General features: G+C 40.7%; 116 protein-coding genes, 6 pseudogenes, 2 riboswitches and 1 other annotated feature (2 of these 125 only partly in view). Of the genes and pseudogenes, 33 read left to right on the top strand and 89 right to left on the bottom strand.

Annotation, left to right across the window (positions count from 1 at the left end):
- A protein-coding gene (locus MUN89_RS09070) for a hypothetical protein (RefSeq protein WP_244713035.1) crosses the window boundary here: on the top strand, positions 1 to 1,548 show its 3' portion. 18 nt of this gene lie to the left of the window's left edge; 1,548 of the gene's 1,566 nt are visible here — the last part of the coding sequence; its start codon lies beyond the left edge, outside the window; its stop codon occupies positions 1,546 to 1,548.
- A gap of 33 nt (positions 1,549 to 1,581) precedes the next feature.
- Here MUN89_RS09070 and MUN89_RS09065 read toward each other — a convergent pair whose 3' ends face one another.
- Positions 1,582 to 2,346 carry a TIGR01457 family HAD-type hydrolase gene (locus tag MUN89_RS09065; protein WP_244713034.1) on the bottom strand — a complete coding sequence of 255 codons (765 nt, stop codon included), beginning with the start codon at positions 2,344 to 2,346 and terminating at the stop codon, positions 1,582 to 1,584.
- A gap of 81 nt (positions 2,347 to 2,427) precedes the next feature.
- A complete protein-coding gene (locus MUN89_RS09060) occupies positions 2,428 to 2,868 on the bottom strand; it encodes a DUF86 domain-containing protein (protein ID WP_244713033.1) in 441 nt (146 codons plus the stop codon).
- Between the two features lie 123 nt (positions 2,869 to 2,991).
- Here MUN89_RS09060 and MUN89_RS09055 point away from each other — a divergent pair, with 123 nt between their 5' ends.
- Both MUN89_RS09055 and MUN89_RS09050 read left to right on the top strand, forming a co-directional pair.
- Entirely contained in the window at positions 2,992 to 3,258 is a 267-nt protein-coding gene (locus MUN89_RS09055; protein WP_244713032.1) for an SAV0927 family protein, read from the top strand.
- A 51-nt stretch (positions 3,259 to 3,309) separates the two neighbouring features.
- Entirely contained in the window at positions 3,310 to 3,600 is a 291-nt protein-coding gene (locus MUN89_RS09050) for a cytosolic protein (protein WP_244713031.1), read from the top strand.
- Between the two features lie 31 nt (positions 3,601 to 3,631).
- On the opposite strand, the gene MUN89_RS09045 is transcribed toward MUN89_RS09050, so the two are convergent.
- Positions 3,632 to 3,907 carry a YutD family protein gene (locus MUN89_RS09045; protein WP_244713030.1) on the bottom strand — a complete coding sequence of 92 codons (276 nt, stop codon included), beginning with the start codon at positions 3,905 to 3,907 and terminating at the stop codon, positions 3,632 to 3,634.
- 133 nt (positions 3,908 to 4,040) lie between these two features.
- Here MUN89_RS09045 and MUN89_RS09040 point away from each other — a divergent pair, with 133 nt between their 5' ends.
- Positions 4,041 to 4,640: a YhcN/YlaJ family sporulation lipoprotein gene (locus tag MUN89_RS09040; RefSeq protein ID WP_244713029.1), complete on the top strand. Its 600-nt coding sequence runs from the start codon at positions 4,041 to 4,043 to the stop codon at positions 4,638 to 4,640.
- Positions 4,641 to 4,720: 80 nt separating this feature from the next.
- A pseudogene (locus tag MUN89_RS09035) lies at positions 4,721 to 5,658 on the top strand (M23 family metallopeptidase).
- Positions 5,659 to 5,697: 39 nt separating this feature from the next.
- Here the strand turns inward: MUN89_RS09035 and MUN89_RS09030 are convergent.
- The 17 genes and pseudogenes from MUN89_RS09030 to MUN89_RS08950 form a co-directional block, all read right to left on the bottom strand.
- Positions 5,698 to 5,793 (bottom strand): MetS family NSS transporter small subunit, encoded by a 96-nt coding sequence (locus MUN89_RS09030; protein WP_244713028.1) that lies wholly within the window; start codon positions 5,791 to 5,793, stop codon positions 5,698 to 5,700.
- Positions 5,793 to 7,328: a sodium-dependent transporter gene (locus tag MUN89_RS09025; RefSeq protein ID WP_244713027.1), complete on the bottom strand. Its 1,536-nt coding sequence runs from the start codon at positions 7,326 to 7,328 to the stop codon at positions 5,793 to 5,795. The genes MUN89_RS09030 and MUN89_RS09025 overlap by 1 nt, the downstream gene beginning before the upstream one ends.
- Positions 7,329 to 7,521: 193 nt before the next feature.
- Positions 7,522 to 9,102: a Na+/H+ antiporter NhaC family protein gene (locus MUN89_RS09020; RefSeq protein ID WP_244713025.1), complete on the bottom strand. Its 1,581-nt coding sequence runs from the start codon at positions 9,100 to 9,102 to the stop codon at positions 7,522 to 7,524.
- Positions 9,103 to 9,229: 127 nt separating this feature from the next.
- Positions 9,230 to 9,410, bottom strand: a riboswitch (Lysine riboswitch).
- A 53-nt stretch (positions 9,411 to 9,463) separates the two neighbouring features.
- Positions 9,464 to 10,240, bottom strand: a complete 777-nt coding sequence (gene yunB / locus MUN89_RS09015) for a sporulation protein YunB (RefSeq protein ID WP_244713023.1) — start codon at positions 10,238 to 10,240, stop codon at positions 9,464 to 9,466.
- 51 nt (positions 10,241 to 10,291) lie between these two features.
- Positions 10,292 to 11,386, bottom strand: a complete 1,095-nt coding sequence (locus MUN89_RS09010) for an HD-GYP domain-containing protein (RefSeq protein WP_244713021.1) — start codon at positions 11,384 to 11,386, stop codon at positions 10,292 to 10,294.
- Between the two features lie 102 nt (positions 11,387 to 11,488).
- Entirely contained in the window at positions 11,489 to 12,883 is a 1,395-nt protein-coding gene (locus MUN89_RS09005) for a bifunctional metallophosphatase/5'-nucleotidase (RefSeq protein ID WP_244713019.1), read from the bottom strand.
- Between the two features lie 14 nt (positions 12,884 to 12,897).
- Complete coding sequence (locus tag MUN89_RS09000; protein WP_244713018.1) at positions 12,898 to 13,713, bottom strand: sulfite exporter TauE/SafE family protein; 816 nt, start codon at positions 13,711 to 13,713, stop codon at positions 12,898 to 12,900.
- A gap of 142 nt (positions 13,714 to 13,855) precedes the next feature.
- Positions 13,856 to 15,253 carry a Fe-S cluster assembly protein SufB gene (gene sufB / locus MUN89_RS08995; protein WP_244713016.1) on the bottom strand — a complete coding sequence of 466 codons (1,398 nt, stop codon included), beginning with the start codon at positions 15,251 to 15,253 and terminating at the stop codon, positions 13,856 to 13,858.
- Between the two features lie 32 nt (positions 15,254 to 15,285).
- Positions 15,286 to 15,729 (bottom strand): Fe-S cluster assembly sulfur transfer protein SufU, encoded by a 444-nt coding sequence (gene sufU, locus MUN89_RS08990; protein ID WP_244713014.1) that lies wholly within the window; start codon positions 15,727 to 15,729, stop codon positions 15,286 to 15,288.
- Positions 15,719 to 16,939, bottom strand: a complete 1,221-nt coding sequence (locus MUN89_RS08985; RefSeq protein ID WP_244713013.1) for a cysteine desulfurase — start codon at positions 16,937 to 16,939, stop codon at positions 15,719 to 15,721. Before MUN89_RS08985 ends, sufU begins: the two co-directional genes overlap by 11 nt.
- Positions 16,939 to 18,246: a Fe-S cluster assembly protein SufD gene (gene sufD, locus MUN89_RS08980; protein WP_244713012.1), complete on the bottom strand. Its 1,308-nt coding sequence runs from the start codon at positions 18,244 to 18,246 to the stop codon at positions 16,939 to 16,941. Before sufD ends, MUN89_RS08985 begins: the two co-directional genes overlap by 1 nt.
- Before the next feature lie 19 nt (positions 18,247 to 18,265).
- Positions 18,266 to 19,051: a Fe-S cluster assembly ATPase SufC gene (gene sufC, locus MUN89_RS08975; RefSeq protein WP_244713011.1), complete on the bottom strand. Its 786-nt coding sequence runs from the start codon at positions 19,049 to 19,051 to the stop codon at positions 18,266 to 18,268.
- A 239-nt stretch (positions 19,052 to 19,290) separates the two neighbouring features.
- On the bottom strand, positions 19,291 to 19,461 hold the full coding sequence (locus MUN89_RS08970) for a YuzK family famiily protein (RefSeq protein WP_244713010.1): 171 nt from the start codon (positions 19,459 to 19,461) through the stop codon (positions 19,291 to 19,293).
- 184 nt (positions 19,462 to 19,645) lie between these two features.
- Positions 19,646 to 19,981 (bottom strand): annotated as a pseudogene (locus tag MUN89_RS08965) (carboxymuconolactone decarboxylase family protein).
- 96 nt (positions 19,982 to 20,077) lie between these two features.
- Positions 20,078 to 20,920, bottom strand: a complete 843-nt coding sequence (locus tag MUN89_RS08960) for a MetQ/NlpA family ABC transporter substrate-binding protein (protein ID WP_244713009.1) — start codon at positions 20,918 to 20,920, stop codon at positions 20,078 to 20,080.
- A 16-nt stretch (positions 20,921 to 20,936) separates the two neighbouring features.
- Entirely contained in the window at positions 20,937 to 21,605 is a 669-nt protein-coding gene (locus tag MUN89_RS08955; protein ID WP_244713008.1) for a methionine ABC transporter permease, read from the bottom strand.
- Positions 21,598 to 22,623, bottom strand: a complete 1,026-nt coding sequence (locus MUN89_RS08950) for a methionine ABC transporter ATP-binding protein (protein ID WP_244713664.1) — start codon at positions 22,621 to 22,623, stop codon at positions 21,598 to 21,600. The genes MUN89_RS08955 and MUN89_RS08950 overlap by 8 nt, the downstream gene beginning before the upstream one ends.
- Before the next feature lie 70 nt (positions 22,624 to 22,693).
- Positions 22,694 to 22,803: riboswitch (SAM riboswitch) on the bottom strand.
- Between the two features lie 300 nt (positions 22,804 to 23,103).
- On the opposite strand from MUN89_RS08950, the gene MUN89_RS08945 reads away from it, so the two are divergent.
- Positions 23,104 to 23,529, top strand: coding sequence for a TlpA family protein disulfide reductase (locus tag MUN89_RS08945; RefSeq protein WP_244713007.1), 426 nt, complete (start codon positions 23,104 to 23,106; stop codon positions 23,527 to 23,529).
- 3 nt (positions 23,530 to 23,532) lie between these two features.
- Here the strand turns inward: MUN89_RS08945 and MUN89_RS08940 are convergent, their stop codons facing one another.
- The 9 genes and pseudogenes from MUN89_RS08940 to MUN89_RS08900 all read right to left on the bottom strand — a co-directional run bounded on the left by MUN89_RS08940 (position 23,533) and on the right by MUN89_RS08900 (position 32,277).
- Positions 23,533 to 23,856, bottom strand: a complete 324-nt coding sequence (locus tag MUN89_RS08940; RefSeq protein WP_244713006.1) for a hypothetical protein — start codon at positions 23,854 to 23,856, stop codon at positions 23,533 to 23,535.
- 99 nt (positions 23,857 to 23,955) lie between these two features.
- The gene (locus tag MUN89_RS08935) at positions 23,956 to 24,270 is read right to left on the bottom strand and encodes a thioredoxin family protein (RefSeq protein WP_244713005.1); all 315 of its coding nucleotides are present in this window, start codon (positions 24,268 to 24,270) and stop codon (positions 23,956 to 23,958) included.
- Positions 24,271 to 24,285: 15 nt separating this feature from the next.
- Positions 24,286 to 24,633 (bottom strand): toprim domain-containing protein, encoded by a 348-nt coding sequence (locus tag MUN89_RS08930; RefSeq protein WP_244713004.1) that lies wholly within the window; start codon positions 24,631 to 24,633, stop codon positions 24,286 to 24,288.
- A gap of 144 nt (positions 24,634 to 24,777) precedes the next feature.
- Positions 24,778 to 25,161 carry a glycine cleavage system protein GcvH gene (gene gcvH, locus MUN89_RS08925; protein WP_244713003.1) on the bottom strand — a complete coding sequence of 128 codons (384 nt, stop codon included), beginning with the start codon at positions 25,159 to 25,161 and terminating at the stop codon, positions 24,778 to 24,780.
- Positions 25,162 to 25,245: 84 nt separating this feature from the next.
- Complete coding sequence (locus tag MUN89_RS08920) at positions 25,246 to 25,602, bottom strand: arsenate reductase family protein (protein ID WP_244713002.1); 357 nt, start codon at positions 25,600 to 25,602, stop codon at positions 25,246 to 25,248.
- 181 nt (positions 25,603 to 25,783) lie between these two features.
- A complete protein-coding gene (locus MUN89_RS08915) occupies positions 25,784 to 27,565 on the bottom strand; it encodes an acyl-CoA dehydrogenase family protein (protein WP_244713000.1) in 1,782 nt (593 codons plus the stop codon).
- A 14-nt stretch (positions 27,566 to 27,579) separates the two neighbouring features.
- Positions 27,580 to 28,755, bottom strand: a complete 1,176-nt coding sequence (locus tag MUN89_RS08910; RefSeq protein WP_244712998.1) for an acetyl-CoA C-acetyltransferase — start codon at positions 28,753 to 28,755, stop codon at positions 27,580 to 27,582.
- A gap of 23 nt (positions 28,756 to 28,778) precedes the next feature.
- Positions 28,779 to 31,177, bottom strand: a pseudogene (locus tag MUN89_RS08905) (3-hydroxyacyl-CoA dehydrogenase NAD-binding domain-containing protein).
- A gap of 182 nt (positions 31,178 to 31,359) precedes the next feature.
- On the bottom strand, positions 31,360 to 32,277 hold the full coding sequence (locus MUN89_RS08900) for a proline dehydrogenase family protein (protein ID WP_244712996.1): 918 nt from the start codon (positions 32,275 to 32,277) through the stop codon (positions 31,360 to 31,362).
- Positions 32,278 to 32,534: 257 nt separating this feature from the next.
- On the opposite strand from MUN89_RS08900, the gene MUN89_RS08895 reads away from it, so the two are divergent.
- Together MUN89_RS08895 and MUN89_RS08890 are read left to right on the top strand one after the other, a co-directional pair.
- On the top strand, positions 32,535 to 32,792 hold the full coding sequence (locus tag MUN89_RS08895) for a hypothetical protein (protein ID WP_244712995.1): 258 nt from the start codon (positions 32,535 to 32,537) through the stop codon (positions 32,790 to 32,792).
- A 15-nt stretch (positions 32,793 to 32,807) separates the two neighbouring features.
- Positions 32,808 to 33,140, top strand: a complete 333-nt coding sequence (locus tag MUN89_RS08890) for a spore coat protein (protein ID WP_244712994.1) — start codon at positions 32,808 to 32,810, stop codon at positions 33,138 to 33,140.
- 37 nt (positions 33,141 to 33,177) lie between these two features.
- Here MUN89_RS08890 and MUN89_RS08885 read toward each other — a convergent pair whose 3' ends face one another.
- Entirely contained in the window at positions 33,178 to 33,384 is a 207-nt protein-coding gene (locus tag MUN89_RS08885; protein WP_244712993.1) for a cation transporter, read from the bottom strand.
- Between the two features lie 214 nt (positions 33,385 to 33,598).
- On the opposite strand from MUN89_RS08885, the gene crcB (MUN89_RS08880) reads away from it, so the two are divergent.
- Positions 33,599 to 33,973, top strand: coding sequence for a fluoride efflux transporter CrcB (gene crcB, locus MUN89_RS08880; RefSeq protein ID WP_244712991.1), 375 nt, complete (start codon positions 33,599 to 33,601; stop codon positions 33,971 to 33,973).
- Entirely contained in the window at positions 33,970 to 34,326 is a 357-nt protein-coding gene (gene crcB, locus MUN89_RS08875) for a fluoride efflux transporter CrcB (protein ID WP_244712990.1), read from the top strand. The genes crcB (MUN89_RS08880) and crcB (MUN89_RS08875) overlap by 4 nt, the downstream gene beginning before the upstream one ends.
- Positions 34,327 to 34,365: 39 nt before the next feature.
- Here crcB (MUN89_RS08875) and MUN89_RS08870 read toward each other — a convergent pair whose 3' ends face one another.
- From MUN89_RS08870 to MUN89_RS08805, 15 genes are all read right to left on the bottom strand, one after another.
- Positions 34,366 to 35,130 carry an STAS domain-containing protein gene (locus MUN89_RS08870; RefSeq protein WP_244712989.1) on the bottom strand — a complete coding sequence of 255 codons (765 nt, stop codon included), beginning with the start codon at positions 35,128 to 35,130 and terminating at the stop codon, positions 34,366 to 34,368.
- Positions 35,117 to 35,602 carry a cobalamin B12-binding domain-containing protein gene (locus MUN89_RS08865; protein WP_244712988.1) on the bottom strand — a complete coding sequence of 162 codons (486 nt, stop codon included), beginning with the start codon at positions 35,600 to 35,602 and terminating at the stop codon, positions 35,117 to 35,119. The genes MUN89_RS08870 and MUN89_RS08865 overlap by 14 nt, the downstream gene beginning before the upstream one ends.
- 188 nt (positions 35,603 to 35,790) lie before the next feature.
- Positions 35,791 to 36,156, bottom strand: a complete 366-nt coding sequence (locus MUN89_RS08860; protein ID WP_244712987.1) for a hypothetical protein — start codon at positions 36,154 to 36,156, stop codon at positions 35,791 to 35,793.
- Complete coding sequence (locus MUN89_RS08855; protein ID WP_244712986.1) at positions 36,153 to 36,458, bottom strand: antibiotic biosynthesis monooxygenase family protein; 306 nt, start codon at positions 36,456 to 36,458, stop codon at positions 36,153 to 36,155. Before MUN89_RS08855 ends, MUN89_RS08860 begins: the two co-directional genes overlap by 4 nt.
- A 154-nt stretch (positions 36,459 to 36,612) precedes the next feature.
- Positions 36,613 to 37,104 carry a VLRF1 family aeRF1-type release factor gene (locus tag MUN89_RS21990; RefSeq protein WP_318036127.1) on the bottom strand — a complete coding sequence of 164 codons (492 nt, stop codon included), beginning with the start codon at positions 37,102 to 37,104 and terminating at the stop codon, positions 36,613 to 36,615.
- Between the two features lie 185 nt (positions 37,105 to 37,289).
- Positions 37,290 to 37,421: a hypothetical protein gene (locus tag MUN89_RS21985; protein WP_318036126.1), complete on the bottom strand. Its 132-nt coding sequence runs from the start codon at positions 37,419 to 37,421 to the stop codon at positions 37,290 to 37,292.
- 180 nt (positions 37,422 to 37,601) lie between these two features.
- Complete coding sequence (locus MUN89_RS08845; protein ID WP_244712985.1) at positions 37,602 to 38,720, bottom strand: hypothetical protein; 1,119 nt, start codon at positions 38,718 to 38,720, stop codon at positions 37,602 to 37,604.
- Positions 38,720 to 39,937 carry a DUF58 domain-containing protein gene (locus tag MUN89_RS08840; RefSeq protein WP_244712984.1) on the bottom strand — a complete coding sequence of 406 codons (1,218 nt, stop codon included), beginning with the start codon at positions 39,935 to 39,937 and terminating at the stop codon, positions 38,720 to 38,722. Before MUN89_RS08840 ends, MUN89_RS08845 begins: the two co-directional genes overlap by 1 nt.
- A complete protein-coding gene (locus MUN89_RS08835) occupies positions 39,934 to 40,866 on the bottom strand; it encodes an AAA family ATPase (RefSeq protein WP_244713661.1) in 933 nt (310 codons plus the stop codon). Before MUN89_RS08835 ends, MUN89_RS08840 begins: the two co-directional genes overlap by 4 nt.
- Before the next feature lie 131 nt (positions 40,867 to 40,997).
- Positions 40,998 to 41,894 (bottom strand): glycine betaine ABC transporter substrate-binding protein, encoded by an 897-nt coding sequence (locus MUN89_RS08830; protein ID WP_244712982.1) that lies wholly within the window; start codon positions 41,892 to 41,894, stop codon positions 40,998 to 41,000.
- 180 nt (positions 41,895 to 42,074) lie between these two features.
- Positions 42,075 to 42,272, bottom strand: coding sequence for a YfhD family protein (locus MUN89_RS08825; protein WP_244712981.1), 198 nt, complete (start codon positions 42,270 to 42,272; stop codon positions 42,075 to 42,077).
- A gap of 106 nt (positions 42,273 to 42,378) precedes the next feature.
- On the bottom strand, positions 42,379 to 42,993 hold the full coding sequence (locus MUN89_RS08820; protein ID WP_244712979.1) for a PH domain-containing protein: 615 nt from the start codon (positions 42,991 to 42,993) through the stop codon (positions 42,379 to 42,381).
- A 100-nt stretch (positions 42,994 to 43,093) separates the two neighbouring features.
- The gene (locus MUN89_RS08815) at positions 43,094 to 43,333 is read right to left on the bottom strand and encodes a hypothetical protein (protein WP_244712977.1); all 240 of its coding nucleotides are present in this window, start codon (positions 43,331 to 43,333) and stop codon (positions 43,094 to 43,096) included.
- A 108-nt stretch (positions 43,334 to 43,441) separates the two neighbouring features.
- Positions 43,442 to 43,696, bottom strand: coding sequence for an alpha/beta-type small acid-soluble spore protein (locus MUN89_RS08810; RefSeq protein WP_244712975.1), 255 nt, complete (start codon positions 43,694 to 43,696; stop codon positions 43,442 to 43,444).
- Positions 43,680 to 43,916 carry a YozQ family protein gene (locus MUN89_RS08805; RefSeq protein ID WP_244712973.1) on the bottom strand — a complete coding sequence of 79 codons (237 nt, stop codon included), beginning with the start codon at positions 43,914 to 43,916 and terminating at the stop codon, positions 43,680 to 43,682. The genes MUN89_RS08810 and MUN89_RS08805 overlap by 17 nt, the downstream gene beginning before the upstream one ends.
- Positions 43,917 to 44,037: 121 nt before the next feature.
- Between MUN89_RS08805 and MUN89_RS08800 the strand changes: the two genes are divergently transcribed.
- Positions 44,038 to 44,283 (top strand): DUF3949 domain-containing protein, encoded by a 246-nt coding sequence (locus tag MUN89_RS08800; RefSeq protein ID WP_244712971.1) that lies wholly within the window; start codon positions 44,038 to 44,040, stop codon positions 44,281 to 44,283.
- A gap of 54 nt (positions 44,284 to 44,337) precedes the next feature.
- Positions 44,338 to 44,472 (top strand): hypothetical protein, encoded by a 135-nt coding sequence (locus MUN89_RS21820; RefSeq protein WP_256464022.1) that lies wholly within the window; start codon positions 44,338 to 44,340, stop codon positions 44,470 to 44,472.
- A gap of 13 nt (positions 44,473 to 44,485) precedes the next feature.
- Here the strand turns inward: MUN89_RS21820 and hpaB are convergent, their stop codons facing one another.
- The 6 genes from hpaB to MUN89_RS08770 all read right to left on the bottom strand — a co-directional run bounded on the left by hpaB (position 44,486) and on the right by MUN89_RS08770 (position 51,442).
- Positions 44,486 to 45,916 (bottom strand): 4-hydroxyphenylacetate 3-monooxygenase, oxygenase component, encoded by a 1,431-nt coding sequence (gene hpaB / locus MUN89_RS08795; protein WP_244712969.1) that lies wholly within the window; start codon positions 45,914 to 45,916, stop codon positions 44,486 to 44,488.
- Between the two features lie 191 nt (positions 45,917 to 46,107).
- Complete coding sequence (aceA, locus tag MUN89_RS08790) at positions 46,108 to 47,403, bottom strand: isocitrate lyase (protein ID WP_244712967.1); 1,296 nt, start codon at positions 47,401 to 47,403, stop codon at positions 46,108 to 46,110.
- 12 nt (positions 47,404 to 47,415) lie between these two features.
- Positions 47,416 to 49,011 (bottom strand): malate synthase A, encoded by a 1,596-nt coding sequence (gene aceB / locus MUN89_RS08785; protein ID WP_244712965.1) that lies wholly within the window; start codon positions 49,009 to 49,011, stop codon positions 47,416 to 47,418.
- 69 nt (positions 49,012 to 49,080) lie between these two features.
- Positions 49,081 to 49,206, bottom strand: coding sequence for a YhfH family protein (locus tag MUN89_RS08780; RefSeq protein ID WP_244712963.1), 126 nt, complete (start codon positions 49,204 to 49,206; stop codon positions 49,081 to 49,083).
- 285 nt (positions 49,207 to 49,491) lie between these two features.
- The gene (locus MUN89_RS08775; protein ID WP_244712961.1) at positions 49,492 to 50,424 is read right to left on the bottom strand and encodes an aldo/keto reductase; all 933 of its coding nucleotides are present in this window, start codon (positions 50,422 to 50,424) and stop codon (positions 49,492 to 49,494) included.
- A 121-nt stretch (positions 50,425 to 50,545) separates the two neighbouring features.
- Positions 50,546 to 51,442 carry a LysR family transcriptional regulator gene (locus MUN89_RS08770; RefSeq protein WP_244712959.1) on the bottom strand — a complete coding sequence of 299 codons (897 nt, stop codon included), beginning with the start codon at positions 51,440 to 51,442 and terminating at the stop codon, positions 50,546 to 50,548.
- 118 nt (positions 51,443 to 51,560) lie between these two features.
- On the opposite strand from MUN89_RS08770, the gene MUN89_RS08765 reads away from it, so the two are divergent.
- The 4 genes and pseudogenes from MUN89_RS08765 to MUN89_RS08750 all read left to right on the top strand — a co-directional run bounded on the left by MUN89_RS08765 (position 51,561) and on the right by MUN89_RS08750 (position 53,123).
- Entirely contained in the window at positions 51,561 to 52,109 is a 549-nt protein-coding gene (locus MUN89_RS08765) for a flavodoxin family protein (protein WP_244713658.1), read from the top strand.
- A 124-nt stretch (positions 52,110 to 52,233) separates the two neighbouring features.
- On the top strand, positions 52,234 to 52,377 hold the full coding sequence (locus MUN89_RS08760; protein WP_244712957.1) for a hypothetical protein: 144 nt from the start codon (positions 52,234 to 52,236) through the stop codon (positions 52,375 to 52,377).
- Positions 52,356 to 52,538, top strand: a pseudogene (locus MUN89_RS08755) (transposase); the annotation flags it as partial. The gene MUN89_RS08760 and the pseudogene MUN89_RS08755, both read left to right, overlap by 22 nt.
- A 168-nt stretch (positions 52,539 to 52,706) precedes the next feature.
- Entirely contained in the window at positions 52,707 to 53,123 is a 417-nt protein-coding gene (locus MUN89_RS08750; RefSeq protein WP_244712955.1) for a VOC family protein, read from the top strand.
- A gap of 37 nt (positions 53,124 to 53,160) precedes the next feature.
- Here the strand turns inward: MUN89_RS08750 and MUN89_RS08745 are convergent, their stop codons facing one another.
- From MUN89_RS08745 to MUN89_RS08735, 3 genes are all read right to left on the bottom strand, one after another.
- A complete protein-coding gene (locus MUN89_RS08745; RefSeq protein ID WP_244712954.1) occupies positions 53,161 to 53,739 on the bottom strand; it encodes a histidine phosphatase family protein in 579 nt (192 codons plus the stop codon).
- Positions 53,740 to 53,860: 121 nt separating this feature from the next.
- Entirely contained in the window at positions 53,861 to 55,555 is a 1,695-nt protein-coding gene (gene ilvD / locus MUN89_RS08740; RefSeq protein WP_244712953.1) for a dihydroxy-acid dehydratase, read from the bottom strand.
- A gap of 178 nt (positions 55,556 to 55,733) precedes the next feature.
- Positions 55,734 to 56,672: an alpha/beta hydrolase gene (locus MUN89_RS08735; protein ID WP_244712952.1), complete on the bottom strand. Its 939-nt coding sequence runs from the start codon at positions 56,670 to 56,672 to the stop codon at positions 55,734 to 55,736.
- 347 nt (positions 56,673 to 57,019) lie between these two features.
- Between MUN89_RS08735 and MUN89_RS08730 the strand changes: the two genes are divergently transcribed.
- Entirely contained in the window at positions 57,020 to 57,355 is a 336-nt protein-coding gene (locus tag MUN89_RS08730; protein WP_244712951.1) for a spore morphogenesis/germination protein YwcE, read from the top strand.
- A gap of 148 nt (positions 57,356 to 57,503) precedes the next feature.
- On the opposite strand, the gene qoxD is transcribed toward MUN89_RS08730, so the two are convergent.
- The 4 genes and pseudogenes from qoxD to qoxA form a co-directional block, all read right to left on the bottom strand.
- Positions 57,504 to 57,815, bottom strand: coding sequence for a cytochrome aa3 quinol oxidase subunit IV (qoxD, locus tag MUN89_RS08725; protein ID WP_244712950.1), 312 nt, complete (start codon positions 57,813 to 57,815; stop codon positions 57,504 to 57,506).
- Positions 57,816 to 58,430: a cytochrome aa3 quinol oxidase subunit III gene (gene qoxC, locus MUN89_RS08720; RefSeq protein ID WP_244712949.1), complete on the bottom strand. Its 615-nt coding sequence runs from the start codon at positions 58,428 to 58,430 to the stop codon at positions 57,816 to 57,818. It lies immediately after the preceding gene.
- Positions 58,431 to 58,433: 3 nt separating this feature from the next.
- A pseudogene (gene qoxB / locus MUN89_RS08715) lies at positions 58,434 to 60,385 on the bottom strand (cytochrome aa3 quinol oxidase subunit I).
- Between the two features lie 17 nt (positions 60,386 to 60,402).
- Complete coding sequence (gene qoxA, locus MUN89_RS08710) at positions 60,403 to 61,293, bottom strand: cytochrome aa3 quinol oxidase subunit II (protein ID WP_396266085.1); 891 nt, start codon at positions 61,291 to 61,293, stop codon at positions 60,403 to 60,405.
- Between the two features lie 431 nt (positions 61,294 to 61,724).
- Between qoxA and murB the strand changes: the two genes are divergently transcribed.
- Complete coding sequence (murB, locus tag MUN89_RS08705) at positions 61,725 to 62,645, top strand: UDP-N-acetylmuramate dehydrogenase (protein WP_244712948.1); 921 nt, start codon at positions 61,725 to 61,727, stop codon at positions 62,643 to 62,645.
- A gap of 49 nt (positions 62,646 to 62,694) precedes the next feature.
- On the opposite strand, the gene MUN89_RS08700 is transcribed toward murB, so the two are convergent.
- The 7 genes and pseudogenes from MUN89_RS08700 to MUN89_RS08670 all read right to left on the bottom strand — a co-directional run bounded on the left by MUN89_RS08700 (position 62,695) and on the right by MUN89_RS08670 (position 69,227).
- Entirely contained in the window at positions 62,695 to 63,333 is a 639-nt protein-coding gene (locus MUN89_RS08700) for a DsbA family protein (RefSeq protein WP_244712946.1), read from the bottom strand.
- Between the two features lie 118 nt (positions 63,334 to 63,451).
- Complete coding sequence (locus MUN89_RS08695; protein ID WP_244712944.1) at positions 63,452 to 63,607, bottom strand: DUF1540 domain-containing protein; 156 nt, start codon at positions 63,605 to 63,607, stop codon at positions 63,452 to 63,454.
- A gap of 78 nt (positions 63,608 to 63,685) precedes the next feature.
- Positions 63,686 to 64,800 (bottom strand): annotated as a pseudogene (locus tag MUN89_RS08690) (NAD(P)/FAD-dependent oxidoreductase).
- Positions 64,801 to 64,870: 70 nt separating this feature from the next.
- A complete protein-coding gene (locus MUN89_RS08685) occupies positions 64,871 to 66,085 on the bottom strand; it encodes a M24 family metallopeptidase (protein ID WP_244712942.1) in 1,215 nt (404 codons plus the stop codon).
- A gap of 76 nt (positions 66,086 to 66,161) precedes the next feature.
- Positions 66,162 to 66,869, bottom strand: coding sequence for a GntR family transcriptional regulator (locus MUN89_RS08680; RefSeq protein WP_244712940.1), 708 nt, complete (start codon positions 66,867 to 66,869; stop codon positions 66,162 to 66,164).
- Positions 66,870 to 67,035: 166 nt separating this feature from the next.
- Positions 67,036 to 67,668, bottom strand: a complete 633-nt coding sequence (locus MUN89_RS08675; protein ID WP_244712939.1) for a FusB/FusC family EF-G-binding protein — start codon at positions 67,666 to 67,668, stop codon at positions 67,036 to 67,038.
- Between the two features lie 257 nt (positions 67,669 to 67,925).
- Positions 67,926 to 69,227, bottom strand: a complete 1,302-nt coding sequence (locus tag MUN89_RS08670; protein ID WP_244712938.1) for a globin-coupled sensor protein — start codon at positions 69,225 to 69,227, stop codon at positions 67,926 to 67,928.
- A 183-nt stretch (positions 69,228 to 69,410) separates the two neighbouring features.
- Here MUN89_RS08670 and MUN89_RS08665 point away from each other — a divergent pair, with 183 nt between their 5' ends.
- A complete protein-coding gene (locus tag MUN89_RS08665; protein WP_244712937.1) occupies positions 69,411 to 69,599 on the top strand; it encodes a YjzC family protein in 189 nt (62 codons plus the stop codon).
- A gap of 48 nt (positions 69,600 to 69,647) precedes the next feature.
- Here MUN89_RS08665 and MUN89_RS08660 read toward each other — a convergent pair whose 3' ends face one another.
- From MUN89_RS08660 to MUN89_RS08630, 7 genes are all read right to left on the bottom strand, one after another.
- Positions 69,648 to 70,415, bottom strand: a complete 768-nt coding sequence (locus MUN89_RS08660) for a MerR family transcriptional regulator (protein WP_244712936.1) — start codon at positions 70,413 to 70,415, stop codon at positions 69,648 to 69,650.
- A gap of 128 nt (positions 70,416 to 70,543) precedes the next feature.
- Positions 70,544 to 72,499: a S9 family peptidase gene (locus MUN89_RS08655; protein ID WP_244712935.1), complete on the bottom strand. Its 1,956-nt coding sequence runs from the start codon at positions 72,497 to 72,499 to the stop codon at positions 70,544 to 70,546.
- Between the two features lie 153 nt (positions 72,500 to 72,652).
- Complete coding sequence (locus MUN89_RS08650) at positions 72,653 to 74,269, bottom strand: FAD-dependent monooxygenase (RefSeq protein WP_244713652.1); 1,617 nt, start codon at positions 74,267 to 74,269, stop codon at positions 72,653 to 72,655.
- 109 nt (positions 74,270 to 74,378) lie between these two features.
- A complete protein-coding gene (locus MUN89_RS08645) occupies positions 74,379 to 74,927 on the bottom strand; it encodes a DUF1697 domain-containing protein (protein ID WP_244712934.1) in 549 nt (182 codons plus the stop codon).
- A gap of 141 nt (positions 74,928 to 75,068) precedes the next feature.
- Entirely contained in the window at positions 75,069 to 75,254 is a 186-nt protein-coding gene (locus tag MUN89_RS08640; protein ID WP_244712933.1) for a YjzC family protein, read from the bottom strand.
- A gap of 148 nt (positions 75,255 to 75,402) precedes the next feature.
- On the bottom strand, positions 75,403 to 76,128 hold the full coding sequence (locus MUN89_RS08635; protein ID WP_244712932.1) for a 5'-methylthioadenosine/adenosylhomocysteine nucleosidase: 726 nt from the start codon (positions 76,126 to 76,128) through the stop codon (positions 75,403 to 75,405).
- Between the two features lie 80 nt (positions 76,129 to 76,208).
- The gene (locus MUN89_RS08630; protein WP_318036125.1) at positions 76,209 to 77,048 is read right to left on the bottom strand and encodes a deoxyribonuclease IV; all 840 of its coding nucleotides are present in this window, start codon (positions 77,046 to 77,048) and stop codon (positions 76,209 to 76,211) included.
- Positions 77,049 to 77,138: 90 nt separating this feature from the next.
- On the opposite strand from MUN89_RS08630, the gene MUN89_RS08625 reads away from it, so the two are divergent.
- A complete protein-coding gene (locus tag MUN89_RS08625; protein ID WP_244713650.1) occupies positions 77,139 to 77,600 on the top strand; it encodes a CBO0543 family protein in 462 nt (153 codons plus the stop codon).
- Positions 77,601 to 77,696: 96 nt separating this feature from the next.
- On the opposite strand, the gene MUN89_RS08620 is transcribed toward MUN89_RS08625, so the two are convergent.
- A complete protein-coding gene (locus MUN89_RS08620; RefSeq protein ID WP_244712930.1) occupies positions 77,697 to 77,897 on the bottom strand; it encodes an anti-sigma-F factor Fin in 201 nt (66 codons plus the stop codon).
- A 353-nt stretch (positions 77,898 to 78,250) separates the two neighbouring features.
- Here MUN89_RS08620 and MUN89_RS08615 point away from each other — a divergent pair, with 353 nt between their 5' ends.
- Complete coding sequence (locus MUN89_RS08615; RefSeq protein ID WP_244712928.1) at positions 78,251 to 79,069, top strand: carbonic anhydrase; 819 nt, start codon at positions 78,251 to 78,253, stop codon at positions 79,067 to 79,069.
- A 184-nt stretch (positions 79,070 to 79,253) separates the two neighbouring features.
- Here the strand turns inward: MUN89_RS08615 and MUN89_RS08610 are convergent, their stop codons facing one another.
- Positions 79,254 to 80,045, bottom strand: coding sequence for a cytochrome c oxidase assembly protein (locus MUN89_RS08610; RefSeq protein WP_244712927.1), 792 nt, complete (start codon positions 80,043 to 80,045; stop codon positions 79,254 to 79,256).
- Between the two features lie 409 nt (positions 80,046 to 80,454).
- On the opposite strand from MUN89_RS08610, the gene MUN89_RS08605 reads away from it, so the two are divergent.
- On the top strand, positions 80,455 to 81,813 hold the full coding sequence (locus MUN89_RS08605; RefSeq protein WP_244712926.1) for a gluconate:H+ symporter: 1,359 nt from the start codon (positions 80,455 to 80,457) through the stop codon (positions 81,811 to 81,813).
- Positions 81,814 to 81,844: 31 nt separating this feature from the next.
- On the opposite strand, the gene MUN89_RS08600 is transcribed toward MUN89_RS08605, so the two are convergent.
- The gene (locus MUN89_RS08600; protein WP_244712925.1) at positions 81,845 to 84,883 is read right to left on the bottom strand and encodes an efflux RND transporter permease subunit; all 3,039 of its coding nucleotides are present in this window, start codon (positions 84,881 to 84,883) and stop codon (positions 81,845 to 81,847) included.
- 675 nt (positions 84,884 to 85,558) lie between these two features.
- Positions 85,559 to 86,911: a GntP family permease gene (locus tag MUN89_RS08595; protein WP_244712924.1), complete on the bottom strand. Its 1,353-nt coding sequence runs from the start codon at positions 86,909 to 86,911 to the stop codon at positions 85,559 to 85,561.
- A gap of 403 nt (positions 86,912 to 87,314) precedes the next feature.
- Between MUN89_RS08595 and MUN89_RS08590 the strand changes: the two genes are divergently transcribed.
- From MUN89_RS08590 to MUN89_RS08570, 5 genes are all read left to right on the top strand, one after another.
- Positions 87,315 to 87,941: a cupin domain-containing protein gene (locus MUN89_RS08590; RefSeq protein WP_244712923.1), complete on the top strand. Its 627-nt coding sequence runs from the start codon at positions 87,315 to 87,317 to the stop codon at positions 87,939 to 87,941.
- Between the two features lie 78 nt (positions 87,942 to 88,019).
- On the top strand, positions 88,020 to 89,627 hold the full coding sequence (gene dcuS / locus MUN89_RS08585; RefSeq protein ID WP_244712922.1) for a DcuS/MalK family sensor histidine kinase: 1,608 nt from the start codon (positions 88,020 to 88,022) through the stop codon (positions 89,625 to 89,627).
- Complete coding sequence (locus tag MUN89_RS08580) at positions 89,620 to 90,336, top strand: response regulator (protein WP_244712921.1); 717 nt, start codon at positions 89,620 to 89,622, stop codon at positions 90,334 to 90,336. Before dcuS ends, MUN89_RS08580 begins: the two co-directional genes overlap by 8 nt.
- A gap of 301 nt (positions 90,337 to 90,637) precedes the next feature.
- Positions 90,638 to 91,966: a 2-hydroxycarboxylate transporter family protein gene (locus tag MUN89_RS08575; RefSeq protein WP_244712920.1), complete on the top strand. Its 1,329-nt coding sequence runs from the start codon at positions 90,638 to 90,640 to the stop codon at positions 91,964 to 91,966.
- Positions 91,967 to 91,999: 33 nt separating this feature from the next.
- A complete protein-coding gene (locus MUN89_RS08570) occupies positions 92,000 to 92,914 on the top strand; it encodes an AEC family transporter (protein ID WP_244712918.1) in 915 nt (304 codons plus the stop codon).
- Positions 92,915 to 92,941: 27 nt separating this feature from the next.
- Here MUN89_RS08570 and MUN89_RS08565 read toward each other — a convergent pair whose 3' ends face one another.
- Positions 92,942 to 93,994, bottom strand: coding sequence for an ATP-binding protein (locus MUN89_RS08565; RefSeq protein ID WP_244712916.1), 1,053 nt, complete (start codon positions 93,992 to 93,994; stop codon positions 92,942 to 92,944).
- Between the two features lie 276 nt (positions 93,995 to 94,270).
- Here MUN89_RS08565 and MUN89_RS08560 point away from each other — a divergent pair, with 276 nt between their 5' ends.
- Both MUN89_RS08560 and MUN89_RS08555 read left to right on the top strand, forming a co-directional pair.
- Entirely contained in the window at positions 94,271 to 94,678 is a 408-nt protein-coding gene (locus MUN89_RS08560) for a hypothetical protein (protein WP_244712914.1), read from the top strand.
- 2 nt (positions 94,679 to 94,680) lie between these two features.
- A complete protein-coding gene (locus MUN89_RS08555) occupies positions 94,681 to 95,964 on the top strand; it encodes an ammonium transporter (protein ID WP_244712912.1) in 1,284 nt (427 codons plus the stop codon).
- A 261-nt stretch (positions 95,965 to 96,225) separates the two neighbouring features.
- On the opposite strand, the gene MUN89_RS08550 is transcribed toward MUN89_RS08555, so the two are convergent.
- The 12 genes from MUN89_RS08550 to tyrS form a co-directional block, all read right to left on the bottom strand.
- Positions 96,226 to 96,747: a DinB family protein gene (locus MUN89_RS08550; protein ID WP_244712910.1), complete on the bottom strand. Its 522-nt coding sequence runs from the start codon at positions 96,745 to 96,747 to the stop codon at positions 96,226 to 96,228.
- Positions 96,748 to 96,833: 86 nt separating this feature from the next.
- Positions 96,834 to 97,649 (bottom strand): undecaprenyl-diphosphate phosphatase, encoded by an 816-nt coding sequence (locus MUN89_RS08545; RefSeq protein WP_244712909.1) that lies wholly within the window; start codon positions 97,647 to 97,649, stop codon positions 96,834 to 96,836.
- A gap of 36 nt (positions 97,650 to 97,685) precedes the next feature.
- The gene (locus MUN89_RS08540; RefSeq protein WP_244712907.1) at positions 97,686 to 98,273 is read right to left on the bottom strand and encodes a YitT family protein; all 588 of its coding nucleotides are present in this window, start codon (positions 98,271 to 98,273) and stop codon (positions 97,686 to 97,688) included.
- A 446-nt stretch (positions 98,274 to 98,719) separates the two neighbouring features.
- On the bottom strand, positions 98,720 to 101,917 hold the full coding sequence (locus MUN89_RS08535; protein ID WP_244712905.1) for a glycoside hydrolase family 3 N-terminal domain-containing protein: 3,198 nt from the start codon (positions 101,915 to 101,917) through the stop codon (positions 98,720 to 98,722).
- Positions 101,918 to 102,331: 414 nt separating this feature from the next.
- Positions 102,332 to 102,997, bottom strand: coding sequence for an O-methyltransferase (locus MUN89_RS08530; protein WP_244712904.1), 666 nt, complete (start codon positions 102,995 to 102,997; stop codon positions 102,332 to 102,334).
- Between the two features lie 208 nt (positions 102,998 to 103,205).
- Positions 103,206 to 103,814 carry a metallophosphoesterase family protein gene (locus MUN89_RS08525; protein WP_244712903.1) on the bottom strand — a complete coding sequence of 203 codons (609 nt, stop codon included), beginning with the start codon at positions 103,812 to 103,814 and terminating at the stop codon, positions 103,206 to 103,208.
- Positions 103,815 to 103,936: 122 nt separating this feature from the next.
- Complete coding sequence (thrS, locus tag MUN89_RS08520) at positions 103,937 to 105,859, bottom strand: threonine--tRNA ligase (protein ID WP_244712902.1); 1,923 nt, start codon at positions 105,857 to 105,859, stop codon at positions 103,937 to 103,939.
- A gap of 630 nt (positions 105,860 to 106,489) precedes the next feature.
- On the bottom strand, positions 106,490 to 107,095 hold the full coding sequence (locus tag MUN89_RS08515) for a TetR/AcrR family transcriptional regulator (protein WP_244712901.1): 606 nt from the start codon (positions 107,093 to 107,095) through the stop codon (positions 106,490 to 106,492).
- A gap of 656 nt (positions 107,096 to 107,751) precedes the next feature.
- Positions 107,752 to 108,096 carry a hypothetical protein gene (locus MUN89_RS08510; RefSeq protein WP_244712900.1) on the bottom strand — a complete coding sequence of 115 codons (345 nt, stop codon included), beginning with the start codon at positions 108,094 to 108,096 and terminating at the stop codon, positions 107,752 to 107,754.
- Positions 108,097 to 108,287: 191 nt separating this feature from the next.
- A complete protein-coding gene (locus MUN89_RS08505; protein WP_244712899.1) occupies positions 108,288 to 110,102 on the bottom strand; it encodes an alkaline phosphatase D family protein in 1,815 nt (604 codons plus the stop codon).
- Positions 110,103 to 110,239: 137 nt separating this feature from the next.
- Positions 110,240 to 110,950 carry an AAA family ATPase gene (locus MUN89_RS08500; RefSeq protein ID WP_244712898.1) on the bottom strand — a complete coding sequence of 237 codons (711 nt, stop codon included), beginning with the start codon at positions 110,948 to 110,950 and terminating at the stop codon, positions 110,240 to 110,242.
- Positions 110,951 to 110,976: 26 nt separating this feature from the next.
- Positions 110,977 to 112,221 carry a tyrosine--tRNA ligase gene (tyrS, locus tag MUN89_RS08495; protein ID WP_244712896.1) on the bottom strand — a complete coding sequence of 415 codons (1,245 nt, stop codon included), beginning with the start codon at positions 112,219 to 112,221 and terminating at the stop codon, positions 110,977 to 110,979.
- A gap of 68 nt (positions 112,222 to 112,289) precedes the next feature.
- Positions 112,290 to 112,518, bottom strand: a binding site (T-box leader).
- A gap of 162 nt (positions 112,519 to 112,680) precedes the next feature.
- Between tyrS and MUN89_RS08490 the strand changes: the two genes are divergently transcribed.
- From MUN89_RS08490 to MUN89_RS08475, 4 genes are all read left to right on the top strand, one after another.
- The gene (locus MUN89_RS08490; RefSeq protein ID WP_244712894.1) at positions 112,681 to 113,370 is read left to right on the top strand and encodes a response regulator transcription factor; all 690 of its coding nucleotides are present in this window, start codon (positions 112,681 to 112,683) and stop codon (positions 113,368 to 113,370) included.
- Positions 113,367 to 114,371, top strand: a complete 1,005-nt coding sequence (locus MUN89_RS08485) for a sensor histidine kinase (RefSeq protein ID WP_244712892.1) — start codon at positions 113,367 to 113,369, stop codon at positions 114,369 to 114,371. Before MUN89_RS08490 ends, MUN89_RS08485 begins: the two co-directional genes overlap by 4 nt.
- A gap of 100 nt (positions 114,372 to 114,471) precedes the next feature.
- A complete protein-coding gene (locus tag MUN89_RS08480; protein ID WP_244712890.1) occupies positions 114,472 to 115,233 on the top strand; it encodes an ABC transporter ATP-binding protein in 762 nt (253 codons plus the stop codon).
- A protein-coding gene (locus MUN89_RS08475; protein WP_244712888.1) for an ABC transporter permease crosses the window boundary here: on the top strand, positions 115,223 to 115,343 show its 5' portion. The gene runs 1,823 nt beyond the window's last position; only the first 121 of its 1,944 coding nucleotides appear in the window; its start codon is at positions 115,223 to 115,225; the stop codon falls past the right edge of the window. The genes MUN89_RS08480 and MUN89_RS08475 overlap by 11 nt, the downstream gene beginning before the upstream one ends.

Genomic DNA, 115,343 nt, shown 5'->3' with positions numbered 1-115,343 from the left:
AAGTGGGTGTGGCTGGCTCCACTTCTAATCGTATTAATTGGGATCTCCTTATTGTTCATAAGAAACTATAAGGAAGTCACTGAACCCCCAGAAAAGGACTGGAGCAGGGAAATTGGTCTTGGAACTACTCCCTATAGTTCCCTTCCTTCCGTTAATTCAATGGAAGACGGAAAAACCTCCATTTCACTTCTCACGCATGAAGGCGCCGTGGAAAAAATATATAATGATGAGTTTAATAAGGTTGATGAACATACATACGATATTCCAGTAGACAAATTCACCAGCATATATTTACATGACAATAATCTTATCTACTCCAATTATTACTCGATATTTGATGGGAGAACGAATAAGAAAATAACAGAAACCGACGGGTTTCATCCACTAAGAAATCAAATTATTTACCAAAAGGAAAACGAGTTGTTCACTTTAAACCCTAAAACCTCTGCCTCAGAGAAGCTCCTGGATTTAGAACATGAAAACACGGATATATATTCTTTTCAAGGAGAAGAAAACACTTACCTGTTATTAAATAATCTTGTTGATAACAGCCATGTTTTAACCTTTTACAAGCTGAGTAATAAAGGTCCTGAAAAGATGGGAACTTCCCATTTTCAACTGGAGGATTCTCTAGTTGCCAAAGATATACAATTTGCAGTACATGACGATACGTATGATTTATTAGTAAAAGCTCTGCAAAAGCAAAGCATGTCCGGTTCTCCAACTGAAACGTATTTCTTTGCAGAAAGCTCCTTTTCCAGCAGCCCGCCCGAGTTAAAGCCATTAACTTTTCAAGATCCCCATGGGGATGGAGCTTTAAAGGAGCTCGGCGACATACAAATGAGAATAGAAAATAATCATCCAGAGTTACTTTTCAAAGCATTTGGTGCTACTGCAACCCGATACAATGAACCAAGACAGTTTAATATTTATCAGGCGAGCATAGAAGCACAAAACATAGCAAAAGTCACCAGGCTTAGTAACACTCCAAACCTTTCCGAAAAACCACAATGGGTAAATGAAGAAGATGTCATCTGGCTTGATAAGAAAGGAGATCAAAAATCCCTTTTTCTCTCTTCCGGACACCAGGACATGATTGATAAAGCCGCTGCCGTCCATACCAGGAATTTAGTCTCGGCTTTAGGTAAGACTGCAGGTATGCTTTCCTACAGCCTTTTCACACTAATTATCGCGGGTCTATGGTTTATATGGCCGCTGCTTTTCATTATCATCATGATGTTTTCAAACAATCGTGGCTTCGATAATGACCGTCCGTGGATTTTTTATACTGGAGCCTTTATCTATCTGGCAGCCTCTCTCGTTTTCAAAAACCGTTTATTTACAAATGGCGTGTTGGATCGTGCCCCGGATTACTTAAGTTTTACTGGCAGCTCGTTCATCTATCTGCTGGGATTTGGACTTCTGACTTACGGAATTTTAATGTTCGGCGTCAAGATGAGAGACTGGTCCATGTCGATTCGGATTGCTTATTTTGTAGGGATCCATTTAATGTTTGTTATGGTATTTTTCGGACCCTATCTCTTGTAATATTAAAGAACCCGCTCGTAAAGAGCGGGTTCTTTAACTTAACCATTCCTGTAAGGTCTTTACTTTATACGTGGGCTGCTTCGGGTAGGCACTTATTTCCTCAAAGCGATGGACACCTGTTTCCACCATCAATGTATCCATTTCTGCGTTAATACCCGCCAAAATATCTGTATCATAATTGTCCCCGATCATTAACACTTCGTCCTTTGAAAGGTTCATTTTAGCTAAAGCTTGCTCCATGATTTCCGCATGAGGCTTACCAATAAATACAGCTTCCACTCCTGTACTTACAGACACGACAGAAGTAAATGCCCCATTTCCAGGCAGCATGCCTCTTTCGGTGGGAATCGCCACATCTCCATTGGTACTTAAAAGCGCTGCACCCTCCCTGACGTTTAAGCATGCTTTTGACAGCTTTTCATAAGAGATTTCTCTGTCAATACCAATGACAACGTAGTCAGCCCCTGCATCGACTAATTCTAAGCCTTGATCCTGTAAGGCCTGAACCAGTCCTTCTTCTCCAACAGCAAAGACTTTGGCGTTGGCATGATGGCGGGCTATGTAGGAAGCAGTCGCCATGCTTGTCGTAAACACGTCTTCTGGATAAGCTTCAATCCCCATATCCATTAATTTAGCAGCTACTTGTTCTTGTTTACGCGATGAATTATTGGTCAAAAAAAGAAGTGGGAGCTGATGTTTCCTAAGGTATTGAACAAATTCTGCTGCACCTTCCACTCTCTCTGTACCTCTATACATGGTTCCATCAAGGTCAATAAAATAAGCCTGATAATTCTTCATCTTTCCATAACTCCTTTATCCCATAAAAAAAGCCCGTGTTCTACACGGCTTTATTCATGAATGACATCACTTATTATTTCCCTATTCCTTATTCGAAAAAGCCGACACAGGACCAAGTTCGTCGTTTAAATATGTCTTGATTTTTTCTGGGAACTGCCAGACAGTGGTCCGGTGCTTTTTCCATACATCAATTAACGACTGATGATTGACAGCCAAGTAGCCTTGCACTACTTCTTTCCTTAATTGAATAAATTGCTTATAGCTGTCCTCTTGGTCATAAGGAAGAACTTTTTCATCAAGAAGAATATCAATGATATCATGATAACTGCCAGGATCGCGCATAATAAATCCATCGATCATCATATTTCCAACGTCGATAATCGTTTCAGCCGTGATGTGACTAATCCGCTCCAGCACTAAATAATCAGCATAATTTTGAAAGGAAAGCTCTTCAAATTGTTCCATTATTTTTTCCATATGGTTGAGAATTTCTTCAATTTTCTGCCGGTCTACAAAATACATGATAACTCCTCCAGTAATGCTCATTTCCCCATTTATCATAACATACATCTTGCCTTTGAAAGAAGAAGGCGATCTGTAGTTGTTAATGGTATGATAAACTATATATAGAAGAGGTGATCATAAATGCGGGACCGCGAGCTTCTCGAAGACTTAACCCAGGATACAAGTACTCGTTTTGTCGTATTTACAGCAGGAAATCATCGATTTGAACTGGCTTTACTGCAAGCAGAATTCTTTCAAGACCAAATCATGGTCATTGACCTTCAAGGGTATCACCATGGTTTACTTGATCAGCACAACATTAATGAAACCGGCTACTTAGAACATGTCTTCCAATTAAGTCAAATGGAAGCTGAGGAACTAAGGCGGTATCTTCAGGATTTGCTTTAAAGAATAAGCATCCCCTCTTTGGAAAAACTAATTCCAAGGAGGGGTTTTTATATGGGTGATAAAGACAAGGAGTTTTATTCAGATTTTGCGAATGTAGAAGCTCAAAGGAACTATCTTGTACCCGAACAACTTCCTGAAGGGGCGTACGGTTCGCCCAGAAATAAATATAAAGCGGTTTCCAATAAAAAAAGTGCTCCCTGGAATGAAAAGCAGCGTTATTACAGTGCCTTTAACTACGAATACAAAGCTTTGCACCAGGACCTTCCTCGTCAAGAAGACGGGGCACACCCACCGCATGATGAACCGAACCGTGATTTAAAACCTTCCGAGGAAAAACATTAATAATAAAACCGGCGTGTCCATCACGCCGGTTTTAATGATCTATTCGCTTTAACACAAAATAAGCGCAGCCAAAATTACAATATTCATAAAGATAATCCTCAAGCGTGCTGATTTTCGTATCGAAGGTAGCTTTAGAATTTTGATCGTCATAAAATCCTTTAAGACGAAGCTGTCCATATCCCCAGTCGCCTACGATAAAATCATATTTGCTGAGAATATCACTAAACCTTCCTTCTAATTCCTCAAATTGGTAACCATCACGATGGTCCTCGATTATTTCGTACGTCTTCCCGTGTAATTCCATCATTATCACCTCTTACCTATTTCTAAGTGTACCATATTTCTTTATACACACGTAATTCCCTATGGGTGTTTTTTGTATTAATCCAAAAAATCCGTCCAACCTAACTATATGAACAAATTTCTCTAGGAGGATGTCTATGAAATTCAAACCATTACCTTTTCTTCTTGCTGCAGCCCTGCTTATTCCTGCAGGATGTGCAGATGAAGTCAAAAATGCTGATAATAAACACGACAAGGATGATGCACTTAATGGCAACCCTATGGATAGCTACAATGACAAATTAGTGGATGGCCAAGTAGGGTATGTCCGATTTAAAAGCACACAGCTGGATCAAAAAAAGGAACAGCAGCGCAAAATTAAAGTGAACAAAGAACAAGTTGCAGACATGGTGACACGTATGATCTTAACGTATGATGGCTTTGAAGACGTGGCAACCTTAGTAACAGATAATAAAGTACTGGTTGCGTACAGACCGCCGGAAGGTGAAGACAGAAACCGGGCAGCTGATATGGTGCAAAAAACAGCATACTCTCTCGTACCGAGTTTTTATCACGTATATGTTTCCGATCAGCCGTCAGCATTTGGAGATATCCAAAGCCTGAGTACCTCTACTGTTTATGATAAAAATTACAACAGTGTCATTGACAGTGTTGTAAACAAAATGAAGAAAGCTCCACAGGGAAAAACGACGCCAAATAACGCGGCTGAAAATATGAAAGAAGAGATGGGACGCTGACAAGCTCCCTGTCTTTTCCAATCATAACTACAGTTATTTTCCACATGCTAACAGTATTAAACGACCTGTAGGTGAATAGGATGAAATGTTTAGGATTGTTTTTAACTCTTAGTTGTTTATTATTTTTATTTCCTAACTCCCCTGTCTACGCAGATGAAGAGAGTGCAGCAAGGCTCGCACTCTACAAAAAAACGTCTGCTTTAACAGAAATCCCTTGGGAGTATTTAGCTGCCGTTGATCAATACGAACGCCAAATCCACTCCTCGATGGGAAAAAACCGCATTACCGCTATCGAACCGGATCCCTTATTTTGGACAGGAAGTGCAGGAGAAATGCCTGCCGATGTATTTCCTGAAGGCTGGGGATCTGATGGCAACGGGGATGGGAAAATCCAATTGAATAATGATGAAGATGTACTTTGGTCAATGGCCTCTTATATAAAGTCATACGGGACTACGAGAGACGATATTAAAATCGCCTTATGGAATTACTACAAGCGGGACTTAACGGTGCAAACGGTCATGAATACTGCAAAAGTATTTGAAAAATTTCAAACCGTTTCCCTTACTAAGCGGGACTTTCCAGTACCTATCCAAGCTAACTACAGCTATCGCAGTACTTGGGGGATGCACGTGGATTCGGAGGCAGGAGAATTCATGAAGGTACGGATATTTTTGCCAATTACGGTGTGCCGGTAAAATCAACAACTTATGGAGTTATTGAGATGAAGGGATGGAACAAATATGGCGGATGGAGAATCGGGATCCGTGATATTTACAATATCTATCACTATTATGCCCACCTTAATGGATTTAAAGAAGGCGTAGAAATTGGTGATGTTGTCCAGCCTGGGGACGTGATTGGATCAGTTGGTGCGTCTGGCTACGGGCCACCAGGCACCTCTGGTAAATTTCCACCTCATCTTCATTACGGTATGTACCAGGATAATGGGAAAAATGAGTGGTCTTTTGATCCTTATCCATATTTAAGAAAATGGGAACGAATGGCAAGAAAATAAAAAAACAGCGGCAGAGATGATTTCCCTGCCGCTGTTTTATTAATTGGCTTTAGCTTTCCGGACAGCATGAATAATACTTGCAGCCAGGCCGCCCCAAATGATGCCGATCGTAATAATGAACATGAAAACAGCCATTATCGAGCAACCTCCTTCGTGTCATCATCCATTTCCTGCTGGTATTTTAATTCGTCGTTCGGCCATTTTTTAATGGAAAGTAATGCCCCGACAAAAATAGCTCCGATGGCTACGATCCAGCCAAAGTTAAACAAAAAGTCGATTGGATATCCTGCATAAGCTTCGGTCACTTCTGCACGGAGGTTTTGAAGCATCATATATCCTAAAACGATAGGAGTGATCACACCAAGACAAATCCTCCACCATCCGCCAAGGCGGATATCGGATACTTCATTAGCATGCGATTGATAACTTTTCAATCCGCGGGCAAACCAGGCTAGAGCAACCACTTCAAACAATCCGGATAAAGCAATACCGTAGTTATTAATAAAGTGGTCTACCGTATCAAGTAAGCTAAGACCGCCTTTTGTAGCATAAGCTAATGAAATAATCGCGGAAAATCCACCACCGAAGATGACGGATTTTGTTCTGGAAATATTAAACTTCTCTGAAACAGCTGCCACATAAGTCTCCGTAATCGAAATTAATGAAGAAAGACCGGCTAGTACTAGAGAGACAAAGAAGAGGACGCCAAACAACCCTGGGATCCCAGGAATCTGGCTGATAATCTCAGGGAAGACCATAAATGCGAGTCCAATTCCCCCGACCCCTTTTTCAGCCGCCAGATCACTCACACTTGTTCCATAAGAATTTGCCATAAATCCGATGGCTGCAAATACACCGATTCCTGCTAAAATTTCAAAAGATGAGTTAGCAAAACCTGTGATAAATGCATTATTGGTAATATCAGACTTCTTAGGCAGATAGGAAGAGTAGGTGATCATAATCGCAAAAGCAATGGATAAACTGAAGAAAATCTGTCCATAAGCTGCTACCCAGACTTGCGGATCTGCGATCTTGCTCCACTGAGGAGTAAAGAAGGCAGACAATCCTTCACCCGCTCCTTCAAGAGTCACCGCACGGATGACAATAATAAGGAAAAGAACTAATAATGCCGGGATGAAAATTTTATTAGCAACCTCAATCCCTTTTTTAATTCCTCGTCCAAGGAATCCAAGTGTAATGACCCAGACCGCCAGTAAAGGCAGCAGTACTTTTGGTACCATTCCGCCAAATTGTCCTGGATCTACAAGATTCAGGAAGTCACCGACGAAAAAGCTGGTTGGATCATCGCCCCAAGATAAATTAAGAGAGTAAAATGCATACATAATTGCCCAGGCAATAATCACTGCGTAATAGGTGGATATGACAAATGCTATGGCCACCTGCCACCACCCCATCCATTCAAAACCCTTTCGAAGCCTGCCGAAGGATTTAGGAGCAGAACCTCTGTATTTATGGCCAATGGTATATTCCAAAATTAAGATTGGAATACCAGCCGTAAGCAGAGCAAATAAATAAGGTATGATGAATGCTCCTCCACCGCTTTCATAGGCTGTAGCCGGAAAGCGCCAAATGTTACCTAAACCGATCGCTGACCCCATTGCAGCCAGCAGGAAACCAACCCGTGTTCCCCATTGTGCACGATTTTCCATGTGAAAGACCTCCCTTTATTAATGAAACTCCTTTACAATTTAATGAAATCGTAAAGGAAATGTTTCAAATTTTTATTTTTTTCTGATTATTCATGCTTAATTATACCCATCCCCTACGGGCTTGTCAAAAAAATATTGAAATATTAAGAATTTTACACAAGTAGTAAAAAAAGGATAAAAGCCTCGTGTGCTTTTATCCTTTAGGCTGAATATACGGTTTTTTGTTTTCTTTTACAGGAGATAAGGAATGGATCAATATACCTGCAACTATTACGATGATCAAAGTCAGCAATAAGGGCAGCCACACCCCTCCCGTCAATCCTAAAAGGAGATACCCAATAGCGGCAGCCCCTGCAGCAAGGCCTGCATATGGAAGCTGGGTCATTACATGATCAATATGATTTGCCCCTGCTCCTGTCGACGAGAGAATGGTGGTATCAGAGATTGGAGAACAATGGTCTCCAAATACCGAACCTGCTAATACAGCGGATAGGGCAGGAAGTACTAAATTCGCATCGGTAACAGCTGCAATCTCTCCTGCGATCGGCAGCATAATGCCGAAAGTACCCCAGGAGGTTCCTGTGGCAAGAGCCATGAATCCAGAAACTATAAATATAAGGAAAGGCAGATAGGACGGGTTTATTGAAGCTTGATTAAACTGATCTGCTAAATACTCGCCTGTTCCTAAACCACCGATGATATCACCGATCATCCAGGCAAATATAAGAATGTAGAGTGCCGGGAGCATCGCTTTAATTCCTTCCCAGCTGACCTGACTTATAGATGATTTAGGCTTAGGTTGAGCAATATACATGAAAGCTGCGCTTAAAACAGAAATCGCACCCCCGATAAATAAGGAAATGTTAACGTTTGTGTTTGCAAATACAGCGAGTATATCAACCCCGCCGGTTGTGTTTCTAATTCCAGTAATTATCATTGCTGCAATGGTTCCTGTCACAAGAAATACAATAGGAAGAATAAGGTGGATCATCCGGCCGTTATCATGCTCTGTAAATTCATCGTTCAGATCTCCAGGTACTTTTCCTTTTCTTTTGTCAATCAAGTCGCCTGTTTCCAAAGCTCTCGTTTCATGGGTTTTCATCGGTCCGAAATCCAATCGTAAAAACACAGTTAAAAATACTAATAGCAAAGCAGCAAACACATAAAAGTTTGCAGGAATCATCCTGATAAATGCTTCCAGTGCATGATATTCAGTGATTTCATTTGCAGCTAGTATGCTGCCAATTGTACCGATGATATAAGCACCCCAGCTTGATATTGGAGAAATAACGGTTACAGGAGCTGAGGTAGAGTCGATATAGTACGCAAGCTTTGCTCGAGACACTTTGTGACGGTCTGTAAGCGGCCTTGCCACTTGACCGACAGCTAAAGCATTAAAATAATCATCGATAAAAATAATAATTCCGAGGATGACAGGAACCAGTTTGGCTCCCTTTCTTGTCTTAATGTGCTGAACGGCCCACCTCCCAAATGCGCGGCTGCCGCCAGAAGCTGACATGAAAGCAGTTGTGATCCCGAGTAACAGCAGAAAACTCAGTAAATAAATATTCCCTGTGTTTAAAGCTCCTTCACTATAAAAAATGGTATAGAATTTAGTCCAGATATTTTGCAAGGTAGCCGGAATGTTAAAGCTGGCAAGCATTAGAGCTCCAACTACAATTCCTGCTCCAAGAGACAAGATTACTCTCCTTGTCAGGACAACAAGAAGCAGCATTAATACAGCAGGTATAAGTGAATAAATCGTTCCTTCCATAGTGGTTCTCCTCCATTTTGCAATGATGTGATGGATCGGAAGGCTACTGTGGAATAAATGAGGGAATAAAAAAGCAATGATAGAAAATAACCTATCATTGCCTGCAGCAATTTTGATTATCATCCATTCGATCTGTAGCTCCCCATGCACCCTTAATAGCATGCATGACAGTGCACGCCTTATTCAGGTGTACACCAGCACAGTTGAGGACATCAAGCTGTGCTTCGGCAAGCCTCCCTTTTTCCAACCATCCATGCCGTGTCAGGCTCCGGTTGGATACTTATGAGACTCGCTCCTCTACCTCATCGTCTGATAAGGTCACGCATATTTAGTTCTTTGACATTTTATCAGTTCACAGTAGTTATTGCAAGGGGTCCATTGGATACGAAAACGGGGTAGATTCACCATTTGCTCCCATGCCATTATAAAAGTTTGGCACTTTTCCCATAATTGTGCTCGTATCAATCGGTATATCTGAAGCAACTGTAGTTGTTTCTGATGAGAAAGGAATGACGATTCGAACATTTACTTCGATGTGAATAGCAAGTTTAAAGAGAGCAGCGTTGATTCCATATTCGGTCATTTCACTTTTAAAGTTCGACTGAACATCCCCGATGACTCGCAATTGTACAGGAACTTTTGGACCGAGGTTGGCTAACAGGGAATTATTAGAAGCCTGACCAATTGGAATTTCAATCAGGGTTGCCGGCTGCTCGCCTAAATCCTCTTGAGTCTGATCAGGATCAATGTCAGGCTCCAAGCTCGTGTCCTCTAAAGGCAATTCATTTAATTCCATACGTTTCAGGAAATTTTGAACACGGTATGTTGTATTTCTCAATACTCTGTTGACAACGACGGAATTCCACCCCATGTAGACGATATTTCCATTATCATCTTTCTCCATCTTCACTAAATCATTAAATTGCAGATCTTCTGCAATCTGTTTATTAACAGCCTCATTGATTGCATCCCTCGCCAGCTGCTGAGTTTTTGTTTCGGCAATCCCGATTAATGTTGGGGTGATTCCCCTATTAATAAACCACAGGCTGAAAGATGTAAATAATACAAAAAATACAAAAGTAAGAACTATTTTTTTCCCAAGCGAGTCAGGGCGTGTTGCGTTTTTATTTTTTTTCATTAAACAACCCCTCCTGAACTATCTATATGTCCAATCAGAGAGGTTTAAGCACTAACTTAAGAAAGTTGTATCACAATTTTTAACGACAAGATTTAATTGCTCACTTAAATCTATTTCATACTTGGCCGTAACAGGATTCCTCTTCTCCTCAAAAATTCTCACGACGGGGCGGTCACAAAGGTAAGGATTCTGCCGTACAACTACACCGGTTCTGCCATCATTTAATTCAACAGTCAAACCATTGGGGTAAACCGCAATACAACGACGGAAAGCTTCCACCATCCTTTGGTCAAACAAACTTCCCGAACCGGCGTACAAAATTTCTAATCCTTCATGGGGCAGCATCGCTGGCCGATAGGAGCGGTTGCTTGTGACCGCATCAAATACGTCAGCCACAGCTAGCAGCTTGCCATATAAATGAATGTCTTCTTCCACTAATCCCCTTGGATATCCTGAACCGTCCAAACGTTCATGATGCTGGTATGCACAGTGAGCCGCCGTTAATGGAATGGTCGCAGCATTACGAAGAATTTGAAAGCCTGCATCTGTATGATTTTTTACGACCGTAAATTCTTCTTTGGTCAGTTTGGCAGGTTTATGAAGGATATCCCTTGGAACTTCGATTTTACCAACATCGTGTAAAATCGCACCTAGCCCTATTTCTTCCAGTTTATTTCTGTGAAGATTCAGTTCCATACCTAAAGCCAGCGAATACATGGTTACATTTAAAGAATGGGAAAAAATATATTCATCATATACAAATACATCCGAAAGCAGGGAAATCACTTCTTTATGTAAACTCAGTTCATGAATAATAGAACGCACCACATCCATCATTTGGCTTCCAATTTTATCAAAAACGAATCCACGATTCATTTGGTCACTTTTGAAGACCTCTTGAAATGCCGTTTTGATAGAGGCGACTGCTTCATTGCGCAGTGCATCTGTAATGGGATACTGGCTTATGATATCCTCTGTAGCTGCATCTTCAATATAAACGTATGTAATTGAATAATCCATCAGCTTTTGAATAAGGAGCGGGGTCATGGTTACCCCTGGTTTTAATAACGCTTGGCCACCATCATTATAAATTGGTTTTGCTAACTCTTGGCCGGGCTGTAAAGCTTTCGTCTCGATTAATCTCATAGGAAACTCCTTGAACCTTATTGTCGAATCATGTCTTCATTATATAACAAACATGATCTGATAAACATGAAAAAAGCTGCCCGAATCGGGCAGCTTGCAAGTTTAAGTGCTTAAAGTCTGAAGCGCTCTAGTCAATAAATCTCTTAAGAGCTCAGGCATATAATACTTTTTCTTTTTCGAATAAGCGATCTCAGGAAATAAACTTCCAAAAGTAAAGGTATCCGCGGTAGCTAGTGTATAGAGACGATCCGTTTGAATCAGCTCTCCATTAATCAAGACCTTATCGACGTGTTCTTCTCCGTTAGACTCTTGTGAAGTTTTGATCTCAACCCCTGTGAAAATCATCCGTCCAATAACTTCACCGCGAAAGCCAAAGCCCTTCAAGCGCATCTCCGTTAATTTCTTCGTGTGGGCAACTCTTATCACCTCAAGGACCTCATCCCCATAAAGTTCAACTTTACAAGGATTCATCGGGTGCGGACAAATCCTATGGACATCTTGAAAAGTAATGGCGCCACTGCTCAAATGATCGAGCAGTACCCCGGCATTCAGCATTGCTATATCGGCCCCTGTCCATTTCTGCATTTCAAATGTAAGCTGTTTCATTAAAGGAGTTTCCTGGAACCAGGCAATGTAAAGCGGCTCTTTCAAGGCTGCCACGGGTTCCTGAAGATAAGCGATTGCCTCATTCCTCATTTCAATCACCTGGCTGGTCGTTTCTTCGTCCTTAGCCATGTGTTCGGTGGGAACAGCATAAGCTTCTTTCTTTACAATGGAATGTTTCTCTAAATCCCACTCGATCATGACTTCTCCAAGGTGCGTTCCATGTTTACCCGCTGCCGTTAACAGCGATTTATTTGTATATTCTCCGTTTTGAAATAAATGATGGGTATGGCCGCCAATAATCAAGTCTATACCTGAATATTTTCTGGCGATTTCCTCATCATCATTAATCCCTAAGTGTGAGAGAAGTACGACAATATCTGCTTTCTGCTGTACTTCATCTAACATGCGGTCAAGCACGTCAAAAGGATTGTTAATTTCCCAGCCGAGCATTTTGTAAAAGGTTTCAAATGGTGCAGTTAGACCAATGACACCGATTTTCAATCCACGCTTTGATGTAATGATGGAATATGGTTTGAGCCATTCGGGCTGCGCGCCTTCCATTACACTTAAATTCGCACAAACAACATCGAAAGCAGCCTCGTTATAGAGGGTTAACAAATCCTCATGAGCAAGCGTAATCCCCTCATTATTCCCCAGATTGGCAAGGTTGTATCCCGCCTTGTTTAATAATTCAACGTTTCCTTTTCCCATTAACCCTTCTGCAATGGGATGGAACCTATCCACGTGGTCTCCATTATCAAGAATCCAATAGGATTCCCCATTGCGTTCATGTTTTTGTTTCTGCTTCTTAAAGTAACCGATAATTTGCGGCCAATTTTCGAAATGACTATGTAAATCACTTGTATAATAAAAAAATATCTTTTCCTTCATGATCCATCAGTCTCCTATCCAATCCCTTCCCATATAAGCCTTACTCCTATTAAAATGAGCAGTATTCGTAAAAACCATTCGACAGCTTGTCCATTTAATTTACGGTTCAACCAGGCTCCTGCTGTTCCTCCAAAGTAAGCTCCTGGAATAAAAAAGATCGTATGCACCCACTCTACGTGCCCAAGCACAATGTGAGTGGCAGAGCTTGATATACTCGCGAAAAATATCATAAACATAGAAGTGGCAGTTGCAATATGAGCTGGAAACCCGAAGAGCAGAATCATGGCGGGTACCATGAGCGAGCCTCCGCCGATCCCCAGCAGCCCTGAAAGCAAACCTACAATAAAAGCAAGGGTGATGCCTGTTCCAAGCGGCATATGATAGTTATGAGTGACCCCATTGATCTCTTTCACCCTTTTAATACCCTTTTTAGAGTTTTCATTCTCCCTGTTATTATTCCTTGGGAGAAAGAAAAGTAAAGACACCAAAATCATGACTGCGCCAAATAGTAAGGAAAATAAATCCGTTTTAAAAAATTGATTAAGCCATGATCCAAGAATTCCCCCGGGCACACTCCCCATTAATAACAGCCAGCCGATTTTTTTATCAACGCGCTGATGGCGGATATATGAAATAGTGGAAGACAACCCTGTAAAAATCATGACCACCAATGATATCCCTACGATTGATTGAGGCGTGACCCAATCAAAAGCAGAGAAGTGATCTCCAAGAAAGAGTAAGGAGGGAACTAAGATAACTCCTCCACCTAAACCGGCGATACTGCCAACTAGCGCCGTAATAAAACCAATGACAAACAATAATATAAACATAGGAAGCATTCCTTTGCCTTAATAAGATATTATTATACTATCACGTTTTCTATGACGAAAACATCCACCGAACCTGTTCCGTCACGTAATTTTTACATAAAAAAAACCGCACAGAAATCTGTGCGGAATAATTATTGAGTTATTAACCAATAGAACCTTCCATTTCGAATTTGATCAAACGGTTCATTTCTACCGCATATTCCATTGGAAGTTCTTTCGTAAATGGTTCGATAAAGCCCATGACGATCATTTCTGTCGCTTCCTCTTCAGAAATTCCACGGCTCATAAGATAGAAGAGCTGTTCTTCTGAGACTTTGGAAACTTTTGCTTCATGTTCAAGCGAAATGTTTTCATTCATAATCTCGTTGTACGGAATTGTATCTGAAGTGGATTGATTATCCATAATCAGCGTATCGCATTCCACGTTGGAACGGGCTCCTTCGGCTTTTCGTCCAAATTGCACAATACCACGGTATGTGACTTTTCCGCCATGTTTGGAAATCGATTTGGAGACGATCGTCGAAGAAGTATTAGGAGCAATATGGTGCATTTTAGCTCCGGCATCCTGGTGCTGTCCTTTGCCGGCAAGGGCAATGGACAGCGTCATGCCTCGTGCTCCTTCTCCTTTAAGAAGTACAGATGGATACTTCATTGTAAGCTTGGAACCAAGGTTTCCATCCACCCATTCCATCGTAGCATTTTTATCTGCCACTGCACGTTTAGTAACCAGGTTATACACGTTGTTCGCCCAGTTCTGGATTGTCGTATAACGGCAGTAGGCATTATCTTTTACAAAGATTTCAACGACAGCACTGTGGAGAGAGCTGGATGAATAAGTGGGGGCTGTACACCCTTCTACATAGTGGACAGATGCCCCTTCATCGACAATGATCAACGTACGTTCAAATTGTCCCATGTTTTCAGAGTTAATACGGAAGTATGCTTGAAGCGGAGTATCCACTTTTTGTCCTTTCGGTACATAAATGAATGAGCCGCCCGACCAGACTGCAGAGTTTAAAGCTGAAAACTTGTTATCAGATGGCGGGATAACTTTACCGAAGTACTCTCTGAAAAGATCTTCATTTTCTTTCAGAGCGGAATCGGTATCTTTAAACACGACTCCCATATTTTCAAGGTCTTCCTGCATATTGTGATAAACGACTTCAGATTCGTACTGAGCAGAAACACCAGCTAAATATTTCTGTTCTGCTTCAGGGATACCTAAGCGGTCGAATGTGTTTTTAATTTCTTCCGGAACTTCATCCCAGGAACGTTCTGAACGCTCTGACGGTTTAACATAATAAGTGATATCGTCAAAATCAAGTTCAGACAAGTCTCCGCCCCATTGAGGCATAGGCATTTTATAAAACTGCTCAAGGGACTTCAAACGGAAATCAAGCATCCATTGCGGCTCTTCTTTATAATTAGAGATTTGTGCAACAACCTCTTTCGTTAATCCTCTTTGGGTACGAAAGATGGAAATGTCCTTTTCGTGAAAACCATATTGGTATTCCCCTACTTCTGGCGCTTTTTTAGCCATGATTAAATACCTCCTTTTGGTATTGCAAGCCCTTAAGCTTGTTCTTGCTCGTCGACACCTTTTTCCATTGCCTTCCAAGCTAAAGTGGCACATTTAATGCGTGCAGGAAACTTAGCCACACCTTGAAGGGCTTCCATGTCCCCAAGGTCGATTCCTTCAATATCTACTTCTTTTCCCTGCATCATTTCCGAAAAGATATGAGACATTTTCAAAGCTTCATCGACTGATTTTCCTTTAATCGCCTGTGTCATCATAGAAGCTGATGACATACTGATCGAACAGCCTTCGCCGTCAAACTTGGCATCTTCGACTATTCCATCGTTTACTTGCAGCTGAAGTTGAATACGATCCCCGCAGGTAGGATTGTTCATATCTACCGTTAAGTGATCTCCTTCAAAGGACCCTTTGTTCCTCGGGTTTTTATAGTGATCCATGATGACTTGACGATATAGAGTATCTAAATTGTTAAAAGACATCACCAAAATACTCCTTTGTTGTCTGTAATGCGGATACAAACCGATCAATTTCATCTTCTGTATTATATAAATAGAAGCTTGCTCTAGCCGTAGCAGAAACTTCCAGCCATTTCATTAATGGTTGAGCACAGTGGTGGCCGGCTCTTACCGCGATTCCTTCTGCATCTAATACCGTTGCAACATCATGGGGGTGCACATCGGCAAGATTAAATGTAATCAAGCCAGCTCGATCTTCAGGACCATAAACAGTGAGTCCTTCCACTTGCTTCAGCTGTTCCATTGCATGGGCTACAAGCTTATGCTCGTGTTCTTCTATTTCCTCAAGACCTATCTCATTGAGAAAATCGATAGCTGCTCCCAGGCCAATGGCTCCAGCAATGATAGGAGTACCACCTTCGAACTTCCAAGGCAGTTCCTTCCAGGTAGAATCGTATAGATTAACGAAATCAATCATTTCTCCGCCGAATTCTACCGGCTCCATGTTATTTAAAAGATCCCTCTTACCATAAAGTACCCCAATTCCTGTAGGTCCACACATCTTATGCCCTGAGAAAGCATAAAAATCACAATCTAAATCCTGTACATCCACCTTAACATGCGGGGCACCCTGAGCACCATCTACAAGGATGACAGCATTATGCTGATGGGCAATTGCAGCCATTTCTTTTATAGGGTTAATCGTCCCCAGAACATTGGATACATGAGAAACTGCTACAATCTTTGTTTGATCCGTAATGGTTTCCTTTACATCCTCAAGATTAATGGTGCCATCAGGTTGTAAAGGTAGGTATTTTAACTCAGCCCCTGAATACTTAGCCAGCTGCTGCCATGGAATTAAATTACTGTGATGTTCCATAGGAGTAATTACGATTTCATCGCCAGCTTGAAGGTTTGCACGTCCGTAACTGGAAGCTACTGTATTGATAGCCGTTGTCGTTCCACGAGTAAACACGATCTCCTGCATACTCGAAGCGTTAATAAACCTTCTTACTTTTTCCCTGGCCCCTTCAAATTCGTCTGTAGCCACCGTACCCAGAGTATGCACCCCACGGTGGACGTTAGAATTATATCCGCGATAATATTCATTGACCTTATCAATTACAGTAGCAGGCTTTTGGGAAGTTGCGGAAGAATCCAGATAAACGAGCGGATGACCATTTACCTCTTGATGCAATATTGGAAATGCATCACGTACCGCTTTTACATCCATTAATAAACTTTCCTTTCAATGACCTGAGTTAATTGACGTTTAACAGCTTCTACAGGAAGTTGTTTAACGACGGGTGCAAGGAAACCATGGATGATAAGACGCTCTGCTTCAAATCTGGAGATTCCTCGGCTCATAAGATAATACAACTGCACAGGATCTACTCTTCCTACAGAAGCGGCATGACCTGCTGTTACATCATCTTCATCAATTAACAGAATCGGGTTTGCATCCCCGCGGGCGTCTTTACTCAGCATAAGGACACGTGATTCCTGCTCTGCATTAGATTTGGTAGCTCCATGTTCAATTTTTCCAATTCCATTAAAGATTGCTGAAGCTTTATCCTTCATAACCCCATGCTGCAGAATATATCCGTCTGATGCCTTCCCGAAGTGAGTGATGTTTGTAGTGAAATTCTGTTTTTGATCTCCTCGCCCAATGGCTACAGTTTTCGCATCCCCATTGGAATTATCGCCGAGTAAGTGTGTAATATTCTCAGAAACTGTGTTCCCTTCGTTCATCTGTCCCAGCGCCCATTCAATAGTAGCATCACGTTCCGCTACTCCGCGACGGTTGGCATAAACAGTAGTACCTGCTTCAAAGTTATCAACAGCACCGAAGGAAACTTTAGCGCCAGCCTGGGCAAATACTTCAGTTACCAGATTTGCGGAAGTTTTTTCTTCTTTATTGTGGGAAATATAGTTCTCGACATAAGTTACGGCACTGTTTTCCTCAGCCACCACTAACACGTGATTTATGAGTGAGGCTCGAGGGTCTTCCTGCCAGAAAATCACCTGTACAGGATCTTCAATCACTACATTCTTCGGAACATACAGGAAAATCCCTCCGTTCATTAAAGCAGCGTGAAGAGCTGTCAAACGATGTTCGTCAACGTGTACCGCGTCAGTCATATAATATTTCTCAACAAGTTCGGTGTGCTCTTTAACAGCAGTAGCCATGTCAGTAAAGATTACTCCTTGCTCTTTCAACTGCTCATCCACAGTGGCATAAGCAACTGTATGGTTACGCTGTATCACGAGGTTTTTCTGTTCTTTTTCTTTATCTAGAAAATCCTGGATTTCATCAGGAAGCTTTTCGAGATCATCAATCTTTTCCCCTTCCACCTGATGCGTGAACTCTGTAAAATTCCAACTGCTGATATTGGTTTTATCAGGCTTAGGTAAAGGCAGCGTTTCTGACTTCTCCAAGGCATTAAGGCGAAGTTTTTTCATCCAATCCGGTTCATTTAATCCTTGAGAGAATTGTGTAACATAATCTTTATCGTAAGGTAGTGAGACTTCTACAGTCATGGTATCCCTCCTATCGTGATTAAGCTTTTTGGCCAATGGTTTCGTCTTCGATGCCAAGTTCCTGCTTGATCCAGTCGTAGCCTTCCTCCTCAAGACGCTGAGAAAGTTCAGGACCGCCGGACTTAACCACTCGGCCTTGCATCATAACGTGTACCTTGTCTGGAGTAATGTAATTTAGGAGGCGTTGATAGTGTGTAATAATCAGGCAGCCAAACTTGTCATCACGCATTTGGTTAATACCTTTTGCTACTACTTTAAGTGCATCGATGTCAAGACCGGAATCAATTTCGTCTAAAATGGCAATTGCCGGTTGAATCATCATCAGTTGAAGAATTTCATTACGTTTTTTCTCACCGCCGGAGAAACCTTCATTTAGATAACGCTGAGCCATGTTTTTATCCATTTCAAGCGTATCCATTTTCTCATCCATTTCTTTAATGAACTTCATTAAGGAAATTTCATCGCCTTCCTCACGTTGAGCATTAATGGAAGAACGTAGGAAATCTGAGTTTGTAACGCCGCTGATTTCACTAGGATACTGCATCGCTAAGAAAAGGCCAGCCTGTGCTCGCTCGTCGACTTCCATCTCAAGGACGTTTTCTCCATCAAGCAGCACTTCACCTTTTGTTACTTCAAATTTAGGGTGACCCATAATTGCAGAAGCAAGGGTGGATTTTCCTGTTCCGTTCGGTCCCATAACTGCGTGAAATTCACCGCCATTGATGGTTAGATTTACACCTTTTAAAATTTCCTGACCTTCTATTTCCACGTGAAGATCTTTGATTTCTAGAGTTGATCCTGCCATAAGTAAAACCTCCAGTATCTATTATTATTGAAAGGGCTCGTTGATTGATATCAAAAACCATTCTCAATTTATTCTCATTACAATCTTATATCATTTAGAAACTGTTATCAACTTTTTTCGGTTGTTTCGACACCGCTCGACAAGCTTACGAAAGAATGAGTGAACTATTATGATAACAAGCTCTTCCGTCATTATACAAGAAAAAATCAGGCGACTAAAGTCACCTGATTGGTAAAGCATTATCTATGAAGCTGACGGTCCATGTCTTCAACCATTTTCTGACTCTGTTCGAATTCCCGCTGGCGTCTTTGTTCGACCTCTAGTCGTGTGTCCAACTTCCTGCTGTATTCGGCAAAGCTCAGATTGTGAGCTTGATGCATTGCTTTTTCCATTTCAGCAGTATAATTCAAATTCAGATCGTCATTAATAACGAATCAATCCTTTCAGATTTTTTACAATTTTTATATTATCACAGGTTTACTACCCCGGCCAAAGCCGGTATAAACGAGTTTGGAGTTCAGAATTGTAAAAAATCTTAATGAAAGCGGTTAAAAAAGACAGTTTTTCCAAATAGCTTCTTTTTACGGATAATTGCTAATGTACTGAATCTTTCAAATCTTGATACGCATCTTGAACAAGAGTGACTGCCTGACTCAAGGCTGCGCCTCCACCAAAAGCAGCCGCTACTCCGCATGCTTCTAATATTTCTTGTTCTGAGGCACCCTGATCTACGCACCCTTTCGTATGGTAAACCATGCAATATTCGTCCTAGGCTACAATGCTGATTCCTAGTGCCATCAGCTGTTTCTGCTTTTTAGTGAGTTCTCCCGCTTTAAAACAGGCTTCAGAAAATTGACTGAACTGCTGTGCTACTTCTGGAAGTTGTTCTGAAAAGTGCCCCATTCCTTCTTTATATTCCTGCAGGTACATCTTTGTCCAATTGACTTGCTCTTCCACTTAAATGACCTCCCATATAAAAATAGCGTAACTGCGGTTAGTATAAACCGCAGTTACGCATTTTATCCGCTATTTTGATTCGCCATCAACAGGGACGACCGCTCCATCATATTCCTCTTTAATAAAGTTTTGAATCTTATCAGAGTGCAAAACGTCAACTAAAGTCTTCAAGGCTTCTGAATCCTTGTCTTTACTTTGGGCAGCTATTACATTTACATACGGTGAATCGGAGCCTTCTAAAATGAGAGCATCCTCACTTGGATTTAATCCCGCTTCTATAGCATAGTTCGTATTAATCGCCACTAAAGCATTTTCCTCGCGCTTATAAGTTTCTGGAAGAAATGCAGCTTCTACACCAGCATCAAATTTTAATTTTTTTGGGTTTTTTACGATATCATCTACAGTTGCATCCACTTTATCCACATTTTCGTCAAGCTTAATGAGCCCTTCCCTTTCTAATAAGGAAAGAATCCGTCCATGATCAGCGACTGAACGGCTCATAATGACCGTTGTTCCTTCCTTTATCTCATCTTTGGAAGAAATGTTTTGTGAGTAGATCCCCATAGGTTCAATATGAATGCCGCCCATGTTCACAAAGTCGTACCCATTTTCTTTTTCCTGGGCTTTCAAATAAGGAATGTGCTGAAAGTAATTCGCATCTATACGTCCTTCATCAAGATCTTTGTTTGGTAAAATATAATCCTGATATTCCTCAATATTTAATGTGATCCCTTTTTCCTTTAAGATAGGTTTTGCCTTTTCAAGTACTTCTGCATGGGGAACACTCGTTGCACCTACCGTGATTTCCTTATCATTAGTGTCTCCGTTTGCAGAATCCTTTTCTGATGTTCCACAAGCTGATAATACGATAATAAAAGCTACGGCTAATAAGCCTGTCCATAATTTCTTCATTTCCAACTCTCCCTTTTTATCTTTTATCTAATTTTCGCGAAATGAAATCCCCGAAAAATTGAAATATAAATACAATTAGTACGATAAGAATGGTACAAAACAGCACAACATCAAAATCACTGCGCTGAAAACCATAATAATATCCAAAATCCCCAAGCCCGCCTGCTCCTATTACACCGGCAACAGCCGTATAACCGACTAACGCAATGGCGGTGACTGTAATTCCCGAGACGAGCGCAGGCATGGATTCAGGCAGTAAGACCTTGAATACAATCGTTGAGTATTTTGCTCCCATTGCTTTAGCAGCTTCTACAACCCCTTTATCCACTTCCTTCAAAGCGATTTCTACCAACCGGGCATAAAAAGGAGCTCCTCCAATAATTAATGCCGGAAGCGCTGCGTTTGGTCCCCGGATTGTTCCGATAAGAAAATCAGTAAACGGAAACAGCAATAGGATGAGAATAATAAAAGGAATCGCCCGGAAAACATTTACGATGGATGCTGTAATCCAATTCAGCACTTTGTTCTGCCACAGGCCGCCTGGTCCAGATAAATAAAGTAACAGACCCAGGAACAGACCAATTATAAATGTACCTGCGACAGAAATAACTGTCATATACAAAGTCTCATTGGTTGCCGTAATCATGTCTTCTATACGCACATTCGGAAATAACTGCTTAAACATCCGGGTTCACCTCCACTTCCACTGAGGTTTCGCGGCAAAAATTCACGGCCATTTCAATCTCTTCTTCTTCTCCTTCAAACTGCACAAACAAGGTTCCGTAGGCTCCTCGCTGTGTTTGAGTAATTTTACCGTGAAGAATATTAATATCGACCTGGAATTTTCGCGAAACCTCGCTGATCAAAGCTTGATTCGTGTCCTCACCGACAAAATGAAGCCTGACAACTTTTCCCGTCCGGTACGTATCGTGAATGAGTCGAAGTGAGCTTTCTCGTTCTGGATCCCCCATGACTTGATCGACAAATCTTTTTGTCACTTTTTCTTTCGGATGAAGGAAAACATTGAGGACATCTCCTTGTTCGACCACACGTCCGCTGTCCATTACCGCAACCTGGTGGCATATTTTCCTTATCACGTGCATCTCATGGGTAATTAATACAATCGTGAGTCCTAATTTTCGATTAATGTCTACGAGCAAGTCTAGTATGGAATCCGTAGTTTCAGGGTCAAGTGCAGACGTTGCTTCATCACATAAGAGAACTTTAGGATTATTAGCTAACGCTCTCGCAATACCTACCCGCTGTTTTTGTCCACCGCTCAGCTGAGATGGATAAGAGTTGCCTCTCCCGGATAAGCCCACCAACTCAATGAGTTCGTTCACGCGCTTCTCTCTATCTGCTTTCTTCGCCCCTGCTATTTCCAAAGGAAATGCGATATTGTCGTAGACTGTACGGGACCACAGCAAATTAAAATGTTGAAAAATCATTCCAATGTCCTGTCGAGCCAATCTGAGACTGTTCTTACTCAAGGAAGTCATTTCCTGATCTCCTATTTTCACACTTCCTCCGGTTGGGTCCTCCAGACGGTTCAACAAACGGATGAACGTACTTTTTCCAGCTCCGCTGTAACCGATCACGCCGAAGATTTCACCTTTGTTAATGTTTAAGCTCATTTGGTCCACGGCGCGCACAGGTTGATCCTGTGTATAAAACACCTTCGATAAATCTTTAATAGAAATCATCATGATCCTCCCCATAAAAAAACCTTTCTGTTCAAGAGAACAGAAAGGCAAAAATAACCTACTAACTGTTCTCTCATCTGCCAAAGCTGTGCTTTGCAGGAATTGGCACCATTTTGAGTATTCCTACTCAACGGTTGCCGGGCATCACAGGGCCAGTCCCTCCGCCTCTCTCGATAAGAGATTTATATAATTAATGTATTAATACTTTAAATGAATTAAGAAGCACAAAATGGATTGTAGCACTTCAATTAGACAAATGTCAACAAATAATAGCAATAAAAAAACTCTTCACAATGGAAGAGAAGGTCGGGCGCAATTCACATATCTATAGTTTTGCTGGATTCACCAAAACCACGCTGGATACCCGGTTGCTTGGTATCACAGGGCAGACTTTCCGTCTCAGTTGATAAGTGAGATATTCCTTATTCGTTCACCATTATGTTAGCATGGTAGGATACAGCAGTCAAAGTTTTAACAGAGGTGAAAAAAGTGACAAACGCTCCTTTATTTAAATTGCCTTACTTAAATTCTAGAGAGAATTATGAGTTGCAAATAGACATTGGTAAAGTCATTCTCATTACCTTTTGGGCGTCTTGGTGCCCTGACAGTGGAAGAGATATGCCAAAAAAAGAACAGCTTTTCCAAGCAATGGATCATGACCAGGTAAAAATGCTGACAATCAACGTTTCGGGTAGAGAACGATCTACTGAAGAAGCGGTTGATTTTGCGGAAAAATTCATTACACAGCCTGCTATAGCAGACCGCGGAAGAGAGATCTACGATTTATACAACTGTCAGGGGGTCCCCACTACAGTCATCATTGACACCAAAGGAAAAGTGGCTTATCAATTTGGCGATCAGGCGTCTTTTATGGAAATTGTGGAGGCACTCGGGTCTTTGCTGTAATCGTTATTTAGACAGCAAAAATAATGATTCTAAGAAAAGTACATTCCGGTAACTCCCTTTAATCGTCATTTGTTCCTTTGGAAGATTGGTGAGTTTCTGATCGCCGGTTAATAAAGAATGAAACATTTCCTGAGTGGAAGTCAGCCTTATTTTCCCGCCTATGTGCTCCGGCGGTTCAGTCTGTACCCCATTTTTATCAATAAATAATTGAATGGTAGCAGCAGGAATAGCATGAACTTCCAAAGTGAGGTGACGTTCTCGCCAAGTAGGAATGAGATCTTTTCGCTCATTCACTCTTTTTATCCACAAATTAATGAATTCCACCACAAATGCCCCCTCCTTTTCTTCATTAGAAATTTCGTGAAAAGGAGAGGGCATTCCTGTATATCACCAGGAAAATCGTTCGCCATTTCCCGGGAAATTCACTTATGAACTTACAAATTGTGAGACCTTATCATACATAAAAGGCACAGAATGAAATGCGTACACTTTATCAGTTGGTTTGCCATTCTCCGTAACTAGTAAACAGGGAACACTTTCTATTTTGTACTTTTGCATAAGTTCTGGATGAAGCGATGCATTTAACTCATAGAACAATTCTTTGTTATAAGAAGCTTCCAGTGTCTCCAGCATTTTTCTAGCCAAATGACACGTCCCGCAAAAAGGAGTGTGGATAAAGGTAAGAGCAAGCGTATCGTTATTAAGTTGTACATCAGCGTCTGAGTTCTCAATTGGATGCAAGGTGCTTCACTCCTCCTATATCAAATAAATGGATTTCACCTTAAAATGCCGGCTTAACAATGCTCTTGCAAGCTCGGGCTCAGGTGTCGCCGCCACCTCTCTGAAAGCTTTATCAATGTAGATATGATCCGCATGCGGAAGCTCTGAAGTAAGCATTTTCCTTAATTTATTACCGGAATCATCTTCGTCGACTAGAATATACACAGTTCGGTTATCCAGGTTATGTTCGAGTAACAGTTCCTCCAGACGTTCTATCCCAAGTGTCCCATGAGTACAAATGATCTCAACTTCTTCGTCTAGAATCTTTTTTAACTTTTTCTTATCCGTGATCCCTTCAACGATAACAATACGGTCTTCATTCATTCCTCTCACCCACTATATAGAAACAGACCATGCCGAACGCGGGCATGGTCTGAACATGATTAATTAAGTATACAAGATCATGTCAGACAAGGAAGCAACAGTTGCCCTGCCTGTACAAATTCCTTAAGAATACGATCGCCAAAATTAATCTTCGTTGATCATTTCTTCATACTGTTCTGGGGACATGAGTTCATCCAACTCAGAGGAATCCGCTGCTTCGATGATGACCATCCAGGCTTTATCGTAAGGTGACTCATTAACAAACTCCGGACTATCTTCCAGGTCTTCGTTAACTTCGACTACCTTTCCACTTAAAGGTGCATATAGTTCGGATACCGTTTTTACAGATTCCACACTTCCAAAAGGTTCGTCTGCTTGCAATTCCTCTCCCACTTCAGGAAGTTCTACAAACACAATGTCTCCCAGCTCAGATTGGGCAAAGTCAGTGATGCCAATGCGAAATTTGTTTCCTTCTTCTTTTACCCATTCGTGTTCTTCAGAGTAACGCAGATCTTTTGGTAAACTCATGTCAATCCCTCCAAATAATAATTATTATAAACACCATGTATAAACATAAAAGCTTACTGCTTTTATTTCCAATGTTTTGCTCAATTACAGCCAGTTTTCTTCAAATTGATCTGCTTTAAAACCTACTGTTACTTGGTTTCCATCTGTAACGATCGGCCGCTTTATGAGCATGCCGTCAGATGCTAACCAAGCAACCATTTGGCTGTCTTCGGCTTCTTTTAATTTTTCCTTCATATTCAATTCTCTATACCTTTTTCCGCTCGTATTAAAAAATTTCCGAGCTGGCAGATTGCTTTTTTCGATTAGGGATGAAAGTTCTTTCTCAGTTGGCGGATGCTCAACAATATGTACAGCTTGATAATCAATGCGATGGTCATCCAGCCAGCTTTTTGCCTTTTTGCAAGTACCGCAATTAGGGTACCAATAGAAGGTCAGGGTCATAAGCAGGCTCTCCTCTTTTCTTTTATTGGTTAATATTTTACCATACTATCCCTCAATCTATCATCGAAGTTAACCGAATTGCAAAGGTTCCTCCCTTTTACCATACATGATTTTAAAAATTCACACAAAAAACCCCTGCTGCTATGTCCTCTTAGCAGCAGGGAACGATCATGACAGACCATTACACGACATATTTTTCAGCATTGATAAGTGAAGCAGCAATTTTGCGTTTGAGGGCAATCACATTAATTGGGGTATGACGGGTAAGCTTTCTCAATGCTCCAAGCATCATTCTTAAAGAATCACCTGATTCAGCTGCAATTAACGTTTCCTTTGCATGAGCTTCTATTCTATTAAAAGCCTCCTGGACGTAAACCTGTGTGTAAAGCAGCTTTTGCTCCTGTTTTTCTTCCCCTGTTGCCAGAATCGCTTTTTCAGTCCGCAGAATTGCCGACTCCATATTATAAATTTCACCGGTAATATCGGCAATGTTCACTAACAGTTCCTGTTCGTTTTCTAATTTCTCTCCATACTTCTGGGCAGCTAGTCCGGCTGCTAGTAGTCCAATCTTCTTCGCATTTTTGAGCAGGTATTTCTCTTGTTCAAGAGGAGCATCACCTGGTTCCTCAGGCATCATTGTCATTATTTCTTCCTGTAAAGCCTGCGCTTTCTGCAGAAGCGGCAATTCACCTTTCATGGCTTTTTTCAAAAGGTTCCCTGGTACAATCATACGATTGATTTCATTCGTTCCTTCAAAAATACGGTTTATTCGTGAATCACGATACATTCTTTCCACTTCATACTCCTGCATAAATCCATAACCGCCATGGATCTGTACTGCTTCATCCACTGCGAAATCCAGAAGTTCCGTACCAAAGACTTTGTTTAAAGAACATTCGATTGCATATTCAGCAATGACCTTTGCAACAGCTGCACCATCTTTTAATTCTTCACTGCTTAGTTTGCCCATGCTCTGTTCAAACAGTCCTACTGTGCGATATACAGCACTTTCATTTGCGTACGTATTGCTGGCCACAGACGCTATCTTTTCTTGAATTAATGGAAAGCTTGCGATAGGTGTTTTGAATTGTTTCCGCTGCTTCGCGTACTTTACGGACAGCTCAACAGCTCGTTTTGCTCCTCCGACTCCACCGATCGCCAGTTTATAGCGGCCAACATTTAGAATGTTAAACGCGATTACGTGGCCTCTGCCGACTTCCCCTAAAACATTTTCTACTGGAACCTCCGCGTCTTCCAGAACAAGCGTACGAGTAGAAGAGCTTTTTATTCCCATTTTCTTTTCTTCCGGTCCGGTTGAGACACCTGGAAACTCACGTTCAACGATAAACGCACTGAATTTATCTCCATCGATTTTAGCATAGACAATAAATAGATCAGCAAATGCAGAATTCGTAATCCATTGTTTTTCTCCATTTAAAATATAATGTGTTCCGGCATCATTCAGCTTAGCTGTCGTTTTTGCTCCTAATGCATCCGAACCAGAACCCGGCTCCGTAAGAGCGTAAGCGGCCAGTTTTTCGCCAGTAGCTAATGCAGGTAGATATTGTTTCTTTTGATCTTCATTACCAAAGAACACGATAGGAAGCGAGCCAATACCGACATGAGCCCCATGGGTAACGGAAAAGCCTCCTGCTCGGGAAAATTTTTCAGTAATTAGTGAAGAACTAATTTTATCCAACTGAAGTCCACCATATTCTTCAGGTACATCTGCCCCAAGCAGACCAAGCTCACCTGCTTTTTTTAATAGAGCTACAGAATGCTCAAATTCATGATTTTCCAAGTTATCTATTTTGGGAACCACTTCTCCTAAAACGAAATCCTCAGCAGTTTTGGCAATCATACGGTGTTCATCTGAAAAGTCCTCCGGGGTAATGATGTGGTCTGCGGATACATCCTCAACGATAAAACTTCCGCCTTTAATCATTTCTTTTAATTCACTCATGATTGTTCCTCCTCCTAGATAAGTTCAAATACTCCGGCAGCACCCATTCCGCCGCCAATACACATCGTTACGACTCCAAACTGCTCATTTCTCCTTTTCATTTCATGAATCAAGCTCAGTGTAAGCTTTGTACCCGTACAGCCTAATGGATGGCCGAGGGCAATGGCACCCCCATTTACGTTCACTTTATCTGGATCAAGACCCAGTGCCCTGATTACACGTAAAGATTGAGAAGCAAAAGCTTCGTTCAACTCGAAAAGCCCGATATCATCTAAACTTAAACCAGCTAACTTCAGAGCTTTTGGTACAGCTTCCACAGGGCCGACACCCATGATTTCAGGCTCAACACCTGCCACGGCAAATGAACGAAATTTCACTAGAGGACGTAATCCTTCAGCGAGAGCTTTGTCTCTATCCATCACAAGTACAGAAGCTGCTCCATCGCTCATCTGCGATGAATTCCCCGCTGTTACTGATCCTCGCATATTAAAGGCAGGCTTTAATCCAGCAAGCACTTCAACCGTCGTCCCTGGCCGTACCCCTTCATCCATAGAAAAGAGGTGTTTATTTTCTGTGACTTTGTTATCCTCTCCCACGGTTCTGTTTGTGATTTCAACGGGCACCACTTCATCATCAAATTTTCCTTCGCGAATTGCAGTTGCCGCACGCTGATGACTTTGAGCAGCAAATGCATCCTGGTCTTCCCTTGAAATATCGAAACGGCTGGCCACTTCCTCAGCTGTATGCCCCATTGACATGTAATATTCCGGTGCATTCTCTACAAGGGATACATTTGGTTTTATGACATGGCCTCCCATAGGAATCAAACTCATCGACTCAGCCCCGCCGGCGATAGTCGTATCATTGTGGCCAATCATAATTTTTTCACACGCGTAAGCGATGCTTTGAAGTCCTGAGGAGCAATATCGGTTAATCGTAATAGCCGGCACCTTATGGTGAAGACCTGCTAAACCACAAATGTTCCTTGCCATATTCATTCCTTGTTCAGCTTCAGGCATAGCACAGCCAATAATCACATCATCGATATTTCCGTTATAGTCTCCAGCTCTCTTCAAAGTCTCTTTGATCGTTATGGCTGCCAGATCATCCGGTCTTGTTTGTGCCAGAGAACCTTTCTTAGCTCTCCCCACCGGTGTTCTTGCTCCTGCGACAATCACAGCTTCTTTCACAATTAGTCCCCCTCTGCATTGACTTAATTACGTAACGGTTTCCCCTTTAATAGCATGTGCTGCATTCTAGCCTGGGTTTTGGCTTCTCCAACGAGACTGAGAAATGCTTCTCTTTCTAAATCCAATAAGTATTGCTCGTCAACTAGTGAGCCCTCGTTCAATCGACCGCCTGACAAAACAAAAGCTAATTTTTCAGCGATTTTCAAGTCATGTTCAGTTGCATAACCACTAAGCGCCATCGACTTTGCTCCTAAGAGCATCGTTGCAAAGCCTTGTTCGCCTACAACAGGGACTTTTCTTCGTTTAGGTGCTTGATAGCCGGATCCAGCAAGCCCTAATACTTTTTGTTTTGCATCATGTAATAAGTGATCCTGGTTCACGCTAATGGAATCTCTTTGATCTAAAAACCCGCGTTCAAATGCCTCATCTGCTGAAGTGGATACTTTAGCAGTGGCAATAGTTTCAAAAACCGTGTTCGTCACTTTCTGCAAATCAATATCCACATCTTGAGGAACATTATTCAAATGCTTCAAATAAAGCTCTTTGTTTCCTCCTCCGCCTGGAATCAGCCCTACTCCTGTTTCTACTAAGCCCATGTACGTTTCCTGTGAAGCCTGGATGGCTGAACTCGGGAGACACACTTCTGCTCCACCACCGAGAGTCATTGAAAACGGAGCAGAAACAACGGGTTTATCCGCATATTTCACTCTCATCATTGCATCCTGAAACTGTTTGACAACCATTTCAATCTCAAAGAAATTAAAGTCCTGGGCTTCCATTAAGATCATGCCTAAATTGGCACCTACACAAAAATTTTTGCCCTGGTTTCCTATAATAAGACCTTCAAAATGCTGATCTACATGATCGACCGCAAAATTTATCATCTGAATAATATCAAGTCCAATGGCGTTACTTTTAGAATGAAATTCCAGTCCCGCCACGCCGTCACCTAAATCAATTAAGCTCGCGCCAGCATTCTTCTTGATCACTTCATGCGTGTCTTTTAAACGGCGGAGGTTAATTTCTTTAGGATTAAAGGTCAGTTTATTAAAATCTCCCTGATCGTAATAGAAAACGTTTCCATTTTCTTGCTTGTAAAAAGATGAATGACCTTCCTCAATCCATTTCTCTACCCATTCAGGGACTGTTTCCCCTTCCTGCTTCATACGTTCAGCCGCTTTCTCAAGGCCGACTGCATCCCAGATTTCAAACGGTCCAAGCTCCCAGCCAAATCCCCAGCGCATGGCTTCATCAATGGACCGAATGTCATCAGCGATTTCTCCGCAAAGTTCTGCTGAATATAACAGGACAGGCTTGATGATCGACCAAAGAAAGTCACCTGCCCTATCACCTTCTGCAGCCACCAGCGCTTTAATTTTACGCTTACTTCCTTTCTCCTGCTTTGCCATTTCCGTTGCTTTTGTCTTCAGCTTCTGTCGCGGCTCATAATCCATCGTTTCTGGATTAAGTTGTAAAATCTCACTGCCCTCCGGCCCTTTTTTCTTTAAAAAGAAGCCTTGACCGCTTTTTGAGCCCAGCCACTTTTTCTCAAGCATGGAGTTCATAAAATCAGGGACTTTAAATGCTTCTCTTTCTTCACCTTCAACTTTGTTATAGACGTTATTTGCCACGTGGATAAACGTATCCAGACCAACCACATCTAACGTTCTGAATGTAGCACTCTTAGGTCTTCCAATCAAAGGACCCGTAACAGAATCTACCTCGCCTATACTGAAACCGCCATCGATCATTTTCTGAACAGTGACCAGCAAACCATATGTCCCTATTCGGTTTGCGATAAAGTTAGGAGTATCCTTTGCTTGGACCACCCCTTTTCCTAAAAAATCTTCGCCAAAGCGCTTCATAAATTCAAGAACTTCAGGATCCGTATCTTTTGTAGGGATGACTTCTAATAACTTTAAGTATCGAGGAGGGTTGAAAAAGTGAGTACCCAGGAAATGGCTGCGGAAGTCTTCGCTGCATTCCTCCGACATTTCTTCAATGGATATTCCTGAAGTGTTAGAGCTTACTACACTGCCTGGCTTTCTGTGCCTGTCTATCTCAGCATGGACCTTCTTCTTCACCTCTAAATTTTCAACAACCACTTCAATTATCCAGTCCATTTCGCTCAGTTTTTCCATATCATCGGTCATGTTGCCGGTATCAATCAATTCGAGGCTTGCTTTGCTGGTAATTGGTGAAGGTTTCTGCTTCTTGAGAGCCGCTTTGTTCTGCTCAGCTATCCGATCTCGGACAGCTTTATCCTCAAGCGTTAACCCTTTTTTCTTTTCACTGTCATGTAATTCACGAGGGACAACGTCCAGCATTAGAGTAGGGATGCCTACATTAGCCAGGTGAGCTGCAATTCCTGCCCCCATTACCCCGATCCAAGGACAGCCGCACGCTTAATTTTACGAGTCATTTCTTTTCCCCCTATTGTTTTGAATGAATACTCATTCATTTTATAGCCAAAAAAATTTGCCTTCATTATTAACTTCCCACTCTTCTTTAACTATAAAATATTTTCAGATATTTCGCAATCCTTTTTCAACAGATTCTGCCATATTTTACTGTCAGAGCTCCCGTCAAGAAGCCCTGAACGATTTATTTACCTGCTACACCTTTAAGAACAAAAGCCACATTGGCAGGTCGTTCTGCTAATCGGCGCATAAAATAACCATACCAGTCGTTCCCATAAGGTACATAGACACGCATTTTGTAGCCTTCGTTCACCAATTCTTCCTGGCGCTCCACCCTGATCCCATACAGCATCTGAAATTCGAATTGGTCATTAGGAATATTATTCTCATCGACCAGCTGCTTTGTGAATTCAATAATTTGGTCATCATGCGTTGCAACTGCTGTATAATTTCCGTTTAGCAAATGGGTTTTTATGATCCGTTTATAGTTTTCATCCACATCTTTTTTGTCAGGAAAAGCTACTCTGGGAGATTCTTTGTACGCTCCTTTTACCAGCCGCAGATTGGGGTGATATTCATTAAGCTCGTCTATGTCTTCTGCGGTACGGTACAAGTATGCCTGCAGCACCGTTCCAATATTTTCGTGAGTGGAACGAAGTTTTTTAAACAGTTCCAGCGTTTTATCGCAACGGGCATGATCCTCCATATCGATCGTTACAAACACATTTTCTTCCTCAGCCGCTTCCAGAATCTTATGCATATTCTCGAGCACAAGTTCCTCCGAAATATCCAGCCCCATCGAAGTCAGCTTTAAGGAAAGTTGAGAATCTAAATGATGCTTACCAATTGCACGAATCGCTTCAATACATCCCTCTGCCGCTTCCTTCGCTTCTTTTTCACTGTCAATAAATTCTCCTAAATGGTCAATCGTTACAGCCATACCTTTCTTATTTAACTTTTGAATCGTATCTACTGCATTGGGTATCGTTTCACCAGCTACAAATCTTCCAGCTCCAAATCTCAACCCATACTTTTTAGCGAGCTTTGTAAAAAAACGGTTTTTTGATAAAAACAAAAAGAAATTTCGAAGAATTTGTTCCAATTCCAAGCCCCTACCCCAAGGTATAATTGAAGGAAAGCTATTTTTCTATTCTGCTTTCCTATTTGAAAATAAAGAAAATTAAAATTTGTAACCGATGACACTCTATATTTTATCATCTTTTCTCAAAAATGGGTATAAACCACTCGGCTGATTCGACGTTCATACGTAATTAATTTCCACATTTTATGAGGTTTTTCTCATATTCCAAATTACTCCGGGGATACTACAAGTGAAATGAAAAAAGGAGGGGTTTACCCATGCAGCAAAATCAAGGAAAAATGCAACAGGCTCAGCCTATGGCCCAAGCACCGAACGTCGTTACTACGAAAGATCAGCTGTACCTCACAGATATGCTTTCCTGGAACTTGAATGCCTGCAAAAAAGCTCATTTTTTTGCGCAAAGCTGTCAGACACCAGAGATTCAAGCGGCTTTGGAGGAAGCAGGTCAAATGCACCAGCGCCACTACAATAAGATTCTTTCACACTTAAATAACCAGGCTCAAGCGCCTAACTAAGGAGGACCTACGCGAATGAATCAGCAAAGCAGTAAAATCCAGAACCCTGAAACGACAGTCCCAAAAACTCCTCAGATGAATGAAAGAGATTTTCTTAACGACCAGCTTACGACCGAAAAATACATGACTGCTTCCTATAATATTGCATTAAATGAAGCAAGCAACCAAGAACTGTATCAGGATCTAGCTACGATTTTCAAAGAAACACAGGATTGTCAAAGAAACCTTTATAACCTAATGTTTAAAAATGGATGGTACAGCCTGGAACAAGCAGAGCAGATGAAAGTCCAGCAGGCTTATCAGCAGTTTAATGGGTATAAGTCACAACTTCCATACACAGTTCAATAATAGTAAAGCCCGGTGGTCCACACCGGGCTTTGCTTTATTATCCGACTGGCTCATAGCCTTGAGATTCAATCGCTTCTTTCATTAGTCCTTTGGTTACGTATGCTGCATCAAAGGATACATTTACCTTCCTGCTGCTAATATCAATTTCCACACCATAAACTCCTTCAAGAGCCTCAAGTGTTTCTTTTACCTGTTTTTCACTCTTTTCTCCGTTCATACCATTAACTTCAAGTGTTAATTCCATTTTTCAACATCCTTTCCACTATTGTTCCAAACTTTTACTCCAGCATCAGACTGTCTTAAATGAGACTAGTCTGAGCCCTTTCTTTTCTATTCCACAAAAGGGAGAATAAATAACGACAAAAACGAGGTTTTTCGATTATTTTTCATGTTCATCTTTAGTCAGATATAGATAATAATGATAAAATAATCTCATTATTGAAAAAGGCGGGATTTTGTTGAAGAAAGAAGTTTATTTGGGCGTAGCTATCGGCGGAGGAATAGGTGCCCTTTTGCGATTCTTATTGACCAATGCTCTGCAAACCGCAGAAAGCTTCCCATCCGGAACGTTATCCGCTAATTTAATTGGATGCTTTCTTTTAAGCTTTTTGTATGAAGTATTTTCTAAAAATACTACTCTCCCTCCTGTAATAAAAACCGCGATCACGACAGGGGGAATTGGTGCCTTTACTACTTTTTCCACACTTATTGTAGATAGCAATGAATTATTCCACCAATCATATCGACTCGCATTGCTTTATTTAGGAACGACAATTATAGGAGGCCTTGTTATGACAACTTGCGGCTTTGCAGCTGGGAGGAGATTTACATGATCCCAGCTTTTTGTGTATTTATCGGAGGGATAGCAGGAGCAATCTCACGATTTGAGCTAGGCAACAGGTTGAATAAAAGAAGTATTATTCCTTGGGGAACTGCAGCAGCCAACTTTACTGGAGGCTTATTATTGGGTGCCCTTTTTCACTATCATCAGGAAGTAGTTCTTCCAAATTGGCTCTGGCTGCTTCTTGGAACAGGTTTTTGTGGAGGATACACTACTTATTCTACATTTAGCTATGAAACGTTTTCCCTTATGAAGCAAGGAAAACTTGGTATGGCTGCTGGTTATCTACTCGGCTCCATTCTTATCACCCTGCTTGGTGTTGCAGTCATTGGACTCCTGATATAAAAAAATCCTTCTTCTAAAGGAAAAGAAGAGGATTTTATGTTACGTACAATAGGTTTGAATGGCAGATTCTAAAGAATGGATAAATTGAAGCCGTGAGGGAAGATTCGTTTCATACAACTCCTTTACCTGGACAGGAGTTATTCCGGTTACAGTGACTTCTGTCCCCATATAAAACAACGCAGTCATCAAACTAATTAAGACATGGATTCCATCCTTCTTGATATTTCCTACTGCAGTAAAATCAAACAATAAGCGATCTTTTTCCTTTCGCTGAGCTGCAACAAGCAGATTCTCCTGCACAGCGTCCAGTTTTTCCCACGTTAAGTCCCCAAATAAAGGGACGACAGCTGTAGTCGATGTTAATTCAATAAAAGGAGCAGAGAGTTTATTATTTTGCTGAACCGCTTTTTCAAGCTTTTCTTTTTCTTCCAGCAACTCAAAGTTTGTATCATTCAGTCTTGTTCGAAGCTTTGCCAGCGACTTTGCAACTTTACTGACCTGTTCATCTTTAGGTACAACGACAACTTGAGCATAAAGGTCATTGGTCCAGTTTACATAAAGGTCTGCGACAAAGGGATCCAGCTGATTCAAAGGTTTAAGAAGCACTTCAAGGTTTCTTTCCGTTTGAATTTTTTCCGGGATCACCCATGCCTTTACTTTGTCCCGGCTTTCTTCGTCGACTATCTGCAAAAAATCTTCCTGAAGTTGAAACAATCGAGCGGCTTCTCTTGAATAAGAGTGAATAGTAAAGTTTTTATTGATGATAAAGTAAGGCAGAGGAAACTCAAACTCAACTTGTTTCATTCATGATATCTTCCCTTCCCTGTTGAAACCACGTATTTAAATGGTTTAGATCCTTCACGATGATTACGTTTTCAGCTTCCATTCCGCTGAGGTCAAATTTTTTGGCCATTCGGCCGCCGACCATTATTAACGGCTTCCACTCTAAACGGGAAAAGCGCGTAATCACATCCTTAATGGTTGAGAGTCTGTAGCTCAAAGCCGCGGACAAACCTATAACGTCAGGTCTGAATTTGTTTATTTGAACTAAAGAGTGTTCGATGGGCAGGCTCGGACCCAGATAACGCACACTCCAGCCTTGGTCTTTAAATGCGTCAGAGACCATTTTCAATCCAATATAGTGCTGCTCCTCTTCCACCCCAAAAAAAAGAGCTTTTCTTTTTAATTGGTTGTTCTTAGCAGGCAGGAATCCTTCCGATTTGATCTGCGATAAAATAAAGTCACACACAGCGGTTGCCAGGTGTTCATCTGCCACTGAAATCTTATTTTTTTCCCATAGTTCCCGATGTAATACATGGCATACGTAATAATTTCTTCGTATACATATAACCGGGAAGAATAGGTTAATAATTCCCTTGTATATTCCAAAGCTGAGTCCTCTTCTCCTTCCAGAAAGAATTGGGCCAGCGTTAAATGCGGCTTTTGATCCAATTTGATCACCTCTTATCGCTGAAGGGAATGTAGTGTATGAAGCCCCTCTTGTAAATAGTTAATAAAAGCAGTTCGTTCCTCGTCATTTTCCCATGTGGCATTTTTCAGAAGCCGTATAATTCTTTCATAATTATCTATAATCAAGCCAGTCCCTACTCCTCTTGAAGTAAGAACATTGTTCAGCCATTTTGTATAATCTAAAAAGAAATCCGCGCTTTCCATTTCAAATGCGGAAGATAGATGATCTAAATGATGGTAATTATCTTCTTCCGTTCTTTCTCTTCCATTATTTCCGAACCGCTCCCATAACTCTGGATAAGCAACATAGATTTCTTCAACCACTTGATGAACCAACGTATCTTTTTCGAGCTTTTTCATAATGCTACAACCTCATATTTGGTTACTTTAGGGACGATCCCTTGCAGTTCTTCATCCGGGTACCTTTTTTCCAGCTCATGAATTTCCTTAAATTGTTTGCTGCGAACCCAGTCCAAATAATATGCTTTGTTTTCCCATTCTAAATGTACAGTCAGTTCACCCTGTTTGCGGTCATTTTGTAATAATTGAAAAGAGATGAATCCGGGTGCCTCATCGACTAAACGGGAACGCTTTTTATAAATTGCTATTAAATCATCAGCTTTATGCTCAGGTACGACTACAGTAGAATCTACGATAAACATCACGGGTAACTCCATTTCTAAATAAACTTGTTGAAAACTATTCTATCATATTATTGTGATATCTTTAAAACAACCCACCACCCATCCATGATTGTAAATAAAAAACACCGGAGATTTTCCGGTGTTTCATAAAGCGTGGACACGCACATAGGTTTTAATTGAATATTACTTCGTCTATCACGTGCATTTCTTCGTGATCAAGCAGGTTTTTATTAATCATTTCATCCGCTTCTTTGTTCATATTATCCTGCAGGTCTTTTAATTCTTCCTTATCGCCTACTAGATATATTCGTTCCCAACCGTATTCTTTGGCAAGTTTATCAAGCTTCGGTGCAACACTTTTGTACCACCGATATCGGTTAGCTTCGAAACGCTCTTTAAATTCATCTTTTTTGGAGGATTTTGCCCCTCCTGAACCCATGGATGGCTGGGCAGCATGCGGACCTTGGTGAAGTCTCCAGCTTTGTGTATCCAGATCCAGCTCAAATAATCGAGTATCATTCAAAGTCCCCAACTCTGCATCAATTAACTTTATTTGTTCCTTTTGGGTTAAAATGATCCCGGTTTTCGGGAATTCATTGTATATTTCTTTAAGCTGGTTAAGTGCAGGAGTTTCCTCCCAAAAGAATTCTGTTTTTACAGGCATTTGGAACCTTTCTGCAAACCAGACGGTATCGTCTGCTGTAGCAAAAAGAATGGCACTCTTACCAAAATGCTGCTCATTACGCTCGATGAAATCTTCTACTTTTTCCTTAACTGCCCAGAAATTCCTTTTTTCATCAGCATCTCCGTCTTCCTGTACGTACGTTTCAAAATTATTTAATCCGTTTTTTAAGTGTATTTTCCATTCTCCCCTTGTTGTTCAGGGTCAGATGGATCTGTGTTTAAATACATGGAAAATACTCGGTTCGGTTTTTCCAAATGTACGCTTTCTAATTGTTTTATTACTTTATACATATCCATAATCAACTCGACTCCTTTTCCACATTAAAATCGTTACTACAAAATATGTTTCCTGAAAAAGAAGAGTCTAAACTAGAAACTTTTCTAGCAAAACATGTTTTCATTGTTATTTGGATTTTCGTTTCACCTGCTCTTTTAACAGACGAATGTCTTCCTTAAATTGCTGGACTTCTTTTTGGGTCAATCCTTCCTCCCATACCTCACTTTCTGGTATAGTTTAGTTCTATCTGAATGAAGGCCGGTTCTATGAAACCAGTCCTCAATAGTTTCATTCGCATGTCTCCCCACTCCCTTATTCCACGCAAATCGTTCAAATCCATAAAAGGCTGCCCGTATCCGGTCATGAGGTTTCTTGGATCGACGACTATGACTTAGACTGAAACTTTTGCTTTCAAGAAAGGAAGTATGAATAACCTCAGCTGCAGCTGGAGAGAGATTCTCATTTAATGAACGCTTCTTCATCCGGACAAGCAGGAAAAGGATAACAATGGCGCACGTTGTAATGATCAAGACGGTGCTCCATTCAAAGGCAGAAGCTACTTGCTGCATTTTTTCTTCGTTCGTCACACTCATATCCCCTGTCTTCCATCCCTCTTCTAAAGAAACCTTAACCTCGTTATTTTCATATTCTTTTGAAAAATCCATTCCTAGCTTATCTAAGGTTCCTAGAGAACCTTTCATTAAAAATAACAGGCTGAAAGCGGTCGTTCTCCATGCTTCTTCTAACAGTACGCGTATCGGTTTTAGAAGCACGATGGCTATAAAGCTCACGAATATAGCAGCCCCGGCCAACCCACCGATCTTACTACCTGCCTTTTTTGTTATAAGCTTAGGGGTTAACACATAATGAGAATACAGATGCCCTACTAGTAATACCACGTATTGAAGTGCTGCCATGAAAATAAGTACAGGATCTGGATAAAGAACGAGTTCAATAAATACAATCACTGCAGTTACTATGAGCAGCAGCTTGTTATCGTTTGATTGGTCGTTTTTGTAATAGATAACAAACCTCCACCCTGTAAAAGGGACAACAAAGAGAAGCAGCACCGCATTTATTCCAAGCCAAAGACCCGCCAAATATAGACAGGGAATGGTCCATAAAAATGGCAGATAAGTACGGGATTTTTGCAGACTGATCCCATAAAGAAAATAACTGGCGATGATAATTATCAAATAGGACGAGGCTGGTAAATTGAATCCATTCAGTGAAACAGCTAGAGGATATAAGAAAAAATAGTACATCAGGAGTGTGCCTGCATATTGATAAAAAGAGGTACCGATAAACGTTCTATCCATTATTCCTCCTCCTTAGATGAACTTAACGCCGATATAAAGGCTTCATCCCCATTCCCTTCAGGTAAAACATGAAAAATCTTTTTCCCACTTTTTTTCAAATAGTGAAGATGCAAGGAAATTTCCGGGTCCAGTTCTCCTACAAAGATAACGGTTTGTTGAATATTCCCCTTCAATATTAAGCGCTGAAGAAGCTTTTCCATAGGGGTTAATGGCAGTTCTTTTTCAATTCGTGCCAGCAGTTCTAAAGCAGCTTTCATATCTTCTTTGCCTTTTCCTATCGGTTTATGAAAATAGGGCTTCGAAAAAGGGTGTCTTGAATTAATATAGATTTCCCTGGAGATGTTATAATGCTCAGCATATCGGCATAAATAAGCGGTATAAGAAAACAAGTTCTCAAGGTTATTGCTGACATGAAGATTGCCAAGCTTAGTCCTTTCAGCTGTATTTACGATAATAGTCCAGCTGTTATCAACTTTTCTTTCATAGACTTTTGTTTGCAGTTGCTGAACTTTTGCACTAGCTTTCCAGTGGACTCTATGAAAGGGATCTGCCATGACATAGTCCCTTGTACCGTAAGGGGATAACAAGTCTTCCTGAGGTGAATATGGGTAATATTGTTCGCCATAAGCAAAATGAATAACCCTTTTCAAACCATGGACCGGCTTCATTAAAGGATAAATCACAATTTGGGTTTTAAAGTCCGGAAGGAAAAATAAATGAATTTGTGAGAAATTTAATAATTGAGGGAATTGATAGTGTAAACTGCTGAATTTTACAACCCCTCTGGAACCGGCCGTAAAGGGCACCTTCACCTTTGCTTTTCCTTTATTTGCAAATGCTAAAGGAATCACGTGTCTGTTTCCTTTTGGAGTATCTCTGGTTTCGACTACATCCAAATGAACGATTTCATTTGCAATAAAGCTGAACCGTCCATTTAGAATTGGAACATGTGAGTAGTTAAAAAAATGAAAATAAATCTTGGAGTGCTCCCCTGGAAACAGACGGATGGTTTGCTTCCGATTATGTATGCTCAATTTCTTCCCTGCTACACGATCATATACATAGCTTCCTATTCCAAACGAAGCAAGCATCCCGGCAGGTACTAATAATAGCTGCTGATGGATGATCAACGTGATAAAGAGCATCAATACAATCAAGGACAGTAAAAGATCATACCCCTTATTATTGAAGCTTGATGAACTTTCCCATTGAGTCATCGAACACCGCCTTCTTCAACAGGAACTTGGACTTCATTCATAATTTCCTCGAGCACCTGTTTCTTCGTCTTCCGAAAAGTACCTTCTATCGAGAGGACAAGTCGATGTTCAATCACATATGGTGCTAATTTTTTTATATCTTGAGGAGTGACAAAGTTTCTATCATGGAGCAGTGCCTGTGCTTGGGAAGCCCTCATTAATGCTAATGCCCCTCGTGTGCTTACCCCTAATTCCACATCTTCATTTTTCCTTGTTTCGTGAATGATGGCCAATAGGTAATCTACAGCTGCTTCAGAAACAGTAATATTCTGGACAGATTTTTTTAAATGCAATACCTCCTCTAGCGAAAGAACAGCCTCTAATTCCTGTAAAGGATCATGCTGTCTGTAGGTTTGTAATATTCTTTTTTCCTCCTCTAACTCAGGATAGCCCATATCAATTTTGAACAAGAACCTATCCAGCTGAGCTTCCGGCAGCGGAAATGTTCCTTGACTTCCCTCTACAGGATTCTGAGTAGCAAGGACACAGAAGGGAGGTGTAATGTGGAGCGTATCTCCATCTACTGTCGTTTGTTTTTCTTCCATCACCTCAAGCAGACTCGATTGGGTCTTGGGAGTGGCACGATTTATTTCATCCACCAAAAGAATGTTTGTCATAACCGGACCAGATCTCAGTTGAAATTCCTGGGTTTTAGGATTATAGTACTGGATTCCTGTAACATCACTAGGAAGGACATCCGGAGTAAATTGAATCCTATTAAAGGCCCCATGGATCACCTTAGCAAAACTTTTTGCCAACTTAGTCTTGCCTGATCCAGGTACACTTTCTAATAACACATGTCCATCGGCAAGCAATGCCGTAAACAGGAGTTCAATTTCAAAGTCCTTCCCGATGATCACTCGGGCAATTCTATCTTTAGCTTTTTCCATTTGCTTGAGCAAGCAAAATTCCCCTTATGTTCAATAATTATCCATTTATTATACTACTTTTATCCTGATTTTAAAAAAATTCAAAAAACAAAAGCCTGTTCAATTAAGAACAGGCTTTTGTGTTATCTTATTTATTTTGTCCATTCATCAATAAGGTCCTGATGTTCGTCGATCCACTTCTGAGCACCTTCCTCAGCAGAATCAGCTTCATTCACATCAGCCATCAGGCTCCCTAGTTGATCATCATTCATCATAAAGTTATCGAACCATTTAACAACTTCTGGATTGTCTTTTTCCAATCCTTTTCTTGCTGCATAAGAAATGTTTTCTTTGTCACCAAACACATTTTTAGGGTCTTCTAAGAATTTAAGATCCATTTCAGCGAAAGCCCAGTGTGGCTTCCAAAGGGTAACCACAATTGGCTCTTCATCTTCAATCGCATTTTTCAATTCTGTCGTCATTGTCGGACCAGAGGACGCAGCCAATTCGTAGTCTAGGCCGTATTCTTTAATTGTTTTGTCAGTAAGTGACATAATACTTGCGCCTGCGTCAATTCCAACAATCCTTTTATCCTTGAATTGATCACTGCTATTTAGGTCTTCTATAGAATTTACATCCTTCATATAAGTAGGAACAACTAATCCAAGTTGTGTACCTTTATACCAATCTTCACGCCAATCAATATCATCTTTATATTTTTCGTAGAACGGCTTATCTGTGTTAGGAAGCCAGATTTCCATTCCGATATCCAAATCTCCGGAAGAAAGAGCTTCATATAAGAATCCTTTTTCTACTTTTTTCAAGTTTACCGTATACCCTTTATCTTCAAGAATCAATTTCCACATGTTTGAAACGGCTACGTTTTCTGCCCAGTTATTCATACCGATGCTGACTGTACCTTTATCGCCGCCTTCGGAACCACCTTCATCTCCACTGCTTGAGTCGCCAGAATCAGAATTTCCACATGCTGCTAATACGAGTAAAGTACCAAGAAATACAGCAGGCAACCATTTACGCAAACTCTTCATTTGTTTTCCTCCTTAGTATTATTATTAAGTATTCAACTTTCGACCTAAACACATTTTCGTATTATAGCATAAATTAATTTAAGTTCAAACAATTTAAACTGTACAAAAAAATTATTTTGTATGTGTTTTCTAAAACATCCCAGCCAGTATCGACTAGCTGAGATGGAATATTAAGGGGGGTTATCTTTCTTCTTTATTCATCTTGCTGTGTGCTCGAAGATCCGCAGCCTGTGCTCTCTCTACGGCTTTCCAATCCTCTTCGTCTGCCAGCTGTGATGAGAACTCCACGTCAATGCCGTCCCTTTTTAAGTTCTTAGGGGTCTGGGGTAATTTACGTTTATTCTTACCTTTTGAATGACGGTGTTCATCTCTTCCCATTTGGAAGTCCCTCCTTTGTCGTTAGACATGCTTATTATTTGCTCAGAATTCATTACTATTCTTCACAAAAATAAAAAAACCACCAAGAACATTGGTGGTTTAAAAGTCAGTTATGAATAAACAGGTCAAAGATAGGACCAAAATCCTTCGTATGGTACTCCGCCTTGGTTTTTACCAACCAGTCAAAAGCTGACTCGTTGATTTGATGAAATTCTTCCGACAGCTTTGTTTCATGACTTCTGCTGCTTTGTAAAGTGGTGGAAGCATACTGTAAACTATCCTTCGCATATTCGTTAAAAATTTGATTTTCTTCCGTAATTTCTGCAATCTTCAGCAGGCTTTTATACAGGTCCTTCAGCTCTTCGATAAATTTTTTGTGAACTTCTATATCAAATAAGGTGTTGCCGAGCTGGAATTTTATTTCGACGTCTAAATCTATCGTTCCCGCTGTTTCCAGTTCAATATTTGTAAAGTGATGGTTTCGATAAGGATATCGGCGGAGAGTCCGCTTTTTACTTGCTGCACTTTCTCCGTCCACGTGAATCAATGCTTTATTTGTAAAGCAATATTCATCTGCTTTTGACTTGATAAGAAAATAAATCTTCTCATCATCTTCGTGCATGACGTAATCGTCAGCATCCACCTTATCATAGTCTTCCGGCTTTATTACACTGCCGACATCACTTAATCCCAAAGCATCGGAAGCAATTTTTTTAAACAAGGGAATCCTCTCCTTTAGCGAAGGCTTATCCCCAGTATATCATGAATAAACTGTTGTATTTAAAATTAAAAAGGAGCCTTAAACAGGACTCCTTTCATAATTATACTTTTTCTACAACGATCGCTTTCTTTTCCCGGAAATATTTTTCTCCGTCTTCAGATGAATGTTCAAAAAAACCATCAAAGGATTGGGTCACTTTATATTCTCTCTCAGGTTCTGTGAATAGATGGGAATCATTATTTGATAATAGAACCACATCTGTTGTAGACACAAAACTATCTAATTCTTTAGCAGAATAATTTTTTCCAACTTCTACTTCACTTAAACGATGGGTACTCATTGATTGATCACCTTTCCTTTCTGTTATTTCCTTTCCCATTTCTTACAAGATTAAAACAACGATTTACTATAGTAAAAAAAGAACCCGAAGTAGTTCGGGTTCTTCTTGTTATTGATTGTCCTTCAATTGTTGTTCAGCTCGCCTGATTAATTCTCTTACCATACTTCCACCAATGTTACCGCCTATTTCTCCTGCCTGCTTAGAAGTTAACTGACCATTGTATCCTTCGTTTAAAGGAATTCCTTTTTGGTTGGCAATTTCATATTTGGCGTTTTCCGGCGAAGACTGCTTCGTAAGCTCTGCTTTAAGTTTGTCGAGTCCTTCTCTTGCTTCGGGAACAAGTATTTTATTTCTTCTGCTCATTACCTGTCCCTCTTCTCTTATTTTGCGCGTACCCAGTTTGGGAAATTGATTCTCCCCGGTGCGTTTTTAAAGCACCGTTCCCATCGACTTCGTCCACTTTGGCATCAAAAGTACCTTCTGCAAGCGTATCTGAAACTTGTTCGCGGGTAATATTAAGCCCCGCTTGATCAACCTCGGAATATTCCTGTTCTGTATACTCCTGCCTGCTTTTTTTAGTCATTTTTCATTCCTCCTCTTGTCCATTAGCTTCTGCAAATTGAAAAGAAACATTCGCTCGTAATGCACGAAACGTTTCCTCCTTCCTTTACGTATATAAAAAAGTACCATAAGGAGGGTTAATCATGTCCATTATTCTAGGAGCAATCGGAATGTATGTACTACTTAGCTGCCTGTTGGTTCCGATACAATACCGTTATTTAAAGGCTGTACAAAAAGAACGAGTAGAGAAACGGCAAACCCAAAATGAATATTATGGATCCATGCCTTTACAAGAAGAGATATTACACGGCAATATTCAGGGGAACCCTCTTTTCTTTCTTGCCAATATAATGGCGTGGATTTTGTTAAAAAGAAAAAGCAGAACCTAGACTGGATAGTTTGTTGAATTCTCAGCCACACTAATCATCGGAGGTGTTTAACCGATGAGCAAAAAAAGCAATGCAGACAAAAGAAAAAATCATTCGACTGTTAATCCTCAAGGTTTAACCGAAGACGTTGCTGATCAACAGCCAAAATCCCAATTAGAGCAGAGAGCCAAAAAAAGCAATAAGCGTTAAAAAAAGCTGAGTCTTATGATTCAGCTTTTATGAATTGCTCTGCTTGTTGGATTGACGTGCTTTTATCGTACGCATTGTAAATACTTTGGGAAACACGGATAGGATCTCCAAAAAAGAAACGCTCATACAATGTTTGTCTTCCGCCAAAGGAACTCAGGCATAAATCCCACGCGAGTCTGAAAAGGCGGACCTTTTCTTCTCCTTTTTTATCTCCAGCTTGAAGATAGTGGTTTAGATCTTCTTTAATCGAACTATTGAAATCTTTTTCAGTCGGAATTGTAACGATTCCACTCGCACCAAGAAGCTGAAGAATCTCCATAAACCTTGGATAAATTTCTTGAAAGGTATGGACTGCAATATAAAGAGGAGCTCGTGAAGGAATGCAAATGCCTTTATCATCGATAACCGCTTCTTGTTCTGATATGATAAGCAGCGCTTTTAATGATTCTAATCCCTTGATAATTTCCGTTACTTTTCCTTGAACATGCTGATACTCTCCTATGTTAATGGTATCTACGATAAGCTGAGCGATTCCTAATACAAGTTCTGCCTTGACTACCTGCCTGGAAACAATTTGATGCAAAGTAAAAGGAATGAATTTGCTCTTTGCATAAAATTCATTAGCCACTCTTATATTGTCATAAAAAAATACTCGCTCCCAAGGGACCAGGACATCATTGAATACTACGACTGCGTCAAGCTCTTCGAAGCGTGAACTCAAGGGTGCATTATAATGAGAAGATTCTTTCGAAAAAGGTTCCCGGCATATAAACTTCAATCCCGGTGTATCGCTTGGAATGGAAAAAGCATATGCAAACTCATTATCCGTTACACCAGGGGCAGAAAAGACAATAATTTCATCCGTTATTCCACCCTGGGTAGCCAGCAGTTTTGCTCCTTTTATTACGATACCTTCTTCGATCCGCTTTACAATCCGTGCATTTGTTACATCTTCTTTGAAAAACGAATATTTCGCCCGATTATTTTGGGGATTCACAAACGTATGCGTAAATGATAGATCCTTTTCCCTCGCATCATAATAAAACTTCTCAAGCCGGTCAGGAAAACAATTTGGTTTTCCTTTTAATATTTCAGTTGAAGCAGCAAAAGCCGCCAGCACGGTGTTCATATAATCTGGACTCCGACCCATTAACCCACCTGTATGTCTTGCCCAGCTTTGGATCATCTTCCTCCGTAGTATTAATTCCTCTTTACACTTGGGAATTAAAAAAGATGTTCCTATCTTTGTCTTTGTAAGTTCGCATTCAAATGTCATAAAATCATTAGAATGCTGTAGATCGTAAAGCTCTGCCTGGCTGTTCATAACTCCCTTAAAGGCGGGATGTTCCGATATTCGCCCGTCTACTTTTTCACCACTGACCCAAATGTCTGTGTGAAGAGCATTAATTCTGCGTTTATATTCCTCTCCAGTAATGGCGGCCATGATATCACTCCTGCTCTGTACTCACTCCTGAGCCTGATATCTTAATGTATTAATCTGCGCCCAAAGGTGTGAACAAATTAAACAGTACCTGATGGAACATCCCTTTTTATTATTGTATTTTTTAGATATAAAAGAAGCATGCAGAGAACGTCATTATTCTCTACATGCCTGGTCAGCAGTATTGTTATTTTCTATGATTGAGTAATGCGGTCATTAGTAAATTGAGCTGTTTCCGTAGATCCCTTAAGTGCAGTAGTAGAAGAAGCACCGCCGGAAACAACCTGTGCTACCTCATCAAAGTAACCTGTGCCAACTTCTCGCTGGTGTCTAGTGGCTGTATAGCCGAATGCTTCATTAGCGAATTCTGCCTGTTGAAGCTCAGAATACGCCTCCATCCCACGTTTTTTGTATTGTCTGGCAAGTTCAAACATGCCATGGTTTAAAGAGTGAAATCCCGCTAACGTGACAAATTGGAATTTGTATCCCATTTTTGCAAGCTCTTGTTGAAAAGAAGTGATTTGTTCATTACTTAATTTTTTCTTCCAGTTGAATGAAGGGGAGCAATTATAAGCGAGCAGTTTATTTGGATATTGTTGATGAATTGCCTCCGCAAACTTCTCCGCTTCTTCTAAGTTTGGCTCTGCGGTTTCACACCATATCAAGTCTGCGTACGGTGCATATGCCAATCCCCTTGCAATTGCCTGATCAATTCCTGCCTTTGTTTTGTAAAATCCTTCCGCCGTGCGTTCGCCTGTAAGAAATACTGAATCTGACGAATCAAAATCACTCGTAATTAAATTTGCAGCGTTCGCATCCGTTCTTCCAATAATTAAAGTAGGAACTCCCATAACATCAGCGGCAAGTCTTGCAGAAATTAAATTACGCACAGCTGTATACGTTGGAAGCAGTACTTTACCGCCTAAATGCCCGCACTTTTTCTCCGAGGATAACTGGTCCTCAAAATGCACGGCAGAAGCTCCAGCTTCAATCATAGATTTCATCAGTTCAAATACGTTAAGCTGTCCTCCAAATCCTGCCTCAGCATCTGCTACAATGGGAGCGAACCAATCGATTTCATCTGTATCTTCAACATGATGAATTTGATCTGCTCTTTGCAAAGCTTGATTGATTTTTTTGACAACCTGTGGAACACTGTTCGACGGATATAGGCTTTGATCGGGATACATATGTCCAGATAGATTAGCATCTGCAGCCACCTGCCAGCCACTCAAATAAATGGCTTTCAAACCTGCTTTCACCTGCTGTATCGCCTGGTTTCCTGTTAATGCACCTAATGCATGGATATAATCTTCTTCATTTAACAGCTTCCAAAGCTTGTTGGCTCCTCTTTCTGCCAGTGTATATTCGATGTCAAGCGATCCTCTTAAACGAATAACATCTTCTGCCTCATACGGACGTGTCACGTCTTGCCACCTGCTGTTTTCGCTCCATTCATTACGCAGTTTCTCTATTCGGTTTCTATTCAACGTCCTTCCCCCTTAATTAAGATGTTCGTAAGCTTTTAAAGTTAGAAATTCAGAAAATGTGTCTTCTTGAACAAAGTCATCAAATAATTGTGAAGCTAATTTATAATTTCCTCTCTCAAAAGTTTCTTCTCCTAATTCGCGTTTTATCTTCTCCATTTCTTCCCTTCTAAGCTTCTCAACGAGATGAATAGTTATTTTGCGGCCGTCCTCAAGCTTTCCTCCTGGATGGCGGATCCAATGCCAGATTTGGGCTCTTGATATTTCAGCAGTTGCTGCGTCCTCCATTAAATGATAAATAGGTGCCGCTCCTTTCCCACTTAACCATGAAGCTAAGTAGCGGATGCCTACATTAATATTTGTCCTCAATCCTTGTTCCGTGATTTCCCCGTCAGGAATTTCAAGTAAATCTTCTTCGCTTACTTGAACGTCCTCCCGTTTAATATGAATTTGGTTGGGAGCAGTCATCTCTTTATTAAAGACTTCCATTGCAGTAGATACCATGCCTGGATGAGCTACCCAAGTTCCGTCATGTCCATCGGTAACTTCTCTTTCCTTGTCTGCTTTTACTTTGTTAAATGCCTCTTCATTTTTCTTTGGATCGTCGTTTCGAGGGATTTGCGCTGCCATCCCGCCGATTGCCGGGGCATTCCGTTTATGACAGGTTTGAATAGTCAGTAATGAATAAGCTCTCATAAATGGAACAACCATGGTGACTTGAGAACGATCCGGCAAAATCATTGCAGGATCATGACGAAATTTCTTTAAATAGCTGAATATATAATCCCATCGCCCACAATTCAAGCCGGCAGAGTGTTCTTTTAATTCATAAAGGATTTCATCCATTTCAAATGCTGCTAGAATAGTTTCCAACAAAACAGTGGCTTTAATTGTACCGCGACGGATCCCAAGATAATCCTGTGCGTAAATGAATATGTCATTCCACAGCTTCGCTTCCTGATGATTTTCAATCTTCGGCAGGTAAAAATAAGGACCGGTACCGTTTTTTATTAATTGCTCCGCATTGTGAAAAAAGTAAAGACCAAAGTCTATGAGACTGGCAGACACAGGACTTCCTCGATAAGTGATATGCTTTTCTTCCAAATGCCACCCTCTTGGTCTCACTATGAGAACGGCTTGCTCATCATTCAAGCGGTACTCTCTGCCCTTTTCATTTGTAAAAGAAATCGTTTTGTTTACCGCATCTCGAAGATTCAGTTGTCCTTGAATCGTATTTTTCCAAGTAGGCGAGTTGGCATCTTCAAAATCTGCCATAAATACTTTAGCTCCAGAATTTAATCCATTAATAACCATCTTCCGATCAACTGGACCAGTGATTTCTACCCGCCTATCCAGAAGATCTTCCGGGAGATCCGCAATCGTCCAATTGTCTTTTCGAATCTGTTCAGTTTCCTTTAGAAAATTCGGTCTTTTCCCTGAAGCTATCTCTTTTTGAATGTCTTCCCTTTTATATAACAGCTCTCTTCTTCTTTGCTCAAATTGATAATGAAGCTTCCCTAAAAAGTCCAAAGCTTCTTTCGTCAATATCTCTTCGTGTTGGGGAAGCACCTCCCCCTCGACCTTCAAACTATGACGTTGTTGGGTTTCCATCTTTTCACCACCCTGTATTATAATAAAACAAAATAAACCAAACTATTATATAACAGTTAAATCAAAAAATTATTCCTGCCTTTTGGATAGGCAGTGATCACATTCCATTATATAGGAATACTTCATGACTTCCATTTCGCTGCCACATTGAGGACATGGCACAGCCACCTTCTGTTCCTTTTCTTTTGTTTTCATAGATTCCCCTCCTTTGTTATAACAGTTATGTTTTTGTTTAACTGTTATAACACAGTCTACGAGGTGAAGAACTAAAATGCAACATCTTTTTTGAAATTTTATTTTATTTTTTTACTGATCACAGTAAGATCCCTTTAACTTCACAGTCCACATCAGATTTTCATTTCATTGCACAGCCTGCTTTTGCAGGAAGTTATTAAACAATTTAGTACAGGTCCAAAAAAAAGATGCCGTATCACTTTTTTCAAGTGTTACGGCATCCATACTATTTTTCACATCTTCATTTTAAGAAAAGATTTCGTGAATTTGTTTAAATTCATCTTTAGATAACTCGACTTCCAGCGTTTTTAAATTGTCGACCACTTGCTCTCTCCTTTTCGCACCAGGAATCACAGCGTCAATCGATGGCTGATTTAAATACCAGGCAAGCACCACATGTGGAATATCCACTCCCTGGGAATTTGAAATGTCTCTGAGTTGTTCTACCTTTTCTAAATTCTTTTTGAATGCTTCTCCTTGGAACAAAGGGCTGTTTGCTCTTATATCATCAAACGAGGAATTTTCATTATATTTACCAGACAGCAATCCAGAGGCTAAAGGAAAGTAAGGAACGAAGGAAATTTGGTGCTCTGCTGTATATGGCAGCAACTCCTCTTCCGCCTGCCTCTTGAACAGATTGTACTCGGATTGAAGCACATCCACAAACCCATCTTTATTAGCTTCTTTTAACTGGTCAATAGAAAAGTTAGAAACTCCTATAGACCTTATTTTCCCTTCATCTTTCAGTTGTTTTAACGCGCCTACCGCTTCATCTTTCGGAGTTTCGTTATCTGGAAAATGGATGTAAAATAAATCGATGTAATCAGTTTGAAGTCTTTGCAGGCTTTGCTCAACACACTCTTTTAAAAAAGATGGAGCGTTGTTAAATACTACATCTTCCCCCACAAACCGGTGTGCGCCTTTCGTTGCAATTACCACATCTTCACGATTTCCATATTCTTTTACTACCTGTCCTACTAGTTCCTCTGAGCGTTCAGGTCCGTATATATATGCGGTATCCAACAGGTTCATTCCGTTTTCCAACGCAGTTCGTACCACCTGCTTTCCTGCCTCTTCATCAAGGTTAGGATAGATGTTATGTCCTCCCACAGCATTTGTTCCTAAGCCAATTGGGTTCACCGGGATTTCAGATTTTCCAAGTGTAGTCCTAGTCATCATGATTTCCTCCCCTTATTGCATTTACCTATTGTATTACCACTAGGACGTATCGTAAAAACCTTTCACTAAAGCTGGATACGAGAAGTAAAGAATCAATTTTTTTGATAAGAATCAGTATTTATTATTGGGAACTTCGTAAATTCTCTTCGCTTAAGAATTCGATAAATTGCTTTATCGCGGGCGAAAGCCACTTTTTCTTTAAATACAGGATTTGGATCATCAAGCTCATGTGTTCTTTTTCGAATCGAACTGGTATGAGCTGCCCCCTGTCTATTTCTTTTCTAACTGCCATCTCCGGAAGTACCGCTACTCCTAATTCATCGATGACACATTGTTTTATCGCTTCCAGACTTGTAAAAGTGAGCACGGATTTAGACTCAACTCCATAATTTTTCAACATCCTTTCAAACATCACGCGATAGGAACAACCCTTCTCTGTTAAAATCAAAGTTTCTTCTTGCAGATGTTCCATATCAATATAGCGCTCTTTTGCAAAACGATGATTGGGGTGTACTACCATGAGCATTTCTTCTTTTTTAAGCGGAATAGCCTGTAGTGCAGGATGTTCATTGATCTCATCAAGCATCACCACCAAATCCCGTTCCCCGTTCAGCACCCCTTTTTTCAAATTTGGGCAAATGCCTGATTCCAGCTGAATCCTTAAATCCGGGTGGTCGTTTTTTAGTTTTTTTACATGAGGAGTGATAAAATAAGCAGCCAGTGATTCTACTGTTCCAATCCTTAAAGTACCTCTTGCCTGCACACCACGTGTTATTCTTACTCTCGCTTCATCCATCAACTGAGTAACTTGATGTACATAATAATAGAGGTGTTCTCCAGCTTGCGTCAGCTCCATTTTCTGACCGGATCTTTCAAACAACCTCACTTGATAATATTCTTCAAGCTTCCTAATCTGCGTGGTAACGCTCGACTGAGCATATCCTAATTCAATACCAGTTCGTGTATAACTCCCCCATTTTACAACTTCCTTGAACGTATAAAGATAGGATAGATCCATGTATTCCCTCCATCAAAAATTTTGATACTAATTATTAATAATTATAAATAACTCCGATATCATAAACAATGATATACTTATCTTCATTCACAGATTGAAAAGGAGAAATGACATGAAAATTCTTACATTGCTTGGAAGTTCACGCGAAGAAGGAAATACAGAAGCCCTGGTGAAACAAATCATGCAAGGGATAGACTATACTTCCATAACCTTATCTCATCATACTATCCAACCCATTTCAGATAAAAGGCACAGCATAGAAGGATTTACTCCCGTCCATGATGATTATGAGAAGATTCTTCAAGAGGTTCTTTCTCATGATATCCTTATTTTCGCTACTCCGATTTACTGGTTTGGAATGTCAGGACAAATGAAAGTCTTTATTGACAGGTGGTCCCAATATTTACGGGACAGCCGCTATCATATGAAAGAAGAGCTGAGTAAAAAAACAGCGTATGTAGTGCTTACCGGAGGTACGAATCCAAAGATTACAGGACTTCCATTAATCCAGCAGTTCAGCTACATTTTTGATTTCGTTCACATGAAGTTTGAAGATTATATCATTGGCGAAGCCGTTAAACCTGGAGAAATTCTTTTAGATTCAAAAGCATTACTAAAAGCAGAAGAATGGAACCATAACTTCACAGCATCCATGAATAATAAATAAAAACAAGTACAAACGTTCTTGTCAAACTGTCGAAAACGTTTCTCGGCAGTTTTTATTTGCTTTCAATTTTTACCGCGTTAATTTGTTACACTATCAGTAACACTTGTTTAAGGCGGTGACTGTTTTGTTTCATTCCAGAAAAGAACGGCAAAATGAATTGGAAATCGTAACGATTGATGAACTTGTGCCAGAAACCAAAGAAGTGAAAGGGAATGAGACCGATCCGAAGAGTGATTATTTATATCGGGAGAATGGATTTATAGAATGAGAAAAGAGAAAGTGGAGCGCTGCTTCGCAGATACAAAAGAACGGCATGGGCTGCGCTATTGCCATTTGCGCAGACAGGAAAATGTTCGGGAACAGGCGTTATTGACCGCTGCCTGTCAAAACATGAAAAAGACTCTCCTCCAACTAGCGAAGTCCAGCTAGTTGGAGGAGAGTCTTTTTCGTAAATTTCTGTCCTTCAGTGGGGGCATAAAAAAACAGCTTATAAAAAAATCCATGGGGCTTATCTACAAGCTAATAAGAACATTTGTTCTTGTTTTTATTGGCAGACTAGTTTAGAATATAGATGATTAAACTTAAAGGAGTGGTAGAATGAAGCACCAGGCAACCCCTTATCTGACTTTCAGCGGTCAAGCAAGACAAGCACTTGAATATTACAGAAATGTATTTCATGGAGAAATTCAAGGGCTCCAAACTTTTGGAGAAGCTGATTTTGAGACACCCGAGGAAGCTTCGGACCATATTATGCACGCCCGGTTGAAGTATGAAGGATTATTATTGATGGTTTCTGATTCATTTCCCGGGCAGCAGGTTAGTCCCGGCAATCAAATCTCTCTTGCTCTGGAACTTGACAGTCAAGAAGAAATTCAAGAGCTTTATGACCGTTTTACAGAAGAAGGCAGCGCTGTTATGGAGCTTCAAGATACCTTCTGGGGAGCCATCTACGCAAAAGTAAAAGACCCTTTTGGAGTGATTTGGGACTTAAATTACACGAAACAATCGTCTTAAACTTGACAGTCTGCCGGGGGTGGACCCGGCAGTTTTTTTAATTAGACAGGTGCATCGTGCAATTATATAATTCACAAACGTATTTATCATTTTTCCTGGAGACACACGTTATCGAAGTATTCATTAAAGGCGACTTACCTATGGAGTCAACCCCCATAGCTGTTAAAAGTTGTTTAATCATACCTCCATGTGTAACGAACAATACATTCTTCCCCGGGTATTTTTCAATCCAATCATTGATGCAATCCATCCCCCTCTCCACTACTGAACTTGTATCTTCCCTCCCCAGATCCAATGTTCTCCAATCCTTTCCCCACCGTTGTACTCTCTCTTCTTCTGTCGTACCTTCGATCTTTCCCCCATCAATTTCCCTTAGGCGCTTGTCCTGTATTAAAGAAAGGTGAGGGTTAAGTTCAGCGATAATTTCAGCTGTTTGGACGGCTCTTAATAAATCACTGGAAATCAGATATTCCCATTTCTCACCTTTAAGCCTATTTGCAAGTAAACAAGCGTGATCTTTCCCCTCATCATCTAATGGAATATTCATCGATCCTTGAGCTCTTCCAATTTTATTCCAAAAAGTACTTCCGTGTCTTATAAACCCAATGGTAGTCATAGTATTCCCTCCCGTTATTAATTTTCTCTCCCATTTATTATAGCTTTTGAGCAAACGAGCTTTACTAACTTAGAGATAAATAAAGAGCTTCCTCTAAAAAAGAGGAAGCTCCATATATCTTCTAATCCAACTCTAAGTCGGTAACGGCTCCTTTTGCGGAAGAAGAAACAAGTCTTGCATATTTAGCCAATATTCCTGATTTAAATTTAGGTTCCGGCTGCTGCCACTTCTGCTTGCGGTTCTCAATCTCCTCTTCAGAAACATCAAAGTTGATTTGCTGCGTATTACTATCAATTTTAACCATGTCTCCATTTTGGAGTAAGCCAATCGGGCCGCCGACAAAAGCTTCAGGAGCAATATGTCCAATTACAAACCCATGGGACCCCCCGGAAAAACGGCCATCTGTAAGCAGAGCTACTTTTCCGTTCAGCCCTTTCCCTACGATCATCGCTGTAATCGAAAGCATCTCCGGCATTCCTGGGCCGCCTTTCGGGCCGACATTTCTTATGACGAGGACATCTCCTTCTTTAATTTCGTTGGCTTCGATCGCCTCGGCAGCTTCTGCCTCACTATCATAAACACGTGCAGGCCCTTCAAAACTTGAAATTTTTTGTCCGGACATTTTGGCGACAGCCCCTTCAGGAGCAAGGTTTCCTTTTAGAAGCACTAACGAGCCAATAGGCTTAATAGGATCATCAATGGGATGAATCACTTTTTGGCCCTCTTTTAAAGATGGAGCATCGGCAAGGTTTTCAGCCACTGTTTTCCCTGTTACCGTCAAACAGTCTCCATGAAGCAAATCATGCTCTAATAACAATTTCATCACAGCTGGCACACCACCAGCCTCGTACAAGTCCTGCATGACATATTTACCGCTTGGTTTCATATCTGCAATATATGGAACGCGCTGACGTATTACTTCAAAATCTTCAAGAGTTACATCCACTCCTGCTGAATGTGCCATTGCTGTAAGGTGCAGAAAAGCATTTGTGGACCCGCCTAGAGCCATAACGACTGTAATTGCGTTTTCAAAAGCTTTCTTAGTCATAATGTCGCGCGGATAAATTCCTTTTTCTAATAGTTCTACCACCATTTCTCCAGCTTGGCGGCACTCCTGTTCTTTGTAATCATTCACCGCCGGTGTGGAAGAAGAGCCGGGAATACTCATTCCAAGTGCTTCCACTGCAGAAGCCATCGTATTGGCTGTGTACATCCCTCCACAGGCACCTGCTCCAGGACAAGCGTGGCACTCGACTTGGTGGAGTTCTTCATCGTTAATATTTCCAGCCTGATACTGACCTACTGCTTCAAATGAGGAGACAATATCGATATCCTTTCCATTCAACTTCCCGGGCTGAATGGTACCTCCGTATATATAAACGGATGGAATGTTCATACGCCCCAAGGCTATCAGACAGCCTGGTGTCGTTTTATCACAACCGCCAATTGCGACAACTCCATCTAAGCGCTCGGCGTTCGTAACGGTCTCAATAGAATCCGCGATGATTTCCCGGCTGGGTAAGGAATAGAACATCCCTTCATGGCCCATTGCAATTCCGTCAGAGACTGTAATGGTATTAAAAATGAGCGGAGAGCCGCCATTGTTCTTTGCTCCGTTTTTCGCTTCCCGTGCCAAACGATCGATATGTACATTACATGGAGTAACTTCACTCCACGTGCTAGCCACGCCGATCATCGGCTTTTTAAAATCTTCATCCGTAAATCCGACAGCTCTGAGCATAGATCTGTTCGGAACTCGATTTACCCCTTCACTAATTACTTTACTGCGAATCCTGAGATCTTTTTTGGATTCCATCAATCTTCATCCTTTCTGTCCATATCCTTGCGTCTATTATCGAAAAATATCGAATTTAATACAGGCTTACAATGATGATACTAATTTGTGCAGCGCTTCGCAATAAGTATTCAGAAAATAAGGAACTTTCTTTATAATAAAACGCTTACATTAATATTTTCCTGGTCATTTTTTTGCTTCAGCCTTCTTGAAAAGAGTGGTTTAAGAAAACAGCCGCCTGTGACAATGCCCTTTTCGCTTCTGGTACGAGACCGATAAAGTTGGCAAATCCATGAATCAGCCCTTCAAAATTCTGATAATTCACCTTTACCCCTGCTTCTCTCAATTCATCTGCATATGCCTTTCCCGCGTCGCGCAGTGGATCATACTGAGCGGTCAGTATGGTTGCTGGAGGCAGACCGGTTTTATCTTCGTAAAAAATCGGTGAAGCGTGCGGATGATTCAAATCTTCAGTATCATAAAAATAATGCTCTCTAAACCAATGCATCATTTCTGTAGTCAACAGGAATCCTTGAGCATTTTCGATGAGAGAATCCGATTCCTCTTTAAATCCGGTCGATGGATAAATGAGCAATTGATGACGAATGGGAGGACCTGAATTTTCTTTCGCCCAGATGGCTGTTACAGCGGCAAGGTTTCCTCCTGCACTATCACCGCCTACCGCCATGGAATCCCTTCTTATTCCGTAATGTTCGGCGTCCTCATAGATTTTTTCAAAGGATTCATAGGCATCTCTAACTGCAGCAGGAAATTTATTTTCAGGTGCTAATCGATAATCAACAGAAATGACTTTGCAATTACATTCACTCGCGAAAAATTTGCAAACAATGTCATGGGTATCCAGACTTCCCAGCACCCAGCCGCCGCCATGGTAATACACAAGGCAAGGGTATGGTTTGTTTCCTCCTAAAGGAGTATAAACTCTAATCTGAATAGCTCTGCCATCAAGTTCCAGCTGGCAATCATCCACAGCTTGCACTTTTTCTTCAGGCTGTGGCACACTCATGATTTTCCTTTCTCTTTCCCGGTATTCTTCTGGTGTGACTTCGCTTAAGGGAGGCATGGGATTCTCTTTCATCTTATGCAGCATTAATTGAATTAACGGGTTGACCGGCATTCAGGAACTCCTCCATATCTACTGGAATATAATATATTCATCTCTTCCCTTTCCTGTACAAATCCTAACCCGTTTGCTCCGTATGTTTTTACCTCCCACATATTGGGTATAGTGAGATATATAGGTCAAGATGAAAAAATATCAGGCTGCTCTTAAAATACGTATAGTACGCCTGTCGAAGAGTATCATAAAAATAAAGAAAAAATAGACAAAAAACTCTTTTTAAATTTTCAGTAAATTGTTATAATAATCTCAAGAAACGTTCACAAATTATTCACAATTCGTTTAAAAAATTTTCCAAAGCAGTGAAAGCGTTAACATATTCTGCTTAAGAGGAGTGAGTTCAGATGGATGTTATTTTGGTGTATGTATTACTGGCGAGTATGACTCCGCTGTTTCTATGGATGGACCATCGCAAACTTGCTATTGTCCAAATGCCTTTTATCGTAGCAATGTGGGCTTATTTTGTAATTGAGTTCGGGGCATTAGAAGTCGGAGCCTTTGCTTATAGGGCACTCTTAACATTATTTGCAGCCAATATAATCTTAGCTCATTATGCTATGTACCTCGTTCTTTACAAAGATGTTAAGATCCGTAAAAGAATCAGTGCTGCACCTAATATGCTCTCCAGAGTATTAGAAATGGATGGAGATAAGTCAAAAGCTAAGAAAGAACCTCAATAATAGAACAAAAACAGCTGCTTGGAAGCAGCTGTTTTTTTTGCGGGAATTTTTCATCTCTCCTCTTATACAACAACTAAAGAGCTTTCCCACCCAATAAATGAGGCTGCCGCGTTGTATGCGGCAGCCTCAGCTATAGTCTGATTGAATATTACATTGGCATGGAACCTGACATAATCGACTGGATAACCCAAATCGTGCCAAATACAATAATAATCCCAATACCTGCACTGTAGTACATCGTGGTTGTCTGAATGCGTCCTTCTCCTTCACGGACGTGCATAAACATAAAGAGCTGAACGAGAGCTTGTAGCACTGCCAATCCTACAATAATCCAGATCACTGCAGTAACAGAAAGACTTGTGTAAAGGGCAATCCACACTGCTAATACAGTAAGAAAAATGGATAGGGCAAAACCAAGTACGTGATTCCATGGAAAATGGTTATTACTTTGACCTGACATTTACATCACCATCCCCATTAAATAGACTGTCGTAAAGATAAAGATCCAAACAACGTCAAGAAAGTGCCAATACAAAGAAACAACAAATGCTTTCTTAGCCGTAGCCGGTGACAATCCTCGTACTGCAATTTGAATAAGAATAGAGATCATCCAAAATGTTCCCATGGTCACGTGCAGACCGTGAGTACCTAATAAAGTGAAGAAGCTGGTCCAATATCCACTGGTCTGAAGTGAAGCCCCTTCGTGTACATAAGCAATAAACTCCCTTATTTCAAAAAAGACGAATCCGTACCCTAACAATAATGTTAGGATAAACCAGATCATTAGTCCAGGAACACTTCTGCGCCTCATTTCATGAATAGCAATTCCACAAGTAAAACTACTTGTAAGGAGCAGGAAGGTTTCTATGAGTACTCCTTTTAATTCAAACAGCTCTTCCGGAGGTGGCCCGTCAGCAATTCGTCCGGTCAGGACAAAATAGGCTGCGAAAAGCGTACCGAACAGGGCGATTTCTGCTCCTAAGAAGATCCAGAAACCTAAAATATTTAAACGGCCGGTTTCTGATTGATATTCTAATGGTTTATTAGGGTCAATGTGAGTTGCGTGTCCACCCATTCGTTACGCCTCCTTTCCTTTGAGCCTATGCTCGATTTCCTTAATTTTCTCAACGCTGACATGGTAACCCTCATCTTTGTCAAAGGAACGGATAATCATGCAGGCTAATATTCCGATTAAACCGACGATTCCCATCCACATCCACTCAAAGACAAGCCCAAATCCGGCGATGAAGAAGAATGTCCCCATAATGAAAGGTACACCGGAGTTACTAGGCATGTGAATCGGCTCTATTTCTTCTTTATCGACATCAAATTCTGCTCGGCCTTCTTGCTTCATCTTCCAGAATTCATCACGATCCGTTATTTCTGGAATCTTAGCAAAGTTGTAGAATGGTACCGGTGCTTCTGTGTACCATTCAAGCGTACGCCCATTCCAAGGGTCTCCAGTAGTCACAGCTTTTTCGTAGCGTGCACTGTAGTAAATGTTATAAAGCAGCACAATAAATCCGATTCCCATCAGCAAGCCCCCAAATGAAGCGACTGCATTAAGCGGGAACCAGCCTGTATCCCAAGGATAAGTGCTGATACGACGCGGCATGCCTGCAAATCCTAGGAAATACATCGGGAAGAAACAGACGTTAAATCCAATGACAAACAGCCAAAAACTCCAGCGGCCGATTTTTTCATTTAATTTGTAACCGAAGACTTTCGGATACCAGAAGTATAGACCTGCAAAGCAGCCAAACACTGTTCCTGAGACTAACACATAGTGGAAGTGGGAAACTAGGAAATACGTGTTGTGGTACTGATAATCGGCTGCAGCCATCGCCAGCATAACACCGGTAACTCCGCCGATAACAAAGTTCGGGATAAAAGCAAGCGACCAAAGCATCGGCATCGTAATTTTGATTTTCCCTTTGTGCATAGTAAACAGCCAGTTAAAGATTTTAACCCCTGTGGGGATTGCAATCGCCATTGTCGTTATGGAGAAGAAGGAGTTTACAGCTGAGCTGTTCCCCATCGTAAAGAAGTGGTGTACCCACACGACAAAGCTGAGTCCAGCAATAATGACCATGGAGTAAACCATTGCCTTATATCCGAACAGCATTTTTCTGGAGAATGCACTAATGATCTCAGAAAAGATTCCGAATGCTGGAAGAATAACGATATAAACTTCAGGGTGTCCCCAAATCCAGAACATGTTCGCCCAGAGCATTGGCATCCCGCCATCCGCTAATGTAAAGAAGTGGGCTCCAAACAAACGGTCAATGGTCATCATCGCTAACGCTACGGTTAACACAGGGAAAGCAAAGATGATGAGTATACATGTAATAGCAACGGACCAGGTAAACATAGGAAGTCTCATTAATGTCATTCCTGGAGCACGCATCTTCAATATGGTTACAAGGAAGTTAATCCCGGTCAACAAAGTTCCGATCCCGGCAATCTGCAAGCCTAATAAGTAGAAGTTCTGGCCTGGTCCGGGACTTAATTCATTTCCTGCAAGCGGCGTATAAGATGTCCAGCCTGCATCAGGAGACCCCCGATTACAAAGGAAATATTAAAAAGCATAGCCCCCATAAAGAAGGTCCAGAAGCTGACGGAATTCAAAAACGGATAAGCGACGTCTCTTGCCCCAATCTGCAATGGAACAACGACGTTAAATAATCCAATTAAGAATGGCATTGCCATAAATAAAATCATAATCGTACCATGAGTAGTAAAAATTTCATTATAGTGTTGTGAATCTAAAAAACTGGACTCCGGGACTGTAAGCTGTGCCCTCATCAGCAATGCATCAACACCGCCTCGGAAAAGCATGAGAACAGCCGATAAAATATACATAACGCCAAGTTTTTTATGATCTACTGTAGTGATCCATTCATCCCACAGCCATTTCCACTTTTTAAAATAGGTGAGCACAAATACAATACCGACCATTGTTAAAATAATGGAGACATCGGCACCGTAAATTAATGGATCACCTGTTACAAAAAAATCTTCCAGTTTCATGTTGTGTCCCTCCACTCCTAGTGAGATTTTTCCTGTAATTCAGGGTTTTCGCTGATTAACTTCTTTCGTACTTTGACCGCATAATCTGGTTGTTTTGCATGATCGACAAACTGTAAATGAGTGGAGGAGAAAGCCATTGTCTTCACGTCCCCTTTTAACAGCAAGTGGTTATACTTGTCTTGAGAAAGCTTAGGCGAATTTTGCTTCGTATCCTTCACCCATGCTTTGAAATCCTCTGCTGTATCAGCGTGGACTTTGAAAGTCATGTCATTAAAGCCTTCACCAGTAAAGTTTGCATTACGGCCATTGTAAACGCCAGGATGATCTGCCTGTAAATACAGTTCATTTTTCATCCCTGCCATGTTGTACTCTTGTCCTCCTAATTGGGGGATCCAGAGAGCAGCCATAGAATCTGCAGAAGTTAACACGAATTTCACTGCACGATCCTCAGGAATATGAAGGTAATTCACGGTTTCTATCCCTTGTTCTGGATAAGAAAAGAACCATTTCCAATCAGCAGAAGTAGCTCGAATAACTAGTGGATCTTTATCTGTAGAGCTTTCTGGAACTTTCTCCAAACTGTAAATCGTAGTTACAGTCGGCCAAGCTAACAGGATAACTATGACGATCGGGATAGCCGTCCATAGTATTTCCAGCCACGTATTGCCTTCAATTTCTTCAGGATCACGCCCATCATCTTTTTTACGTTCCCGGTATTTGACTAACATGATTGTGAATAGTACAAATACGGCTGCTACAATAATAAGCATGAGGATAATTGACCAATAAATCAAATCCTTCTGAGCATCTGCTACCGGCCCCTTAGGATTAAGAACAGGCAGAGCACTGCAGCCAGACATTAAAAAGAGAAACGAACTTGAGATTAAGAACGTTTTAAGTAATTTCACATCAGGTCACCTTCCTTTTATTAACTGAATCCTCACCCACTACATCAGATTTATATTTTAAATAAGAGTTCAGGTCGGACAAATCATTACCTATATTAACAGAAAAATTGACATTATTTGCGTATTATTTCACATGTGTCATTAAATTGTCATGGTTTTAGAAAATTCAGTCCGGACGAAAGTGGGCAGATTTTCCATTTCCACGTCAGTAGGGGTCTGAAACGGGAAATTATGGCTGATCTCAAATTTTTCTCTTACCCATTTCAGCTATCCCTTCTCTCCTATCCTTTTCCTATGTATAATGGACAACAGCCGGGTCTCTTGTCCATATGCTATTCTAAAGGAAACGTACTTTTTTTAAAAACATATGGTATTACCAGAGACATAATCAAAGCTGAAAATAAATGAATTTGAAAATAGGAATGGTGTGAATGGATAAGCAAAAAATTATTTATCATAAACTATTGAATCTTGTGAAGCCTGAAAATGTAAAAGTGAATGAAACGTTGAAAAACCATCTTTATACAAAGCTTGGCGGCGTTGCGGACTTTTTTATTACTCCGACAACCTTCCAGGAGGTCCAAAATGTTGTGCGGTTCTCCAATGAAGCCGAAGTCCCTTTTACATTACTCGGAAATGGATCAAATTTAATTATTAAAGACGGCGGTATACGAGGTATTGTCATAAATTTAAAGCATTTGAATGATATTTCGTCGGAAGGTACTACGCTTGTTGCTCAAAGTGGTGCAAGGATAATTGATGCTTCCCGTCATGCCTTGAAGGAAAGTCTGTCGGGATTGGAATTTGCCTGTGGAATTCCAGGCACTGTCGGAGGAGCTCTTTATATGAACGCAGGTGCCTATGGCGGAGAGATAAAAGATGTCCTCGATTATGCTTATGTCGTAGACAAAGATGGAAACCTGGTGAAACGTCTGGCTTCTGAGCTTGGCTTGGATTACCGTACAAGTAACATTCCTGATAATGGCGACATTGTTCTTGAAGCTACTTTCCATCTTAAGCCTGGCAATTACGAAGAGATCAAGGCAGTGATGGATGACCTGACATACAAGCGGGAATCCAAGCAGCCGCTTGAATACCCTTCTTGTGGCAGTGTCTTTAAACGCCCCCCTGGTTATTTTGCCGGGAAACTCATTCAGGACAGCAACCTGCAAGGGACGAATATCGGCGGAGCAGAGGTGTCCACGAAACATGCTGGATTTATTGTCAATAAAGATAATGCTACGACCAGTGATTATATTTCTCTCATAGAACACGTCCAATCTACCGTCAAAGAAAAGTTTGGCGTAGATTTAGAGCGAGAAGTCCGCATTATCGGCGAAGACTTAGAATAATGAAAGCTTGCAGGGTTTCCCTGCAAGCTTTTTTGTTATGAAAATGCAATTATTTGGCTTCTTCCACCATTTTCTTTAAATCTTCAATGTTCTGCCCTTCAAACCTTTCACCATCAACAATGAGTGTTGGCGTTTGGGATACATTTAACTTATTAGCTAATTTCAAATCCTCTTCCACCGCCTCATCACCAGTTCCGTCGTTAAAGGCATCCATAACCTGCTTTACATCTTCAGAGCTGGTCATCTCACCTAACGTCTTTTTCAGGAACTCCTCATCGTAAATATCCTGTTTCTCTGCTGCCGGGTCTGCTGGCTGCTTTTCATACAGCAATGAATGGAATTTCCAGTACGTTTCGTTTCCTAATTCCTGATAAACGGTTTCAGCAAACTTAGCTGCACGTTTAGAATCCACATTTATAAACGGTAAATTTATGAAATAGAACTTTATTTCCCCAGTTTGAATAAGCTCTTTATCAATCTGTGGGAAAAACTGGGCTTCAAATGCTTTACAATAAGGACATTTATAATCTCCGAATTCCAGAACAGTCACTGGGGCATCCTCTTCTCCAAGATAAGGCTGTCCCTCATAAGCATTTTCGTCCGAGTTCCCACTGGCAGCAAACCAAATGATAGCAATTACAGCTGCTGCTCCTATGATAATGAATAACCATTTCGTTGTATTCTTCAACAATTCCCCTCCTCAATTCATTGCCTAGCTATGTAGGTTCGATTATCATTTTAGATAATTCTCTAATAAATTTCCACTTCCAATACAAAAGGCAGCCAAAAAAGGCTGCCCTGTGCTGTTATCCAAGAGGTTCGAATGTTTTACAATCTGTTTCTTTACTGTCGTGAGCTTTATCACCTTTGTGACTAACTACAAAAATTTGTGAAGCGTCGCATTTTTTGCCTTCACGGTTATAAACACAGTTGCTAACTTCACAAAGTACATCTTTCGCCATAATTTGGGCACCTCCCTAACAAGTATAGCTTTCGCTTTTTGTTAAGGATTCATTCGATGAAATAGAAAAAGTGATCCTTTATATCAGGGCTGCACCGGGATCATAATCATTCATTTCAAGCTTTAATGGGGCGTTTGTAATGAGTGCTGCAAGTTCTCTCCCTAAAACAGGACCACTTGTAAGTCCAGAAGCACCCAATCCATTTGCCACATAAAGACTGGAATACCCGGGAATTTTTCCGGCAACGGGTAAAGAACCTGGTGTAAAAGGTCTAAACCCCACCTTTGTCTCCACGTATGTACAATCAGCGAAACCTGGAGCTACCTTCAGGGCTTTTTCCATGATTTCATGAATTCCCCCATGGTCACTCTCGTATGGGTAGTATTATTTTCCTGAGTAGCTCCGATTACAAGCTTCCCTGAACCAAAGGCTAAAAAGTACTGCCCGTAAGGAGGCATGACAACAGGCCATTGATTCGTATCTTGATTTGGGAGTTGAAGGTGAAGAATCTGAGCTTTCTGGGAGGAGATATCAACGCTGATTCCTATGGACTCACATAGTTGTTTTGCCCAAACGCCACCTGCCACAATGGTTTTCTCAGCCAATAGAGCCTCACGGTTTACATATACCCCTTTTACATCATCATCGTTTTCTTTGATGAAAGATGCTTCACCCTGGATAAATTCACAGCCATATTTAGCAGCTCCTCTAATGAGTGCATCTCTTAAGGCTGCCCCATTTACCCTCGCTGCCCCACTGATGTGGAGAGCATTATATTCTCCTGATAATAGAGGAAAGAGCTGTTGTGTCTCATCAACTGTAAGCTTCGAAAGAGTACCTATTTCAGGCGTATCCTTCTTTCTTTCTTCTGCGACTTTGTACTTCCGATCCAGCATCTCTTCGGTCGTGAAAATATTAATCGCCCCTACTTTAGAATAGCCGGTCTCCACTTCTCCGTCTTCACTAAGCATATCAATGAGGGTCGGATAGTACTTTGCTCCTTGCGTTGCTAAACGATACCAGGAGCTGTTTTTCCGCTTCGTCAGCCATGGACAAATAATCCCTGCCGCGGCTTCTGTCGCTTGTCCGGTATGTTTTTTATCCACTAAAGCCACTTTCATTCCCTTTTTTGCTAAATGGTATGCAGTAGAAGCGCCTAAAATCCCCGCTCCTATGACGACACAATCCTTCATAACCCACCTGCTTTCTTGCTTAAAAAGCTGCCTGCAGTCGATTACAGGCAGCCTTACATCTAGTTAAATGTTATTCCATAAGCTTTTTTTCAAATGGAAAGTCTGAAAAATTCTCAACTCCATCTTTAGTGACTAGCAGCTGTTCTTCTAATTTAACTCCTTCTTTACCACCTTCTGCACCGATATAGCTCTCTACCGAAAGAACCATATTTTCTTCAATTACCCCATCATACCCCTTTTCCTCAAAGTCCTGTGGGAAAACAATATACGGATATTCACCGCTCAGTCCAGTACCATGCGCTACGGTAAAATAGCGGTTAGCAAAAAACTCGTCAGGGATCTCCCAGCTCTTTTCTGCATACTCCCTGAATGTCATGCCTGGTTTTAACAGTTCGATATTATATTGGATTTGTTCATAGGCCGTCTGATAAAGTCGCTTCTGTTCATCAGTAGGTGTTCCATCTCCACAGAAAAATGTGCGGCTGATGTCGGTAAAAAAGCCAAAAGGTCCATTCATATCGGTATCAAAAGCTACAAGCTCACCTTCGCGGATCACTTTATCGCTGCATTCCTGGAACCAGGGGTTGGTGCGGTGGCCGGAATTCAGCAGCCTGGTCTCCACATAATCCCCACCATGACTGATGTTCGTCTGATGTAAGTGAGACCATAATTCATTTTCTGTAATACCAGGCTCCAATGCCTGCTTCATACGGATCATGCCTTCCTCTGCCGTGCGCACCGAGATTTTCATTGCTTCTATTTCCTGAGGAGATTTAATTGAGCGGGCATGCTCAATGGGTTCCTGCCCATCGACCACTTCGACTCCTAAATGACCAAGCTCAATCGCTCCTATTGAGGGAACATAATCAATCGCTAATTTTTTGTTCCCTCCTCCATGCTTCGTTACTAAATCGGAAATTTCCTCAGCCCACTGCTTCGCATTTTCATATAAATGATTTCCTGAGGCTACATAAGATAATGTGATCGCCGGCCTTACTTCATCAATGGTTTCTATTCCTTCAGAAAGGTGCTCACAATTTGGAAAATCAAACAAGGTGACCGGGCCTTCAACAGGAATATACACATAACGGGCAGGATTTCTTAACATAAAGACTTGCATGTTTCTGCTTCCTGTAGCATACCTCAAATTTACTGGATCAAAAATGACAATTCCGCCATACCCAAGTTTTTTTAATTGCTCTCTCACTCTACCTAACCGATATTTACGCATCCTTACAAGGTCAATCTGCGTTTTATCGTGTCGAATACTCGTTAATTTTCCCATATGTCTGCCTCCTGAATAAATTATGGATTTACACACATGTTACAACAAGATAAAACTTGTTACAATAAGAGAATGACTATCCGCCTATTTCGACTTTGTAATGAAATGAATCTGTTCTGTATTTGGTACGACTGTACTCGATAGGGCTGCCCTCTATGCCCAAAGTTAACCGATCGATGTCAACCAATGGTTCGCCCGGAAAGATGCCCAATAAATCTGCTTCATACTGAGTCGCAACAGCAGCATTTACTTGTTCTTTAATGGTGGAGTAATGAATATCCTCACGGCCTAATTTAGGAAAAATATCAAATTCAATTTCTGCGTAATCTTTAACGACTTTCCCTATCTCAAACGGAAGAAACAGCTGTTGATAGGCAATCGGTTTCCTATCTGCCAGCCTTAGTCTTTCCAAAAAAAAGACTTGCTCTGATTTACCAAGATTCAGCCGTCTTAAGGCTTCATAGTTTGTCACTACGCCTGTTCTCAGCACTTTCACCGTCATCTCATTTCCCATTTCATGATGGAAAACCCCTTGTGAACGAGGTTTCCCCTTAGGAGAGATACTTACCCTGGAAGGAGCGCCTCTTCGGGTTTCAATAATACCTTGATGAGCAAGGTCACGAAGCGCCTGTCTGATTGTTGTACGGCTGACATTAAACCTTTCCATCAACTGGCTTTCAGAAGGTATGTTTTCTCCTGGAGTCCAATCTCCATGATTAATCTTCATCAGCATTTTGTTCTTTATTTGCTCATATAAAGGAAGCTTCCTTTGTTTCGCAGACATATGATGACTCCTTCAACCATTTAAACTTGTTGTTCCATATTTTAGAGCAACCAGCTGTCCTTTTCCAGTCCTGATCAAAGCACTGCTAAGCAAAAAAAGAAGAAATTCCCTTTTTAAAGAATTCCTTCTTCGTTAGTTATTCCTCTTGCTTCATAACAAGATTAATTCAGCTCATAAGCTTGACAAAATGGTGGAGATTAGTTAAATCAGTTAAATTCTGATTACATAGTTCGCTGTCCTGGCAAATATAATTGCCTCTCCGCACTACACTCTGCGCTGAATTCATCACTGTAGTAGTAAACATTCCCACCTTTTCTTGTTCCGAACAAATGGTACATATTCCTTTAGTATTTGATTGAGTAAATGTTCCTTTTAAGCCAATTAATTCACCTTGAAAAGGGACGACCAAGTATTTTCGATTCGATCCATAATCGTTCCACCCTAAATAAGAGGTCGCTTTTTTATCTATTTCATCTAAGTCAGGGTGCTGGAGCTTTTTAACTTTTGGAAAAAGTTTCTTGAGGTGGTTCTCTGTCAAATCAGGAAATTCAATGACATACTGCTTCAATCTAGATAACAGTAAAATCGCATCTTCCTGATCTTCAATGACCGAGATATGATCAATTAGTTCCTTTTCTTCTGGAGATAAAGAAGAGAAGGATTGAAGAACCTTCTCTAAAGAGACCGATTTTACGGCTTCCATAACACTGGAATCGTTAACGCTGGAATGACTTCTAATCAAACGGTGCGCCTGGGCTTTAATTAAATTATATTGGTCACTTCTGATGAAGGAATCCATTTTGTTACCTCCCATCTTATTCTCTAACCTTTCCTTAATGGCAAACCTTAAATCAATCTTAAAAGATCATTGGATTTGCAAACAAATTTTTTCTATAAGAAAAGCACTGATCTAATTCCTGAACATGATCAGTGCTTTGAAGTTTCATTAAGAATATATGATTTTGTAAATGGTTTCAATGGAAAGACTCATTTTCATTGGTCTTTGAACGAACGCGTACAGACATAAGCATTGTTATATCACTCTAATATTTAGGTTTATGTTTGACTAGTTACATCTGTCAGCTGCTGTGAAGAATCCGCTACTTGAGTTACAGCGTCATTAATTTCTGTAATGACCTGTGAAAAGGTTTTCAGTTCATTTTCGATTCCTTCATTATTTTGTTTATTTTGTCCCATAGCTTCTACAATCTCCGTGAAGAAGCGGTTTATTTGATGAATGTTTTCTGTACCGTCAACAATTAAGTGATCGATCTCCCCTACATTGTGAGAAACCTTTTGAATTTGATTGTTCGTAGAGAGGATTAATTCAGATACCTCAGAAACTGAACTCTTTGTTTGCTCCGAAAGCTTTCTTACTTCATTAGCTACCACTGTAAACCCTTTTCCATGTTCTCCGGCGCGGGCGGCTTCAATAGAAGCATTCAAAGACAGCAGATTTGTCTGCTCTGCGATGGAAGACACAATGGTCACAATCTTACTTATTTCCTCAGCTACTCCTCTTAATGCATTCATTTCTTCAGTAATCTGTTTGATACTGTCCTGGATGAGCATCATTTGTTTTTGTTGATGATCAAGCTGATTTTTGCCATCAGCGGATTGTCCCTCGACTTGGATTGCAATCTGTGCTCCTGTTTGAGAATCTTTAAGAATTTTTTCTGTCTGCTCTGTCAGCTGCTCAGTTGAAGCACTCGCCTGCTGGGAAATAGCAGCAAGTTCCTCTGCCATTTCATCAATAGTTCTATAGGCTAGTTCTTTTTCTTCTGCAGCTTTTTCCTGAAGCTTTAAGTTTTCATGCTCATAAATTTCGAGCACAATCTGCTGCTCCAAATTTAAAATTTTTGTTGTAGAACGGACAGCTTTCCTATAGTCATCGTAAAGGGTAAGTTCTTCACTAAAAATGGATAAAAGAGAAACCATTAAATCCTGAAATGCACACATATACCATTTCGGCTGCAGGCCAATCTGTAAATGAATGCTGGCAATACGGCTTCGTTTCTCGATAAAAGCATCATCTAAAATACCGTTAAACATTTCGTGAATATGCTTGGTCAGTGTTTCCTTAAGCTTTGTAACTGAGCTGTGACTTTCAATGATCTCCATGAGAAGAGGCTGATTCTCCAGGTTTTTGTAAAACTGGTCCACCATCTTAGGAATATGTGGTTTCAGTATAGGCTGCAAACTTTTCAGGACATTTAAATCCTCTGCAGTAAAATGGATCATTCTTAATTGTTTTTCAAGCTCAGACGCTTTTTTCACTTCAAAAGTACAGTCATTAGTAAGATCTAACCGGGAATGCAGTCTGCTTTCTTTTTTTTGTGGAGCAAAAATTTGAAACATTTGATATCCCCCTATATACATCTTTTCTATTTATATCGGCTTAAGAAACACCTTATCAATACCAGCTGACTAAATTGCATTTACAATCTAAGATAAAATTTTCAAAATTTTAGGTTTATATTTCCTGAAAAAGGATAAATAACTATTGAACAATAATATTTTTAAAAAAGGAGCTGTTATTTTATGGCTGATCGTTTTAAAACAGGTGAGAAAGCGCCGGAAAGCGGTACTTATGAATTTGATGGGTTAACCGATGGTAGAAAGAACAGCAATCCTACAGATGAAGAAACTCAAATTAAACTGGAAAGCGGAGAAACGTTCCCGCCTCTTCGTTCCAGTAAGGAATCAGCGTATTGGAAAAAGGTAAAATAATGTAAAAAGAAAGCCCCATGGGTATGGCACCCAAGGGGCTTTACTCTATTACGCTTTACTCTTACCAGTATAAATCATGATCGCATCTCTTAGAAACTCTGCTGTGCCAGGATTTTCTTTATCATAATAAGCCTTAAACCGCTCGTCATCCACATACATTTGAGCAACCCCTGCATGTGCCTCTTTCGTATACTTATCCCAGTAGTTAGTCAGCCACTGCCGATGAAGATCAGCTGCTTCCTGAGCAAGAGGACTGGAGGGATCTTTTGTAAGAAAAGCCCTATTTAATACTTCAAGAACTTGCTGTCCCAGTCGTTCCGCTTCTTCATACTGCTCTGTGCTCATCTCTGTTATTTTTTGGTACGAGCGGTCGACTTGATCATCTCCATATTTCTCACGAATTTCTTTTCCGTATTTTTGTTCATTTTCATCAATCAACTTCTGCTTAAAACCTTCAAATTTTTCCTGATCACTCATAACAATTCTCCCTTCTTTTAACGCAAGCGTCTTTTCTACGTTGCGAATCAAGATTTCCAACTGCTTTCTTTTAGCCAGGAGTTTGTCATGATGGGCTTTTAACGCCGCAAGCTCTGAGAAACCCGGGGAATTCATGATCTTATCGATTGTGTCCAAATCCACATCGAGCTCACGATAAAATAATATCTGCTGCAGCCGGTCGACTTCGGCTGCTTCATAAATGCGATATCCGGATGAATTGGTATAAGCCGGCTTTAATATCCCAATTTGGTCGTAATACCGCAAAGTCCTTCCCGTGATCCCTGCAATCGTTGCGAGCTCTTTGACTGTATATTCCATGCCATCACCCCCTGACACATTCAATTTACACCTTTACGCAGCGTAAATGTAAATAGGAAAAAAAGTTTTTTCTTAACGGCTGATAAAAGGGAAGGGAAAAATAATGCAGCCAAGCGTAGATTACCTGATTAGACAAACTGAAAAGGTTCATCTAATAAATAGTGACAAAACCAATGAAGGTTTTGCTTAAGAATCGCTCTGTTCAGTCCAGGTTGATGAGAGCTATGTTTCATTTCTTTAAACAGGACAAGTTCTGCAGGGACGCCTCGATCTTTCAATCCGCGGTACAATTCAAAGGCGTTGGGTAAAGGTACTCTTCCATCCTTTTCTCCGTGCTGAATTAAAGTAGGCGTGCAGGCGTTATTAATATAAGTCATTGGTGAAGTCTTACGATAAATTTCTTCATCTGTCCAAGGATCTGACCCTAAGTAAAATCGTGTGAAATGCGTAATATCGGTATTCGCATAGTAAGTAATCCAATTAGAAATTCCTGCCCCTACCGATACGGCTTTAAAGCGGGTGCTGTAGGTAGCGCATAAGGCTGATATATAGCCTCCCTGGCTCCATCCTAAGATCCCTACTCTTTCAGCATCTACATAGCCTTTTTCAATTAAGGAATCGACTCCTGAAACTACATCTTCATAATCCCCGAGACCTAAATACCGGTAATTAGCTTTGCGAAAGGCTTGCCCATACCCTGTACTTCCACGGTAATTAGGTTCAAGAACAAGAAATCCTTTTGCGATAAAGGATTCAATTGGTTGATATTTATTCGTTGTCGGGACAGCGAAGGAGGTACCTGCCGGGCCACCGTGAACAGCTACAATTAATGGGTACGATTTGGAATCAGCAAAATCTACCGGTTTGGACAATACGCCCTCGATTTCAAGTCCATCTTCCGTCCTCCATGTCACTACTTCTTTTTCACTTTGGATTTTGCCTTTATAAGCCACGGATCGGGAGGTAATCGGTTCATGATTGATATACACTTCAGCAGGGGTGGTTGAGGTTTGTTTTACACATACGAAAGTACTTTGATCCCAGGTAATGGATGGTGCTGATGCCACCATATCCTCTTTACTGACGAGAGAAGTAATCTTTCCAGTCTCGGATACTATCCCTGCCAGGAAGTTTGTCTTTTCCTGCCAGGAAATTAGTATTCCATTAGGTGTCCATCGCACTGGAATAATATGTTCGTCTATATCCTGAACAGGACGGATCGTACGTTGCGTCTCTAAATCATAAATCTCTATCGTTCTATTATTATATATAGCTTTCTCCTTTTCATAACAGGTATAGCATAGTCGAGTCCCTCCAGGAGAGAATAATACCTCCCCTGCTTGAAGCGGCGAAGCATCCACCTTATCAATCTCTTTCGTGGTCCTATGGAGGATATAAAGCTCTTGATCCATCGAATCCACTGCTCTTGGTGTTGGGGCAGCACTAAAAACGATGTGTTTACAATCAAAAGAAATATCATAACTGTGAATTTGCAAGTCCATCTGTTCCGTCAAAGGTTCCACTGCAGGCGTCATTTTTCCATGAGGAAGAGGATCGTACAATTCTTTTCCGCCTGTTTCTAGATTTAAAAAGTATAACGCTTCATATTCAAAATCTTTGTCCACATAGTAAAATTCTCCATACATTTCCTTGCGTTTCTTTAAGGATTCCGATTCAAGACGCCTGGCTTTAAAATAGATCCCTTTACTATCAGGAGACCATTTAAACTCTTCTATAGAGTAACAATCAGGCGAAGCTTGATAGGCATGGGTATCACCCAGCGTTTGTATGTATATTTCCTTCTTCCTGTTTTCACCTTCTCCTGAAACACCTATGCAGGCAAGATATTTCGAATCAGGGGAAAATCGTGGCTGGGTGCTTTCATTTTTCCCTATAGTTAATGGATAGCTTTTACCTGCCTCTCTATTATAGAGCCACACATGGTTCACATAAGCGTTTTCCTCCCAATCTGCCGTCTGTTTTACGTAGGCTGCATAACGGCCATCGTCACTGATTGCGGTTTCCATGAACTTAGGAATTGAAATGACTTCCTCAATGGATAAATAGTTTGCACCATTCATCATGTCCCCTCCTATTATTTTATGTGATTTATTTAATTTGGAATATATTTCTTACTACGATCTTAACACGAAAGGTAAATGTTGATGCTATAGCAAAAAGCTGCACTTCGGTCGTTAAATACTGTTCAACGATTTCCCATGCAGTCTTTTCGATAACTATTGAAAATATTGAGTTAAAGCATTTTTCAGCTTTAGAGGGTTTCGGAGGTCTGTGTGAACGAGGACATAACCATCCGGGCGAACTACCATTAACTCATTCTCGGCTAAACCAAGACGAGTACGGCTTTCTCCTTTTAAATCCATCCATACGTTTAGTCCCCACTTCCCTTTCGAAAATAAATCATTTTGGATAATAAAAATAGGCTGGAGCATACCGCCTAACCTGCTCGTGAAAGAAGCAGTGGATTGATTGATTGTTTCATAAACCATAGGCAGTTGTTCCTCAGTGGTGCAAATCAACAATAGACATTGTCCACCTTTTAACCGCTCATATAAATGAACCTCTTCTTTGTCTTGGGTAAGCATATGAACGTTAGGCACTCTTTCTCCAGACGCTAACTTTCCAACGGTTCGCTTATGATCTATTTGTTTTGAATGATGCGTAAAAGTATAGTTCATGCCGAGCTGAGAAATGTTTTCTGTAATTTTACTCTGCAATACTTGTTTATCAAGAAGCCATTTCATTAACAAATTCCTTGATTTAACTCCATATTTATTTTTAATATTCATAGCTTTGATCATAAACTCTGTCTTTTTAATTACCCCCTCCCCAATAGGAAAACGCTCCTCATGATAAGTATCGAGCAAGGCCTGCGACAAACCATAATTCAGGACATAAGCTAACTTCCAGGATAAGTTTACAGCGTCCTGAATCCCTATATTCATCCCTTGTCCTCCAATAGGATTATGAATATGTGCAGCATCTCCGACGAAAAATACACGTTGTTTACGGTAATAAGGGATCTGCCGATGGGAGGCAGTAAAGCTGGATACCCAGTAGGGATCTGTTAGTATTAACTCCTCTGGGTAGACACGAGACACCGATTCTTGCAGATCTTTTAACCGAGGGCTTTCCGGGTACTCGCCTTGTCTTTCGTAATCAATGGCAATCACTCGAGTGAGGCCGTTGCTGAATGGTGCACTAAAAAGCAGTCCGTTATCACTGCTGTTTAGCGAAAGCCGGGAGTTTAAAGAAGGATCGTCTACTTTTACGTCGCCAAGAATGACATTCACTCCTTCTGATTCTCCTTCGAATGGTATGTCCAGCAGGTGACGTGTTGTACTGTGAGCTCCATCACAGGCAACTAAGTATTTAGAAGTAATGGTGTGCTCCTCAGCTCCTTGATTTACGACAGCGGACACCGTTTCGCCATGCTGGGTAAGGGAAACAAGCTCTACTCCTCTCTCTACCGCGCCATCTGGAAGCTGCTCTTCCAAAATTCTCTCGGTTTCACTTTGTGGAATTATACTCATAAACGGAAAATTCGTATGCTCTTTTAAATTGGAAAAATCAACAGCGAACATTTTTTCTTGATGATAGGAAAAATGGATTTGTTTATTGATAAATCCTTCTTCAATAAACTTTTGTGAAATTCCAAGGAGATCCATCATTTCCAAGGTTCTTGAATGAACGACCAGTGCTTTTGAAAAGGCGGAAGGTTCTTCTCTCTGTTCAATGATTTGAAAACGTACACCGTATTTCCTTAATTGATTGGCCAGCATTAGACCACTTGGCCCTGCACCTACAATGAGAACGTCTGTATTTGCTTCCATCAAGCTTAAACACCTCCTGAAAATTAAAAAAGTCTCTTAAATACTTTATCCTAATCGGTAGAATATTAACCTTCGCCAGCAGAAGAAGTGATCCAACCCTATAGTGCTTCTATGATTCTGCCATAGAAACAAGCTTCCTGATGGTTTTCCAATTTCTTATTGTCACAGGACTAAATTGTTTATTTAAATAGTCTGCCACCTTTGATTTTCGAATCGTATCATGAACAAGTAAATAAACCTGTCTCTCCTCCAGCTGACACGTCTCTCCCTCACTATTTAGGGAAAGCAATGATTGTGAGGCTTCTGGAGAAGGAATTTCCTGCAGTAGAGCAAGATATAAGCACTCTCCCGCTGCCGAGGAAGCAGCGGCTGCAATTTCTTCTTCCGAAAAAGGACACCGGACTAGGATTGATTGCAATTCTGCTGCCGTCCTTATGATAACCGGCACAAAAAAACCAAATCTTTCATGAATAGAAACTTCCAAGTGATTGATCAGCTCGTTCTCTTTTCGATCAGATTCAAACAAAATATTTCCGCTTTGTATGTAAGTACGTACTTTAGTTAAGCTTTTTTCCTCCATCAGCTTTCTTAGTTCTGCCATCTTGATTTTGTTTTTTCCTCCAACGTTTATTCCACGTAAAAAAGCAATATACTGCATGATAAACAATCCTCCTCCTGGGTTTCCATCCTAACTTAGAAGTTCCCTGTTAAGATAAGAATTCCTTTAAGAATTTTCAAGGAATTCTTCAACTAAAAAACCCCTGTTTGATTGATTCAAACAGGGGTTTTTTTGAAATCTTTATTCAGATGATTTTACCCAATAGGCTGCTTCATTTGTGGATGGAGAAGGTGGGAACTGCTCGCCTTTTTTGACTTCTACTTCTGTATTGTCTTGGTTGGCTGCTCCTCCATTTACTAGGCTTCCCACTTTGTAAGTCGCGGTTTCTGGAGCTTTTTCACCTGTCTTATAAGTGGTTTCTGCCATTTTCTTCACCTCTAATACTAATTTTGAAAAGATACCTTAAGTCGGTACCTCTTCTTGGTTGTTGTTTTGCCATATCATGAAAACTTCAAACGTATTCTGTTCCATTTTAAGGAATTTGTAAATAGATTGTAATACAATAATCCAGGGTTCATTTGAGGTGTTTTTTCTTTCTTTTTAATTCGTTAAGTCTCTTAATTATACTTACCACAACCATTTGAGCCGGCTTGGCAACTTCTTCAGCTATAGTTGTAAAATCACTGGGAGCCTTCATATTAGCTCGATCAGAAATCGCACGGATGATTACAAAGGGAATGTTATTCAAATAACATACCTGGCCGACTGCTGCTCCTTCCGCTTCTACGCTCACTCCTTTAAAGGTTTTACGGATTTCTTCAGCTACTCTGTTGGTAGTGACAAATTGATCCCCTGTTAAGATCCTTCCTTTTACTACTTTTTGTTCTGGAAATTTTGTTGCTGTATTTAAGGCAAGTTTAACTAAATGTGGATTTGCCACATAGGCGGACCTTTTTAAGTATGGAATCATTCCTAAAGGAAATCCAATTGGAGAAAAGTCAACGTCAAATTGAATGACATCTGTAGAGACAATAATGTCGCCAATATTTAAATCCGGGTCTAATGCGCCAGCTGTACCGGTAAAGATGATGGCTTTTACTTTATAAAGGTCAATTAAAATCTGTGAGATTGAGGCAGCATTTACTTTTCCAACTCCAGTTTGACAGAGGACAATTCTCTCATTTTCAAGCTCTCCATAATAAAAATTATGCTTGGCAATTTCTTGTTTGCGCCAAATATCCATTCTCGCCAAAAAATAGGAAATTTCCTGTTCCAGCGCTCCTAATATTCCTATTGGCACGGATAGCCCCCTTTTTCCGCTTTGCTCAACTATATGACTTCACAAAAAATTTTATCCCCCACCATCCATATAATGGTAAATTAATCCCCCCATTTTTTATAAAGAGCAAGGATTTCTTCTTCATGGGAAACAACATCTTTCGGAGTTTCCAGAATAAAAGGTACCTTCTTTAAAATGTCTGCCCTCATGAATTGAGAAAATTGTTCTTCTCTTATGTATCCTTGCCCGAAAATATTTGCATGCCTGTCCTTTCCTGAGCCGGTATCATAGTTAGAGTTATTCAGGTGAATCACACCTAGATTATCCCAAAACCCGAGTTCCCGGCCTTTTTTCTCTAACTCTTGCCAATTTCCCCCGTTCCAAAGTCCGCTCGCAAAAGCATGACATGTGTCCAGGCAGAAACCAATTTTTTCTGAATCACCGCATAGATTACGTACTTGTGTCAATTCTTCTAGCGTTGTACCTATTGAACCAGGTTTACCAGCCATATTTTCAAGGAGAATTTTTGCACTTCCTGTCCATTCATTCAGCACTTCATCCAGCACATCAATCATTAACTGATAGCTTGCCAAAGGTTCATGCACATCCAATAACTTTCCGAAGTGCACCACTGTTCCAAGAGATCCACATGCTTCGCTGATCTCAAGATCATTCAATAAAGATTTCACTACTTGGTTTCGTTTAAAGGAATCCTGAGGGGTCAAGCTGGTTGGGTAGGGCGAATGGGAAACAGAAGTCATGGAATGTACCTTACAATATTCAGAACATAGAGCCGCATCCTCTTTGTTAAAATTCTTTGCGGATAAACTTCTGGGATTTTTCGGGAAATATTGGAAAGCAGAAGCATTCATTGAAAAAGCGTGTTTAGCTGCACTTAAATAACCATTTCTTATAGATACATGACTGCCAAATTTCATCATTATTCCGCTTCTTTCTTTACTTATAACTGATTTTCTATCTTGGGGAATAGAACCTCGTTATTATCGAAATAATATACTGAGGTGAATGCTATGCTTTTTATTATTATTATCGGATTTATTATTCCCTGGATTCCAGGGATCTATTTGTACAAAAAAGCACCAAAAATCTTTTTTACAACCGCTCCTATTACCGCTCTTATTGCAGTAACCATTAATCAGTTAGGGATCCATATGGGATTATGGAAAGTCCACCCGATGCCGAGGGTGGTCTTATTGGATTCCATTTTTCTTGATTTAGGTATTTTTCCCGTCGTGGGAGCATTGTTTACTTACTTCGTTTATTACAAAGCCTATAACCGGTATCTCATTCATTTCCTATTTATCGGGGGTATGACTGCAATTGAATACGTAGCCCTTCTAACTGGAACTGTAAGTTATGATGACGAATGGAATATCTTATTAACTCTTCTCATTTATCTTGGAGGCTTCATCACCATTGACTTGGTTTCTAGGAAGCTGGTTAAGTTAAATGTCTATCCTGTTCGTAAATAATACCTTTCAACGAAATTGGTTTTTTATTCTAAAAAATAGTCCTGCAGCGAAAAGTCGTTTCTCTGCAGGACTGTATATTTTCCTTACAGCTGCTCTCTATTGCAAGTTTTCCCGGCTTTCTTTACATGCGTCACAGAGAGTTGTAATGTTAATTTCTCCATCCTCACCCATATGAACAACCTGCTGGTCATCAGCATCATTTAAGACTTCAGAACCAAGTTGAGAAACATCGACTTCTGTGGCCTGTAATTCTCCTACCTGACAGTTACACTGGCGGCAAAAATAGCGTATTTTCATGAACTTCCTCCTCATTTATCTACCCCTAGTTTGGTCGACAATTTAAGGAGTTATGCAAACAGCCCTGGTTTGTGATGAGTCGTTTTTCTGATTTAATTTAGCAGGAAAAACTTTCGTTCTATCCCCTGTCATTTTCTGGTAACTTGAACAATTGTTCATTTTTCTGCTGAAATTTAAGATGTCCATTCGATTGATATTTTCAGGCAACTTATAGAAGGTTTGCATTACCAACATAATGGTTACATTTTCCTGAATTCGATAGTTATTAAAATTTTTTAATCATTTTATTTTGTATGGATTTTTTTTCATGTATTTTAGTCCCTAAGACAAAAGTAAAAAGGGAGAGATACAAAATGAAAACTAAAATCACAAATTACTGTTTAACTGTATTATTAAGCTTTTCTCTAGGTGCGTGCTCGATCAATACAGAACAAATATCTGAAACAAGTGAACGGCAAAGGAAAGAAAGAGAGGATTCAAAGCATGCCCAGTGGAGCTATAAAGGGAAAACAGGACCTGATAACTGGGGAAAAACCAACCCGGTTAATGCTGCATGTGCCAATGGAGATAAGCAATCGCCAATCAATGTAAATTTTTCGCAGGTCCATAAAACTTCAAAGAAGAAAAATGTGCAGATTCAATATGAGCCAAGCTCTGTTTCCATTCTTAATAACGGTCATACAGTCCAGGCAGATCCTTCTAAAGAAAATAACACCCTCATTATGAATGGGAAAAAGTATACACTCGACCAATTTCATTTCCATACACCAAGTGAACATAAATATAACGGCAGCCACTACGATATGGAAATGCATTTCGTACATAAAGATTCAAAGGGGAAAATTGCCGTACTTGGGGTGATGATCAAGAAAGGAAAAACAAATAAAAACCTGTCACCAGTTTGGGAATCCCTGCCTGACAACAAGACATCGGAAGCTGTACCCATTAAGGAGCAGATCAATCTACAAAATGTACTTCCAGAAGAAATGAATTTCCTCTATTACAACGGCTCGTTAACTACACCTCCTTGCACTGAAGGAGTAAAGTGGATATTACTTAAGCAGCCTATCGAAATCTCAGATAAGCAGCTGCTGAAGTTCCAGAAAATTTTTTCTGACAATCATCGTCCTGTTGAACCTCTGAATGGTCGTGAAATCTTAAATACAAAATAAATGTATATGGCGGTACCTGCGTGTGCCTTAGTTTATTAATCTAATTGAATGAGATGAACCACTTTTACTGTTCCTGTATGGTCGTAAGCACCTTCAGTAAAAGTGGTTCTATTCTAGTCTGAAAATTTTCAGTGCTCCTCTCCTTCATCCCCTATCACTATTTCCCGCATTAAAAAACGTTTTTTTAATTTTTCATTATCTTACTGTTCAACTTACCTGCCATCATCAGAGCAGATTTATGGATACATGCCATCGCTGCCCCAGCCAGAAACTGATCCAGGCGGGGATTGATTTGGAATGGAATGAGCTGGTGAGAGATCGTTTTTGAAGGGACACAGAGATTGGCCAGGATTTGGTTCAGAAGAGGATTATCGAGTCCACCGATAACAGCATAGACAATAAATAAAAAACAGGAAGGCATGATTAATAAACTACTCCAATGTGTATACCTTCGATAAGTGATAGTTTTAGAAGAAGTGAAAGCTAGAGGTGTCCACATATGCAGTGCTAACAAAAATAATACTGCCAAGCAGCCGGCATGCACGCCGGGAAGTTGAAAAGCTGCATTTATTCCAAAAGGTAAGTGATAGATAAATAATAACGCTGAAAAGAGAATGAGTGACAGTTTAGCTGAGACGGACCATTTGATGAAATGAAATATTCTTCCCCGTTTCCGCATCCTTCTTCTTAACTCTTCAGGCATCCCTAGAAGGAGTAATAATGGAACAACGAAAAGAATCACACTCATTTGAATCATGTGAAAAGTAAAGGTTATATGGCTCAATAAAGTTAGAGGAGTTCCTAACAAAAGAGCAGTTAAAAACAAACCAAGAAAGAATAGAAAGCCGCGTCTATCGAATACTTTCTGTTTTACCCTCCTAACGAAACATGTGTACAATATGGCCATTATCATTGTACTGATCACCAGAAGGAGGTTCCACGATGATCGCGCCTCGATCCAAAGAAGGTCTGCCACAGCACCTCCTCCTTTTTTATGAAAATTCACTACAGTACATTCTTAGTAAATATATGTATGGCCGATTTGTTATGTACCAAAAAGACGGCGTACCTTTTTTTATAAAAACTGCTTGATCCACTTTTTGAAGGCTTCTAACACTTTTAGACTCAACTTATTCTTTTATTGATTTACACTATTAAACTAAAACACTTGAAAAATGTTAAAGAATATTCTAATATCTAACGTGGATCGAAATCCTGAAATCGATTCCAATTTCATAAGCCATTCATTTAAGCGGCGCTCACCACTTTGAATGATCCTAAGCATCTAGAAAGAAATCGTTTATCTCCCAAATTTATGAAAACGCACCCATTTTACTAAACCGATTTACAATTAAAACGTACAAATGAGAAAGGAAGGTTTTACCATGCCATTATTAATAACTGCTCTCGGGATTTTGGTTTTACTTTTTTTAATTATGAAAGTCCGATTACATACAGTACTCTCCCTTGCTGTCGTTTCCTTTTTACTTGCAGTAGCACTTGGAATGCCATTAGACGAAATTGTTCCGACTATCGAAAAAGGTTTTGGAGGAACATTAGGCAGTACGGGATTGATTTTTGGATTTGGGGCTATTTTGGGTAAATTGATTGCAGATGCTGGCGGTGCGCAGCGTATTGCTTTAACTTTAATTCATAAATTCGGAGAGAAAAGAGTGCAATGGGCCGTTGTGGTCACGTCTACGATTCTAGGAATTGCTCTTTTCTTCGAAGTTGGACTGGTTTTGCTTATTCCTATCGTTTATCAAATGGCAAAACAAGTGAAAATTCCATTTTTATACTTAGGGCTGCCAATGACTACGGCGCTGTCTGTAACACATGCTTTTCTACCGCCGCATCCGGGACCTACGGTTATATCTGATCAATATGGTGCCAATATTGGAATGGTTTTACTTTACGGGATTATTATTGCTATTCCTACGATCATTGTTGCCGGACCTGTTTTTACTGTATTTGCAAAGAAATTAGCACCTTCCGCCTTCGATACGATGAAGGAAGGAACGATCACTGCTTTAGCAGATACGAAAAAGTTTGATCTTAAGGATACGCCGGGTTTTGGGGTAAGTGCCTTCACCGCTCTCTTTCCAGTGCTTTTAATGGCTTTATCTACCATCATTACACTCATACAGGAATGGATGAGCCTATCTTCAAACCTTTTCTTTGAATTTATTGCTATGATTGGTGCTCCCACAGCTGTCATGACCCTTTCTGTTTTGTTAGCTGTCTATACAATGGGGATTGCTCGTGGAAAACCAGTTACAGACATTATGTCTTCCGCTGAAAACTCTGTTAAAGCGATTGGGATGCTTGTTTTTATTCTCGGAGTCAGTGGTTCCTTAAAACAGGTTTTAATTGATGGAGGCGTCGGAGATTATGTGGCTGCTATTTTTGATGGCAGTACTATTTCTCCAATACTATTAGCCTGGCTCATTGCTGCTTTAATTCGTGTTGCCCAAGGGTCTGCGACAGTGGCTGCTTTAACGACAGCAGGGCTGGTACTTCCACTTATCCAGCAGGTAGACGTAGACGTAAACCTGCCTCTGCTAGTTCTCGCTACAGGAGCAGGAAGCGTTATGGCTTCCCACGTCAACGATACAGGCTTTTGGATTGTAAAAGAATCTTTCGGTTTAACAATGAAAGAAACTTTTTCCACGTGGACGATTTTAGAAACACTTGTTTCCTGCGCAGGTATTGTGTTCATCTTGATCTTAAATTTAATCGTATAAAAAAAACCACCCTCCGCGGGTGGTTTTCTTTTTAATTGGCTACTTCTACCTTTTCTCCTTCAGCGGCTTGTTGTGCACGCTGACGTTTTGATTTTCTAAAGTGAAGCAACTCATAAAATACCGGAACGATGACAAGCGTCAAAACTGTAGCGCCAGTCAAACCCCCGATGACTACTACGGCAAGTGACTTGGAAACTAGACTTCCATCTTCTGTGTGTCCGAACAACAATGGAAGCATCGCACAAATTGTAGCAATCGCAGTCATCACAACCGGGCGCAGACGCGTGCCGCAGGCTTCGATCACCGCATCCCGGATAATCATGGTTTGTTCGTTCTGTTTTACTCGATCAATCAAAACAATGGCATTGGTGATAACAATCCCGATAAGCATAAGCGCCCCAATTAAGGAAGTGGCGTCAGCAGGGACTCTTGAGATCAAAAGCCCCACTACTGCTCCAATGGAAGCAAGCGGCAGCGTCATTAAGATGGCTAACGGAGCTCTGAACGTCTTAAAGGTAAGTACCATGATTAAATAGACGATGAGTATAGAAGCAAGCATTGTTATTCCAAGATCCTGGAAGTCGCTGGCCTGCTGTTCAGCTGCTCCCCCTTTATCCAAGGATACCCCTTTTGGCAAATCAATTTCGTTTACTTTTTCATCTATGTTTTTGGAAACCACTGAAAGTTCTTCTGGTGTAACTTCTGCTGTAATTCGAACATACAAGTCACCATCTTTGTGAAGCACTGTACTCGGCTTTTCCTTGGCAGAAATCTCAGCTACCTCAGACAGTGGCACAACGCCTGAATCAGTGGCAATCGCCAAATCTTTTAAGTCCTTTACGGAATTTGCATCCACCCCTGCATTCAAGTAAACAGGAGTCGTCTGGTCATTAAGACTGATTGATCCGATCGGACGCGGATTCAATAAGGAACTGATCTGCATGGTTGTTTGTTGTGCATTCGCTTTTTCCGTATCTACATTTACAGTATAAACGGGAGATGTTTTATCCTGGTTGCTTGAAACTTTTTTCACACCATCGATCTCTTCCATGCTGTCCATAATCTTTTTAGAAGTTGTCAAAATCTCATTTGTATCATTTCCAACGACGTCGTATGTGATCGTAGAGTTGGAAGAGCCACCAAAAATAGAAGATGGGGAAGCTGTAATGGTGACGCCTTTTTCATCTTTCTTTGCTTCATTTACTTTCTCAATAAACTGGGCAGCATCGGCATTTTCATTCATAATAACTGTAAAGGATACAGTATCAGGATCACTGACTTCTCCATATTGGGCTGCTTCTTCACTTGACCCATACTGACTAATAATATAATCATAACCTTCAAAGCCTTCCAATTCATCCTCAAAATCTGTTAAGCGCTGCTTAATTTCCGTTTTAGGAGTGTCACTCGGGAAATTCATAGACACAGCTACAAATGAAGCATCATTGGCACTGGTAGCTGCTTTCGGAAGTGCCATATAAAGGCCGATGGAACCGCCTAGAACGAGAACAGCTAATAAAATGGGCACGAATTTATGATTCAACGACCATTTAAGTACACTTAAATAACGAGCCGGCCTATGATGAGCCGGTAGTTTTATATTTTTCAACATGCCCCTGCTCATTAACGGTACGACAGTTAATGCTACAAGTAAAGAAGCTAATAAGGAATACGTTACGGTTAAACCAAATGGCAGAAGAAATGCTCTGAGCGAGCCATTAACGAGTCCCATTGGCAGAAATACGGCTACGGTAATTAGAGTTGAAGAAGTAATCGCCCGCGAAACTTCTTTCGTAGCCTGCAGCACCGTAGTTTTGGTGAGCTGTTCGTTTTGACTGCGTCTAAATATGTTTTCAACTACAACAATACTGTCATCTACAAGACGCCCTACTGCGACGGCAACTCCTCCAAGAGTAAGGATGTTTAAAGTAACTCCTGAAAGCCAAAGAAGCAGAAGAGTAATACAGAGGGACAAAGGAATAGAAACGACCGTGATCAATGTCGGCTTAAATTTTCTCAGGAACAAAAGAATGACAAGCGTGGCGAACAAGGCACCCAGTGCTACTTCACGGACCATGCTGTTCACAGAATTTTCAACCATGTCTCCTGTGGTAAACAAGGTCTTAGCTTCTACTCCCTCATAATCATTATTAATCTTATCTACTGTATTCTGAACCTGTTTCCCTGCTGTTACTGCACTTGCGTCACTCGCTTTAAAAAGGATCATAGCAAGAGCCTCTTTACCATTGACTCGTGTCACAGTATCCTCTGTATTCACTTTTTCCACAGAAGCAATATCTTTAAGGTGAACTTCAGGCGCGCCAGGAACTTGAAGAGGAATTGTCAAATCTTCCAGAGCATTTAAAGACGTTAGGTTGTCAGTAACATTAATCGTACTTTGCTGGCCGTCAATCGTTGCAGTTCCAGCGGAAGCGGACACGTCCTGTCCTTGAAGTACACCCATCACAGCATTTACCGGGATATGTAGCTTTTCCAGTTTATCCTGATCCAGTTTGATTTCTACGTGATCACTATTCTCACCAGCTACACTGGCTTGAGAAATGCCATCTTCATTTTCGAACAACGGCTTAAAGTCATTTTTTACCTGGTCCACATTGCTCTTAGTCAGTCCATCATCAAACGTTAATGAGACCTGCCCAATTGGGATCATAGAGGTGTTGAGCTGGGATATTTGTGGTTCACCAACCCCGTCAGGAAGTGAGACACCGTTTAAGGCATCCTCCACGTGATTCTTAGCTTCCTTCATATCAGTTTTGGAATCGAAATTAATGGACACCTGGGAATACCCTTCTCCGGTCGTAGATAAGACATTTGTCTTCCCATTCACTGAAGCCACTGCTTTTTCCACTGGTTCCGTGACATTCGTCGTCATCGATCCGGCATCATATCCTTGACCGAATGTCACGACTGTAACTTGCGGGTTATCCGCTTCAGGCAGGAATTCCATTGGCAAGCGAAAATAGCTGATGATTCCAATTAGTAAAGTGATGATTACAAACAATGCCATGGCCGCCTTATTGCGAAAAGCCCAATTCGTTAATGTTTGCATGTTGTTCCCCTCCAGACTTAAAGTGAAATTTTTGCCAGAAGACCCTATGTCTTTCTTACCTGGCAGTTACTTTTAAAATTACTCGTTTTTCGTATTCTTTACAGCGTACTTCAGGCTAATCTTTGCCTAAGTCCAGAGTCTTAGTAGTCATAAGCGAATGATTATCTCATAAACTTCGGCATTTAAAGCCTATACTGGCAAATCACTAGCACAAATTCCATTTTACTAAAAAGATGCCTCGTATATTCTTTTATTTTTTGTAAATAATTTGACCCGGTACATTCCTCATTTTATTCGACAAAATGAGGAACTCTTACTCCTTCAGCTCCTTCCTCATGATTTTGTACCTATCATAAGACAGAATTATAAACAGATTATAAACAAAAAGGAATATTTTTCTTAAAAAACTCCCAACCAAATAGCAAAAAGTTTTTTCAGCTGATTGATTTCACTTTCATGTATTCTTTTTCTTTACAAGAGAAAAGAGTGATTTTCTTTTATACAAAGAAAATCACTCTTTTTAGATTGGCCCTTATTGATGCCCCGATGAGCAATCGGTAGTGACTCCTGCGGCAAGCATCTGTCGACAAGCGATTCGCGATTATCAACGACACTTTAGCAGCACCTCTAAATTAGTAAGAACATTTTCATCAACCTTCAAACAGGGATGGTTTATTAAACAAATATACTTAGAATGAGCGAGATTCCAAAGCCGACCAGACCGATAATCGTTTCCATAACCGTCCATGATTGTAAGGTTTGTTTTTCGGTCAATCCGAAGTAACGGTTGACCAGCCAAAAGCCGGAATCGTTGACGTGTGACACGACAGTAGCTCCAGAAGCAATGGCGATTACGAGCAATCCAAGCATTGGTTCGCTGACATCGAAAGAATCAAGAATTGGAGAAACAAGACCAGCAGCTGTAATCATAGAAACAGTTGCAGACCCTTGGGCAATACGTACAACTGTTGCTGCAATAAACGCAAAAACAAGCAGCGGCATTTGTGTTGATTTCATCGCATCTGCAAGAATATCCCCTATTCCTGACTGGATAAGCATTTCTCCAAACACGCCACCAGCACCAGTTACCAAAATAATGATTCCGGCAGGTTCAAGCGCTTTCGTAGTAATTTCCTGCACTTGCTCCTTCGAATATCCACGCCTTATACCAAATATATAGAAAGTGAGCAGCGCTGCAATAGTAAGTGCAACGAACGGGTGTCCAATAAAGGTAAGAATACTCTGCGCTGTACTTCCATCTGGTAACACTAAGTCCGATAAAGTGTTGATAAGGATTAATACTAAAGGAAGTGTAATAATTAAGAGTACGCTCGAAAAGCTGGGCAGATTTTCTTTATCGATATCCGCATTTTTCACTTGTTCAAGCATATATTCAGGAACACCGATATGAATTTTATCAGCGATGTATTTACCAAACAGAGGTCCTGCAATGATCATAGCCGGTACTCCGGCAATGGCTCCAAACAAGATCACCCAGCCGAGATCTGCATGCAGCAGTGAGGCCACTGAAATGGGTCCTGGAGTCGGCGGTATAAAACTATGAGTAACCGCAAGTCCAGCTAACAAAGGAATCCCAAAATAAAGCAGCGATTTATTCGTTCTTTGCGTCAAGCTGTATAAAATGGGAACTAAAATTACGAGAGCGACATCTAAAAATACAGGAATAGACACAATAAAGCCTGTTAAACCAAGAGCCCAGCTTATATTTTTTTCCCCAAACTTATCCATTAGCGTAATGGCCAGCCTCTCAGCTCCTCCGGATACTCTCAGCATCTCTCCAAACATCGCACCTAAACCGATAATCACAGCTACATAACCAAGCGTTCCGCCCATCCCGTCCTGAATGGTTTTAATGACGTCAGCAGGTTTCATTCCTACGACCAGGCCGACGAGGATACTTACGGCAAGTAAAGCAACAAATGCCTGGAGTTTCGTTTTCATAACTAAAAATAATAATGCGATAACTGCTAATACGGCCACAATCACTAAACCAGCTGTCGAATCCATTTCTATATAACTCCTTTCTTAATCATAAAACTAAAGTAATCGTTTTCAAAATACACCTGAGAAGAATACTCCCTCCTTTTCTCCTGTCTTCAAAAAGGATACCCTTCTTATTTAAACAAAAACGTGATTTTGAAACCCCTTTCTTAAAGAAACTTCGTAAGCATTCTCATATAAATGAACGCTTTTTAGGATGAAATGATTGGAAAATTGTAATTACGTCTGACTTGTGTGACTTCAAACGTTCTTTTTATTACTCCCTTATCTCCCCTCCAAAAATAGAAAAGAAGAATTTCTTCCACCTTAGAAGTGTTATGTGAATAATATAAAAAACTGCACAACTAAGCTTGATCTTTCATATATAAGTGAATAATATTCTTTTGCGAACGATGACAGGAGGATGAATATGTCAAAATCAGGTTTCGTGCCAGACAACACGAATATAAAAAAGACGAGCGGAACACCTAACCTTTTCTTCGATTCTAAACAAAGCTTATTCTTCAAGCGAGATGATCATAACATCGCCTATGACGTTACTTCCACCCAGCTTCCAGCTATGATTGGAGGCGCATTTGTAGACCTATACTTAACTAAAGGACATATCAGAGAACCTCACTGGCACCCAAACGCTTGGGAATTAGATGTGGTTGTATCCGGGGAAGCCTTGGTTTCAATTATTGATCCAGATACAAACCAGCTTCATACTTATCAGGCACGGCCAGGGCAGGTTGTTTTTATACCAATGGCGTGGTGGCACTGGATTACTCCGGCCTCTGAAAATCTTCATCTCCATTTGTTTTTTAATAACGACCAGTTTGAAACAGCGGAAGGCTCTGATACGCTGCGCCTTACACCTCCGGAGGTTTTCCAGACAGCCTACGGAATAGACAAGAAGGAAATTGCTGAAACCTTATCTCCAATTCAGGAATCTGTTGTAATTGGACCACCGGCTAACAATCCTTCAAGAGAGGTCTCACAAGCTCATAATAAAGACATTTCCATTAAAATTAATGATAAAACGATTGACTACTAATGTGATGCCCCATGCAATTCCTCTCCCTATCCTTTAAAATTAACGGTAAGACCTTGAATCATGGAGAGGTGAAACGCATTGCATCCTCGTTTTAAGCTAAGAACCATTATTATTTTTTTCGTCTGTCTTGTAGTCTTAGTTTCATTGGCAATTACAGATTTGTTAATTACTGACTCTACAAGTGAAAATATTGAAAAGCAATTAAAAGAAAAAGCCCTCATTGTTGCCAGAAGTGTCGGTGAGTCCCAAGTAGTGAAAACAGGGCTGCAAGATGAAGGAAACGCAGGAGGGATTCAGGATTATGCGATGTCTATTCAAAAGGCTTCCGGCGTCATGTTTGTCGTTGTTATGAATATGGAGGGCATCCGCAGGTCCCATCCGAACCCCGGCAGAATCGGCAAGCATTTTGTCGGAGGTGATGAAAAAAGAGTCCTTCAAGGGAAAGAATACATTTCTACTTCGACAGGAACTCTCGGGAAATCTTTAAGGGCTTTTACTCCGATTTATGATAATGAAGGTCAACAAATAGGAGCCGTTTCAGTTGGTATCTCTCTTGAAGATGTAGAATCATCGATTCGTCAAGGTCAGCATCGTATATTAATCGGTTCCATCATCGGTGTGTTAGTAGGGATCGTGGGCGCAGTTTTACTAGCCTACTATATTAAACGTAGTTTATTCGGTCTTGAACCCTATACAATCGCCCGTATCCACGAGGAGCGCAATCAAATGCTCCATTCAGTCCATGAAGGAATTATTGCGATTGATAAAGACGCCACGATACTTCTTGTGAACAAATCTGCACGGAAAATATTTAACAAGGCAGGCTTAATGGATAAGGAACCTATAGGGATGAATATTCACGAATTTCTTCCCGGAACCATGCTCGACCGCGTGCTCGATAAACGAGAAGCCGATCTGAATGAAGAGCAGATGATTAATGGAATCTCTGTCATTACCAATAGAGTCCCTTTAGTCGTGAATGGACAAGCCGTCGGAGCTATTGCTACTTTTCGGGATAAAACTGAGGTCAACCAGCTCGCAGAGAAATTAACTGGCGTCCAAATGTACGCTGATACTCTTCGGTCCCAGTCACACGAATTTATGAATCAGCTTCACGTACTGTTAGGGATGATAAAAATGGAAAATTATGAAGACGTTCAGCAATTCATTCACAAGCTGGTCAATCATCAAAGCCACGAGGTCGGAAGTTTAACCCGTTATTTAAAGGATCCTGCGTTCGCAGGCTTCATTCTAGGCAAAATCAGCTTTGCCAGGGAATCTCATGTGGAGCTGGATATCCAATGTGACACGATAATCCCGCAGCCCGCCGACCCTGACATCACGCACGAACTTATAACCATTCTCGGTAATTTAATCGACAATGCGATTGACAGTGTTGCAGTCCCCGACGAAAAGGTCATTCACCTCCAATTATCCTATATAGATAAATTGTTAAGCATAGAGATTTCAGACCAAGGCAAAGGGATTCCTGAGAAGATTCAGAATCAGATATTTGAAAAAGGAATGACTACCAAGGAGGGAGAAGGCAGAGGGTTTGGCCTTTATTTAGCCAGGAACAGTGCTGAAAAACTGGGTGGCTCTATTGAAGTTCTATCCAGCAAAGATCACGGTACGAGGTTTACCGTTCTCATTCCTTATGAACCAGGAGGGCAAAGTAATGATTAACGTATTAGTTGTGGAAGACGACCCGATGGTAGCTTCTTTAAATCGACAATACGTCGAGAAACTCGACGGCTTTCTTCTTGCAGGAAGTGCTGCCAATGCTAAAGAAGCTGCCGCCCTGCTTAAAGAAAAAAGCATCGACTTAATACTTCTGGATGTCTATATGCCCGGATTAAACGGGATCGATTTTTTACAAGAAGTAAGAACACAAAATCATGATATCGATGTGATTCTCATCACCGCAGCGTCCGGACTCAGCCAAATCCAGCAGGCTCTCAGGCTTGGTGCAGTGGACTATTTAATTAAACCGTTCGAATTCGATCGGTTCAAAGAGGCTCTTCTCACTTATAAACGACATTTCCACACCATTCAAAATAAAGCCCAAATCAGTCAACAGGAACTTGATCGTCTCCTGCGTGAAAAGCAACAGCCGAACAGGAAAAACACGGTCTATGATTCCCTTCCCAAAGGGCTTACTAAGAACACTTTGCAAATTATTAATCATATCATTCACAGCTTGCATCCTCACCCATTTTCTACGGAAGATGTAGCCGAACATTCACAAATTTCAAGAGTTTCTGTGAGAAAATATTTAAAGTTTTTAACTGAAATTCATTATTTGGAAGAACATTTAATTTATGGAGTAGGCAGGCCCATATATCAATATCGTTTAATCAAGGATAATAGTAATAAAATCGAACCTTTTCTTTAAGGACTGAAGCAGGAAGTGTTAAGTTTTTCTATATAGCTCAACGATTTTATGACTTATATTAGATAGAAAAAATTCCAATAACCCGCGGTACATAAACCTTTTATTGTAAAATGAATTGAGCTAATGCAAGCGAACCTGAGAAATGAAACTCCCCCTCTCCTCAGCAGCCCTGAAGGCTGCTTTTTTTAATTACAAAACTATCAATACTTTCAAAAAGTGTGAATGTTTTGTGAACTTTATTATGATTAAATCAGTTCAAATGTAAGCGTTTGCTAAACGTACTTTTATAAGGAGTGGTAAAATGGCACAAACGGCAAGAGAGCTTTCGTACGAGCAAAGTCCAGGTGGTGCAGAAGGAAAAAAGATTCCCAAATTAAAGGCCTTTAAAATTTTTGAAGTTCCGGTACTCTGGTTTGCTGTATTTACTGTGATCACTCTCCTCAGTCTATACACAGGCAACCTCCCAGGAGGAATGATTGGAAGTCTGTTAATCATGATCGTCTTCGGGGAGCTGCTAGGATGGATAGGCGACCATACCCCTATCGTAAAAACTTTTTTAGGCGGAGGCGCGATCATTGCAATTTTTGGCGCAGCCTTTATGAACTACGCCGCCTGGCTTCCTGGTAATTCTGTGACAACGATGACTGATTTTATGAAAGACGGAGGATTCTTGAACTTTTACATTGCTGCTTTAATTACAGGAAGCATCCTCGGCATGAATAAAAAAATACTAGTCAAAGTAGGGCTGCGCTATTTCCTTCCGATTTTTGCAGCGGTGATTGGAGCAGTCGCAGTCGCAAGTCTTCTCGGAGCATTGGTTGGATTTTCACTAAGAGATGCTATCCTGGTCATTACGATGCCGATTATGGGCGGCGGTATGGGAGCTGGTGCAGTACCTATGAGCCAGGTCTATTCTGAAATGATGGGGAACGATCCAAGCTATTATATTTCCATGCTTGTTCCTGCCCTCGCATTAGGAAACGTGTTTGCCATAGTACTAGCCAGTATGCTGGATTTAATAGGGAAGAAATTTCCTTCATTAAGCGGGAATGGACAATTAATTCAAGGTTTCTCCTACAAACAGGAAAAGCAGACGTACGATATTCAAAAAATGGGAATAGGATTACTTGCAGCCGTTACTTTCTTTGCTGTAGGAAGCCTTCTTGGCGATTTTATCCCTATTCACCCTTATGCGTTAATGATTATTGTGGTTGCTTCAGCTAAAATCGCTGGCATTATCCCGCAAAACATTGTAGATGGAGCGAGCCAGTGGTATAAGTTTGTGGCCAATAACTGGACCATGGCTTTACTATTCGGAATCGGGATTGCTTATACAGATTTAAATACGGTGATTGATGCTTTAACTGTACAATACATTCTCACTGTCCTTGGGGTAGTGCTTGGGGCGGTCATAGGAGCTGGGCTTGTTGGCAGACTAGTAGGATTTTACCCAATTGAAGCAGCAATTACAGCTGGATTATGTATGGCAAATATGGGTGGGACGGGAGACGTCGCTGTTCTCTCTGCCTCAAAAAGAATGGAACTCATGCCATTCGCACAGATTTCCTCCCGCTTAGGCGGGGCACTCATCCTTCTATTAGCGGGTTTGATTATACCTCTGTTAGGATGAGGGTTATACACTCTTCTGAATTGTGGTGAAGTTATGGATGTAGTTCTAATTGTACTTCCAGCATTTATTATTTTCAGCGTTGGATACATCGGTCAGAAAACGATCGGCTTTGATAGAAAATCCATTTCAACGGCTGCTCTCTACTTGATGTATCCTTTTCTTGCCTTTCAAACCTTTTATACGCATGAGATCACACTCGACTACCTTTACATTCTCATTTTCTGTATTGCTTTAATGATCCTGTTGATCATACTGGTGCGTATTCTTTCCGCAATTCAGTCCCAGCCGAGGTCAAAAACCTCGGCTCTTGTGCTGTCAAGTGTCTTCATGAATAGCGGAAACTATGGAGTACCCATTATTTTGTTTGCCTATGGCGATGCAGGCGTCGACTATGCCATCATAATGATGGTCATTCAGTCTTTGCTTATGAACACCGTAGGGATGTATTATGCAGCGAGGGGAAGCCTTTCTGCTGAACATAGTTTGAAAGATTCCTTAGTAAAAATTGCCCGCATGCCGATCAATCATGCAGTTCTTCTCGGCATTATCGTTCAAGTATTTCATATACACATGCCGGAATTCATCATGCAAGCAACCAACTTAATTGCTGATGCTACTATTCCAACCATTATGATCGTGTTGGGCATGCAGCTTGCCTCTTTAACTAAAGGGACAGTTAAATGGCAGGACATTTCCACTGTATTTTCATTGAGGTTTATCATTTCTCCTGTGATTGCTTTACTGCTCACTATGGTTTTAGGGTTAAATCCAATGCTCGCAAGTATATTAATTGTATTATCCGCTATGCCGACCGCCGCTAATACAACGATGTATTCACTTCAATTTAATACGGAGCCTCAATTGGTTTCATATGTTACACTGTTGACTACTATTGCAAGCATCGTAACCGTTCCCTTTATGCTTTGGGTGGTAGGGGCTGCGACATAAAAAACTAGAAGCGGAATCATTCCGCTTCTAGTTTTCCTCTTTAGGAAGCTCGATTACGAAAGTAGTCCCTTCCCCTTCCACACTGTCGACATTAATTTCCCCTTTATGATTTTTAATAATATTATAGGAGACCATTAACCCTAAACCGGTACCATTTTCTTTCGTAGTCATAAAAGAAGTTCCCAGCTTATTCAGTTGTTCTTTCGAAAGGCCGCATCCCGTATCACTAATACTCACGGCAGCACCGGAATTCGCTGTTAAAGTAATGTTGACCCTTCCGTTTGCCGGCGTAGCTTCTATTGCATTTTTAATAATATTTATGAACACTTGCTTGATTTGATCTTGATCACAATTAATTACGATCTCTTTATGATTGGCATCAAGATTTAAAGATACCTGCTTTTTTGAGGCTGTATTTTCTAATAATCGGTTTACATTTTCCAGAATTGGAACTAGATTGTGAGGGTGCAGTTGATGTTCATGAGGCTTGGAAAAATAAAGAAGCTCATTTGCAATCGATTCAATCCGTTTGACTTCTGTGAGCATTACCTTAACATATTCTTCTCCCCTCTCTGAAACTTCTCCATCCAATAATTCCAGAAAACCTTTAACAATCGTAAGTGGGTTACGTATTTCATGGACGATCCCTGCTGCAAGTTCCCCTATAACGGATAACTTTTCTGAATGCATCAATACTCTGTCCGTTTCTTTCCTGTCCGAAATATCCTGAAGGATAACTTGAGCCATCGTTTCCGTTCCAAAATAAAATACCCCGACTTTGGATTCAACATCTATGGATTGACCATACGCATCTATGATTTTTATCTCTACAGGCTCAAGATCTTTCTTATATGTAAGAACCTGTTTTAAACGTTCATCACTAATGTCATGGTAATCGGGATGGAGAAATTTTTTAAAGCTCTGGTTTAAAATTTCTTCACGGCTATCCACTTTCACTAAAGTCTTGCAGGCTTGATTAGCGTATTTTATCGTTGATTTATCAATAATGATAAATGGGTTTAAAGAATGCTCGATCAATTGGTGGAAATCCAACTTTTTTCCATCAATTTCTGTGATCATTAATTACACCTCTTTTTATAGTCTAGTTCAATATTACTACACAGTGGAATAGATTACCATATCACAGCAGTAACTTTTTCACACTGCAAATTTGAAAACAACTACATACTTTTTTAAAAATGAATTACTTTTTTATTTTATAGAGAATAAATGAAAAAAGGTGCTGTAAAACCATTTTACCTTATTTCTCTTAGAGATGTAACAAGATTCATTGACTGATAGATTAAACCCTCCTATAATGTAAGAAAACCTAACATAATTCGTGAGGAGTTTAACATGATCGTAAGGGATGAGTTTAACCAGAGCAACCGTTTAGAAGTCTCTCCTAAGAAATTCATCAAGGTACTTCAAAAGCTAAGAAACCAAAAAGAACAAACCATTGAAGAAATACGCAGTAAGATCAGTAAGTATGAAGAAAAGAAAAATGCGGAACAGGCTTTTTATCAATCTCTTTCCCCTGTCCGCAAATTTTTTGCCAGCCGTCCCCCCAGCCATCATCAAGCAGTCGAATACATGGTTCACGTAAAAGAGCGTTTAAAGCAAATTGATTTCATCTCTCAAAGCATAAGTGAATTGGATACCACCTTAGAAGGAATCGATGAAGGTGAAGAACAACAGGAACTAATACTATCCAGTTCTTTAATAGATGAGATCCGTGAATACAAGGAAACGGGGGATTTGTAAAGGTGAATATTCAAGAACTGAGTACTGGTTTAGATACGATTTGGGTTGTACTTACTGCTGCGATGATCCTGCTGATGGAAGGCGGGTTTGCCCTCTTGGAAGCAGGGTTTGTCAGACATAAAAATAATGTAAATATCATAATGAAGATATTTGCAGATATTACGATTGGAACTCTCTGTTTTTATTTAATTGGATTCGGTCTGATGTGGGGCAAAGATGCAGCTGGAATCATCGGCTCCAATGGTTTTTTGATCGGTGGGGATTTATCTCAGCTTGACCTGACTATTTCCACGGATACGTTCTGGTTATTTCAAGCAGCATTTGTTATCGCGGTCATCTCGATAGTTTCAGGAGCTGTTGCGGAACGGATTAATTTTAGAGCCTATCTCCTCTATGCCGTTATGATGACCGCCATTATCTATCCGATTGCCGGACACTGGATTTGGGGAGGCGGATGGCTTGGAAAGCTGGGAATGCTTGATTTTGCTGGGTCAGCCGTCATTCACGGCCTTGGAGGCTTCGCTGCCCTGGCAGCAGCCATTTTTATTGGACCGCGCAAAGGAAAGTTTCTCCCAGAAGGGTCAAGCAAAATTGCTCTGCCTAGTAATCTTCCTTTAGCCTCTGTAGGAGCATTCCTTCTTTGGTTTGGGTGGTTTGGCTTTAATGCAGGTAGTACTTTGAGTGCCACAGACGTAAGGATCGGACATATCGCAATTGTTACTATGCTTTCAGCCGCTTCTGGCGGCGCAGCTACCCTGCTCTATACTCTATTTCGCTATAAACGGTCGGATGCTCCCTCTGTCATTAATGGTTCATTAGCAGGCTTAGTAGGGATTACTGCAGGATGTGCTTTCGTCAGCGATGGTGCAGCTATTTTTATAGGTGCTCTCGCAGGGCTGTTCATGTTGTTTGCAAGCGACTGGCTGGAGGCAAAAGGAATCGATGACCCTGTCGGTGCTTTTCCCGTTCATGCGGTATCTGGCATGTGGGGAACTGTTGCTGTTGGGTTATTTGCAGCAGATGACGGGCTCTTTAATGGCGGCGGCTGGGAACTGCTCGGCATTCAAATACTCGGTTTAGTTGTTCTATGTGCTTGGGGATTTATAGTAACGTGGGGGGGTCTTAAACTGATTCAGTTGTGGATACCTGTCAGATCAACCGAAGAAGAAGAGGAAGTTGGGCTGGATGTAAGTTACCACGGTATGGTTGCCGCCTACCAGGAACACGAATTCATTAAATACGACGACCATTTTGAAGCTGCAGAAGAAGACAACAAAGGATCATAGACAAAGCTGCAGAAACAAAAGTGGTTTAGTCATTATAAAATCCGCAAGAAGATTTCACCTTCTTGCGGATCTTTTTATGAAATTGATTATTTCCCATTTCTTTGAAGAGTGACTTATTCAATGGAAGAATGACCACTCCGACTGCATGCTTTCACCGAAGTGGTCATTCAATCCTTCATAGTTTGTCTTTATCTGGAATAATTTTTTACTCTTGCCTATCTTCGTTTATAATCTTATCGATGGTTCCTTCTTATTCGTCACCTATTGCTGCGATGAAGCTTCCTCTTCATACCAAAAGAACGCGTAATCTGTCATCACCGAGGCTTCTCCCATTTGATGCAGCATCGCTGAAATGTTTCCCCTGTGATAAGTGCCGTGATTCACAACATGGAGAATGATTTCTGAAATACGTGTTTCCCTTATTGATGTATAAGGATTATTCAGCACAAATATCTCTTCTAAGTCCTTTTGGTCTTGGATAAAGGAAAGATATTCATCCCCTAATAAACGGTACTTCTCAGCTAATTGCTCCAATTCTATCCCTTCTAACTGGGTCCCCCGTTCACGAGAGGATTCAAGAGCTTCAGCCATGTCTTCTCCATTCAGGATGCTCAGCCACATGCAATCTGTCAGATAGATGTGACTCAAGACCTTTGCGACTGAAGGAAAAACACTTTCAATTTCCTGATGGTAATAACGAGGAGATAAACTTGCTAAATGTTCCAAAATTCGCTGATTAGCCCAAAAATGATACTCATACATCTCCCTTACATGCTCAGACAAAGTATAACCTCCTTATTCTTTTTTAAATATATTCGTGAAAAGACGTCGTAATCCTTTTATTAAAGGAACCAACAATCGATTAGTTTTTATATCCAAACGAGTAACACACCCGCAAGTAATATCCGGTAAATAGCAAATGGAAAGAGCTTGATGGTGTTAATTAAATTCAAAAAAAACCGAATAACCAGAAGTGAAAAAACGAATGCTCCCACAAATCCAAACGCAAAAAAAGGAAGTACATTCAACGTGAACAAATCCAAATTTTTAAGTAAGGAAAGTCCGCTGGCCCCCGCCATAATTGGTACAGCCATAATAAACGTAAAGTCAGCCGCCGCCCGGTGACTTAACCCCAATAATACCCCTCCAGAAATCGTTGCTCCAGATCGGGAAAAGCCCGGCCATAAAGCCACACTTTGAAATAGACCGATAATAAAAGCTTGTTTATAAGTGATTTGATCCACACTTTTCACTCCAGCGTGAAGCGGCTTACACGTATCTGCAATGATCATAAGAACCGATCCCGCTATTAAAGCTAAGATCACCGAATGGATCGAGAATAAATACGTGTCCACCCAATATTGTACAAGGAAGCCTGTTACAATCGCAGGGAAAATGCCAATGAAAAGGGTGTTAAGACTAAATGTGTGCTCCCTTTTATTATTCTTCTTTGTGACTTGAAGAATTTGTTTGAATCGCTGTTTGAAGACTACAACGACAGCTAGAACAGAACCAAGCTGAACGACAATTAGAAACGTATTTGAAACAGGCTCCGTCAGCATACGTTCGGTATGAAGAATTAAGTCGTTCACAATAATCATGTGTCCAGTTGAAGAAACAGGCGCAAACTCAGTTAAGGCTTCCACAAAGCTTATGATAACTGCAGCCACAATTCCCCATTGCATACGTATTTCTCCTTAAATTCCTATTGTGTAATCTAACTAGTTCCCCATATTCCAAGTACACGCGCTCGTTGCAATTCCTACGAAGATAATCGTTACCGCCGACAAAGCAAACGATTGAGAAGAAATTAATATTCCTCCCAAACCTATGACGGCTATATCAATAAAGAAAATAACCAATCCAACATTCATACGAAAGAGCTTCGCAAGAAACTGGGCAAGCAGGTCTGTACCTCCAGTACTCGTCTTACTGCGAAGCATAATGCCTATTCCTGTCCCTATAAACAAACCGCCTGTAATAGAACTCCATAGCGAGGAAAAATAATTTTCCAGTGAAAATCCAGTGTGGAGAGGTGCGAGAAGATCGATCGCAAAAGAAGAAAACAACATGCCGTGAAGGCTGTTATAGAAATAACTTCTATCCCATATCCAAGCCATGATAAAAATCGGCAGACTTAACACAATAATAATAAGGCCTGCTTGTACACCAGTTAAGTAATTAATGATTAACCCTAAACCAATGACTCCTCCATCCAGCAATTCATAAGGGACGAGAAAAAAATTAATACCAATGGATAGTAAGAAGCTTCCAAATAATATAGTCGCGCTCTTATGAATCAATTTCATCAGGAAAGTCCTCTCCATAAATGGGACATGTAGTATGTATATTTCTTTTAACAATCCACTATTCTTACTATTTTGGAGGATTCCAATAGTTTGAGTGAGGGATTCACCTCTGTATTAACCAGTATAATGAAAAATAATAATACGGAAGTGCGTCATGATACTCGTAACCGGTTTTAACGGAGGATTTTTCGTAGTATTTGCTGACACTTTACATAGCATGGGCAGCGGGAGTCCTGCTCAATAAAAAGTGGGAGCCCGGGGTTTTATAAGTTTTCTTTTGCTAATCGGCTCTTTCATTTCGCGCACCTTGCAGAGTTTATTCCTTAATTGGAGAGTTTTTTTCCGACAGTATCATGGGCGGCTATTACCTTGAGCAGTTATTTTTCTAATATTGGATCACAAGAAGTCCCCGGAGAAATGAACTCTCCGGGGATTCCTCTTGAAACTTAATCCTGCCACAATTCCTGTCTTACTCTCTCACTCACTGCATTCGGACCACCCAGAATATACAAATGCTCGATATTTAAATTCTGGTACGCCTTCTTAACCTCTTTGGGCACTTGATTTTCTTCTACTAGTAAGGACACTCCATTTCTTTTTGCCGCTAACACTGAACCGGTTAAGGCATCTGCAAATTTACTTCCTGTAGAAACAAATGCAGCGTCAGCTGAAGATTCTAATTCCTGAGCAATTACAGCTGAGGTTTCATAGCGATTCTTTCCATTATAACGTTCAGCCTCAGGTAATTGGCTGAACACATCACCATTGACAACGGAATCTCCTCCAACAACCACTGTTTTAGGTACTTCCTGAAGTGCTTCCTTCGTTGATTTTGGAAGTTTGTTACTTTTCGTCAACAAGATTGGAAATCCATGCTTAGCAGCATATGGAGCAGCGGAGAGCGCATCTGGAAACTTATTTCCATTTGCTACAATCGCTTTATCAGGATGACCATCAAGACGGGCCGCAATATGGGCAGCAGTCCCATAACGGTCTTTTCCTTTCACACGGTCTACGTTAACTCCCAATCCTTCAACTTGATATTCTGCGTACGAAGAAACCGCATTAGGACCTCCCAGAACAATCGCGTGCTCTGCACCCAACCTCTTGATTTCTTCTTTTACTTCAGGCAGCAGACGGTCAGTTTTTGTTAATAAAATTGGTGCATCCAATTTATAGGCGAGCGGAGAACCGGAAAGGGCATCAGCAAAGTTATCACCACGAGCAATGATTACGTTTTCCGCTTTGTCCCATCCTTCTTGTGAAATTTCTATCGCTGTTTGATAGCGGTCTTTACCGGCTAGCCGCTTGTTAATTTGGGGTTCATCTTTTTCCGGATCGACGGTGAATGCCGCAGTTTGATCGCCACTCATTAAGGTATATTCCCCAGGATATACAAACCGCTCACTGTTACCTAATACATCCCCCGTAATGACAGATAATTGTGAGGCAGGGAAATCAAGCTGAACGGTTTTGGTTTCACCAGGATCAAGAGAAACACGCTTAAATCCTTGTAATTTTTTTGGAGGAGTCAGCACATAATCAGCTGCGTTATCAGTGTAAGCTTGGACAACCTCTTCTCCAGCACGACTTCCACTATTCGTTACGTCGACTTGAACCTTCACGTTGCCCTCTTTATTAACATGGTCTGAAACGTTCAAGTTGCTGTAATCGAACGTCGTATAGCTTAGTCCAGCTCCAAAGGCAAACAATGGATCATAATCACTGCTTTCCCCTCCATTAGGACCTGGGTACTGCATATAATTCATAGGGACATCCCCAATCCTTTTAGGCCAGGAGACGGCTAATTCTCCACTGGGATTGTAATTTCCAAACAGCGTATCAGCAATCGCACTGCCTCCTTCTGTACCAGGCAGATAGGCCATCAAAAAAGCATTCGTATTTTTCACGATGTCATTCATAATTAAAGGTCTTCCCGCCACTGTCACGACAATCACAGGTGTTCCGCTTTTTTGAACGGCTTGAAATAATTCCTGCTGAGCTTCAGGAAGTTGTCCTGTTTCCGTATCTCCTTCTCCCTCAGCATAGGGCTTTTCGCCAACTACTATAACAACTGCATCAGCATTTTCAGCAGACTGCCGGGCTTTCTGAAGATCCTTTCCTTCATCAAAGGTAACCCTCGTATTAGAGGAGACTGTTTTTTTAATTCCTTCGAGTACAGTTACTGCCGGCGGGAGTTCATCACTATTCTCAGGAATGCCCTGCCAGCCTATCGTCCAGCCGCCCATCTGGTTTTCTACACTATTCGCACTCGGACCTGTTACATACAGTGAATCGATGTTTTTATCGAGAGGCAGTGTTTGATTCTCATTTTTCAGCAAAGTGAGGCTTTCAGCAGCCGCCTGATAAGCTAGATCCCTGTCCTGGTTATTCACTTTTTCTATCGCTTGGCTTGCATCCACGTATGGCTCTTCAAACAAGCCTAATTTGAATTTAAGCGTTAGGATCCGGCTGACAGCCTCATTGATCCTCTTTTCTGAAACCTTTCCTTCTTTTACAAGGTCAATAAGATTAGAAGTAAATGGCTCGGCTTCTATAGGCACCATAGACATGTCTACTCCTGCATTAATGCTTATTTTAATCGCTTCTTTGTAAGTGTCTGCGATGTGATATTCGTCTACAAGGTATTGAATATCCTGCCAATCAGACACTACTACACCTTTATATCCTAATTGCTTTCTAAGAAGATCTGTAAGTAAATAATGAGAAGAATGAACTGGAATCCCATTCACAGATGAACTGTTGACCATGATCGTAGCAACATCATTTTTCACCGCCCTTTTAAAAGGTGGCAAAAACGTATTTCTCAATGTTCGAGTGGAAATATCAGCAGGAGTACGGTCATGACCTGTCTCCGAAGCTGAATACCCTAAGAAGTGCTTAGCGGAAGCAGCCATTTGGAGTGTACCTTTCTCTTCATCCTGCTGAATGCCTTGAATGGCAGCATTGCCTAATTCGGTAACAAGCAATGGATCCTCGCTGTACGCTTCATAATACCTTCCCCATCGGATGTCTCTGGCTACATCAAGCACAGGGGCAAAGTTCCAATTGATACCGGTAGCTTCCACTGCTTTAGAAGTAGAGGCTGCAGTTTTCTTAGCAAGCTCCGTGTCCCAGGTCGCACCCATGCCAATATTGTGAGGAAAAATCGTCGCTCCCATTACGTTATTGTGGCCATGGACGGCATCCACACCATAAATAATCGGGATATGCAGACGAGTGTGTTCAATGGCATACTTCTGTACCTTATTTGTCATCTTGGCCCATTCCTCTGCATTATTTGGAATAGGAGAAGCACCACCTCCACTCAAGATTGAACCAGCATGGTTATCGACGAGCACCTTTTTTAAAGTAGCCTCGTTCAAATCCCCCTGATCCCAGGCACCATCCCCCATAAGTCTAGTCACGTTTATTTGTGTCATCTGCCCAACTTTTTCTTCCAATGTCATTTGGCTGAGCAATGATCTAACACGATCGGGAATAGGGAGATCCGGATTCATGTAATCAGACGATGGATTACTTTTCTGTGGTTCCTGATTGGTACTTGCAAAAACAGCTGCACTTTGACTCATAATTAGGAGCAAGATCATGATGCAGATGCTAAATAATTTAGTCACGCGCATGAAAGTTCTCCTTTCTTTAGATAGGAATTAGGAAAATACTTACTCAATAAACGACGGGAACCAGGAGCTAAAAGGTTAGGGAGTCTTCTGGAGTAATAGGAAGTAGTTTTTTAATAGGACTTGGCTGCGTTTTATAGATACAAACTGCGACCTTTCAATTATTAAATGATGGGTTACGATCACCTCCGAAAGATATATGTAAGCGCTTCCTAAATTATTTTAACACCGTTCTTACGAGCAAAATGAAACAGTATTCTGTAATATATTGAGAAATCATAGCACATTTTTGTGGTAAACTATGGAAGTTTGACGAACTAAAATCGGTTAACGTAGTTTTAAGACACACAAAAAGGCTGTTTCAAAAAGTCGATAAACCTACTTTAAGACACAGCCCCTTATTTTTTCTCCTATGGATTACTTTTGAACCACAGCTAGTACAAATCCATCATATCCTTTGCTCCCGACTGTCTGCACTGCAGTAGACTCGATCCGCGTATCAGCAGCCAGAAGATCTGCGAATTCTCTGATTCCCTTAATTCCTTCATCTTCACTATTTTCCTCAACCACTCGTCCATTTCGAATGACATTATCTCCCACTATGACGGCACCAGAAATAACAAGATCAAGTGACCATTGTAGATAACCCGGATTATTTCGTTTATCGGCATCAATAAACACAAAATCAAAATCAGAAAAACCTTTATCATGGAGTTTAGGTAAAGTATCTAAGGCAGGTCCCACTAAGATGTCTACTTTCTGGTCTACTCCAGCTCTTCTTAAGTTCTCGTGTGCCACAGCTGCATGTTTTTCGCTGAATTCAAGCGTTACTAGACGACCATCTTCAGGAAGTGCTCTAGCCAGCCAAATCGTACTGAAGCCGCCGAGTGTTCCGATTTCTAAAATATTCTTCGCTCCTTTTAATTTTGCAAGCAAATACAGCTGTTTTCCCTGCAAAGGAGAAACATCTATCGAAGGCAGACCAGCTTCATTATTTGCCTTAAGTACAGAAGCCATCACAGGATCCATAGCATGTAATTTATCACTGTAATACTCATCAACCTGTTTCCACAATGGATTCATCTTTATTACCTCCCATTTTTATAAGCAGGTGTAGTCTTTTTTCTGAGCAGCTCAATCCCAGCACATTTTTCCTACGGGACCTCAATAAAGCTTTATAAACATGTAATACCATGAAGGTTTCAATTCGTCAACGAACAAGGATGACGATTGATCTGCATTAAAAAACCGGCTGCAAGCTTGCTCTGCAGCCGGTTCTTAAAATAATTGTTTACACTGCATAAACTTCGTGATTCGGAAGTTCAAGAGCGGTCAATTTACCTCCGTAAGCAGCTCCTGTATCTATGTCTACTTGATCATGGTAATACGCAATCGTTTCTACTGGTGTATGCCCGTGGATAACGGTCTTACCCAATCCGATTTCCGCTGTATGCCTTGTCCACAGCATCGTTTCCTCTTCCTGTTTTTCCACTGGAACTTCAGGCTCGAGTCCAGCATGAACAAAAATGTAATCCTCTGTTTCGTAATAGAGTTTCAAGTTGTTCTCCAGCCATTTTTGATGATTTCTCATTTCATCATAATTTCCTTCGTAGGATTTGAGAGTGCTGGACGCTCCATTGATCTCCCAAAGTTCAAGAGCATACGAGTCGTATTGAGACCTGATAAATAAATCATCGTGATTCCCTTTGATGGCAATTGCCCCATCCATCTCTACTAACGCTTGAATCTTTGCCACTACATTTCTTGAATAGGGCCCGCGATCAACATAATCTCCAAGTAAAATCAATTGGTCCCGTTTTGGATCATAGGAGGCTTCACTTAATACTTTTTCCAATTTTCCAACTTCACCATGGATATCCGAAACTGCAAGATAACGCATCGTTGTAACCTCCTTTTAAACTGCCGGTAAACTCAATGCCTCCTATGTACTATATTTCTTTTATCGGGAGAGTTAAAACCTCACATTCTAAAAGAAAGGAGGTCCACACAGGACCCTCCTTTCTATTTAACAAGGCTCCGATTGTCAATGCTTTCCTTAAGAAAATGAATAAACTTTTCAAAAGATGTCTCCGTTGAACCTTCTGAACCATACCTTCTCACATTAATTGTTTGGCTGCTTATTTCCTGGTCTCCGGCAATTAGAATAAAAGGTACTTTTCTCTTCTGAGCGTCTCGTATTTTATACCCGAGTTTCTCCTCCCTGCTGTCAAGCTCTGCCCGTATTCCTGCTTGTTTAAGCTCTGCAAGCAATTTTTCCATGTAATCCATATGAGCTGTGTTGGAAACAGGAATAAGCTTTGCCTGAACCGGGGCAAGCCAGCTTGGAAATGCACCAGCAAAGTGTTCAATTAAAATCCCTAGAAAACGATCAATAGAACCGAAAACGGCTCGGTGAATCACTACAGGACGCACTTTCTCCCCATGCTCATCAATATAAGAGAGATCAAATTTTTCCGGCATTTGGAAATCCAGCTGAACGGTTGCACACTGATGGCTTCGTTTAAGGGCATCTTTAATGTGAATATCAATTTTCGGACCGTAGAAAGCACCATCCCCTTCATTTATTCTGTAATGATAATTCAAATCATGCAGAACGTTCTTCAAAGCGGCTTCAGCTTCGTCCCACAATTTTTCTTCTCCCATCCGCTTCTCAGGTCTTGTAGATAATTCGACTTCATAGGAAAATCCGAATGTTTGATATACGTCATCAATAAGCTTTAATGCTGTAGATACTTCCTGCTCAATTTGAGCGGCAGTGACGTAAATATGGGCATCGTCCTGGCAGAATGTCCGGACTCTGAGCAAGCCGTTTAAAGCCCCGCTGAATTCATGGCGGTGAACTTGACCGAACTCCGCCATCCTCACCGGCAGATCACGATATGAATGAAGCTTATTTTTAAAAATCAGCATATGGCCGGGGCAATTCATTGGCTTGATTGCAAATCTTTGCTCATCTACTTCAGAAAAGTACATATTTTCCTTATAGTGTTCCCAATGTCCTGACTGTTCCCATAAACGCTGATTCATCATGACCGGCGTACGGACTTCTTGATATCCGTATGATTCCTGAAGCTTTCTCAAGTAAGCTTCAAGCTCGTTACGAATCACTTGACCATTAGGTAAATAAAAAGGCATGCCTGGAGCCTCTTCTGAAAACATAAATAACTCCAACTCTTTCCCAAGTTTACGATGATTTCGTTTCTCTGCTTCCTCAAGAAAATGAAAATATTCCTTCAGTTCTTCCTTATTCGGAAAAGCTGCTCCATATATTCGTTGAAGCATTTGATTACTGCTGTCCCCCCGCCAATAAGCGCCGGACACTTGTGTAAGCTTGAAGGCTTGAACGAGGCCGGTAGAGGGAAGATGGGGACCTCGGCACAAATCCACAAACTCCCCTTGTCTGTATATACTGATCTTTTCTCCAACCGGGATATCCTCTAACAATTCCAGCTTGTAAGGGTCGGCTTGAAAAAGAATCCGCGCCTCTTCACGAGAGATTTCTTCACGACGAATTTCAAGATTTTCAGAAATAATCTTTCTCATTTCCTTTTCAATCGTGTGTAAATCACTAATGGACAATTTCTGTCCCAGCTCCATGTCATAATAAAATCCATTTTCAATGACCGGCCCGACGCCTAAGTTAACTTTTCCAAAAATTCTCCTTACTGCCTGAGCCAGGATATGTGCGGCTGTATGTCTCATTACCTCTAAGCCTGAATTACTTTGCAAATCTACAAGTTCGATGAAAACATTCGAAGAAATCGTTTGTTTCATATCGTATAACTTCCCGTTCACTTCCCCTGCGACAGATTTCTTTTTTAAACTTGGGCTAATGGACTCCGCAATTTCTTCCAAAGCGACCCCTTTAGGATACTTTCTTTCCGCTCCATTCGGAAACTGGACAATAATTTTTTCCTTTTCCATCTTTATCCGCTCCTTTTTAAAAATGTTCATAAAAAAACACGCCTCTCCCTCCAAAAGGGACGAGCGTGTCATCTCGTGGTTCCACCCAAATTCCCGCTGTCATTGTAAACAGCGGCTTCATTCAGCTTTATCGCAGCGTCTGCGGTTCTGATTACTCGTCGTTCACCAGAACTGCTCCAAGGGGGTAAGTAATCCTTTCGTGTTAGGAAGCTTTCAGCCGCTGACTTCCCTCTCTATTAACCGTAAAGAAAAACTCATGTCCTTTTCCAAGCATCTGTCGATTCAATTAAAAAGCACACGATCATCCCTCTACTAGAGGGACGAGCGTGTGCGGTCTCGTGGTTCCACCCAAATTCCCGCTGTCATTGTAAACGGCGGCTTCATTCAGCTTTATCGCAGCGTCTGCGGTTCTGATTACTCGTCGTTCACCAGAACTGCTCCAAGGGGGTAAGTAATCCTTTCGTGTTAGGAAGCTTTCAGCCGCTGACTCCCCTCTCTAATAACCGTAAAGAAAAACTCATGTCCTTTTCCAAGCGTTAGTATAATTTTTATTAATATATAGGATGATCTGTAATAAGTCAATATATTCACAACATTTTTATTTGTGACAGAGTTTAGTAAAAATTGCAGTTAACTCTTTAAGCCAGTGATAAATATCCGTTGTAATCCGTTTAAAATTTGCTCGGTAGAGAAGCCTTCCTGCTTAATGTGAAAATCAATATTAAACAAGGCTGCAAGTAATATTTCTACTGTGTAGTTCACATCGAATTCGGTTAATTCATTCCTCTCAACCGCTTCCTCCATTAATTCCCGGCAAATCTTTCTCATCCATTGGTAAAGGGGAGATTGAAGCGGCTCATGATCAGAGGACGCCCGGCTTATGGAACATAACCACGGAACTCTCGGCTGTAAAAACTCAACAAAGCATTCCATAACATGGTACAGGCGATCCAAAGAAGTCAGGTCTGTGGTCTCATCCAGATATTTCTCTACCTTTTCAAAAAAAGAGGCACATTCCTCGTGAATAATGTCCACACAAATTTCCCCTTTTTCCTTGTAGCGACGATATAAAGTGGCCTGACCAACACCTGCTTCTTTAGCAATTTGATGCATATTAACAAACGCTACCCCATGCTCAATGAAAAGCTCCCTTGCAGAATGCAGGATTTTCAAACGGTTCTTTTCTTCCCGGCTTAACTTGCGAGGCTGGACATTCGTATTTAATTCCTTTTCCATTCCATCAATCTCCTAATTCTTCACTTTACTTACAGACAGTATGTCCGTAGAATATCATATATCGGACATATTGTCCGTCAATAAAATACTAAGGGGCTGAGTATATAACTGTAATTAAGCTGATGTTTCTTTCTTCGGGTTCCTGCATCTTGACCAATCAGCGGTAAATGGTTATTTGAAGCCAGGCAGGTTAATCGAAATACCGTATTGGAGCTTTTTATTAGAGAATGTGACACGGGGGTGCCACTATCATTTGCAAACACTCCTGATTATTTTAGAGGAGAGCGAAACAGCAGCTAAGTTCCCTGATTTTCTATAAACTGTAAAAAAGAGTCAAAAAGAAATAATAATACTTGTAAAACCCCAAAAGTTCTGTTTATTTTCTTTCATAAGTATTGTACCATTCAGAAGCATATAACAGCCTAAAATGAATAACAAAAGGGGAAGTATGGTGAACATTTTCGAGAAAAGACAGTAAAACCCGAGTAAAACGACTGAAGATTGAAAAATCAGGATAACCATTTTTACCTTTTCATGGATTCTCCTCTTTCCCTTTACCAAAGTATTTTTTATTATCATAATTATTTCAAAACTCTTTTACAAACACAATCCTAAATCACATTAAAAAAGTGCTTCCTGGAAAGGAAGCACTCAGCTTATTGTTTAGATAAATTTTTAAACTGTGGAGCGTGGTCAATCGCGAATTGAATAATCTTCTTGTATGTGGCAGGATCAATCTCTTTCTTTGTCAAAGTATAAATGTTTGCTGTGCCTTCATCGATAATTTTTATCCTGGCACCGCCTCTGACGTATAAAGTGACATACAAAAACGGCTCGTGCAGTTGATTTTCAATCCGAAATTCCTTAGGAAAATCTGCAGTAATGAGAAGCCGATCCTCCACTTGTTTTAAAGAAAGCTGACTATAAAACTGGAGGTTTTTCACTTCTTTCAAAAACAATGCCACGCACACCCCTTTGAATAATTTCTTCCATCGTACCATTCATTTGTAAAGTGAATGCTAAGAATGCTGCCCTCTACAATTCTTACTCAAAAGGACGGCGAGTATTCCTAACAATCAGACTGATCATTAGGGCTGTTTTCTCCCTCTACCTTCACTAAAGTGTAGCGTAAAAAGATGATAAGATGACAGGACCTTGGAAGAAAATGTTACAAACCAAAGAAGATCTTTTTTTATCCAAAAATGCTGTTTTTTTCTTTCACATTGATTTTTACTTCTCCACTTGGAATATCACACTCAAAAAGCAGCTTTTTTTCAGCGTTTGGCTCTTCAATGGAGTCTACTTTAAAAGCTGACCATTTAGCATTCGTCCTAGTGAGCTCCAATACGGCATACCCGTGATTTGTACTATCGAATAGCTCAATCCATGGGTTTTCCAATTTAATTAGATTTTGAAGCTCTTTAAATAAAAATCTGGTTGGAATAATACTTTCTGACTGAAGATTGGCTTTAAATTGTCCAGCCATTTCAATCGCCGCATTTTTTGGCAAAGGACTGGAAAAATCAGTGATTTCATCTAGATTTTTCTGTACTAGATCATTTAAATTGCTGGAAGTAACCGATCCTACCATCAGTTCAACACCAAATGGCTTCGATTCCCTGGTGTATTCCTCCTTAAGATAAGAAGCTTCAAACGAATGGAAGTCTCCAGTAAGGGCAATAAAATTATAGATACCTTCCTCACATACGCTGCGGGCGATTTGATGTCGTTCATAAGCAAATCCGTCCCAGGCATCCAGGTTCAGGTAACGGCCAAGCAGCTTCATTTGCGCAATCTGTACTTGATTCGCCCATATTGTCCACTTACTAGAGGAGTTTATTATTCCATTGATCAGCCATTCCTTTTGAGACGTTCCAAGCATAGACCGGTCTTGAGCATGAATGTCCTCACAGCCACTAGTAAAATAGCGGTCTAATTCCTTTTCACCACAAGGGTGAGCATCCCTGTTCGACCGCTCATCCGTCATAAATACTTCGGTCAGCTTTCCCAGCTTAAACCTACGATATAGTTTAATAGATGTATCGGTTTCATAAGCCAGTCTGACCGGCATGTATTCGATCCAAGCCCTGTCTGCATTTTCTCTTCGATTGAAATCTGGTTTAAGGCTATCGTCTGGAGCAACACCCGGAGAGTACGCATCATTGGCATATTCATGATCATCCCAGGTGGCTGCCATCGCGTGAGATTCATGGAGACGCTGTAAATCCTTATCGGTGCGGTAGGTTTGATACAACGTTCGATAATCCTCAAGTGAGCTCGCTTTATTTATACCATCTGGAAGTTCAAGCTGTCTTTCCTTCAATGAAGACTGGTATTCTGCTTTCCCTACGGCTTCATATATGTAGTCGCCTAGATGGAGAAAAAAGTCGAGATTTTCATCCGCCAGATGAGATAAAGCATTAAAATAACCACTCGTATAATCCTGACAGGAGATATACCCTATCCTTGCAGCCGGGTAATCTTCTTCTTCTTTCGGAAGCGTTTTACAATGGCCCGTTTTACTTATCCGTCCATTTTTAGTGATAAAACGGTAATAATAAGATTTTCCAGGCTTCAGCTCGTGATCTAAATCAAGCTTAACTACATGGTCATGATCTTTCCAAATAGGGGAGAATCCGCTTAATTCGATCCATGAAAAATCAACATCTCTGCTGATTTGAAACATCACAAATCCGCCTTGAGGGATGGCGTTTGCGAGGTCCGTCTCCTTCATCATCCTCTTTTGAAACCACGGATCAATTTCTTTATTTGTGAGGCCTCTTTCCAAGTCAGGATTCACTCTCGTCCAGAGCACCATGCCGCTTGAAGTGGGATCTCCTGACACGACGGATTGAGGAAATCCAAAACCTAAAGCATGATCCCCTTCATAATTAAATACAGCAACTTCGTAATTCTCCATAGAGTCATGGAGAGACTCCGTGGTAATGTAGGCAGAACCGTCCAGGAATGCCTGTGAAAAAGTTTCCATTTTCGCGCCAAGTACCAAAATAAATCCCCCTTAACCTCTTGTACGTCTATTTTAGTACGTCGATTGGAAAATGATAACTTATTCGTACTGGAAGAATGATTACCCTTGTTTTATTTCAGTAAGTGGTGTAACCACCTGTCTTTATCCTCAAAGAATTATTTCATAGTTGAGAAATGCCCGGTGTCTTCAAGGTTAACTTCTTTCATCCCTGTATCACCTAATTCTATAATTTTAGCCTTTGGGTAAGCCATTAATAACGGCGAATGGGTAGAAATGATGAATTGCGATCCTTGCTGTACAAGTTCATGCATCCTGCTTACCATGGACAACTGTCTAATAGGAGATAACGCCGCTTCAGGTTCATCGAGAATATAAAGACCATTCCCTTGAAAACGGTGATTAAACGCAGCAAAAAAAGATTCCCCATGAGACTGTTTATGAAGGGATTTCCCTCCAAACGACTCCACTATTTTCGGTCCTGAAACAGGATCTTTATCTAATTCTTCTATGTTCGTTGCCAGATTGTAAAAGGTTTCAGCACGTAAGAAGAAATGATCCTTTGGACGGTAAGCTCCCTTAACAATTCTCATATATTGATCGAGATTAGAATGGGAATCATAATTGGAAAAGTTAAAGTTGAGCGTTCCTCCTTCTGGATTAAAGCCGAGTTGGACTGCGATCCCTTCAAGTAACGTAGATTTCCCCATTCCATTTTCCCCCACAATATACGTAACATTAGGGTGGAAAATCAGTTTGGAAAAATTCCGCACGACTGGCAGGTTTAACGGAAAAGATTGATAGGATCGAATCTCTTCTTTCTTAAAGTCAAGACTTTTGATGAACTGGGTTTCCGTAGTTAACTCCACTGAGTTCCACTCCTTTTGGAATAGCTTCAACCTGTTGTTAATTTAACGAATTTCCGCTTTCCAACTTGCAAAATCATACCTTCCTCGATGGTTATCACCATATGGGGATCACTAATTTTGTTTTGATTTATTCGGATTCCTCCGTTTTGAATCATCTTCCTCACTTCACTTTTTGAGGGAAGTAAATTTAGTTCTTTTACTAATTCAACGATCGCGATGCTCTTGCTTTTTGTCCAGACTACTTCAGGAATATCTGCGGGCATTTTTTTCTTTTGGAACACCGTAAGAAAGTGTTCTTTGCTTTGAAGAGCAGTATTTCTGTCATAAAGCATTTCCACAAAGGAAAATGCGAGTCTCAGCTTAGCATCACGTGGGTGAAGCTCTTCTTTTTGAAGATTTTCTTTTATTTCAGCCACTTCTTCTATGCTTAAATTTGAGGCAAGTTCGAAATATTTAATGATCAGCGAGTCTGGGATGGACATGGTTTTTCCAAAGATGTCATTCGGGTTTTCATCGATGCCGATGTAATTGTTTTTTGACTTCGACATTTTTTCTACTCCGTCAAGCCCTTCGATCAGCGGTAAAAGCAAGACAACTTGCTTCTCATGGCCAAACTGCTCCTGAATCTGTCGTCCGAATAAAACATTAAATTCCTGGTCTGTCCCACCCAATTCAATATCTGAACCGAGTATGTACGAATCATAGCCCTGCATAACGGGATAAAAGAATTCATGCAGGTAAATCGGCTTATTCGCTTCATAGCGATTGTGGAAATCATTGCGCTCAAGCATCCGAGCGACCGTAACACTTCCTGCTAACTTGAGAACTTCTGCAAAGTCAATCTTCGATAACCATTTCGAATTGTAATGGAGTTCAACGGCGTTCATATCAAGCACTTTGCCAAATTGCTCAAAGTACGTTTTTGCATTATGTCTTACCTCTTCGTCTGTAAGGGCCTTTCTTGCAGAAGCCTTCCCGGTAGGATCGCCAATTTTTCCGGTGAAATCCCCGATAATCAGCTGAATGGTATGGCCAAACTGTTGAAACTGCTTCAGCTTGTTGAGTACCACGGTATGGCCAATGTGAACATCTGGAGCAGTCGGATCAAGCCCAAGCTTCACTTTAAGAGGCATGCCTGTTTGAATAGATTTAGCAATCTTCTCTTTTAACTCCATATTTGGAATAATCGTATTTACACCATAGGATAGAACACCGTACTGTCTCTCCATTTCCCTGCACTGCTTTTCACTTAACTGCTCACTAACATTCATTCTGGAAACCTCCTAAATATAGCTGTTTTCTGAACATATCCCTGTGAAAAACAAAAGACACGCCCCAGTCAAGGGACGTGTCTCGTTCACGCGTTACCACCCAAGTTAAAGAATCACCCGATCCTTCCACTCAAAAGGATAACGGCCTTTTTCCGTCTTTTACTAATGGCTAAAAAAGCTTTCATAAAAGAAGCTTAAGAAAGTAATTCATACAGGTATGTGTATCGATTTGCACCACCCATCGATTCTCTGAAATACAGGGATACGTGTACTACTTGCTTCTGTCAACGCCTGGCTATTAAATTAAGCATTATCTTACGTTTATTTGACGTGAAAGTCAATAACTGAAAAAGAGAAATTTATCCTAATCCTTCTTTCCTCATACCAGGATCCCTATAGCCATCCACCAAAATTTGCTATACTTTCCTTAACTAACTCATGCAAAGCGTGGTGAACCTCTTGTTTAAAATTTTATTGATTGAAGATGACCATTCCTTGTTCTCTGAAGTTAAAGAGCGTTTATCCCAATGGTCCTATGACGTTCATGGTATTCATAACTTCGGGGAAGTGATGAATGAATACACAGAAACCAAGCCTGATCTCGTCATTATCGATATTCAGCTGCCTAAATTTGACGGCTTCCATTGGTGCCGCTTGATTCGTGAACACTCCAGTGTTCCTATCATTTTCTTGTCATCGCGTGACCACCCAACTGATATGGTCATGTCTATGAACCTTGGAGCTGACGACTTTGTCCAAAAGCCGTTTCATTTTGAAGTTCTCATCGCGAAAATCCAGGCCGTCCTGCGTAGAGCTTACAACTATAACAACGATCATAATGAATTGAAATCATGGCTTGGAGCTACCATTGACCTTGAACGTAATCGTGTTTCAAATGACAAAGGAAGCATCGAATTAACTAAAAATGAAATGTTTATTCTAAAAGTGCTGATCGATCGCAAAAGTAAGATTGTTACGAGAGATGAATTGATGAACCGATTGTGGGACGACCAGCGCTTTGTTAGTGACAACACCCTCACTGTCAATGTCAATCGTTTAAGAAAGAGACTGACAGAGATTGGGTTGGAAAACTCAATTCAAACGAAAGTCGGTCAAGGATACATGGCGATCGAGAAGGAATCATTATGATTTGGAAATTTCTGATCGAACGCTCCAGCTGGATCCTATTGTTTGTCTGTATTCAAGCATTGTATCTTTTGATTGCTTTAATCGATCCATCCATTTCTTTTCGCTCACTTCTTTATGCTGCTTTTTTATCGCTGCTGTTATTTATTTTCTTTTTAATTCTAAGATATTCCAAAGAGACAAAGTTTTATAAACAGCTGGAGGAGCGGGAAAGTAACTTTGATCTTACCACTATTCCTGAGCATTCCAGTCCTTTTGAGTCTCTCATTGAAGAGAGTATGATTTTACAAATCGAAGAGTTAAAGCAGCAGGCATCTAATAACAAAAGGACCATGGAAGAAGCGAAAGATGAGCTGCTCTCGTGGATCCATGAAGTGAAAACACCGCTTACCGCCATGCATTTGATGATCGAGCGGATGGAGGACCAAAAAACGAAAGAACAGCTTACTTACGAGTGGCTTCGAATCCATCTGCTGCTTGACCGCCAACTTCACCAAGAACGAATGCCAGTTATTACAAATGACCTGTACATAGAAAAGGTGGATCTCCAAACCCTGGCCGCAGAAGAAATTACTCCCCTTCGTTCGTGGTGCAGGCAGAAAGGAATTGGCTTTGACCTTCATTTAGAAAGCAGAGAAGTATTAAGTGACGCAAAGTGGCTTGCTTTTATCCTCAGGCAGCTGTTAACAAATGCCGTGAAATACAGCACCCAAAATGATATTCAAATCAACAGCTACGAGGAGGATGGAAAAATCCATCTTAACATTAGGGATAAAGGAAGAGGCATATATCCCCAAGACTTGCCTCGTATTTTTGAAAAAGGGTTCACATCCACGGCCCAACACCAGGACAATGCATCAACCGGGATGGGCCTGTATTTAACGAAAAAAATCGCCGATTTGCTTTTGATAGCTATTACCGTGAGTTCAACGCCAGGGAAAGGGACATCCTTTCTTTTAACTTTTCCGAAGCAAAATGAATTTGTAAAAATCAGGGGCATGTGACAACAATGTCACATGCTTTTCTAAAATGTTAGAAGAATCAAAGGAAAAGAATGCCAGCTGCCTCTTATAATGAAATCAGCAGCGAAAGGGAGGGTTTTTTATGGCAATTTTACAAGCTAGTAAAATTCATAAAAGCTACGGAAACAAATTTACAAAAGAAGAAGTATTGAAAGGAATTGACATGACTATTGAGCCTGGAGAGTTTGTTAGTATTATGGGAGCTTCCGGATCAGGAAAAACGACGCTCTTAAATGTACTCTCCTCGATAGACAAAGTCAGCCATGGCAGCATAAAAATTGAAAACGAAGAAATTACAAAACAAAAAGAAAAGCAGCTTGCGAAGTTCAGGAAAAAGCACTTAGGCTTTATTTTTCAGGAGTATAACTTACTCGATACGTTAACGGTGAAAGAAAATATTCTCCTCCCTCTTTCCATTGCCAAGGTTTCAAAAAAAGAGGCCAATCATATGTTTGAAACGCTGGCAAACGAGCTGGCTATCGGAGAAATTAAAGACAAGTACCCTAATGAAATTTCCGGAGGACAAAAACAAAGAACTTCTGCAGCAAGAGCTTTTATTCACAATCCCAGTATTATCTTTGCGGACGAACCTACTGGCGCTCTTGATTCAAAATCCGCCTCTGATTTGTTAAATAAGCTTAGCGAACTGAACCAAAAGCGTGCTGCGACCATCGCAATGGTCACCCATGACCCCGTTGCTGCCAGCTACAGCAGCCGCGTGATTTTTATTAAAGATGGAATGGTTTATACCCAGATCAATAAAGGAACCCAATCACGCCAGTCGTTTTTAAAAGACATCATGAAAACCCAGGGCGTGCTAGGCGGCGTGAACTATGACTATTAATCAGCTCATTCTAAGGAATTTAAAAAAGAACATAAAAAACTATTACCTGTATGTATTTGCATTAATCTTCAGCGTTGCTCTGTATTTTGCTTTTGTCACTCTGCAATATG

The organism is Halobacillus salinarum (genome assembly GCF_022919095.1).
GTDB lineage: Bacteria > Bacillota > Bacilli > Bacillales > Halobacillaceae > Halobacillus_B > Halobacillus_B salinarum.
Note: the sequence above shows the minus strand (reverse complement) of the source record. Positions and strands in the feature narration are given on the sequence as shown.

Excerpts from the sequence above, each read along its gene's own strand:
- MUN89_RS09065 (WP_244713034.1), bottom strand. The coding sequence starts at position 2,346 with ATGAAGAATTATCAGGCTTATTTTATTGACCTTGATGGAACCATGTAT.
- MUN89_RS09060 (WP_244713033.1), bottom strand. The coding sequence starts at position 2,868 with ATGTATTTTGTAGACCGGCAGAAAATTGAAGAAATTCTCAACCATATG.
- MUN89_RS09055 (WP_244713032.1), top strand. The coding sequence starts at position 2,992 with ATGCGGGACCGCGAGCTTCTCGAAGACTTAACCCAGGATACAAGTACT.
- MUN89_RS09050 (WP_244713031.1), top strand. The coding sequence starts at position 3,310 with ATGGGTGATAAAGACAAGGAGTTTTATTCAGATTTTGCGAATGTAGAA.
- MUN89_RS09045 (WP_244713030.1), bottom strand. The coding sequence starts at position 3,907 with ATGATGGAATTACACGGGAAGACGTACGAAATAATCGAGGACCATCGT.
- MUN89_RS09040 (WP_244713029.1), top strand. The coding sequence starts at position 4,041 with ATGAAATTCAAACCATTACCTTTTCTTCTTGCTGCAGCCCTGCTTATT.
- MUN89_RS09030 (WP_244713028.1), bottom strand. The coding sequence starts at position 5,793 with ATGGCTGTTTTCATGTTCATTATTACGATCGGCATCATTTGGGGCGGC.
- MUN89_RS09025 (WP_244713027.1), bottom strand. The coding sequence starts at position 7,328 with ATGGAAAATCGTGCACAATGGGGAACACGGGTTGGTTTCCTGCTGGCT.
- MUN89_RS09020 (WP_244713025.1), bottom strand. The coding sequence starts at position 9,102 with ATGGAAGGAACGATTTATTCACTTATACCTGCTGTATTAATGCTGCTT.
- yunB (WP_244713023.1), bottom strand. The coding sequence starts at position 10,240 with ATGAAAAAAAATAAAAACGCAACACGCCCTGACTCGCTTGGGAAAAAA.
- MUN89_RS09010 (WP_244713021.1), bottom strand. The coding sequence starts at position 11,386 with ATGAGATTAATCGAGACGAAAGCTTTACAGCCCGGCCAAGAGTTAGCA.
- MUN89_RS09005 (WP_244713019.1), bottom strand. The coding sequence starts at position 12,883 with ATGAAGGAAAAGATATTTTTTTATTATACAAGTGATTTACATAGTCAT.
- MUN89_RS09000 (WP_244713018.1), bottom strand. The coding sequence starts at position 13,713 with ATGTTTATATTATTGTTTGTCATTGGTTTTATTACGGCGCTAGTTGGC.
- sufB (WP_244713016.1), bottom strand. The coding sequence starts at position 15,253 with ATGGCTAAAAAAGCGCCAGAAGTAGGGGAATACCAATATGGTTTTCAC.
- sufU (WP_244713014.1), bottom strand. The coding sequence starts at position 15,729 with ATGTCTTTTAACAATTTAGATACTCTATATCGTCAAGTCATCATGGAT.
- MUN89_RS08985 (WP_244713013.1), bottom strand. The coding sequence starts at position 16,939 with ATGGATGTAAAAGCGGTACGTGATGCATTTCCAATATTGCATCAAGAG.
- sufD (WP_244713012.1), bottom strand. The coding sequence starts at position 18,246 with ATGACTGTAGAAGTCTCACTACCTTACGATAAAGATTATGTTACACAA.
- sufC (WP_244713011.1), bottom strand. The coding sequence starts at position 19,051 with ATGGCAGGATCAACTCTAGAAATCAAAGATCTTCACGTGGAAATAGAA.
- MUN89_RS08960 (WP_244713009.1), bottom strand. The coding sequence starts at position 20,920 with ATGAAGAAATTATGGACAGGCTTATTAGCCGTAGCTTTTATTATCGTA.
- MUN89_RS08955 (WP_244713008.1), bottom strand. The coding sequence starts at position 21,605 with ATGTTTAAGCAGTTATTTCCGAATGTGCGTATAGAAGACATGATTACG.
- MUN89_RS08950 (WP_244713664.1), bottom strand. The coding sequence starts at position 22,623 with ATGATTTCTATTAAAGATTTATCGAAGGTGTTTTATACACAGGATCAA.
- MUN89_RS08930 (WP_244713004.1), bottom strand. The coding sequence starts at position 24,633 with ATGAATGAAGACCGTATTGTTATCGTTGAAGGGATCACGGATAAGAAA.
- gcvH (WP_244713003.1), bottom strand. The coding sequence starts at position 25,161 with ATGAGTTTACCAAAAGATCTGCGTTACTCTGAAGAACACGAATGGGTA.
- MUN89_RS08920 (WP_244713002.1), bottom strand. The coding sequence starts at position 25,602 with ATGACCCTGACCTTCTATTGGTACCCTAATTGCGGTACTTGCAAAAAG.
- MUN89_RS08915 (WP_244713000.1), bottom strand. The coding sequence starts at position 27,565 with ATGAGTGAATTAAAAGAAATGATTAAAGGCGGAAGTTTTATCGTTGAG.
- MUN89_RS08895 (WP_244712995.1), top strand. The coding sequence starts at position 32,535 with ATGCAGCAAAATCAAGGAAAAATGCAACAGGCTCAGCCTATGGCCCAA.
- MUN89_RS08890 (WP_244712994.1), top strand. The coding sequence starts at position 32,808 with ATGAATCAGCAAAGCAGTAAAATCCAGAACCCTGAAACGACAGTCCCA.
- MUN89_RS08885 (WP_244712993.1), bottom strand. The coding sequence starts at position 33,384 with ATGGAATTAACACTTGAAGTTAATGGTATGAACGGAGAAAAGAGTGAA.
- crcB (WP_244712990.1), top strand. The coding sequence starts at position 33,970 with ATGATCCCAGCTTTTTGTGTATTTATCGGAGGGATAGCAGGAGCAATC.
- MUN89_RS08870 (WP_244712989.1), bottom strand. The coding sequence starts at position 35,130 with ATGAAACAAGTTGAGTTTGAGTTTCCTCTGCCTTACTTTATCATCAAT.
- MUN89_RS08860 (WP_244712987.1), bottom strand. The coding sequence starts at position 36,156 with ATGAAAAAGCTCGAAAAAGATACGTTGGTTCATCAAGTGGTTGAAGAA.
- MUN89_RS08855 (WP_244712986.1), bottom strand. The coding sequence starts at position 36,458 with ATGTTTATCGTAGATTCTACTGTAGTCGTACCTGAGCATAAAGCTGAT.
- MUN89_RS21990 (WP_318036127.1), bottom strand. The coding sequence starts at position 37,104 with ATGCCTGTAAAAACAGAATTCTTTTGGGAGGAAACTCCTGCACTTAAC.
- MUN89_RS21985 (WP_318036126.1), bottom strand. The coding sequence starts at position 37,421 with ATGGATATGTATAAAGTAATAAAACAATTAGAAAGCGTACATTTGGAA.
- MUN89_RS08845 (WP_244712985.1), bottom strand. The coding sequence starts at position 38,720 with ATGGATAGAACGTTTATCGGTACCTCTTTTTATCAATATGCAGGCACA.
- MUN89_RS08840 (WP_244712984.1), bottom strand. The coding sequence starts at position 39,937 with ATGACTCAATGGGAAAGTTCATCAAGCTTCAATAATAAGGGGTATGAT.
- MUN89_RS08835 (WP_244713661.1), bottom strand. The coding sequence starts at position 40,866 with ATGGAAAAAGCTAAAGATAGAATTGCCCGAGTGATCATCGGGAAGGAC.
- MUN89_RS08830 (WP_244712982.1), bottom strand. The coding sequence starts at position 41,894 with ATGAAGAGTTTGCGTAAATGGTTGCCTGCTGTATTTCTTGGTACTTTA.
- MUN89_RS08825 (WP_244712981.1), bottom strand. The coding sequence starts at position 42,272 with ATGGGAAGAGATGAACACCGTCATTCAAAAGGTAAGAATAAACGTAAA.
- MUN89_RS08815 (WP_244712977.1), bottom strand. The coding sequence starts at position 43,333 with ATGAGTACCCATCGTTTAAGTGAAGTAGAAGTTGGAAAAAATTATTCT.
- MUN89_RS08810 (WP_244712975.1), bottom strand. The coding sequence starts at position 43,696 with ATGAGCAGAAGAAATAAAATACTTGTTCCCGAAGCAAGAGAAGGACTC.
- MUN89_RS08805 (WP_244712973.1), bottom strand. The coding sequence starts at position 43,916 with ATGACTAAAAAAAGCAGGCAGGAGTATACAGAACAGGAATATTCCGAG.
- MUN89_RS08800 (WP_244712971.1), top strand. The coding sequence starts at position 44,038 with ATGTCCATTATTCTAGGAGCAATCGGAATGTATGTACTACTTAGCTGC.
- MUN89_RS21820 (WP_256464022.1), top strand. The coding sequence starts at position 44,338 with ATGAGCAAAAAAAGCAATGCAGACAAAAGAAAAAATCATTCGACTGTT.
- hpaB (WP_244712969.1), bottom strand. The coding sequence starts at position 45,916 with ATGGCCGCCATTACTGGAGAGGAATATAAACGCAGAATTAATGCTCTT.
- aceB (WP_244712965.1), bottom strand. The coding sequence starts at position 49,011 with ATGGAAACCCAACAACGTCATAGTTTGAAGGTCGAGGGGGAGGTGCTT.
- MUN89_RS08780 (WP_244712963.1), bottom strand. The coding sequence starts at position 49,206 with ATGAAAACAAAAGAAAAGGAACAGAAGGTGGCTGTGCCATGTCCTCAA.
- MUN89_RS08775 (WP_244712961.1), bottom strand. The coding sequence starts at position 50,424 with ATGATGACTAGGACTACACTTGGAAAATCTGAAATCCCGGTGAACCCA.
- MUN89_RS08770 (WP_244712959.1), bottom strand. The coding sequence starts at position 51,442 with ATGGATCTATCCTATCTTTATACGTTCAAGGAAGTTGTAAAATGGGGG.
- MUN89_RS08750 (WP_244712955.1), top strand. The coding sequence starts at position 52,707 with ATGAAGCACCAGGCAACCCCTTATCTGACTTTCAGCGGTCAAGCAAGA.
- MUN89_RS08745 (WP_244712954.1), bottom strand. The coding sequence starts at position 53,739 with ATGACTACCATTGGGTTTATAAGACACGGAAGTACTTTTTGGAATAAA.
- ilvD (WP_244712953.1), bottom strand. The coding sequence starts at position 55,555 with ATGGAATCCAAAAAAGATCTCAGGATTCGCAGTAAAGTAATTAGTGAA.
- MUN89_RS08735 (WP_244712952.1), bottom strand. The coding sequence starts at position 56,672 with ATGCCGGTCAACCCGTTAATTCAATTAATGCTGCATAAGATGAAAGAG.
- MUN89_RS08730 (WP_244712951.1), top strand. The coding sequence starts at position 57,020 with ATGGATGTTATTTTGGTGTATGTATTACTGGCGAGTATGACTCCGCTG.
- qoxD (WP_244712950.1), bottom strand. The coding sequence starts at position 57,815 with ATGTCAGGTCAAAGTAATAACCATTTTCCATGGAATCACGTACTTGGT.
- qoxC (WP_244712949.1), bottom strand. The coding sequence starts at position 58,430 with ATGGGTGGACACGCAACTCACATTGACCCTAATAAACCATTAGAATAT.
- murB (WP_244712948.1), top strand. The coding sequence starts at position 61,725 with ATGGATAAGCAAAAAATTATTTATCATAAACTATTGAATCTTGTGAAG.
- MUN89_RS08695 (WP_244712944.1), bottom strand. The coding sequence starts at position 63,607 with ATGGCGAAAGATGTACTTTGTGAAGTTAGCAACTGTGTTTATAACCGT.
- MUN89_RS08685 (WP_244712942.1), bottom strand. The coding sequence starts at position 66,085 with ATGGGAAAATTAACGAGTATTCGACACGATAAAACGCAGATTGACCTT.
- MUN89_RS08680 (WP_244712940.1), bottom strand. The coding sequence starts at position 66,869 with ATGTCTGCGAAACAAAGGAAGCTTCCTTTATATGAGCAAATAAAGAAC.
- MUN89_RS08675 (WP_244712939.1), bottom strand. The coding sequence starts at position 67,668 with ATGGATTCCTTCATCAGAAGTGACCAATATAATTTAATTAAAGCCCAG.
- MUN89_RS08670 (WP_244712938.1), bottom strand. The coding sequence starts at position 69,227 with ATGTTTCAAATTTTTGCTCCACAAAAAAAAGAAAGCAGACTGCATTCC.
- MUN89_RS08665 (WP_244712937.1), top strand. The coding sequence starts at position 69,411 with ATGGCTGATCGTTTTAAAACAGGTGAGAAAGCGCCGGAAAGCGGTACT.
- MUN89_RS08660 (WP_244712936.1), bottom strand. The coding sequence starts at position 70,415 with ATGGAATATACAGTCAAAGAGCTCGCAACGATTGCAGGGATCACGGGA.
- MUN89_RS08655 (WP_244712935.1), bottom strand. The coding sequence starts at position 72,499 with ATGATGAATGGTGCAAACTATTTATCCATTGAGGAAGTCATTTCAATT.
- MUN89_RS08650 (WP_244713652.1), bottom strand. The coding sequence starts at position 74,269 with ATGGAAGCAAATACAGACGTTCTCATTGTAGGTGCAGGGCCAAGTGGT.
- MUN89_RS08645 (WP_244712934.1), bottom strand. The coding sequence starts at position 74,927 with ATGCAGTATATTGCTTTTTTACGTGGAATAAACGTTGGAGGAAAAAAC.
- MUN89_RS08640 (WP_244712933.1), bottom strand. The coding sequence starts at position 75,254 with ATGGCAGAAACCACTTATAAGACAGGTGAAAAAGCTCCAGAAACCGCG.
- MUN89_RS08630 (WP_318036125.1), bottom strand. The coding sequence starts at position 77,048 with ATGATGAAATTTGGCAGTCATGTATCTATAAGAAATGGTTATTTAAGT.
- MUN89_RS08625 (WP_244713650.1), top strand. The coding sequence starts at position 77,139 with ATGCTTTTTATTATTATTATCGGATTTATTATTCCCTGGATTCCAGGG.
- MUN89_RS08620 (WP_244712930.1), bottom strand. The coding sequence starts at position 77,897 with ATGAAAATACGCTATTTTTGCCGCCAGTGTAACTGTCAGGTAGGAGAA.
- MUN89_RS08615 (WP_244712928.1), top strand. The coding sequence starts at position 78,251 with ATGAAAACTAAAATCACAAATTACTGTTTAACTGTATTATTAAGCTTT.
- MUN89_RS08605 (WP_244712926.1), top strand. The coding sequence starts at position 80,455 with ATGCCATTATTAATAACTGCTCTCGGGATTTTGGTTTTACTTTTTTTA.
- MUN89_RS08600 (WP_244712925.1), bottom strand. The coding sequence starts at position 84,883 with ATGCAAACATTAACGAATTGGGCTTTTCGCAATAAGGCGGCCATGGCA.
- MUN89_RS08595 (WP_244712924.1), bottom strand. The coding sequence starts at position 86,911 with ATGGATTCGACAGCTGGTTTAGTGATTGTGGCCGTATTAGCAGTTATC.
- MUN89_RS08590 (WP_244712923.1), top strand. The coding sequence starts at position 87,315 with ATGTCAAAATCAGGTTTCGTGCCAGACAACACGAATATAAAAAAGACG.
- MUN89_RS08580 (WP_244712921.1), top strand. The coding sequence starts at position 89,620 with ATGATTAACGTATTAGTTGTGGAAGACGACCCGATGGTAGCTTCTTTA.
- MUN89_RS08575 (WP_244712920.1), top strand. The coding sequence starts at position 90,638 with ATGGCACAAACGGCAAGAGAGCTTTCGTACGAGCAAAGTCCAGGTGGT.
- MUN89_RS08570 (WP_244712918.1), top strand. The coding sequence starts at position 92,000 with ATGGATGTAGTTCTAATTGTACTTCCAGCATTTATTATTTTCAGCGTT.
- MUN89_RS08565 (WP_244712916.1), bottom strand. The coding sequence starts at position 93,994 with ATGATCACAGAAATTGATGGAAAAAAGTTGGATTTCCACCAATTGATC.
- MUN89_RS08560 (WP_244712914.1), top strand. The coding sequence starts at position 94,271 with ATGATCGTAAGGGATGAGTTTAACCAGAGCAACCGTTTAGAAGTCTCT.
- MUN89_RS08545 (WP_244712909.1), bottom strand. The coding sequence starts at position 97,649 with ATGCAATGGGGAATTGTGGCTGCAGTTATCATAAGCTTTGTGGAAGCC.
- MUN89_RS08540 (WP_244712907.1), bottom strand. The coding sequence starts at position 98,273 with ATGAAATTGATTCATAAGAGCGCGACTATATTATTTGGAAGCTTCTTA.
- MUN89_RS08535 (WP_244712905.1), bottom strand. The coding sequence starts at position 101,917 with ATGCGCGTGACTAAATTATTTAGCATCTGCATCATGATCTTGCTCCTA.
- MUN89_RS08530 (WP_244712904.1), bottom strand. The coding sequence starts at position 102,997 with ATGAATCCATTGTGGAAACAGGTTGATGAGTATTACAGTGATAAATTA.
- MUN89_RS08525 (WP_244712903.1), bottom strand. The coding sequence starts at position 103,814 with ATGCGTTATCTTGCAGTTTCGGATATCCATGGTGAAGTTGGAAAATTG.
- thrS (WP_244712902.1), bottom strand. The coding sequence starts at position 105,859 with ATGGAAAAGGAAAAAATTATTGTCCAGTTTCCGAATGGAGCGGAAAGA.
- MUN89_RS08515 (WP_244712901.1), bottom strand. The coding sequence starts at position 107,095 with ATGGAAAAGGAATTAAATACGAATGTCCAGCCTCGCAAGTTAAGCCGG.
- MUN89_RS08510 (WP_244712900.1), bottom strand. The coding sequence starts at position 108,096 with ATGGTACGATGGAAGAAATTATTCAAAGGGGTGTGCGTGGCATTGTTT.
- tyrS (WP_244712896.1), bottom strand. The coding sequence starts at position 112,221 with ATGAATGTTAGTGAGCAGTTAAGTGAAAAGCAGTGCAGGGAAATGGAG.
- MUN89_RS08485 (WP_244712892.1), top strand. The coding sequence starts at position 113,367 with ATGATTTGGAAATTTCTGATCGAACGCTCCAGCTGGATCCTATTGTTT.
- MUN89_RS08480 (WP_244712890.1), top strand. The coding sequence starts at position 114,472 with ATGGCAATTTTACAAGCTAGTAAAATTCATAAAAGCTACGGAAACAAA.